The 115,343-nt window shown below is 71.8% G+C and carries 91 protein-coding genes, 1 tRNA gene, 3 rRNA genes, 1 pseudogene and 1 riboswitch (2 of these 97 running past the window's edge); of the genes and pseudogenes, 35 read left to right on the top strand and 61 right to left on the bottom strand.

The window, feature by feature from the left end; translation table 11 throughout:
• Both OG294_RS32785 and OG294_RS32780 read right to left on the bottom strand, forming a co-directional pair.
• Positions 1–613: the 5' portion of an electron transfer flavoprotein subunit beta/FixA family protein gene (locus OG294_RS32785; RefSeq protein WP_442789264.1), read on the bottom strand. The gene continues 176 nt to the left of window position 1, outside the view; 613 of the gene's 789 nt are visible here — the first part of the coding sequence; the start codon lies at positions 611–613; its stop codon lies off the left edge, out of view.
• A 362-nt stretch (positions 614–975) separates the two neighbouring features.
• Positions 976–1,323, bottom strand: a complete 348-nt coding sequence (locus OG294_RS32780; protein ID WP_327071757.1) for a TlpA family protein disulfide reductase — start codon at positions 1,321–1,323, stop codon at positions 976–978.
• 336 nt (positions 1,324–1,659) lie between these two features.
• Between OG294_RS32780 and OG294_RS32775 the strand changes: the two genes are divergently transcribed.
• Complete coding sequence (locus OG294_RS32775) at positions 1,660–2,433, top strand: lysophospholipid acyltransferase family protein (protein WP_327070173.1); 774 nt, start codon at positions 1,660–1,662, stop codon at positions 2,431–2,433.
• Positions 2,434–2,696: 263 nt separating this feature from the next.
• Here OG294_RS32775 and rrf read toward each other — a convergent pair.
• From rrf to OG294_RS32760, 3 genes are all read right to left on the bottom strand, one after another.
• Positions 2,697–2,813: ribosomal RNA gene (gene rrf / locus OG294_RS32770) — 5S ribosomal RNA — on the bottom strand.
• An 87-nt stretch (positions 2,814–2,900) separates the two neighbouring features.
• A 23S ribosomal RNA gene (locus tag OG294_RS32765) occupies positions 2,901–6,020 on the bottom strand.
• Positions 6,021–6,297: 277 nt separating this feature from the next.
• Positions 6,298–7,819 (bottom strand): 16S ribosomal RNA (locus tag OG294_RS32760).
• Together the 16S, 23S and 5S rRNA genes form the textbook arrangement of a ribosomal RNA operon.
• Before the next feature lie 413 nt (positions 7,820–8,232).
• On the opposite strand from OG294_RS32760, the gene OG294_RS32755 reads away from it, so the two are divergent.
• Positions 8,233–9,393, top strand: a complete 1,161-nt coding sequence (locus OG294_RS32755) for an alpha/beta hydrolase (protein ID WP_327070172.1) — start codon at positions 8,233–8,235, stop codon at positions 9,391–9,393.
• Positions 9,394–9,491: 98 nt separating this feature from the next.
• Here OG294_RS32755 and OG294_RS32750 read toward each other — a convergent pair whose 3' ends face one another.
• The 3 genes from OG294_RS32750 to OG294_RS32740 are packed head-to-tail and all read right to left on the bottom strand — an operon-like array spanning position 9,492 to position 12,708.
• Positions 9,492–10,574: a threonine aldolase family protein gene (locus tag OG294_RS32750; protein ID WP_327070171.1), complete on the bottom strand. Its 1,083-nt coding sequence runs from the start codon at positions 10,572–10,574 to the stop codon at positions 9,492–9,494.
• On the bottom strand, positions 10,571–11,314 hold the full coding sequence (locus tag OG294_RS32745; RefSeq protein ID WP_327070170.1) for an SDR family NAD(P)-dependent oxidoreductase: 744 nt from the start codon (positions 11,312–11,314) through the stop codon (positions 10,571–10,573). Before OG294_RS32745 ends, OG294_RS32750 begins: the two co-directional genes overlap by 4 nt.
• Positions 11,311–12,708, bottom strand: a complete 1,398-nt coding sequence (locus tag OG294_RS32740) for a DUF6421 family protein (protein WP_327070169.1) — start codon at positions 12,706–12,708, stop codon at positions 11,311–11,313. Before OG294_RS32740 ends, OG294_RS32745 begins: the two co-directional genes overlap by 4 nt.
• 448 nt (positions 12,709–13,156) lie before the next feature.
• Between OG294_RS32740 and OG294_RS32735 the strand changes: the two genes are divergently transcribed.
• Complete coding sequence (locus OG294_RS32735) at positions 13,157–13,726, top strand: DUF5134 domain-containing protein (protein ID WP_327070168.1); 570 nt, start codon at positions 13,157–13,159, stop codon at positions 13,724–13,726.
• Between the two features lie 225 nt (positions 13,727–13,951).
• Positions 13,952–14,914 (top strand): M56 family metallopeptidase, encoded by a 963-nt coding sequence (locus tag OG294_RS32730; protein WP_327070167.1) that lies wholly within the window; start codon positions 13,952–13,954, stop codon positions 14,912–14,914.
• Between the two features lie 68 nt (positions 14,915–14,982).
• Here the strand turns inward: OG294_RS32730 and OG294_RS32725 are convergent, their stop codons facing one another.
• Positions 14,983–15,390, bottom strand: coding sequence for a MarR family transcriptional regulator (locus OG294_RS32725; protein WP_327070166.1), 408 nt, complete (start codon positions 15,388–15,390; stop codon positions 14,983–14,985).
• Positions 15,391–15,477: 87 nt separating this feature from the next.
• Here OG294_RS32725 and OG294_RS32720 point away from each other — a divergent pair, with 87 nt between their 5' ends.
• Complete coding sequence (locus OG294_RS32720; RefSeq protein ID WP_327070165.1) at positions 15,478–17,016, top strand: MFS transporter; 1,539 nt, start codon at positions 15,478–15,480, stop codon at positions 17,014–17,016.
• Positions 17,017–17,262: 246 nt separating this feature from the next.
• Positions 17,263–17,910 carry a TetR/AcrR family transcriptional regulator gene (locus OG294_RS32715; RefSeq protein WP_327070164.1) on the top strand — a complete coding sequence of 216 codons (648 nt, stop codon included), beginning with the start codon at positions 17,263–17,265 and terminating at the stop codon, positions 17,908–17,910.
• 213 nt (positions 17,911–18,123) lie between these two features.
• On the opposite strand, the gene OG294_RS32710 is transcribed toward OG294_RS32715, so the two are convergent.
• Complete coding sequence (locus OG294_RS32710; RefSeq protein WP_327070163.1) at positions 18,124–18,990, bottom strand: helix-turn-helix domain-containing protein; 867 nt, start codon at positions 18,988–18,990, stop codon at positions 18,124–18,126.
• A gap of 383 nt (positions 18,991–19,373) precedes the next feature.
• On the opposite strand from OG294_RS32710, the gene OG294_RS32705 reads away from it, so the two are divergent.
• On the top strand, positions 19,374–19,982 hold the full coding sequence (locus OG294_RS32705; protein ID WP_327070162.1) for an ATP-binding protein: 609 nt from the start codon (positions 19,374–19,376) through the stop codon (positions 19,980–19,982).
• Positions 19,983–20,216: 234 nt separating this feature from the next.
• Here the strand turns inward: OG294_RS32705 and OG294_RS32700 are convergent, their stop codons facing one another.
• Positions 20,217–20,453, bottom strand: coding sequence for a DUF397 domain-containing protein (locus tag OG294_RS32700; RefSeq protein ID WP_184934102.1), 237 nt, complete (start codon positions 20,451–20,453; stop codon positions 20,217–20,219).
• Between the two features lie 518 nt (positions 20,454–20,971).
• Between OG294_RS32700 and OG294_RS32695 the strand changes: the two genes are divergently transcribed.
• Together OG294_RS32695 and OG294_RS32690 are read left to right on the top strand one after the other, a co-directional pair.
• Positions 20,972–22,003 carry a hypothetical protein gene (locus tag OG294_RS32695; RefSeq protein ID WP_327070161.1) on the top strand — a complete coding sequence of 344 codons (1,032 nt, stop codon included), beginning with the start codon at positions 20,972–20,974 and terminating at the stop codon, positions 22,001–22,003.
• A 625-nt stretch (positions 22,004–22,628) separates the two neighbouring features.
• A riboswitch (cyclic di-AMP (ydaO/yuaA leader) is annotated at positions 22,629–22,793 on the top strand.
• Between the two features lie 7 nt (positions 22,794–22,800).
• On the top strand, positions 22,801–23,964 hold the full coding sequence (locus OG294_RS32690) for a transglycosylase family protein (RefSeq protein ID WP_327070160.1): 1,164 nt from the start codon (positions 22,801–22,803) through the stop codon (positions 23,962–23,964).
• Between the two features lie 95 nt (positions 23,965–24,059).
• On the opposite strand, the gene OG294_RS32685 is transcribed toward OG294_RS32690, so the two are convergent.
• The 6 genes from OG294_RS32685 to OG294_RS32660 form a co-directional block, all read right to left on the bottom strand.
• Positions 24,060–24,572 carry a hypothetical protein gene (locus OG294_RS32685; protein WP_327070159.1) on the bottom strand — a complete coding sequence of 171 codons (513 nt, stop codon included), beginning with the start codon at positions 24,570–24,572 and terminating at the stop codon, positions 24,060–24,062.
• An 83-nt stretch (positions 24,573–24,655) separates the two neighbouring features.
• Complete coding sequence (locus OG294_RS32680; protein ID WP_327070158.1) at positions 24,656–25,708, bottom strand: LacI family DNA-binding transcriptional regulator; 1,053 nt, start codon at positions 25,706–25,708, stop codon at positions 24,656–24,658.
• A gap of 1 nt (position 25,709) precedes the next feature.
• Complete coding sequence (locus OG294_RS32675) at positions 25,710–27,389, bottom strand: glycoside hydrolase family 13 protein (protein ID WP_327070157.1); 1,680 nt, start codon at positions 27,387–27,389, stop codon at positions 25,710–25,712.
• 102 nt (positions 27,390–27,491) lie between these two features.
• Complete coding sequence (locus OG294_RS32670; protein ID WP_327070156.1) at positions 27,492–28,403, bottom strand: sugar ABC transporter permease; 912 nt, start codon at positions 28,401–28,403, stop codon at positions 27,492–27,494.
• Positions 28,404–28,489: 86 nt separating this feature from the next.
• Entirely contained in the window at positions 28,490–29,440 is a 951-nt protein-coding gene (locus OG294_RS32665) for a carbohydrate ABC transporter permease (protein ID WP_327070155.1), read from the bottom strand.
• Positions 29,441–29,534: 94 nt separating this feature from the next.
• Positions 29,535–30,815 carry an extracellular solute-binding protein gene (locus OG294_RS32660; RefSeq protein WP_327070154.1) on the bottom strand — a complete coding sequence of 427 codons (1,281 nt, stop codon included), beginning with the start codon at positions 30,813–30,815 and terminating at the stop codon, positions 29,535–29,537.
• A 392-nt stretch (positions 30,816–31,207) separates the two neighbouring features.
• Between OG294_RS32660 and OG294_RS32655 the strand changes: the two genes are divergently transcribed.
• The 4 genes from OG294_RS32655 (at position 31,208) to OG294_RS32640 (ending at position 35,557) form a co-directional block, all read left to right on the top strand.
• Entirely contained in the window at positions 31,208–32,440 is a 1,233-nt protein-coding gene (locus OG294_RS32655) for a homogentisate 1,2-dioxygenase (RefSeq protein WP_327070153.1), read from the top strand.
• Positions 32,437–33,645, top strand: coding sequence for a fumarylacetoacetase (gene fahA / locus OG294_RS32650; protein ID WP_327070152.1), 1,209 nt, complete (start codon positions 32,437–32,439; stop codon positions 33,643–33,645). Before OG294_RS32655 ends, fahA begins: the two co-directional genes overlap by 4 nt.
• A 227-nt stretch (positions 33,646–33,872) precedes the next feature.
• Complete coding sequence (locus OG294_RS32645; protein ID WP_327070151.1) at positions 33,873–34,637, top strand: G1 family glutamic endopeptidase; 765 nt, start codon at positions 33,873–33,875, stop codon at positions 34,635–34,637.
• A 143-nt stretch (positions 34,638–34,780) separates the two neighbouring features.
• Complete coding sequence (locus OG294_RS32640; RefSeq protein WP_327070150.1) at positions 34,781–35,557, top strand: G1 family glutamic endopeptidase; 777 nt, start codon at positions 34,781–34,783, stop codon at positions 35,555–35,557.
• 7 nt (positions 35,558–35,564) lie between these two features.
• Here the strand turns inward: OG294_RS32640 and OG294_RS32635 are convergent, their stop codons facing one another.
• From OG294_RS32635 to OG294_RS32605, 7 genes are all read right to left on the bottom strand, one after another.
• The gene (locus tag OG294_RS32635; RefSeq protein WP_327070149.1) at positions 35,565–36,701 is read right to left on the bottom strand and encodes an FAD-dependent monooxygenase; all 1,137 of its coding nucleotides are present in this window, start codon (positions 36,699–36,701) and stop codon (positions 35,565–35,567) included.
• A 24-nt stretch (positions 36,702–36,725) separates the two neighbouring features.
• Positions 36,726–37,292 carry a GTP-binding protein gene (locus OG294_RS32630; RefSeq protein ID WP_327070148.1) on the bottom strand — a complete coding sequence of 189 codons (567 nt, stop codon included), beginning with the start codon at positions 37,290–37,292 and terminating at the stop codon, positions 36,726–36,728.
• 1 nt (position 37,293) lies between these two features.
• On the bottom strand, positions 37,294–37,695 hold the full coding sequence (locus tag OG294_RS32625; protein ID WP_442789263.1) for a DUF742 domain-containing protein: 402 nt from the start codon (positions 37,693–37,695) through the stop codon (positions 37,294–37,296).
• Positions 37,692–38,096, bottom strand: a complete 405-nt coding sequence (locus OG294_RS32620; protein WP_327070147.1) for a roadblock/LC7 domain-containing protein — start codon at positions 38,094–38,096, stop codon at positions 37,692–37,694. Before OG294_RS32620 ends, OG294_RS32625 begins: the two co-directional genes overlap by 4 nt.
• The gene (locus OG294_RS32615; protein WP_327070146.1) at positions 38,093–40,549 is read right to left on the bottom strand and encodes a sensor histidine kinase; all 2,457 of its coding nucleotides are present in this window, start codon (positions 40,547–40,549) and stop codon (positions 38,093–38,095) included. Before OG294_RS32615 ends, OG294_RS32620 begins: the two co-directional genes overlap by 4 nt.
• A 118-nt stretch (positions 40,550–40,667) precedes the next feature.
• Positions 40,668–41,816, bottom strand: coding sequence for an aldose epimerase family protein (locus OG294_RS32610; protein WP_327070145.1), 1,149 nt, complete (start codon positions 41,814–41,816; stop codon positions 40,668–40,670).
• 138 nt (positions 41,817–41,954) lie between these two features.
• A complete protein-coding gene (locus tag OG294_RS32605; protein WP_327070144.1) occupies positions 41,955–44,927 on the bottom strand; it encodes a helix-turn-helix transcriptional regulator in 2,973 nt (990 codons plus the stop codon).
• Positions 44,928–45,253: 326 nt separating this feature from the next.
• On the opposite strand from OG294_RS32605, the gene OG294_RS32600 reads away from it, so the two are divergent.
• From OG294_RS32600 to OG294_RS32590, 3 genes are all read left to right on the top strand, one after another.
• Positions 45,254–46,201 carry a terpene synthase family protein gene (locus OG294_RS32600; RefSeq protein WP_327070143.1) on the top strand — a complete coding sequence of 316 codons (948 nt, stop codon included), beginning with the start codon at positions 45,254–45,256 and terminating at the stop codon, positions 46,199–46,201.
• Positions 46,202–46,300: 99 nt separating this feature from the next.
• Positions 46,301–47,806 carry an acetaldehyde dehydrogenase ExaC gene (gene exaC, locus OG294_RS32595; protein ID WP_327070142.1) on the top strand — a complete coding sequence of 502 codons (1,506 nt, stop codon included), beginning with the start codon at positions 46,301–46,303 and terminating at the stop codon, positions 47,804–47,806.
• Positions 47,807–47,837: 31 nt separating this feature from the next.
• Positions 47,838–48,206, top strand: coding sequence for a DUF779 domain-containing protein (locus OG294_RS32590; RefSeq protein WP_327070141.1), 369 nt, complete (start codon positions 47,838–47,840; stop codon positions 48,204–48,206).
• A 75-nt stretch (positions 48,207–48,281) separates the two neighbouring features.
• Here OG294_RS32590 and OG294_RS32585 read toward each other — a convergent pair whose 3' ends face one another.
• Positions 48,282–49,505 carry a serine hydrolase domain-containing protein gene (locus OG294_RS32585; RefSeq protein WP_327070140.1) on the bottom strand — a complete coding sequence of 408 codons (1,224 nt, stop codon included), beginning with the start codon at positions 49,503–49,505 and terminating at the stop codon, positions 48,282–48,284.
• Between the two features lie 60 nt (positions 49,506–49,565).
• Here OG294_RS32585 and OG294_RS32580 point away from each other — a divergent pair, with 60 nt between their 5' ends.
• Entirely contained in the window at positions 49,566–50,069 is a 504-nt protein-coding gene (locus OG294_RS32580; protein ID WP_327070139.1) for an NUDIX hydrolase, read from the top strand.
• Here OG294_RS32580 and OG294_RS32575 read toward each other — a convergent pair.
• Together OG294_RS32575 and OG294_RS32570 are read right to left on the bottom strand one after the other, a co-directional pair.
• Complete coding sequence (locus OG294_RS32575; protein WP_327070138.1) at positions 50,051–50,737, bottom strand: cytochrome b/b6 domain-containing protein; 687 nt, start codon at positions 50,735–50,737, stop codon at positions 50,051–50,053. The genes OG294_RS32580 and OG294_RS32575 overlap by 19 nt on opposite strands.
• Complete coding sequence (locus tag OG294_RS32570) at positions 50,721–51,452, bottom strand: molybdopterin-dependent oxidoreductase (protein ID WP_442789262.1); 732 nt, start codon at positions 51,450–51,452, stop codon at positions 50,721–50,723. Before OG294_RS32570 ends, OG294_RS32575 begins: the two co-directional genes overlap by 17 nt.
• Positions 51,453–51,581: 129 nt before the next feature.
• On the opposite strand from OG294_RS32570, the gene OG294_RS32565 reads away from it, so the two are divergent.
• Together OG294_RS32565 and OG294_RS32560 are read left to right on the top strand one after the other, a co-directional pair.
• Entirely contained in the window at positions 51,582–52,382 is an 801-nt protein-coding gene (locus OG294_RS32565) for a TetR/AcrR family transcriptional regulator (protein ID WP_327070137.1), read from the top strand.
• Positions 52,383–52,461: 79 nt separating this feature from the next.
• Positions 52,462–54,510 carry a hypothetical protein gene (locus OG294_RS32560; RefSeq protein ID WP_327070136.1) on the top strand — a complete coding sequence of 683 codons (2,049 nt, stop codon included), beginning with the start codon at positions 52,462–52,464 and terminating at the stop codon, positions 54,508–54,510.
• Between the two features lie 93 nt (positions 54,511–54,603).
• On the opposite strand, the gene OG294_RS32555 is transcribed toward OG294_RS32560, so the two are convergent.
• The 3 genes from OG294_RS32555 to OG294_RS32545 form a co-directional block, all read right to left on the bottom strand.
• Positions 54,604–55,203, bottom strand: a complete 600-nt coding sequence (locus OG294_RS32555; RefSeq protein WP_327070135.1) for a cysteine dioxygenase family protein — start codon at positions 55,201–55,203, stop codon at positions 54,604–54,606.
• Positions 55,204–55,343: 140 nt separating this feature from the next.
• Complete coding sequence (locus tag OG294_RS32550; RefSeq protein WP_327070134.1) at positions 55,344–56,249, bottom strand: LysR family transcriptional regulator; 906 nt, start codon at positions 56,247–56,249, stop codon at positions 55,344–55,346.
• 87 nt (positions 56,250–56,336) lie between these two features.
• Positions 56,337–56,588, bottom strand: a complete 252-nt coding sequence (locus OG294_RS32545) for a LapA family protein (RefSeq protein WP_327070133.1) — start codon at positions 56,586–56,588, stop codon at positions 56,337–56,339.
• A 197-nt stretch (positions 56,589–56,785) separates the two neighbouring features.
• Here OG294_RS32545 and OG294_RS32540 point away from each other — a divergent pair, with 197 nt between their 5' ends.
• The gene (locus OG294_RS32540; protein WP_327070132.1) at positions 56,786–57,640 is read left to right on the top strand and encodes an aldo/keto reductase; all 855 of its coding nucleotides are present in this window, start codon (positions 56,786–56,788) and stop codon (positions 57,638–57,640) included.
• A 201-nt stretch (positions 57,641–57,841) separates the two neighbouring features.
• Here OG294_RS32540 and OG294_RS32535 read toward each other — a convergent pair whose 3' ends face one another.
• Positions 57,842–58,678 (bottom strand): MarR family winged helix-turn-helix transcriptional regulator, encoded by an 837-nt coding sequence (locus tag OG294_RS32535; RefSeq protein ID WP_327070131.1) that lies wholly within the window; start codon positions 58,676–58,678, stop codon positions 57,842–57,844.
• Positions 58,679–59,169: 491 nt separating this feature from the next.
• On the opposite strand from OG294_RS32535, the gene fabG reads away from it, so the two are divergent.
• A complete protein-coding gene (gene fabG / locus OG294_RS32530; RefSeq protein ID WP_327070130.1) occupies positions 59,170–59,937 on the top strand; it encodes a 3-oxoacyl-ACP reductase FabG in 768 nt (255 codons plus the stop codon).
• 276 nt (positions 59,938–60,213) lie between these two features.
• Here the strand turns inward: fabG and OG294_RS32525 are convergent, their stop codons facing one another.
• Both OG294_RS32525 and OG294_RS32520 read right to left on the bottom strand, forming a co-directional pair.
• Positions 60,214–60,417 (bottom strand): hypothetical protein, encoded by a 204-nt coding sequence (locus OG294_RS32525; protein WP_327070129.1) that lies wholly within the window; start codon positions 60,415–60,417, stop codon positions 60,214–60,216.
• Between the two features lie 80 nt (positions 60,418–60,497).
• Positions 60,498–60,746, bottom strand: coding sequence for a hypothetical protein (locus OG294_RS32520; RefSeq protein WP_184934133.1), 249 nt, complete (start codon positions 60,744–60,746; stop codon positions 60,498–60,500).
• Positions 60,747–60,862: 116 nt separating this feature from the next.
• On the opposite strand from OG294_RS32520, the gene OG294_RS32515 reads away from it, so the two are divergent.
• The gene (locus tag OG294_RS32515; RefSeq protein WP_327070128.1) at positions 60,863–61,138 is read left to right on the top strand and encodes a DUF6343 family protein; all 276 of its coding nucleotides are present in this window, start codon (positions 60,863–60,865) and stop codon (positions 61,136–61,138) included.
• Between the two features lie 30 nt (positions 61,139–61,168).
• Here OG294_RS32515 and OG294_RS32510 read toward each other — a convergent pair whose 3' ends face one another.
• The 16 genes from OG294_RS32510 to OG294_RS32435 all read right to left on the bottom strand — a co-directional run bounded on the left by OG294_RS32510 (position 61,169) and on the right by OG294_RS32435 (position 80,105).
• A complete protein-coding gene (locus OG294_RS32510; protein WP_327070127.1) occupies positions 61,169–62,569 on the bottom strand; it encodes an aspartate aminotransferase family protein in 1,401 nt (466 codons plus the stop codon).
• A complete protein-coding gene (dxs, locus tag OG294_RS32505; RefSeq protein ID WP_327070126.1) occupies positions 62,559–64,481 on the bottom strand; it encodes a 1-deoxy-D-xylulose-5-phosphate synthase in 1,923 nt (640 codons plus the stop codon). The genes OG294_RS32510 and dxs overlap by 11 nt, the downstream gene beginning before the upstream one ends.
• Positions 64,482–64,563: 82 nt before the next feature.
• Positions 64,564–65,724: a flavodoxin-dependent (E)-4-hydroxy-3-methylbut-2-enyl-diphosphate synthase gene (gene ispG, locus OG294_RS32500; RefSeq protein WP_327070125.1), complete on the bottom strand. Its 1,161-nt coding sequence runs from the start codon at positions 65,722–65,724 to the stop codon at positions 64,564–64,566.
• Between the two features lie 85 nt (positions 65,725–65,809).
• Entirely contained in the window at positions 65,810–66,829 is a 1,020-nt protein-coding gene (gene hpnH, locus OG294_RS32495; RefSeq protein ID WP_327070124.1) for an adenosyl-hopene transferase HpnH, read from the bottom strand.
• Positions 66,830–66,831: 2 nt separating this feature from the next.
• Complete coding sequence (locus OG294_RS32490; protein WP_327070123.1) at positions 66,832–67,554, bottom strand: 5'-methylthioadenosine/S-adenosylhomocysteine nucleosidase family protein; 723 nt, start codon at positions 67,552–67,554, stop codon at positions 66,832–66,834.
• Complete coding sequence (gene shc, locus OG294_RS32485) at positions 67,551–69,647, bottom strand: squalene--hopene cyclase (protein WP_442789261.1); 2,097 nt, start codon at positions 69,645–69,647, stop codon at positions 67,551–67,553. Before shc ends, OG294_RS32490 begins: the two co-directional genes overlap by 4 nt.
• 7 nt (positions 69,648–69,654) lie before the next feature.
• A complete protein-coding gene (locus tag OG294_RS32480) occupies positions 69,655–70,857 on the bottom strand; it encodes a polyprenyl synthetase family protein (RefSeq protein WP_327070122.1) in 1,203 nt (400 codons plus the stop codon).
• Between the two features lie 17 nt (positions 70,858–70,874).
• Positions 70,875–72,350 carry a hydroxysqualene dehydroxylase HpnE gene (hpnE, locus tag OG294_RS32475; protein ID WP_327070121.1) on the bottom strand — a complete coding sequence of 492 codons (1,476 nt, stop codon included), beginning with the start codon at positions 72,348–72,350 and terminating at the stop codon, positions 70,875–70,877.
• Positions 72,351–72,411: 61 nt separating this feature from the next.
• Positions 72,412–73,269, bottom strand: coding sequence for a presqualene diphosphate synthase HpnD (gene hpnD, locus OG294_RS32470; RefSeq protein ID WP_327070120.1), 858 nt, complete (start codon positions 73,267–73,269; stop codon positions 72,412–72,414).
• Positions 73,270–73,310: 41 nt separating this feature from the next.
• The gene (hpnC, locus tag OG294_RS32465) at positions 73,311–74,225 is read right to left on the bottom strand and encodes a squalene synthase HpnC (RefSeq protein ID WP_327070119.1); all 915 of its coding nucleotides are present in this window, start codon (positions 74,223–74,225) and stop codon (positions 73,311–73,313) included.
• A 364-nt stretch (positions 74,226–74,589) separates the two neighbouring features.
• Entirely contained in the window at positions 74,590–75,318 is a 729-nt protein-coding gene (locus tag OG294_RS32460) for an ABC transporter ATP-binding protein (RefSeq protein WP_327071753.1), read from the bottom strand.
• 127 nt (positions 75,319–75,445) lie between these two features.
• Positions 75,446–76,384 carry an ABC transporter permease gene (locus OG294_RS32455; protein WP_327070118.1) on the bottom strand — a complete coding sequence of 313 codons (939 nt, stop codon included), beginning with the start codon at positions 76,382–76,384 and terminating at the stop codon, positions 75,446–75,448.
• Between the two features lie 125 nt (positions 76,385–76,509).
• Positions 76,510–77,355: a glycosyltransferase family 2 protein gene (locus OG294_RS32450; RefSeq protein ID WP_327071752.1), complete on the bottom strand. Its 846-nt coding sequence runs from the start codon at positions 77,353–77,355 to the stop codon at positions 76,510–76,512.
• Between the two features lie 98 nt (positions 77,356–77,453).
• Positions 77,454–78,191 (bottom strand): CDP-alcohol phosphatidyltransferase family protein, encoded by a 738-nt coding sequence (locus tag OG294_RS32445; RefSeq protein WP_327071751.1) that lies wholly within the window; start codon positions 78,189–78,191, stop codon positions 77,454–77,456.
• A gap of 109 nt (positions 78,192–78,300) precedes the next feature.
• Positions 78,301–79,362 carry an iron-containing alcohol dehydrogenase family protein gene (locus OG294_RS32440; RefSeq protein WP_327070117.1) on the bottom strand — a complete coding sequence of 354 codons (1,062 nt, stop codon included), beginning with the start codon at positions 79,360–79,362 and terminating at the stop codon, positions 78,301–78,303.
• On the bottom strand, positions 79,350–80,105 hold the full coding sequence (locus OG294_RS32435) for a phosphocholine cytidylyltransferase family protein (protein ID WP_327070116.1): 756 nt from the start codon (positions 80,103–80,105) through the stop codon (positions 79,350–79,352). The genes OG294_RS32440 and OG294_RS32435 overlap by 13 nt, the downstream gene beginning before the upstream one ends.
• 541 nt (positions 80,106–80,646) lie before the next feature.
• On the opposite strand from OG294_RS32435, the gene idi reads away from it, so the two are divergent.
• Positions 80,647–81,252 carry an isopentenyl-diphosphate Delta-isomerase gene (gene idi, locus OG294_RS32430; RefSeq protein ID WP_327070115.1) on the top strand — a complete coding sequence of 202 codons (606 nt, stop codon included), beginning with the start codon at positions 80,647–80,649 and terminating at the stop codon, positions 81,250–81,252.
• Between the two features lie 32 nt (positions 81,253–81,284).
• Here idi and OG294_RS32425 read toward each other — a convergent pair whose 3' ends face one another.
• Entirely contained in the window at positions 81,285–81,812 is a 528-nt protein-coding gene (locus tag OG294_RS32425; protein ID WP_442789260.1) for an ATP-binding protein, read from the bottom strand.
• A 426-nt stretch (positions 81,813–82,238) separates the two neighbouring features.
• Between OG294_RS32425 and OG294_RS32420 the strand changes: the two genes are divergently transcribed.
• Positions 82,239–82,323: transfer RNA gene (locus OG294_RS32420), tRNA-Leu, on the top strand.
• 343 nt (positions 82,324–82,666) lie between these two features.
• Here OG294_RS32420 and OG294_RS32415 read toward each other — a convergent pair.
• Positions 82,667–83,751, bottom strand: a pseudogene (locus OG294_RS32415) (integrase core domain-containing protein).
• 175 nt (positions 83,752–83,926) lie between these two features.
• Here OG294_RS32415 and OG294_RS32410 point away from each other — a divergent pair.
• A complete protein-coding gene (locus tag OG294_RS32410; RefSeq protein ID WP_327070114.1) occupies positions 83,927–85,105 on the top strand; it encodes a serine hydrolase domain-containing protein in 1,179 nt (392 codons plus the stop codon).
• 60 nt (positions 85,106–85,165) lie between these two features.
• On the opposite strand, the gene OG294_RS32405 is transcribed toward OG294_RS32410, so the two are convergent.
• Both OG294_RS32405 and OG294_RS32400 read right to left on the bottom strand, forming a co-directional pair.
• Entirely contained in the window at positions 85,166–86,041 is an 876-nt protein-coding gene (locus OG294_RS32405) for a geranyl diphosphate 2-C-methyltransferase (protein WP_442789374.1), read from the bottom strand.
• 25 nt (positions 86,042–86,066) lie between these two features.
• Entirely contained in the window at positions 86,067–87,296 is a 1,230-nt protein-coding gene (locus tag OG294_RS32400; RefSeq protein WP_442789259.1) for a family 2 encapsulin nanocompartment cargo protein terpene cyclase, read from the bottom strand.
• 598 nt (positions 87,297–87,894) lie between these two features.
• Between OG294_RS32400 and OG294_RS32395 the strand changes: the two genes are divergently transcribed.
• The 6 genes from OG294_RS32395 (at position 87,895) to cobF (ending at position 97,287) form a co-directional block, all read left to right on the top strand.
• Positions 87,895–92,244, top strand: coding sequence for a hypothetical protein (locus OG294_RS32395; RefSeq protein WP_327070112.1), 4,350 nt, complete (start codon positions 87,895–87,897; stop codon positions 92,242–92,244).
• A gap of 61 nt (positions 92,245–92,305) precedes the next feature.
• Positions 92,306–92,731 carry a hypothetical protein gene (locus OG294_RS32390; RefSeq protein WP_327070111.1) on the top strand — a complete coding sequence of 142 codons (426 nt, stop codon included), beginning with the start codon at positions 92,306–92,308 and terminating at the stop codon, positions 92,729–92,731.
• A gap of 56 nt (positions 92,732–92,787) precedes the next feature.
• On the top strand, positions 92,788–93,519 hold the full coding sequence (locus tag OG294_RS32385; RefSeq protein ID WP_327070110.1) for a nucleotide exchange factor GrpE: 732 nt from the start codon (positions 92,788–92,790) through the stop codon (positions 93,517–93,519).
• Between the two features lie 15 nt (positions 93,520–93,534).
• Complete coding sequence (locus OG294_RS32380) at positions 93,535–96,129, top strand: Hsp70 family protein (protein WP_327070109.1); 2,595 nt, start codon at positions 93,535–93,537, stop codon at positions 96,127–96,129.
• On the top strand, positions 96,126–96,485 hold the full coding sequence (locus tag OG294_RS32375) for a hypothetical protein (protein WP_327070108.1): 360 nt from the start codon (positions 96,126–96,128) through the stop codon (positions 96,483–96,485). Before OG294_RS32380 ends, OG294_RS32375 begins: the two co-directional genes overlap by 4 nt.
• A 43-nt stretch (positions 96,486–96,528) precedes the next feature.
• Positions 96,529–97,287 (top strand): precorrin-6A synthase (deacetylating), encoded by a 759-nt coding sequence (cobF, locus tag OG294_RS32370; RefSeq protein ID WP_327070107.1) that lies wholly within the window; start codon positions 96,529–96,531, stop codon positions 97,285–97,287.
• 73 nt (positions 97,288–97,360) lie between these two features.
• Here the strand turns inward: cobF and OG294_RS32365 are convergent, their stop codons facing one another.
• The 5 genes from OG294_RS32365 to OG294_RS32345 are packed head-to-tail and all read right to left on the bottom strand — an operon-like array spanning position 97,361 to position 102,771.
• Positions 97,361–98,137 (bottom strand): enoyl-CoA hydratase, encoded by a 777-nt coding sequence (locus OG294_RS32365; RefSeq protein WP_327070106.1) that lies wholly within the window; start codon positions 98,135–98,137, stop codon positions 97,361–97,363.
• Positions 98,134–99,024, bottom strand: coding sequence for a 3-hydroxyisobutyrate dehydrogenase (gene mmsB / locus OG294_RS32360; protein WP_327070105.1), 891 nt, complete (start codon positions 99,022–99,024; stop codon positions 98,134–98,136). The genes OG294_RS32365 and mmsB overlap by 4 nt, the downstream gene beginning before the upstream one ends.
• Positions 99,024–100,127, bottom strand: coding sequence for an enoyl-CoA hydratase/isomerase family protein (locus OG294_RS32355; protein ID WP_327070104.1), 1,104 nt, complete (start codon positions 100,125–100,127; stop codon positions 99,024–99,026). The genes mmsB and OG294_RS32355 overlap by 1 nt, the downstream gene beginning before the upstream one ends.
• Entirely contained in the window at positions 100,127–101,275 is a 1,149-nt protein-coding gene (locus OG294_RS32350) for an acyl-CoA dehydrogenase family protein (protein WP_327071748.1), read from the bottom strand. The genes OG294_RS32355 and OG294_RS32350 overlap by 1 nt, the downstream gene beginning before the upstream one ends.
• Complete coding sequence (locus OG294_RS32345; protein ID WP_327070103.1) at positions 101,272–102,771, bottom strand: CoA-acylating methylmalonate-semialdehyde dehydrogenase; 1,500 nt, start codon at positions 102,769–102,771, stop codon at positions 101,272–101,274. The genes OG294_RS32350 and OG294_RS32345 overlap by 4 nt, the downstream gene beginning before the upstream one ends.
• A 296-nt stretch (positions 102,772–103,067) precedes the next feature.
• Here OG294_RS32345 and OG294_RS32340 point away from each other — a divergent pair, with 296 nt between their 5' ends.
• Positions 103,068–105,287, top strand: coding sequence for an NADP-dependent isocitrate dehydrogenase (locus tag OG294_RS32340; RefSeq protein WP_327070102.1), 2,220 nt, complete (start codon positions 103,068–103,070; stop codon positions 105,285–105,287).
• Between the two features lie 68 nt (positions 105,288–105,355).
• Here the strand turns inward: OG294_RS32340 and thrS are convergent, their stop codons facing one another.
• Positions 105,356–106,600, bottom strand: coding sequence for a threonine--tRNA ligase (gene thrS / locus OG294_RS32335; RefSeq protein ID WP_327070101.1), 1,245 nt, complete (start codon positions 106,598–106,600; stop codon positions 105,356–105,358).
• Between the two features lie 527 nt (positions 106,601–107,127).
• Positions 107,128–107,679, bottom strand: coding sequence for a WhiB family transcriptional regulator (locus tag OG294_RS32330; RefSeq protein ID WP_327070100.1), 552 nt, complete (start codon positions 107,677–107,679; stop codon positions 107,128–107,130).
• A 319-nt stretch (positions 107,680–107,998) separates the two neighbouring features.
• On the opposite strand from OG294_RS32330, the gene OG294_RS32325 reads away from it, so the two are divergent.
• Genes OG294_RS32325 through meaB form a run of 3 tightly spaced genes read left to right on the top strand, consistent with a single transcriptional unit; the run spans position 107,999 to position 113,123 of the window.
• The gene (locus OG294_RS32325; protein ID WP_327070099.1) at positions 107,999–109,921 is read left to right on the top strand and encodes a methylmalonyl-CoA mutase family protein; all 1,923 of its coding nucleotides are present in this window, start codon (positions 107,999–108,001) and stop codon (positions 109,919–109,921) included.
• Positions 109,918–112,119, top strand: coding sequence for a methylmalonyl-CoA mutase (scpA, locus tag OG294_RS32320; protein ID WP_327070098.1), 2,202 nt, complete (start codon positions 109,918–109,920; stop codon positions 112,117–112,119). The genes OG294_RS32325 and scpA overlap by 4 nt, the downstream gene beginning before the upstream one ends.
• Positions 112,120–112,130: 11 nt before the next feature.
• Positions 112,131–113,123, top strand: coding sequence for a methylmalonyl Co-A mutase-associated GTPase MeaB (meaB, locus tag OG294_RS32315; RefSeq protein ID WP_327070097.1), 993 nt, complete (start codon positions 112,131–112,133; stop codon positions 113,121–113,123).
• A 30-nt stretch (positions 113,124–113,153) separates the two neighbouring features.
• Here meaB and lnt read toward each other — a convergent pair whose 3' ends face one another.
• Positions 113,154–115,343, bottom strand: the 3' portion of a protein-coding gene (gene lnt, locus OG294_RS32310; RefSeq protein ID WP_327070096.1) for an apolipoprotein N-acyltransferase. It continues 624 nt past the right edge of the window; the window shows 2,190 of its 2,814 coding nt (coding positions 625–2,814); its start codon lies beyond the right edge, outside the window — the gene reads right to left on this strand; the stop codon is at positions 113,154–113,156.

The following is a 115,343-nucleotide window of genomic DNA, read 5'->3' as shown; positions in this document are numbered from 1 at the left end:
CCTCGACCGGCTTCTTCTTGGCGGCCATGATGCCCTTGAAGGACGGGTAGCGGGCCTCGCCCGACTGGTCGGTGACCGAGACGACGGCCGGCAGCGCGGCCTCGACCAGCTCGGTGGCGGCGTCGCCGTCGCGGCGGCCCTTGACGGTGCCGCCCTCGACCGAGACCTCGGACAGCAGGGTCACCTGCGGCAGGCCCAGGCGCTCGGCGAGCAGCGCGGGCAGCACGCCCATGGTGCCGTCGGTCGAGGCCATGCCGCAGATCACCAGGTCGTAGCCGGTCTTCTCGAGCGCCTTGGCGACGATCGCGGAGGTGGCGATCACGTCCGAGCCGTGGATGTCGTCGTCGTTGACGTGGACACCCTTGTCGGCCCCCATGGACAGGGCCTTCTTCAGCGCGTCCCGGGCGTCGTCGCCGCCGACGGTCAGCACGGTCACCTCGGCGTCGTCACCGGCCGCCTCCTTGATCCGCAGCGCCTGCTCGACGCCGTACTCGTCGAGCTCCGACAGGAGGCCGTCCACGGCGTCCCGGTCGGTGGTGGTGTCGTCCGCGAAGCGACGGTCACCGGTCGCGTCGGGCACGTACTTCACACAGACAACGATCCTCAAGCTCACGGCCTGTCTCCTGTACTGGTCTTGTCCGGCGGCTGCGGCGGTGCAACGGACGGGTGCGCACTGGGCGGCACCCGCTACGGACAGCGCATTCCTGCTGCCCCGACCGGCACTTCCGGCAGCATACTCGGCAGCATCCCGCTCTGGTTACTCGTCAGTATCTAAATACCGGTCGCCCACATCTTGCCGCAATGTCAGGGCGTTATCCCCCCTGATCATTGTGACGAAGCTCTCGACCTGGACAGTACGCGCCCCACCGGTCCCCGCGGGCGCGAACTGCCCAGCTCAACGGGGGCGACTCGGCACGATCGCCGGGCCCGGCCCGAGGCCCGGCCCGGGGTCCTGTCCGGGGCCTGTCCGGGCCGTCACAGCGCCCGGCCGAGCGCGGCGATCACGTCCGCCCGGCGCGGCTGGCCGGCGGCGCGCCGCACCACCCGACCGGCGGCGTCCAGCACCAGCACGGTGGGGGTGCGCCGGATCTCCAGCCGGCGCACCAGCTCCAGGTTCTGCTCGGCGTCGATCTCCACGTGCGCCACGCCGGCCACCAGCCCGGCGACCTCGGCGAGCACCCGGCGGGTGGCCCGGCAGGGCTGGCAGAAGGCGGTGGAGAACTGCACCAGGGTCGCCCGCTCCCCCAGCGTCACGCCCTCGCCCAGGTCGGCGGCGGACAGCAGCACGGTCTCGTCCCTCCCGCACGCCGCCGTGGCGCGCATCAGCAGTCCCGTCACGCGCCCCAGTGTGCGCCACCGCGCTCCGGGCGCCACGGCCGCCACCGCGCCGCACCGTCCTGCGGCACGGCGCGCCGGGATGTTCGACTGCTACCGACCGCGGCGCCGCGGAGTTCCCGGCCACGCCGATCAGTGATGTGATGACAATCTCCCGCCCGCCGGGCACGCCCAGATGACAGAAGGCACCCCTTCGGGGGACCATCATCACCAGAATCACCCGTGTCAGCCGCGGCGTGCCGCGCCTCGGAGGCCCGGTCCACGCGGTCGGACCCGGGTGCCGTCGCACCGGGCCAGGGCCCGTAAGCAGAAGTAGGGCTGACCGTGGCAGAGTTCGTCTACCCGCCAGTGATCCGCACGGCACTGACCGTCTTCAAGGCGCTCGATTGCCGGATCAGCATCGCGGGTGCCGAGCACGTCCCGGCGACCGGGGGCGCGGTGCTGGTGAGCAATCACATCAGCTACCTGGACTTCCTCTTCGCGGGCCTGGGCGCCTACCGCGGCGGGGACCGCAAGACCCGCTTCATGGCGAAGGACGAGGTCTTCCGGCACCGGATCTCCGGCCCGCTGATGCGCGGCATGAAGCACATCCCGGTCGACCGCACCGACGGCCAGCCCGCCTACGACGCGGCCGTGCGCGCGCTGCGCGCGGGCGAGGTGGTGGGGGTCTTCCCCGAGGCCACCATCAGCCGCTCCTTCATGCTGAAGAAGTTCAAGACCGGAGCGGCCCGGATGGCGGCCGACTCCGGTGCCCCGCTGCTGCCGGTGATCCTCTGGGGCACCCAGCAGCTGTGGACCAAGGGCCGCCCGAAGACGCTGACCAAGCGGCACGTCCCGGTCACCATCATGATTGGCGAACCGATTCACCTGGAGCCCACGGACAAGCCGGTGATGGTGACGCGGCGGCTGCGGGCGGCGATGAGCGAGATGCTCGACCGGGCCCAGCGCGAGTACCCCGCCAAGCCGACCGGCCCGGACGACTCCTGGTGGCTCCCCGCCAGCCTCGGCGGCACCGCGCCGACCCTGGAGGTCGCGGAGGCCGAGGACGAGCAGGAGGCGGCCGCGAAGGCCGCCAAGCGGGCGGCAGCGGGGGCCTGAGCAGCCCTGCCGGTCCGACTGTCGACGGCGCGTCACCCGACCGGGAGGCGCGCCGTCTGACGTCGGCTCGGGCCGAGCGGTGCTCAGCGGTCGGCCGCGAGTGCGGCGGCGAGGCGCCGGTTGGTCTCCCTGTCTCCTTCGAGCGGGAACGGCCGCCGGCTCACCACGCGGTCCGCCGCGAATCAGTCGTGCGCCGGAGTCGGACACAAACGCGAAAAAGCCCCGCACCCGGTCTCCCGGGGCGGGGCTTTCTCTGAATGATTGTTCGGCGGCGTCCTACTCTCCCACAGGGTCCCCCCTGCAGTACCATCGGCGCTGTGAGGCTTAGCTTCCGGGTTCGGAATGTAACCGGGCGTTTCCCTCACGCTATGACCACCGAAACACTATGAAACTGTCGACCGCAACCCGCCCGTTCTTTCCCTGGCGGAGGTCGTTGTTTCAGAACAACACAGTGGACGCGAGCAACTGAGGACAAGCCCTCGGCCTATTAGTACCGGTCAGCTCCACCCCTTACAGGGCTTCCACATCCGGCCTATCAACCCAGTCGTCTACTGGGAGCCTTACCCTCTCAAGGAGGTGGGAGTGCTCATCTCGAAGCAGGCTTCCCGCTTAGATGCTTTCAGCGGTTATCCCTCCCGAACGTAGCCAACCAGCCATGCCCTTGGCAGGACAACTGGCACACCAGAGGTTCGTCCGTCCCGGTCCTCTCGTACTAGGGACAGCCCTTCTCAACACTCCTACGCGCACAGCGGATAGGGACCGAACTGTCTCACGACGTTCTAAACCCAGCTCGCGTACCGCTTTAATGGGCGAACAGCCCAACCCTTGGGACCTACTCCAGCCCCAGGATGCGACGAGCCGACATCGAGGTGCCAAACCATCCCGTCGATATGGACTCTTGGGGAAGATCAGCCTGTTATCCCCGGGGTACCTTTTATCCGTTGAGCGACGGCGCTTCCACAAGCCACCGCCGGATCACTAGTCCCTGCTTTCGCACCTGCTCGACCCGTCGGTCTCACAGTCAAGCTCCCTTGTGCACTTACACTCAACACCTGATTGCCAACCAGGCTGAGGGAACCTTTGGGCGCCTCCGTTACTCTTTAGGAGGCAACCGCCCCAGTTAAACTACCCACCAGACACTGTCCCTGATCCGGATCACGGACCCAGGTTAGACATCCAGCACGACCAGAGTGGTATTTCAACGTCGACTCCACAACAACTGGCGTTGCCGCTTCAAAGTCTCCCACCTATCCTACACAAGCCGAACCGAACACCAATATCAAGCTATAGTAAAGGTCCCGGGGTCTTTCCGTCCTGCTGCGCGAAACGAGCATCTTTACTCGTAATGCAATTTCACCGGGCCTATGGTTGAGACAGTCGAGAAGTCGTTACGCCATTCGTGCAGGTCGGAACTTACCCGACAAGGAATTTCGCTACCTTAGGATGGTTATAGTTACCACCGCCGTTTACTGGCGCTTAAGTTCTCAGCTTTGCCCCGACGAATCAGAGCTAACCGGTCCCCTTAACGTTCCAGCACCGGGCAGGCGTCAGTCCGTATACATCGCCTTACGGCTTCGCACGGACCTGTGTTTTTAGTAAACAGTCGCTTCTCGCTGGTCTCTGCGGCCGGCCCCAGCTCGGGCAGCAAGTGCCTCCACCAGTTCCGGCCCCCCTTCTCCCGAAGTTACGGGGGCATTTTGCCGAGTTCCTTAACCATAGTTCACCCGAACGCCTCGGTATTCTCTACCTGACCACCTGAGTCGGTTTGGGGTACGGGCCGCCATGAAACTCGCTAGAGGCTTTTCTCGACAGCATAGGATCATCCACTTCACCACAATCGGCTCGGCATCAGGTCTCAGCCTTAATGAGTGACGGATTTGCCTATCACTCGGCCTACACCCTTACCCCGGGACAACCACCGCCCGGGCTGGACTACCTTCCTGCGTCACCCCATCGCTCACCTAATACCCTGTTGGATCAGCGGCTCCACCACGTCCCATTGTCCGAAGACTCCGGGCCGGCTTCACGGCTTTAGCATTCAGAGGTTCAGCGTTGGCGCTTCAAAGCGGGTACGGGAATATCAACCCGTTGTCCATCGACTACGCCTGTCGGCCTCGCCTTAGGTCCCGACTTACCCTGGGCAGATCAGCTTGACCCAGGAACCCTTGGTCAATCGGCGCAAGAGTTTCCCACTCTTGTATCGCTACTCATGCCTGCATTCTCACTCGTATACCGTCCACGACTGGATTCCTCCGCCGCTTCACCCGGCACACGACGCTCCCCTACCCATCCACAGCGCCGTTGGGCGTATTCTGTGAATGACACGACTTCGGTGGTGTGCTTGAGCCCCGCTACATTGTCGGCGCGGAATCACTTGACCAGTGAGCTATTACGCACTCTTTCAAGGGTGGCTGCTTCTAAGCCAACCTCCTGGTTGTCTCTGCGACTCCACATCCTTTCCCACTTAGCACACGCTTAGGGACCTTAGTCGGTGTTCTGGGCTGTTTCCCTCTCGACCATGGAGCTTATCCCCCACAGTCTCACTGCCACGCTCTCACTTACCGGCATTCGGAGTTTGGCTAAGGTCAGTAACCCGGTAAGGCCCATCGCCTATCCAGTGCTCTACCTCCGGCAAGAAACACGTGACGCTGCACCTAAATGCATTTCGGGGAGAACCAGCTATCACGGAGTTTGATTGGCCTTTCACCCCTAACCACAGGTCATCCCCCAGGTTTTCAACCCTGGTGGGTTCGGTCCTCCACGCGGTCTTACCCGCGCTTCAACCTGCCCATGGCTAGATCACTCCGCTTCGGGTCTTGGGCATGCAACTCAACCGCCCTATTCGGACTCGCTTTCGCTACGGCTACCCCACACGGGTTAACCTCGCTACACACCGCAAACTCGCAGGCTCATTCTTCAAAAGGCACGCAGTCACGGCTGATCAGCAAGCTGACCAACGACGCTCCCACGGCTTGTAGGCACACGGTTTCAGGTACTATTTCACTCCGCTCCCGCGGTACTTTTCACCATTCCCTCACGGTACTATCCGCTATCGGTCACTAGGGAATATTTAGGCTTAGCGGGTGGTCCCGCCAGATTCACACGGAATTTCTCGGGCTCCGTGCTACTTGGGAGAAGCTCAAGTGAGCCGTACAAGTTTCGTCTACGGGGGTCTTACCCTCTACGCCGGACCTTTCGCATGTCCTTCGACTACCCATACGGTTTCTGACTCACCCGATCGCCGGCAGACGACCGAAGAACTTTCCCACGACCCCGAAGTGGCAACCCCTGCCGGGTCTCACACCACAACGGTTTAGCCTCATCCGGTTTCGCTCGCCACTACTCCCGGAATCACGGTTGTTTTCTCTTCCTGCGGGTACTGAGATGTTTCACTTCCCCGCGTTCCCTCCACATACCCTATGTGTTCAGGTATGGGTGACAGCCCATGACGACTGCCGGGTTTCCCCATTCGGACACCCCCGGATCAAAGCTCGGTTGACAGCTCCCCGGGGCCTATCGCGGCCTCCCACGTCCTTCATCGGTTCCTAGTGCCAAGGCATCCACCGTGCGCCCTTAAAAACTTGGCCACAGATGCTCGCGTCCACTGTGCAGTTCTCAAACAACGACCAGACACCCACCTACACAACCAAGCAAAAACCCGGCGTGTCCGTGGGACCGGCACTGAGACAACGATTACTCGTTCCCTCAGGACCCAACAACGTGCCCGACACACCAGATCACCTGAAACCGTTCCACGCCGAAGCAGTACTAGGAAACAACCAACCCTGTGTGCCGAATAGTCAACGTTCCACCCATGAGCAAGCACTCCAGGACATTCGCCCGAAGCTGCCATGTGCTCCTTAGAAAGGAGGTGATCCAGCCGCACCTTCCGGTACGGCTACCTTGTTACGACTTCGTCCCAATCGCTGGTCCCACCTTCGACGGCTCCCTCCCAAGGGTTAGGCCACCGGCTTCGGGTGTTACCGACTTTCGTGACGTGACGGGCGGTGTGTACAAGGCCCGGGAACGTATTCACCGCAGCATGCTGATCTGCGATTACTAGCAACTCCAACTTCATGGGGTCGAGTTGCAGACCCCAATCCGAACTGAGGCCGGCTTTTTGGGATTCGCTCCACCTCACGGTATCGCAGCCCTTTGTACCGACCATTGTAGCACGTGTGCAGCCCAAGACATAAGGGGCATGATGATTTGACGTCGTCCCCACCTTCCTCCGAGTTGACCCCGGCAGTCTCCTGTGAGTCCCCATCACCCCGAAAGGCATGCTGGCAACACAGAACAAGGGTTGCGCTCGTTGCGGGACTTAACCCAACATCTCACGACACGAGCTGACGACAACCATGCACCACCTGTATACCGACCACAAGGGGGCGACTATCTCTAGCCGTTTCCGGTATATGTCAAGCCTTGGTAAGGTTCTTCGCGTTGCGTCGAATTAAGCCACATGCTCCGCTGCTTGTGCGGGCCCCCGTCAATTCCTTTGAGTTTTAGCCTTGCGGCCGTACTCCCCAGGCGGGGAACTTAATGCGTTAGCTGCGGCACCGACGACGTGGAATGTCGCCAACACCTAGTTCCCAACGTTTACGGCGTGGACTACCAGGGTATCTAATCCTGTTCGCTCCCCACGCTTTCGCTCCTCAGCGTCAGTAATGGCCCAGAGATCCGCCTTCGCCACCGGTGTTCCTCCTGATATCTGCGCATTTCACCGCTACACCAGGAATTCCGATCTCCCCTACCACACTCTAGCCTGCCCGTATCGAATGCAGACCCGGGGTTAAGCCCCGGGCTTTCACATCCGACGCGACAGGCCGCCTACGAGCTCTTTACGCCCAATAATTCCGGACAACGCTCGCACCCTACGTATTACCGCGGCTGCTGGCACGTAGTTAGCCGGTGCTTCTTCTGCAGGTACCGTCACTTGCGCTTCTTCCCTGCTGAAAGAGGTTTACAACCCGAAGGCCGTCATCCCTCACGCGGCGTCGCTGCATCAGGCTTTCGCCCATTGTGCAATATTCCCCACTGCTGCCTCCCGTAGGAGTCTGGGCCGTGTCTCAGTCCCAGTGTGGCCGGTCGCCCTCTCAGGCCGGCTACCCGTCGTCGCCTTGGTAGGCCATTACCCCACCAACAAGCTGATAGGCCGCGGGCTCATCCTGCACCGCCGGAGCTTTCCACCAACCCCCATGCAGAGGAAGGTCGTATCCGGTATTAGACCCCGTTTCCAGGGCTTGTCCCAGAGTGCAGGGCAGATTGCCCACGTGTTACTCACCCGTTCGCCACTGATCCACCCCGAAGGGCTTCACCGTTCGACTTGCATGTGTTAAGCACGCCGCCAGCGTTCGTCCTGAGCCAGGATCAAACTCTCCGTGAATGTTTACCCGTAATCGGGTCGACACCCGCGTTGAGCGGCACGACAACCACCGGAATAGGGTGGCCTCGCGCACTGCGTCCTCGCTAGTGTTTTACTTCAAAAGGAATCTCCAACCCCGATCAAGCGATCGAGGCCGGGGATGTCAACATATCTGGCGTTGACTTTTGGCACGCTGTTGAGTTCTCAAGGAACGGACGCTTCCTTCAAGCCGCTCTCGCAAGCTCTCCGGGCGCTTCGTTCTTTCGTGTTTCGAGCTTATCAGATCAGTTTCACTCCGATTTACCGAAGTTCATCTTCCCGACTTCACTCTGCCGCCCCTCTCGGCGCGACTCCGGAACTGTACGGGCAGCAGCCCGCCACAAGCAAATCGCCTCGTCCGGCATTCTGGGGGCCGACCCGAGGGAGGAATGGCCATGGACATGGTCAAGAGGTTGAGTGCGGCGCTGGGTGCCGAAGCGGTCCCGATCGACGGGGCGGCGACACCGAACCGGAGCAGCCACTGGCAGCTCGTCCTGCCGGACTCGACCGCGCCCTTGGTGGTCGACCTGGTGACCGATCCGGCGACGGCGGTACCGCACAGCGTCGCCGTCCTGCTCCCCGGCGGCGGTCTCAATGTCCGGGCGAGCTACTGCACCGCGCAGGACGGCGGCGGTCTGGCCGGATTCCTCGCCGCCCGCGGCCACCTCGTCCTCGGCATCACGCCCCGCGAGGACGCGCTGACCACGGAGAGCACCGGCCCGCACTGTGCCGAGTGGGGCCTCGCCGCCCACCGCCGCGACGTGCGGCAGGTGCTCGCCGCCGTCGACGAGGCGCTCGGCCTCCCCTACGACCTGCTCGGACACTCGGCCGGCGCCGCCCTGGCGCTGGACACGGCGGCCCAGCCCGACGCCCACCCCCGACGCGTCCTCGTCCTCGACACCACCGGGCCCTACGACCCGGCCACCGAACCCGAGCTCGCCGCCCGCGCCGGCGCGCTCACCGATGCGCTCCAGGAGCAGCTCGCCGCGGGCCACTGGACGGTCGACCCCGGCCTCAAGGGCCTGTTCGCCCGCGCCGCCGCCGACCCCGCGGGTGACAGCCCGCTCCCCCGCCCGGGCCACCCCGGCACGGCCTTCGGCAACCTCGCCCTGCTGCACTACGCGCTGACCCGCACCCACCTGCTGCCGGGACCGGCGAACTGGATCTACCACCGCGGCCACAGCAGCGGCTCCTTCGAGTTCGGCGCCACCGCGGTGCAGGACCGCTTCACCCTGGACCGCACGCCGCTGGCCGTCTGGTCCGAGGCGGTCGGCCGGCTCGGCAGCGGGGAGCAGCCGACCGCCCTGCTGCGCGATCTCGCCGCCGTGTGGGGTGGCCGCGAGGAGGTGTACCGGATCGATTGGGCGGCGATCCGCGCCGAGGTGGTGTGGATCAACACCGAACTCGGGCGCGGCGATCACGACCTCGGCGCACGGCTGATCCGCGCGGGCGGGGCGCGGGTCGACTACCGGGTGGTGCCGGGCTACGGCCACGCGGACGTGGTGTGGGCGCCCGATGCCGAGCGGGACGTCTGGCCGCTGCTGCCCGCGCGCTGAGCCGCGAGCGGCGGTCGGGCAGCACGAAAAGGCCTTCGGCCGGCCGGGACAGTGTCCCGGCCGGCCGAAGGCTGGAGTCGAGCAGCGGGCGGAAGGACTCAGAGGCCCCGGCCCAGCTCCTCCGCTATCGCCGCCGCGAAGGCGTCGATGTCCGCCTCGGTGGTGTCGAAGGCGGTCATCCAGCGCACCTCGCCGGTCTGCTCGTCCCAGAAGTAGAAGCGGTAACGCTTCTGCAGCCGCTCGCTGACCTCGCGCGGCAGGATCGCGAAGACGGCGTTGGCCTGCACCGGGCGGACCAGGGTGACGCCGTCGATCGCGCCGACCGCCGTGGCCAGGCGCTGGGCCATCGCGTTGGCGTGCCCGGCGTTGCGCAGCCAGAGGTCGCCGGTGAGCAGCGCCTCGAACTGCACCGAGACGAAGCGCATCTTCGAGGCGAGCTGCATCGACATCTTGCGCAGGTACTTCAGGTTCCGGACCTTCTCCGGGTTGAGCACCACCACGGCCTCGCCGAGCAGCAGGCCGTTCTTGGTGCCGCCGAAGGAGAGCACGTCCACCCCGGCGTCGGTGGTGAACTCGCGGAAGGGCCGGCCCAGCGAGGCGGCGGCGTTGGCCAGCCGGGAGCCGTCCATGTGGACGAGCATGCCGCGCTCGTGCGCGTGCTCGCAGATCGCCCGGACCTCCTCGGCGGTGTACAGGGTGCCGAGCTCGGTGCTCTGGGTGATGGAGACCGCGAGCGGGGCCGCCCGGTGCTCGTCGTCCCAGCCGTAGGCCTGCCGGTCGATCAGCTCGGGGGTGAGCTTGCCGTCCGGAGTGGGGACGATGTGCAGCTTGATCCCGGCCATCTTCTCCGGGGCGCCGCACTCGTCGACGTTGATGTGCGCGCTCTCGGCGGCGATCACCGCGCCCCAGCGCGGCAGCAGCGCCTGGAGCGCGACCACGTTGGCGCCGGTGCCGTTGAAGACCGGGTAGGCCTCGGTCTGCTCGCCGAAGTGCTTCTTGAAGACCGTCTGCAGGTGCTCGGTGTACTGGTCCTCGCCGTACGCGACCTGGTGGCCGCCGTTGGCGACCGCCAGTGCGGCCAGGATCTCCGGGTGGACACCGGCGTAGTTGTCGCTGGCGAACCCGCGCACGGCGGGGTCGTGGCGGCGGATCGCGTCGGTCCCGGACGGGGTGGTGCTCATCGGGCTGTCAGCCACAGGTGCTGTCCGTTCAGTTCTGCTGCGGGGCGGGCCCAGAGGTCCGCGAGGTTGTCGGCCAGGTCGGCGGTGTCGGTGAAGCCGGCGAACTTCGCCTCCGGCTTCTCGGCCCGCATCTCGGGGCTGACCAGGGCCTTGATCACCAGGATGACAGCCGCGGCGGTCGGCACGCCGTCCTCGGCGGTGGTCTCCTTCTGGAAGGAGTGCGCCATGGCGAGCGTCCAGGCCTCGCTGGCGGCCTTGGCCGCCGCGTAGGCGGCGCCGCCACCGGTGGGCTTGTGCGCGGCGGCGGCCGAGACGATCGCGTACCGGCCGGCCTCGCTGCGAAGCAGCGCGGGCTGGAAGGCGAGCGAGGTGTGCTGCAGGGTGCGGACCACCGTGTTGTGCAGGAAGTCCCAGTCGTCGATCCGGGTGTCGTGGAAGCTCTTGCTGCCGCGCCAGCCGCCGACCAGGTGGAACAGGCCGTCGACGTGGCCGTGCTCGGCCTCCAGGTGGTCGGCCCAGTCGTGCACCTCCTGCGGGTCGAGCAGGTCGATGACCTGGCCGCTGACCCGCGCCCCGGGCACGGATTCGCGCACCTTGGCGAGCGCACCGTCGAGGCGCTGCTGGTCGATGTCCGCGCCGATCACCACGGCGCCGCCGGCCGCGAGCCGGCGCATGGTCGCCTGGCCGGCCGGGCCGCTGGCACCGGCGACCGCGATCACCTTGTCCTGCAGGGCGCTCACGCGGCCACCTCCGTCACGCCGGCACCGGTGATGCCGGTGGTCGCGGCGATCACGCCGCTGAGCTTCTTCGACAGGGCCTCGTAGAACATGCTGAGCGGGAACTCGTCGGGGTGGACGGCGTCGCACAGCGCCTTGTTCAGCGCCTTGCCGTCCAGGTCCAGCGGCAGCGCCTCGGGGCCCTTGGCCCAGGTGGAGGCCGGGTGCGGGGTCAGGTAGCGGGAGACCAGCTCGTAGGCGGCGATCCAGTGGGCGGTCTTGGGGCGGTCGATGCCGGCCCGGTAGAGCGCCTCGATCTCGCCGCAGAGGGCGTTGGTGACCTCGGCGACCCGGTCCCAGTCGATGCTCAGCCGGTTGTCGCGCCAGCGCAGCGCGTCGTGCTTGTGCAGGTAGGCGAAGAGCAGCTGGCCGCCCATGCCGTCGTAGTTGCGGACCCGGCCACCGGTGACGGGGAAGCGGAACATCCGGTCGAAGAGGATCGCGTACTGGACGTCGCGGCCCTGCGGGTAGCCCTCGGCCTCCAGCCGGACGGCCTCCTTGAAGGCGGTCAGGTCGCAGCGCAGCTCCTCCAGCCCGTACATCCAGAACGGGCTGCGCTGCTTGATCATGAAGGGGTCGAACGGCAGGTCGCCGTGGCTGTGGGTGCGGTCGTGCACCAGGTCCCACAGGACGAAGGTCTGCTGCGAGCGGGCCTGGTCGGCGATCAGCTCGGCGGCGTCGGCGGGGATGTCCAGGCCGAGCAGCCGCACGGCCGAGGTGGACACGGCGCGGAACCGGGCGGCCTCGCGGTCGCAGAAGATGCCGCCCCAGGTGAACCGCTCGGGGGCCTTGCGGACGGCCACGGTCTCCGGGAAGAGCACCGCGGAGTTCGTGTCGTAGCCCGCCGTGAAGTCGACGAAGGTGATCGGCACGAACATCGGGTTGTCGAAGCGGGTGCGCTCCAGCTCGGCCAGCCAGTCGGGCCAGACCACCTCGAGGAGGACGGCCTCCAGGTTGCGGTCCGGGTTGCCGTTCTGGGTGTACATCGGGAACACGACCAGGTGCTGCAGGCCGTCCACCCGCTCGGCGGCGGGCTGGAAGGCGAGCAGCGAGTCCAGGAAGTCGGGCTCGCGGTAGCCGGTGTCGGCCCACTTGCGCAGGTCGGCCTGGACGGCCTCCAGGTAGGCCGCGTCGTGCGGGAAGAGCGGTGCCAGCTCCGCGATCGCGTCGAGCACGGTGGCCAGCAGCGGGTCGACGGTCTGCCGCTGGACCGCGGCCAGGTCGATCGAGCCGTCCTTGGACTGCAGCGGGCGCAGCTCCTCGACGGTCTGCTTCAGCCGCTGCCAGGCGGGGTGGTCGGAGAGGGGCGCCGCCGGACGGTCGGCCGCCACCGCGAGCTTCGACGAGAGATTCTGCATCGGGGACCTGCTTCGACAGAAGTTATTGAATCAAGGACACGATAAGGACGAAAGGTTCTCCTGTTCAAGGGGGGTTCGATGAGAGAATCTCCACTCGATGGGGTAGATGCCCGATTTCCTTCCGGTGACGGGCCGCTGAACGCCCAGGCCGGACGCCCGGATTGGCCCGCCGGGGGCGGGCGCCCGACCGGAACGACTCTCTCCGCTCCTGTGACGCGATCGCCAGCGCACAGGTCCAGTCGGCCGTGCCGACCGCCCGGGTCCGACCGTCGGCCCGCCCCGCCGACCTGCCCGGCCCCGCCCCCGGCGCGCGGCTCCACCCAGTGCCACCGGCGCACCTCAGTGCGCCCCTGTGCACGCCCTGCTCCGCACCCGTGGCCGTGGGTGATCGTGGTCGGTACCCCCGTTCCGCTTGGCGCGCGCACGCGGCGGGGACGGAGGGGGAGGCATGTACGGACCGGCTGTGCTCAGCTGGCTGCTGGCGCTGCTGACCGCCGGCACCGGCGGGATCTGTCTGATCCGGCTGCACCTCACCCCCCGCACCGCGCCTGGCGGCGGGCGCGGCTCGGACGCGGTGGAGGCCGCGATGGGCCTGGGCACCGCCGCGATGATCGCGCTCGGCGACCGGCTGCCGGCCGCGCTCTGGGTCGCGCTCTTCGGCCTGCTCTGCGCGGGCTCGCTCGGCGCGGCGGCGGGCCGCGGGGCGGGCGGACGGCGGGCCCACCGACTGCACCACGCGGTCGGCGCGGCGGCGATGGCCTACATGGCACTGGCGATGGGCGGCGCACCGCAGCAGCACGCGGGGATGGTGATGCCGATGGGCCGACCCGCGGTCACCGGGCTGCTGCTGGTCTACTTCGGCTGTTACGCGCTCTGGGCGGGCAGCCGGCTGCTGACGGTGCCGGTCCGGCCGGGCGCCACCGGAACGACGGGGCGGGTGGTGCTCGGCGGCCCGCTGCCCCAGGCCTGCCGGCTCGCGATGGGCGTGGGCATGTTCGCGATGCTGCTGGTGCTCTGAGTACCCGACGAGTGCTCGGCGAGCGCCTGGAGAGTGCTCGGCGAGTGCTCGGCGAGCGCCCGAAATCTTGCTCCGCGCGGGAACCCGGCGGCGTTGCCCGGCGTTCACCAGTACGCCCGCGTGGCGTTGGTCACTGCCGGGGAGCGGCCGTTCCACGCCGTCCACCGAGCGCCTAGATTGAGCCGCAGTGTCCGGTCACACCTTCATCTGGGGGGACCCACTGCCATGACGGCCCTGCTCGGCCTGCTGCTGCTCGGCGTGCTGCTCGCCACCGCCGGGCCACTCCTGCTGACCCGGGCCGGCTGGGCCGAGCGTGAACCGGTGCTCGCGCTGCTGGTGTGGCAGTGCCTGGTGATCGCCGTCCTGCTCTGCTGCCTGCTGAGCCTGCTGCTGGCCGTCTCGGCCGCGCTGCCCGAGGTGCGCACCCTGCTCTTCGCCGGGGCGCCGCGCGGCGTGGAGGCGGCGTACGGACTGGGCGAGGCCGAAGGCTGGGGCCGGTTCTGCGCGGCGCTGCTGGCGCTGGGCGGGCTGCGCACCGCGCTCTCGCTGGCCCGTGAGATCCGCTCGGCGCGCGCCGAGCGCGGCCACCGGCACGCCGAACTCGCGACCCGCGCACCCGAGTTGCCGGCCGCCGCCGGAGATCTTCCGGCCCGCCGCGAGCGCCTGGTAGTGCTGGAGAACGTCCAGCCGCAGGCCTGGTCGCTGCCCGGACCGCAGTCCCGCCTGGTGGTCACCACCGGGGCGCTGAGCCGGCTGACCGACCGGGAGCTGGCGGCGGTGCTGAGCCACGAGCGCAGCCACGTCCGGGCCCGGCACCACTGGCTGGCGCAGTGCGCGCAGGCGCTCGCGGCGGGCTTCCCCGGGGTCGGGGTGTTCAGCGCGTTCCGGGACCAGGTGGGCGAGTTGGTGGAGCTGGCCGCGGACGACCGGGCCGCCCGCCGGCACGGGCGACTGATCACGGCGCACGCGATGGTCGAGATCAATGCGGGGCGCGGCGTCTTCGCGTCCTGCCCCGGCGGCCCGGTCCCCGGTCAGCTGGCCCAGGCGCCGCGCCGGGTGGACCGGCTGCTGGCCGGCCGGCCGCGGCTGCCCGTGCTCACCCGGCTGCGGCTGACCGCGGCGGCACTCGCGGCGCCGGGCAGCGTGCTGCTGCTCGCGGTGCTGCCGGGCCTCAGCGCGCTGCACTGAGGCGCGCCACCGGGGCGGCTTCGTACGGATCGGGAGGTGGCGGAGCAGCGGTCGGCGCGGCTCGGGAGTCAGCCGCAGCTGGGCTGTTGGCGCTTGAGCAGCATCCGCTCCAGCACCTCGCGGTGCAGCGGCCGGGCCGCCTCGTAGCGCTCCTGGCCCAGCGGCGCGAGCCGGACGTAGATGCCGCGCCGGTCCAGGTCGCACATGGTCCGCTCGACCAGGCCGGCCTTCTCCAGGCGGCCGATGAGGCGGGAGAGCGCACTCTGGCTCAGATGGACCTTCTCGGCCAGCTCCTGCACCCGCAGCAGGTCGGCGGCCTCGGCCAGGCGCTCCAGCACCTCGAAGTCGCTCATGCAGAGCCCGAAGTGCTCGCCCAGCTCACGGTCCAGGGCACAGGCTGTCGCCGCATGACGGGCCAGCAGGTCACGCCACTCGGAGACCAGGGCGGCCGTCTCGGCCGGGTCTTGTACTGACACACCCGCATGCTACCACATGCATGAGCACTATATGAGTTCACATTATATTTACTTGCATTGAATGCACATGCATGTACTGTTTGGGCCATGACCTCCGCAGGCCACCGTGCGCCAACAGCCAGCACTGTCCAGACATCTGACCGTCCGTCCGACCAGCTCCAATGGAGCCCCCAGCTCTGGGGCGCCCTGATCGTTCTCTGTGCCGCCCTCTTCCTGGACGCCCTGGACGTCTCGATGGTCGGCGTCGCCCTGCCGTCCATCGGCTCCAGCCTCAAGCTCTCCACGTCGGCACTGCAGTGGGTGGTCTCCGGCTACGTGCTGGGCTACGGCGGTCTGTTGCTGCTCGGCGGCCGGGCCGCCGACCTGCTGGGCCGCCGCCGGGTCTTCCTGATCGCGCTCGCGGTCTTCGCCGCCGCCTCGCTGCTGGGCGGCGTGGTCAGCGACGGCGGGCTGCTGATCGCCGCCCGCTTCCTTAAGGGCGCCAGCGCCGCGTTCACCGCGCCCGCCGCCCTGTCGATCATCACCACCACCTTCCCCGAGGGCCCGGCCCGCAACAAGGCGCTGTCGATCTTCACCACCTGCGGGGCCAGCGGCTACTCGCTCGGCCTGGTGATCAGCGGCCTGCTCACCTCGGTGGGCTGGCGCTGGACCTTCCTGATGCCCGTCCCGGTCGCACTGATCGCGCTGGTGTTCGCGCTGAAGCTGCTGCCCAAGCACCCGCACGAGCGCTCCGAGGGCGGCTACGACGTGGCCGGCGCGATCACCGGCACCGCTTCGCTGCTGCTGCTGGTCTTCACCGTCACCGAGGCCCAGGGGGCCGGCTGGGCGAGCCTGCGCACCATCGGCTCGCTGCTCGCGGTGGTCGTGCTCGGCGCGGCCTTCCTGCTGATCGAGCAGCGCGCCGCGCACCCGCTGGTACGGCTCGGGATCTTCCGCAACGGCAACGTCGCACGGGCCAATGTGGCGGCCTTCGTGCTGATGGGCTCCTACGCGGGCTTCCAGTTCATCGTGGCGCTCTACCTGCAGCGACTGCTCGGCTGGTCGGCTCTGGAGATGGGCTTCGCACTGCTGCCGGCCGGCGCGCTGGTCGCCCTCTCCTCCACCAGGATGGGCGCCATCGTGGACCGCTACGGCACCGGCCGGCTGCTGCCGCTCGGCAGCCTGGCGATGGTGATCGGCTACGCGCTCTTCCTGCGGCTGGACACCCACAGCACCTTCGCCGCCCTGGTGCTGCCGACCATGGTGCTGCTGGGCATCGGCTTCGCGCTCTTCTACCCCTCCGCCAACATCGCCGCCACCAACGGCGTGGCCGACGAGGAGCAGGGGCTGGCCTCCGGCCTGGTCAACACCGCCATGCAGATCGGCAACGCGCTGGTGCTGGCCGTCACCACCGCGGTGATCACCGCGGGCAGCCACGGCGGGACCAGCCCGCAGGCCCAACTGGACGGCTACCGACCGGGATTGCTGCTGGTCACCGGGGTCGCACTGATCAGCCTGGTGGTCACCGCGAGCGGCGCGGTGCTGGACCGCCGACGCACCGTCACCCCGCCCGCCGTGCCGGACTACGATTACGGTCGGGTCAACGCCGAGGCGGGCGCTGGCCGGACGCTGACCGAGAAGGTCTGATCACCAAGACCTGGACATGCGGCGGCTGCCGACCGGTCTCCACCGGTCGGCAGCCTGCTGACCAGCCACCGCGCGCCGAGCCCTCGCCGCGCGGTGGTGCCGGTCTCACCAGTCCCCCGTTCTGGTGAGACCCGCACCTGGGTTTCCGTACCCCGGCCGACGTCCGCCTTCGCCTCGGACGTATGCCTGGGCCGCTCCTGGCCACGTATATTGACCGAGAGCCAACCAAAGTACGGAGCTGACACGATGGCACCTCGCGGGGAATCGGTCAACGAGGAGATGCGGCTGCGCTCCCGGCGACGGCTGATGCGAGCCACCGTGGAACTGGTCGACCAGCACGGATACGCCGCCACCACGCTGGCCGACATCGCCGAGCGGGCCGGGCTCGCCCGCGGCCTGGTGTCGTACTACTTCGACGGCAAACGACTCCTGATGCAGTCGGCCACCCACCGCCTGATGCACCTGGAGCTGGCCGCCGCGCTGGAGGCACTGCCGTCCGGCGCCTCACCGCAGCACCGGCTGGCCACGGCGATCGACGCGGTGCTCCACCTCGCCCTGAACCACCCGCGGGTGATGCGCTCGCACCTGGCGCTGATCCTCGACCCGGACATCGGCGGCTTCGTGCAGGACCCCGAGCAGCAGCAGCTGGGCACCATCCTGCGCGAGGTGCTGGCGGACTGGGGGGCGGGCGATCCGATCGCCGAACACGCCGTCCTGCGCAGCGCGTTGATGGGCGGCTGCATCGGCGTCCTGCTGCCCGGGGCGCAGACCCCGCTGCCGCCGATCCGGGCCGCCCTGTTCGCCCGCTACTCGCTGGCCTGGGAGCTGGGCTGCCCGCCGCAGCCGCAGGCACCCGCGCAGCCGCACTGGCAGCCGCACGAGGCCTCGGAGTAGCGCCCGGCAGGAGCGGCCGAACAGGCCCCGGGGCTTGTCAGACGGACCCTGGTGCCGCGTCAGGCAGCCTTTGCCCGTCAAGGAGCGGCGTCCGGTGCGTGCTGTCGGCGTGCCGGCCGGAAGTCCTCGTACTGGACGTACTTGGGCTTTCGGCCGGTGCGGCGAGAGTGCGTGCCGGGCGTCGCGACGGGGCGAAGGTTGCCTGACGCGGCACTAGTTCTCGGCGAGGATCGAGGCGAGCAGCTCGACCGTCTTCTCGGGGGTGAGACTGTCCACGCACAGCCGCTCCATCACCTGCACGTAGGCGTCGACGTCGTCGCGCTTGTCCAGGTAGAGCGCGCTGGTCAGTTGCTCCAGGTAGACCACGTCGGCCAGGTCCTGTTCAGGAAAGCGCAGGATGCTGAAGGCGCCGCTCTCGCCGGCGTGCGCGCCGAACCGGAACGGCATCACCTGGATCACCACGTTGGGCTGCTCGGCGACGTCGATCAGGTACTGCAGCTGACCGCGCATCACCTTGGGGCCGCCGACCGGACGGCGCAGCGCCGCCTCGTCGATCACGGCCCACAGGCGCGGCCCCTGACCCTCCGTCAGGAGCTTCTGGCGGCGCAGCCGCAGGCCGACCAGGCGCTCGATCTCCTCGTCGCTCAGCACTGGCCGGCTCTGCCCGAAGACCGCCCTGGCGTACTCCTCGGACTGCAGCAGGCCGGGGATGAACTGCACCTCGTAGGTGCGGATGAGCGAGGCGGCCTCCTCCAGGCCCACGTAGGTCTGGAACCAGCCCGGCAGCACGTCGCTGAAACTGTGCCACCAGCCGGACTTGTTGGCCTCCCGGACCAGGCCGAGCAGCGACTCGCGCTCCTCCCCGTCGGTCACCCCGTAGAGGCTCAGCAGATCCGCGACGTCGCGCTCCTTGAAGCTGACCCGACCCAGCTCCATGCGACTGATCTTGGACTCGGAGGCGCGGATGGCGTAGCCCGCGTCCTCGCGCGTGATGTTGCGGCTCTCGCGCAGTCGGCGCAGCTGGGAGCCCAGGAGGATCCGGCGCACCATGGATCCGCCGCCTGGCTGCACTGTGGTCATGCCGTGGGAACCTCCGCGTCGGGAAAACAGCGCACAGTCTGCCATCACTTGGCCGCTCACAGTGCCTGTAGTGGCAGAAGGATCTATCAATTTTGCATCGGCACGTCCATCAGCACGTCCATTGGCACGTTCCGCTGCACGTGCATCCGGTGTCTGCATATGCCAATAGTGCGACTGCACGTGAATCGACTCTTGCATCTGCCGTGAGCGCAGAGCACGATGGTGCACGTGCAGTTGCACGCCCCTGGACATTCCCCGCGGGCTTCGTTGTCGACCGTGCACGCCGGGTCGGGGCGAGGACGAAGCGGCCGAGCGAGTCGGAGGTGACCGGCATGACCCCGCCGGGTCCAGCCGTGTCTGCCCCCTTATGGGAGGAGCTCTTCATGGGCACCGGTGCGGCCCTGGCCGTCGATCCTGACGTCGTGACGTGTACCCTCGCTCCCCGCTATGACGCGGTGAAGACTGCCCGCGACTTCACCAGAACCACTCTGCAGCGCTGGGGACTCGGCGATCTCTTCGACGATGTGGCCCTGGTGGCCTCGGAGTTGGTGACCAACGCACTCCGGCACGCGATCGGCGAGCCCACCGCGGCGAGCCTGCCGGGCGCCAAGGGCTGTCCCGGTGGCCTCTCCGCGATCCCGGCCCAGCCGGGCGCCGGACGCTGCACCGAGGGACAGCCGGCCGAGGGACGGCTGCCGATCCGGATCAGCCTGGTCCACCGGGGTTCCCAACTGGTGTGTGCCGTCAGTGATCCGAGCATCGCCGGACCGGTCACCCGGGAGGCGGACTTCGTCGCCGAGTCGGGGCGCGGGCTGCACCTGGTGGACTCCTTCAGCCACTCCTGGGGCTGGCACCCGCTGGCCTCCGGCTCCGGCAAGGTGGTCTGGGCGGTCTTCCAGGCCGACGGACCGTCAGTCGACCTCGCCAGCGCGATCGCTGACTCCATATCAGCCCCGGCCACGACGGCCGGACGCCACCGCCGCTCCGCCTAGGACCCCGCAGGACGCGCCGACCGGCCGCCCCGGGGTCGAACACCGCCCCGGGGTCCCGCCTGTCCACGACGCCCCGCCGGAACGGATCACCACACCGGCTCCCCCTCGGCACCACTGCGGCCGCACGCCTTCAGCCGTGCGCCAACTCCCCAGCAGCGCAACGCCGAACGCCGTCGCGGCCCCTGCTCCCACGACGGCGCGAACCAGCCTGCCCCACCCGGCCCGATCGGCCACTCAGGCCACCAGGTGGTCGAACTCCCCGTCCTTGGCACCCAGCAGCATCGCCGCTATCTCGTCGCGGGTGTAGATGAGCGCCGGGCCGTCCGGGAAGCGTGAGTTGCGCATCGCGACCGCGCCGTCCGGAAGGGCGGCGAACTCCACGCAGTTCCCCTTGGAGTTGCTGTGCTGACTCTTCTGCCAGACCACGCCATCGAGGTCCGCAGCAGCCATGCCGTTGTACGTGTGGTGCATAGAAATCTCCCAAGAGCCTGGAGTGCTCGTACTGCTCGGCGCCCAACCGATCCGGCCGCCGGCCGCCTCCGGCTCGTACGGGCAGGGCGGATGCCTTACTACTCGTAATGATAACGCTAATGCACGTGCATCGGCATGTGATTTTGCGCGTGCAGCCGCCTGTACGGGAGGTGACCAAACCGCCTCCTGGCGGGCCCATCGGATGTCCCGATCCGGACATATGACAGCAAATCAGCAGACTGACCGTGACCCCGCGTCTGAAGGACGGCCGGAGAGGCTGACCGGTTCGACCATTGACACGGGGGTTCGATTGATCAACTTCGCAGCCGATTCCTCACACTCCGTCACATTGATCGAAGTGGGCTGGCGATTTGTCAGTGATTACCCGGAAATGCCCGCCCGCCGACCGGGCGCACCGGCCAGGCGGCGGCTGCTGATATTCCGGTGGATATGCGACAGACGTGCGGTAACGGCAGCCGAATGCCGGATGGTCCGGCGCATGTCCTACGATCTCCGCCATGAGCACTGCAGCCATCCCGGGCGCGCCACTACCCGTCCGCACGCCAGGCTCCCGCGCGCGGGGGCGCCATCGTCGACCCGAACGGCCTGAGCTGCCGGTCGGCGCCCCGGCCCTCGTGCTCGCCGTCCCGGCCGAGGCGACGCCGCAGGCGGTCGCGGTGGTGGACGAACTGCTCTCGATCCTCCGCGGCGAGCAGCCCGGAATCCTGGCGGCGGCCGGCTGGCTGCCCACCGCGCCGTCCCCGGCGCCCGAGGCCGGCGCCACCGCCTCCGCCGCGGCCGATGCTGACGTCGACTCCGGCGCCGCCGACACCGGCGCGGCGGCCGGCACCGAGGCCGAGGCCGCCGAGCAGGCGGCCGAGGCGAGCCCGGCCCCGGCGGTCCAGCAGGTCGACACGGTCGAGAGCCTGGTCGCCGGCGCACTGGCGGCCGGAATGCCGGCCCCGGTGCTGGTGCCGCTGCTGCCCGGCCCGCACGGCTACCTGACGGAGCTGCACGCCCTGGCCGCGCGGACCGGCGCCCAGGTGACCGACGTGCTCGGCCCCCACCCGCTGCTCGCCGAGGCCGTCCACGTGCGCCTCTCCGAGGCCGGCCTGGCCCGCGCCGACCGCGCGCGGCTGTTCGCGATCGCCACCGCCGCCGACGGCGTGGTGCTCACCACGGTCGGCGGCGAGGACGCCGCGGCGGCGGCCGGGATCACCGGCGTGCTGCTCGCCGCCCGCCTGGCGGTGCCCGTGGTGGCCGCGGCCCTGGACGTGCCCGGCGCGGTGGCCGGTGCCGTCGAGCACCTGCGGGCCACCGGCTCCCAGCGCCCGGCGCTGGCCCCGCTGGTGATCGGCCCCGAGGCCCCCGAGGACCTGCTGCTCGCGGCGTGCGAGGAGACCGGCTGTCCGAGCGCGGCCGCACTCGGCGCCTACCCGACCCTCGGTCAGCTGATCGCCTCGGCCTACCTGGCCGCGCTGCCCGAGCCGGTGGCCGAGCCGCTGCCGACCGAGGAGCTGCTCACCGAGGAGCCCGTCGCCGGCGAGTGACCCCCTGACCAACGGCCCTGCCGGCCCGCTGATGGCCCCGCTCCCGCCCAGGAGCGGGGCCATCGGCATGTCCGGAGCACGGTTCGTCGGCCGGTCGGTCAGGGCGCCCCGGAGGTCCGTTGACGGGCCGATGGCGCACATGTGGTGAATTGGTGACGATTCAGTGTCCAGTCGGGAAGTGGTGGACAGGACCACCCCGCCGACCGATTGGTCGGCGTCGCGAGCTGACGCGATGACAGAAGGGGTAAATCGGACATTCGGTCGATGTCGACCAGTGCGCCGGACCGGGCCGTTCGCCCCGCCGACAGCCGGTCAGGGCGCTCCGGTCCGATCGGCCACCCCCTTGATCACCAAGGCCGAAAACGGACAGCCCATCAGCATCACCAACCCTGAGCCCACGGCACATCCCGTTTCCCGCAGGCACATTGCACGCCCCGGCCGGACCCCTCCCCCGACGCCCTCTCAGGTCCGCCGCCGGGGCGATCTTGAAGGTTCCATGGTGGGCCTGTGACGGCCATCACAGCTGTTTGCGGATTCAACTTATCTCTGTCTAACGTGCTCCCCGTTCGTGGTCACACGGACCCAGCACAGCCGGACGCCGAGTCCTGCCACCGGATGCGCTGGCAGCGCGAAAACGCACCACGGCAGGAGCGGGGGAACCAGGTAAGCCGCCCCGGCACCCGGTCTTCGGACCGAGTGACCGGAGCTAGGGGTGAAGCCGCGCAGCAGCGCGGCCGGGCAACTCCAGTCCGAATCCGACAGCTCACCTCGTAGGCGTAGGAGAGGAACGCGTCTTCATGCTGCCCACCACTGGCACGACCCGTCCGTCCCGCACCGCTCGCCGAGCGATCGCCGCCACCGGCCTGCTCGGTCTCGGCCTCGCCCTGCCGTGCATCACGGCCACCACCGCCTCCGCGGCGCCCGTCTCCACCTGGGACAAGGTCGCCCAGTGCGAGAGCAGCGGCGACTGGAGCATCAACACCGGCAACGGCTACTACGGCGGCCTGCAGTTCAGCGCCTCCACCTGGGCCGCCTACGGCGGCACCCAGTACGCCCCGCAGGCCGACCAGGCCACCAAGGACCAGCAGATCGCCGTCGCCGAGAAGGTCCTCGCCGACCAGGGCCCCGGCGCCTGGCCGGTCTGCTCCGTCCAGGCGGGCCTGACCCAGGGCGGCGCCCCCGCCGCCGTGAACCCCGGCGCCCCCGCCACCAGCGCCCCGGCCCAGCCGAGCGCCCCGGCCCAGAGCGCCCCGCAGTCCTCGCAGTCCTCGCAGAGCGGCAGCCAGGGCCACTGGAACCACCAGTGGAACGGCACCAAGAACTCCGGCGGCCAGACCTACACCGTGGCGCGCGGCGACTGGCTCTCCACCATCGCGCAGAGCCACCACGTGGCCGGCGGCTGGCAGAAGCTGTACGAGCTCAACAAGTCGGTCCTGACCGCCGGTCCTGACACGCTCTACCCGGGCCAGCAGCTGAGCCTGGGCGGCTCGGCCAGCGCCGCCCCGAGCAGCGACAGCGCCCCGGCCGCCAGCACCCCGGCGCCGGCCGTCAACGCCCAGACCACCGCCTCCACCACCGCCGCCACCCCGGCGCCCGCCTCCGGCGCGATGGCCACCGCCGTCGCCTTCGCGGAGTCGAAGGTCGGTCAGGCCTACATCTACGGCGGCACCGGCAACGGTGGCTGGGACTGCTCCGGCCTGACCCAGGCCGCGATGGCCTCGGCGGGCATCTCCATCCCGCGGGTGGCCGCCGACCAGGCCGCCGCCAGCACCCCGGTGTCGATGAACAGCCTGCAGCCGGGCGACCTGCTGTTCTGGTCGAACAACGGCCAGAACTCGGGCGTCTACCACGTCGCCATCTACGTCGGCAACGGCCAGTTCGTCGAGGCCGCCAACCCGAGCGCGGGCGTGAAGTACGAGACCATCGCCAACTACGCCCCGGACTTCGCCGGCCGGGTCTGAACCTGGTGACACAGCGCTGAGCAGCCGCTGGACAGCACCGAGGGCCGCCTCTCCACTCTCCGGGAGGCGGCCCTCGGCCGTGCGGTGAACCGGCGTCACTGCGCCTTCGGCTGCCGGCGCCGGGTGAACCGGAGCAGCGCGACGAAGATCGCCGCGCCGATCAGCGCGCCGATCAGGCTGGCCCCGCGGAACCAGGGCGCGTTCACGTCCATCGTCCGCTGTCCCGCGTGCGCGCCGCTGCCGTCGCCGACCACCACGCCCAGCGTCCACAGCTTCGGCAGCGCGAGGACCAGGGCGACCGCCACCCAGGCCACCCAGGCCACCGAGACCTTCCAGGACCGGCTCCGGCGCAGCCCGAACCAGGCCACCAGGAGCGGCAGCAGGGTGCAGGTGACGCCGGTGAGCAGGCCGAAGAGCAGTCCGCTGGAGAGCCGGCCGTGCACGCTGTCGCCCACCTGCTGGGCCCACCAGCGCGGGATCGTGGCGGCCCACAGGAAGGAGAGGCCGATCAGCGCGGCCAGCGAGCAGCCGCCGAGCAGCAGTCGGCGCCGCCGGTCCGGGTGGACCGACGGCGCCGTGTCGTCGGGTCGCGGTGCGGTGGCTCCCATGCCTCGATGCCGGCACCGGTGGATCTTCGGCGCCCGTCGGGACGGGGCCGACGACTCCCCGCGGCTGCCGCTCGCCGTGGCGGCTACTCCCCGCGGTGCGGCCTGGCCCCGGTGGAGCCGCGCATCACCAGCTCCGGCTGGAACATGTACTCCACCCGCTGGGCCGACTCGCCGCCGACCTCCTCCAGCAGCGCGTCGACGGCTGCGGTGGCCATCGCCTCCACCGGCTGACGGATCGTGGTGAGCGGGGGCTCGGTGAAGGCGATCAGCGGCGAGTCGTCGAAGCCGACCACCGAGACGTCGCCGGGCACGCTCAGCCCGCGCTGGCGCACCGCGCGGATCGCGCCCAGCGCCATCAGATCGCTGCCGCAGATGATCGCGGTGCAGCCGCGGTCGAGCAGCACGCCGGCCGCCGCGTGGCCGCCCTCCACGCTGAACAGCGTGTGGTGCACCAGCTCCTCGATCTCCTGGTCGCCGGCGCCGAGCACCGAGCGCATGGCCGCGGTGAACCCCTCGATCTTGCGCAGCACCGGCACGTAGCGGCGCTGACCGACCGCCAGGCCGATCCGCTCGTGCCCGAGCTCGGCCAGGTGCTGGACCGCCATCCACATCGCCGCCCGGTCGTCGGGCGAGATGAACGGCGCGGCGATCTTCTCGCTGAAGCCGTTGATCAGCACGAACGGGACCTGACGTCCGGTCAGCTTGGCGTACCGGTCGTGGTCGGCGGTCGAATCGGCGTGCAGGCCGGAGACGAAGACGATGCCGGCGACCCCCCGCTCGACCAGCATCTCGACCAGTTCGTCCTCGGTCGATCCGCCCGGCGTCTGGGTGCAGAGCACCGGGGTGTAGCCGTGCCGGCTGAGCTGCTGCTCGATGACCTGGGCCAGCGCGGGGAAGATCGGGTTGCTCAGCTCCGGGGTGATCAGCCCGATCAGGCCCGCGCTGCGCTGGCGCAGCCGGGTCGGCCGTTCGTAGCCGAGCACGTCGAGGGCGGCCAGCACGGTCTGCCGGGTCGCGGCGGAGACGCCCGCCTTGCCGTTGAGGACGCGGCTGACGGTGGCCTCGCTGACCCCCGCCTGCGCCGCGATGTCCGAGAGTCGCGCCGTAGTCACGAGCCCAGAGCCTATTGCAACCATGTCAGACCGCCCACCAGCTGGTGCTGTCGGGCGCGAGCAGTCCCGGCTCGATCCGGTCGGTGGAGCTGAGCAGCAGTCGGCCCTCGGTGGCGAACGGCACCGCCTCGGCGGTGGTGTTGACCAGGCAGACGAAGGAGTCGCGGCGGAAGGCGAGCACGCCCTCGGGGGCCGGCAGCCAGGTCAGCCCGGCGCCCGCGCCGAGCGCCGGGTCGCTGCGGCGGATGGCGAGCGCGCCGCGGTAGAGCTCCAGGGTGGAGGTCGGGTCGCCGGTCTGCGCCTCGACGCTGAGTCCGGCCCACTCGGCGGGCTGCGGCAGCCAGCTGGGGCCGCCCTCGACGGGGCCGAAGCCGTAGGGCGCGGCCTCGCCGGACCACGGGATCGGCACCCGGCAGCCGTCGCGGAAGCCGTCCTGACCGCTGGCGCGGAAGAACGAGGGGTCCTGGCGGACCTCGTCGGGCAGGTCGGTGACGTCCGGCAGGCCGAGTTCCTCGCCCTGGTAGAGGTAGGCCGAGCCCGGCAGCGCGAGCATCAGCAGGGTGGCCGCGCGGGCCCGGCGCAGGCCGAGTCCGCGGTCGCCGCGCTCGCGGATCTGGGTGCCGCCGGGCGGGTTGGCGAAGCGGGTGGCGTGCCGGGTGACGTCGTGGTTGGAGAGCACCCAGGTGGCGGGGGCGCCGACCGGGCGCATCGCGGCCAGCGAGGAGTCGATCACGGCGCGCAGCTCGGTGGCGTCCCAGGCGGTGCCCAGGTACTGGAAGTTGAACGCCTGGTGCAGTTCGTCGGGGCGCACGTAGTTCGCGGTGCGCTCCACGGTGGGGGTCCAGGCCTCGGCCACCGCGATCCGCTCGCCCGGGTACTCGTCGAGGATCCGGCGCCAGGTGCGGTAGATCTCGTGCACGCCGTCCTGGTCGAAGAACGGCATGACGTCGTTGCCGAGCAGCTTGAGCTGGTCGTGGCCGCCGAGGTCGGGCAGGCCGGGAGCCTTGACCAGGCCGTGCGCGACGTCGACCCGGAAGCCGTCGACGCCCATGTCCAGCCAGAAGCGCAGGATCGAGCGGAACTCGTCGGCGACCGCGGGGCTGTCCCAGTTGAAGTCGGGCTGCTCGGGAGCGAACAGGTGCAGGTACCAGTCGCCCGGGGTGCCGTCGGGGTCGGTGGTGCGGGTCCAGGCCGGGCCGCCGAAGATGGACTCCCAGTCGTTGGGCGGCAGTTCGCCGTCCTCGCCCTTGCCGGGGCGGAAGTGGTAGCGCTCGCGCAGCGGCGAGGCGGGGCCCTCGCGCAGCGCCCGCTGGAACCACTCGTGCTGGTCGGAGGAGTGGTTGGGGACCAGGTCCACGATGATCCGCAGGCCCAGTTCGTGGGCGTCGCGGATCAGCGCGTCGGCGTCCAGCAGGGTGCCGAACATCGGGTCCACCGCACGGTAGTCGGCCACGTCGTAGCCGGCGTCGGCCTGCGGGGAGGCGTAGAACGGGGAGAGCCAGACCGCGTCGACGCCGAGGTCGCGCAGGTAGGGCAGCCGGCTGCGGACGCCCGGCAGGTCGCCCATGCCGTCGCCGTTGGCATCGGCGAAACTGCGCGGGTACACCTGGTAGATGACCGCGTCGCGCCACCAGCGACTGGGTTCGCCGGCAGGGGTGGCGACGGCGGACAGCGGCCGGGGGGTGTCGGCCAGGTTCTGGGTCATCAGGCGGATCCCTTGGGAACTAGGTATCGTTTCGCGCACTCACTCGAGTGTGCGATCGACGCACGAGCAACAGGCAGAATACTGGTAGGAGTTGACCGTCCGTCAGGACTTCGCGGCACCCGCGGTCAGCCCGGTGACCAGATTCTTCTGGACCAGGTAGAACAGCGCCGTGACCGGAATCGCGATCAGCACGGCGGTGGCGGCCATCAGGTTCCACTGGCTGTCGTGCTCGCTGACGAAGCTGCTCAGACCCACCGCGAGGGTGTACTTGTCCGAGCTGAGCATGAAGGTGGAGGCGAACGGCACCTCGGCCCAGGCGGTCAGGAAGGAGTAGAAGACGGCGACCGCCAGACCCGGGCGGGCCAGCGGCAGGATCAGCCGCCAGAAGGTGCCGAACGGGCTGAGCCCGTCGACCCGGCCGGCCTCGTCGATCTCCGCGGGGATGGTGTCGAAGTAGCCCTTCAGCAGCCAGGCGCAGTACGGCACCGTGGTGCTGGCGTAGACCAGGATCAGGCCGCCGTAGCTGTCCAGCAGGCCGAGGTTGGCCATGATGTAGTACATCGGCACGATCAGCACGGAGATCGGGAACATCTGGGTCACCAGCAGCGACCACATCAGCGGGCGCAGGCCCGGGAACTTCATCCGCGAGACGGCGTAGCCGGTGCTGGCGGCGATCAGCACGCCGAACAGGGCGGTGCCGCCGGCCACGATCAGCGAGTTGCCGAACCAGGTCAGGAAGTCGGTGTGGTTCAGCACCGTGGTGAAGTTGGCGAAGGTGGCCTTGCCGAGGATCTTCCCGGGGTGCAGGTAGTCCGTCTCGTCCGGGCCGAGCGCGATGTAGAAGATCCACAGCACCGGGAAGACCGCGACCAGCGCGGCCAGGCCCAGGGCCGTGTGCAGCAGGGCGGTGGCACCGGCGCTGCGCTCACCGCGGGCGCGCACCTTGCGGGGCCGCGCCGGGGTGGCGGGCGCGGCCGGGCGGGCCGCGGCGGGCCGGTCGGTGGTGGTGCTCATCGGGTGGCCTTTCCGTTCCTGGGGGTCTGCTGGGCCTGCTCGGCGGGCTGCTCGGGGCGCGGGGCGGTCGGGGATCCCATGGCGGGTCAGATCGCCGTCTGGTCGTTGCGCTTGAGCCAGCGCTGGTAGAAGCCGGTGAAGACGATCAGGATGGAGAGCAGGATGATCCCGTAGGTGGCCGACTGCGCGTAGTCGCGCGGCAGTTGGCCGAAGCCCAGCTGGTAGGCCCAGGTGACCAGGATCTGCGCGTCGGGCGCGTTGGTCTTGCCGAACAGCAGGAAGATGATGGTGAACTGGTTGAAGGTCCAGATCACCCCGAGCAGCACCACGGTGCTGGTGACCGGGCGCAGGCCGGGCAGCGTGACGTAGCGGAACCGCTGCCAGGCGCTCGCGCCGTCCATCTCGGCCGCCTCGTACAGCTCCCCCGGGATCGCCTGGAGGCCGCCGAGCAGCGAGACCATCATGAACGGCACCCCGCACCAGGTGTTGACCAGGATCGCCGCGGCCTTCTGGGCCATCGGGTCCTCCAGCCAGCTGGGCTGCGGCAGGTGCAGCGAGCCGAGCAGCATGTTGACCAGGCCGCCGTCGGCCAGCATCAGCCGCCAGGAGAAGACGGTCACGAAACTCGGCACCGCCCACGGCACGATCAGCAGCAGCCGGTAGAAGGTGCGCCCGCGCAGCTTCTGGTTGAGCATCATCGCCAGGCTCAGGCCCAGGCTGAAGTGCAGGCCGACGCAGAGCACGGTCCAGGTCATGGTCCAGATGAAGTGCGACCAGAACCGGTCGTAGGCGCCCTCGCCGAAGAGCACGTCCTGGTAGTTGTGCAGGCCGACGAACTTGAAGGTGTCGGGGATGTGGTTGACCCCGATCGTGTGCCCCACGTTGAGGCTGGTCGCGTCGGTCAGCGTCAGGTAGATGCCGCGGCCGAGCGGATAGGCCACCAGCAGGCCCAGCACGATCACCACGGGCGCGGCCATCGCGTAGGCGTACCAGTACGTGCTGTACGAGCGCTTCAGGCGCTGCACCAAGGCTGTCATGGGGGTGGAACACCTTCTCCGGGTCGGTACCTGACGGCGCACTCGTCCGGCCCGCCCCCTCGGCGGGCCGGACGAGTGCGGGGGCTTGGCAGCCTTACTTGCTGAAGTCCGGCAGCAGCTTGGTGTAGTCCTGGGCGCTGGCGTCCAGGCCGGACTGGATGCCCTGCTGGCCCTGCGCGATCTTGCCGAGGTTGGTGCTCAGCGAGGTGAAGAGCGAGGAGTACTCGGGCAGCGCCGGGCGCGGCTGGGCCACGTTCAGGATCTGCTGGAAGCCGGCGATGCCCGCGTTGGACTTGACGTCCGCGGTGAAGGCGTCGGGGCGGGTGGGCAGCGTGGAGTTCTTCTCCGCGATGAAGACCTCGCTGTCCGCGGAGGTCATGAAGGCGGCGAACTTCTCGGCGGCGGCCTGGTGGGCGGCGTCCGAACCGGCGAAGACGGCGATGTTCTGGCCGCCGGTCGGGGCGCCGGGCTTGCCGGTGGAGCCGGCCGGCACCGCGGCGATACCGAGGTTCCCGTGGTCGGTGAAGGCCGAGCCCTTGTAGATGTTGGTGATCTCCCAGGGGCCGTTGATGATCGCGGCGACCTTGCCGTTGTTGAACGCGTCCATCATGTGCGCGTACGAGTCGGTGGTCACGTCGGCCTTGACGGTGCCGGGCGAGGTGAACAGCGACTGGTAGGTGGTCACCGCCTTGACGGCGGTCGGCGAGTTGACGGTGATCTTCTTGTTGGCGGTGTCGACCAGGTCGGTGCCCTCGCCGAAGAAGAGCGGCAGCGCGTCGTAGGCGTCGCCGGCGTGCAGCTCGAAGCCGTCGACGCCGGTCTTGGCCTTGATGGTGGCGGCGTCCGCCTTCAGCTCGTCCCAGGTGGTGGGCGCGCTGGTGATGCCGGCCTGGGTGAACAGCGCCTTGTTGTAGAGCAGGCCCAGGGTGTCGGTGACCAGCGGCACGCCGTAGGTCTTGCCCTGGTACTGGGCCTGCTTGATCAGGCTGGGCTGGTAGTCCGAGGGCTGCGGCAGCGCGGGGGTGCCGTCCAGCGGGGTCAGGAAGCCGGACTTGGCGAAGGCCGCGGTCCAGCCCACGTCGGAGCGGAAGACGTCGGGGGCACCCTTGCTGCCCATCGCGGTCTGCAGCTTGTCCTGCGCCTGGTCGAACGGCACGTTGACGAAGTTGACCTTGATGTCCGGGTTGGCGGCCTCGAACTTCGTGACCACGGCCTGGTAGTTCGGGGCCTCGTTGGTCGCGTTGGAGGTGTCCCAGTAGGTGATGGTCACCGGGCCGGACGCCGCGCCGGACGAGCCGGAGCCGCTGCTGCCGCAGGCCGCGAGCGACACCGTGAGGGCCGCTACCAGGGCGAAGGCCGCGCTGCCACGCCGCATGAGAACTCCTAGGAGGAAAAGGGTGGTGGGGGTGGGTGCCCGGTCAGGACGGCGGGAGCGCATACTGGCCCCCTGACACCGACCGCACTGGGTGTCGACGCCGGGCTGTGAGCAGGAACGTAACAGCGCTGCAAGCCGGTTTGAAAGTTCTTGCAGCAAGTTTCTGCAAGAAGTCGGGGATCGTTACATCCGCGTGTCCGGAGAGTTGCCGCGGTGCGTCTTGACGGTTCGCCCGGATTCATCTCGGTTCCTCCTGCTGGGCCATGGGCCCACCAGGTCGGTCCTTGACAGCACCTGGCCGCTGGCCGTGGGATTGGTCTTGTCCACCCCCACCCCCGGGTGGACGCCCTGGCCGGCGCAGTCCAGGGTGGTCAGTCGCTCAGGAGGCGCAGATGGCGTACTACCGCACCGTCGGCACGGTGCCGCCGAAGAGGCACACCCAGCACCGCAACGAGGCCGGCGGCCTCTACTACGAGGAGCTGATGGGCGAGGAGGGTTTCTCCTCCGACTCCTCCCTCCTCTACCACCGCGCCATCCCCTCCGCCCTGGTCGACAGCCGGATCTGGGCCCTGCCGGAGGGCAAACCCGAGCCGAACCACCCGCTCAAGCCCTTCCACTTCAAGCTGCACGACCTCTTCCCGGGCGAGGAGTGGCGCCAGACCGATGCCGTGCGCGGACGCCGGGTGGTGCTCGCCAACGCCGACGTGCGGATCGCCTACGTCGCCTGCGGCCGGCCCTCGCCGCTCTACCGCAACGCCATAGGCGACGAGTGCGTCTACGTCGAGTCCGGCAGCGGCACGGTCGAGACGGTCTTCGGCTCGCTGGAGGTGGGCCAGGGCGACTACGTGGTGCTGCCCCGCGCCACCACCCACCGCTGGCTGCCCGCCGGCGAGAAGCCGCTGCGGCTGTACGCGATCGAGGCCAACAGCCACATCACCCCGGCCCGGCGCTACCTCTCCAAGTACGGCCAGTTGCTGGAGCACGCACCGTTCTGCGAGCGCGACCTGCGCGGGCCGGTGGGGCCGCTGCTGGCCGGGGAGGACGAGCGCGACCAGGACACCGAGATCTACGTCAAGCACCGCGGCAACGGCTCCTCCGGGATCGCCGGCACCGTCTTCGTCACCCCCACGCACCCCTTCGACGTGGTGGGCTGGGACGGCTGCCTGTACCCGTACGTCTTCAACATCCGCGACTACGAGCCGATCACCGGCCGGATCCACCAGCCGCCGCCGGCGCACCAGGTCTTCGAGGGCAACAACTTCGTGATCTGCAACTTCGTGCCGCGCAAGGTGGACTACCACCCGCTCTCCATCCCCGTGCCGTACTACCACTCCAACGTGGACAGCGACGAGGTGATGTTCTACTGCGGCGGTGACTACGAGGCCCGCAAGGGCTCCGGCATCGGCCAGGGCTCGGTCTCGCTGCACCCCGGCGGCCACACCCACGGCCCGCAGCCGGGCGCCTACGAGCGCTCGATCGGCGCCGAGTTCTTCGACGAGCTCGCGGTGATGGTGGACACCTTCCGCCCGCTGGAGGTCGCCGAGGGCGGCCGGGCGAGCGACGACGGCACGTACGCGTGGAGCTGGAGCGGGCGCGGCCCGCAGGACGGTGGCAAGCAGCAGTGACCTCCCTTCAGACCTGGGTGCCGGTGCCGGAGGGCTCCGACTTCCCGGTGCAGAACCTGCCCTACGGCGTCTTCACCCCGCGCGGCTCCAGCCAGGCCCGGGTGGGCGTGGCGATCGGCGAGTCCGTGCTGGACCTGTCGGCGGTCTGGGCCGGCACCCCGCTCGGCGCCGACCTGGCGACCGGCTCGCTCAACCTCTTCATGCGACGCGGCCCGGGCGAGTGGGCCTACGTCCGCGAGCGGGTCACCGACCTGCTCACCACCGAGGGCGAACGACGGCTGGTGGAGGCCAACCTGCACCGGATCGACGAGGTGCGCCTCCACCTTCCGGTGGAGGTGGCCGACTACGTCGACTTCTACGCTTCGGAGCAGCACGCCACCAACCTGGGCCACATCTTCCGCCCCGACGGCGAGGCGCTGCTGCCCAACTGGAAGCACCTGCCGGTCGGCTACCACGGCCGGGCCGGCACGGTGGTGGCCTCCGAGACCGGGATCCGCCGCCCCAGCGGACAGCGCAAGGGCCCCGGTGACCCGGCGCCGGTGTTCGGCCCCACCGTGAAGCTGGACATCGAGGCCGAGCTGGGCTTCGTGGTCGGCGCGGGCTCGACCCTGGGCGAGCCGGTGAGCGTGGACGACTTCGCGCAGCACGTCTTCGGCGCGGTGCTGCTCAACGACTGGAGCGCGCGCGACATCCAGGCCTGGGAGTACGTGCCGCTCGGCCCGTTCCTCGGCAAGTCCTTCGCCACCTCCATCTCCCCCTGGGTGGTACCGCTGGCGGCACTGGAGGCGGCCCGGGTGGCCACCCCGGCGCAGCAGCCGCAGCCGCTGCCGTACCTGCTGGAGAAGGAGCCGTGGGGTCTTGACCTCAGCCTCGAGGTCAAGCTGAACGGCGCGGTGGTCTCCCGGCCGCCGTACGGCGGGATGTACTGGTCCCCGGCCCAGATGCTCGCCCACACCACCGCCAACGGCGCCTCGCTGCGCACCGGCGACCTCTACGGCTCCGGGACCATCTCCGGTCCCGAGGCCGGCCAGCGCGGTTCGCTGATCGAGCTGACCTGGAACGGCCGGGACCCGCTGACCCTGCCGGACGGCACGACCCGCACCTTCCTGCAGGACGGCGACACCGTGACGATGTCCGCCTCGGCGCCCGGCCTGGACGGCGTGCGGATCGGCTTCGGCGAGGTCTCCGGCACGATCACCAGCTGACGCCCCGCCGGGCGGCGCATCCGCGCCTCCCGGTCGGGCCGGTGGCCGGTCACCCCCTCTGGGGTGGCCGGCCATTTCTCATGCTTCACACAGGAAGATTTGCACACTCGTAATACCAACTGCCGGACGGACTGCCCTACAGTTGTCGCCGCACCGTCAAAACGGTGGTCCCTCACTGAAGTTCGCGCGACAGCCACACCCTCCTCTCACCCCCACAGGGAGCAGCCATGTCCGCAACTCCTCGCCGCAGCCTGGCCATCGCCGCCGCACTCGCCGCGGTCCTCGCCAACGCCGCCCCCGCCCTCGCCGCAGGTGCCCCCACCCTGGTCAACGCGCCGATGGCGGTGGGCCCCAACCACCTCACGGCCCACGGCGGGATCCTGCACAGCACCAGCAGCAACTGGTCCGGCTACGCCGCCACCGGCAGCAAGTTCACCAGCGTCAGCGCGAGTTGGGTCCAGCCCGCGGCCAGCTGCAACGGCGACGACACGTACTCCAGCTTCTGGGTCGGCCTGGACGGCGACGGCAGCAACTCGGTCGAGCAGACCGGCAGCGAGGTGGACTGCTCCGGCGGCTCGCCGCAGTACTACGCCTGGTACGAGATGTACCCGGCCTACCCGGTCAACTTCAGCAACTACGTGGCCCCCGGGGACCACTTCACCGCTTCGGTGACCACCAACGGCAGCGGCTCCTTCACGCTCAAGCTCTCCGACACCACGCAGGGCTGGAGCAAGACCGAGAACAAGACCCTGCGCAACGCCGCACTGGCCTCCGCGGAGATCATCGCCGAGGCGCCGTCCGACAGCAGCGGCGCGCTGCCGCTGACCGACTTCGGCCAGGTCAACTTCACCTCGGCCACCGCCAACGGCAAGTCGATCGGCAGCTTCAACCCGGACAACATCACCATGGCCAGCAACGGCACCACCCTGGCCAGCACCTCCGCGCTGAGCGGCGGCAACGCCTTCTCGGTGACCTGGCAGAACGAGAGCTGAGGTGATGTCGGGCGCGGCGGCGCACCCGAACGGGTGAAACACGAGGTCGTTCTGAGTATGTGTCACATCACCGGACCGTAAGACGGGCATAAGGCTTCTCAACGCCAACCCCCGTCCGTACACAACCTTCCGGTGGAGTCGCCATGCCCGTCCCCCGTCGCCGCGCCCTCGCCTGCACCGCCGCCCTGGCGGCGGTGCTCGCGAACGCCGTCCCCGCCCTGGCCACCGCGCTGCCGGCGCCGTCGAACGCACCACTGATCGCCACCTCGCCCGTGCTGGCCAACGCGCAGGACGGTCTGCGGCACGGCACCAGCACCAACTGGTCCGGCTACATCGCCACCAGTACCAACGGCACCAAGTTCACCAGCGTCACCTCGCACTGGACCCAGCCGGCGGTCACCTGCACCGACCAGGACACCTACTCCAGCTTCTGGGTGGGCCTGGACGGCGCGGTCAGCAAGACCGTGGAGCAGACCGGCAGTTCGGCGGACTGCTCCAGCGGCCAGCCGGTCTACTACTCCTGGTACGAGATGTACCCGGCCTACCCGGTCAACTTCTACAACGCCGTAGCCCCCGGGGACCAGTTCACCGCCTCGGTGACCACCAACGGCAAGGGCTCCTTCACCCTCAAGCTCTCCGACACCACGCAGCACTGGACCCACACGGTCAACAAGACCCTGCTCAACGCCGAGCTGTCCTCCGCCGAGGTGATCGCCGAGGCACCCTCCACCACGAGCGGCCCACTGCCGCTGAGCAACTTCGGCACCGTCGACTTCAGTTCGGCCACCGCCAACGGCCAGCCGATCGGCGCCTTCAACCCGGAGAACGTCACCATGGCCCGTCAGGGCAGAACGCTGGCCGCCACGTCCCCGCTCAGCGCGGGTAACGCCTTCTCGGTGACCTGGAAGAGCAGCAACTGACCCCTGGTCAGTAGGGCTCGACCAGCACGTGCGCCGCGCCGGGGATGCCGATCTTCAGCAGCTCGTCCTCGGCCGGCGTGGTCGCCCCGCCGGTCTCCTGCCGCAGGACCGCCCGGGACAGCGCCTGCACCCACATGGCCCGCGGCCGGCGCCGCTCCTCCCAGGCGGCCAGCCCCTGCGGCAGCTGCGCGTGCGCGTCCAGCGACTGCGCCAGCACCAGCGCGTCCTCGACCGCCATCGCCGCGCCCTGCGCCAGGTGCGGGGTGCTGGCATGCGCCGCGTCCCCGGCCAGCACCAGCCGGCCCACGTGCCACGGCGCCTCCACGGTGACCTGGGAGATCCGCGAGTAGACCACCGCGGCCGGGTCGGTGACCTGCGCCAGCGCGGCGGCGACCGGACCGCCGAAGCCCGCCAGCCGCTCGGCGAGCTGCTCGTGCGCGCGCAGCGGGTCGGGGCGGAAGTCGGCGGCCTCCGCGAAGACCGCGCCGAGGTACATCAGGTCCTCGGTGACCGGCGTGAGCAGCGCCTTGGCGTTCCGGTCGCCGGCGCTCATCAGCACGCCCACCACCTCGGGGTCCCGCGGCAGCATGACGCGCCAGTTGGCGAAGCCGGTGTACTCGGGGGTGAAGCGCTCGCCGTACATCCGGGTGCGCAGCGGGGAGCCGATCCCGTCGAAGCCGACCACCAGGTCGTAGCGCCCCGTCGTGCCGTCGGAGAGGGTGGCCTCGACGCCGGCGGCGTCCTCGTGCAGCTCGTCGATCGTGGTGCCGAAGCGGATCCGGGCTCCGGCCGCGCTCGCGGCGGCGCCCAGCACCCGGGCCAGCGCCGGGCGGGGTATGCCGTTGTTCGACGGCACGTCACCCATCCGCGGCTGCGGGATCCTGGCCAGGGTGGCGCCGGCCGGGTCGCAGATGGTCAGCACCTCCCACGCGAAGCCGGCCGCCAGGCACTCCTCGAGCACCCCGATCTCGCGCATCACGTGCAGGGCGTTGGAGGGCTGGATGATGCCGACCCCGAGCGCCTCCAGCTCCGCGCGCAGCTCGGCGACGTCGACCCGGTGGCCGCGGCGGGCCAGCGCGGTGGCCAGCGTGAGGCCGCCGATGCCGCCGCCGTGGATCAGCACGCGAAGGGGTGAAGTGGTCATCAGTGGTGGTCCCTTGGGAGAGGCTCAGACGAGGGCGGGCTGGTTGATCAGGTGGTCGACCAGGGCGAGCAGCACGTCCCGCCCGAACGGGCGCGAGCGCACGTCCCCGATCAGCAGCGGCACCTGCGGGTCCAGGTCGAGGGCGCTGCGGATCTCGTCGGCGGAGCGGTCGTCCACGCCGTCGAAGCAGTTGATCGCCACCACGAAGGGGATGCCGCGGCTCTCGTAGAAGTCGATCGAGGCGAAGCTGGTGTCCAGCCGCCGGGTGTCGGCCACCACCACGCCGCCCAGCACGCCGTTGACCAGGTCGTTCCACATGAACCAGAAGCGTTCCTGGCCCGGGGTGCCGAACAGGTAGACCACCAGGTCGGTGCCGATGCTGATGCGGCCGAAGTCGAGCGCCACGGTGGTGGTGTCCTTGGCGTCCACGCCGTCCAGGAAGTCCACCCCGACACTGGCCCGGGTCAGGTACTCCTCGGTGCGCAGCGGGGTGACCTCGCTGACCGAGCCCACCAGGGTGGTCTTGCCGACGCCGAAGCCGCCCGCGATCAGGATCTTGACGGCGGCGGGGGCCGCCTGGGTGTCTGTCATGTCAGAGTCTCCGGAGTCCGTCGCGTACGGCGGTCAGCAGGCCGAGGTCCACCCCACCGCTCGCCCGGGCCACCGCGATCGGGGCGCGGGCGACCAGCAGGCCCTGGGCGATCAGGTCGCCCAGCAGGATCTTGGTCACCGAGACCGGCAGGTCCAGGTCGGCCGCCAGCTCGGCGACCGCCGCCGGCTGGCGCAGGCAGCGGGCCAGGATGGTGCGGTGCTCGGGCTGCAGCCGCCGCCCGGCCTGCTCGGCGGCCTGCGGGACGGCCGTCAGCACGGTGATCAGGGTCAGGTCGTCGCGCTCGGGCGCGGTGCGGCCCCGGGTGATGGTGTAGGGGCGCACCATCGAGTCCGCTCCGTCGTCGCCGACTTCGCGCTCCGCCTCGCTCCAGTGCGGGCTCACCCCGCGCTCCGGATCGGGGTGCTGAGCTTCTGCCCGACCTGCTGCACCAGGGTGTGCATGGCCAGCGACATCACCTCGGCGTCCACCTCCTGGGAGGCGATCACGGCCAGGTGGGTGCCCTGCCCGGCGGCGGTGATGAAGAGCCACAGCTCGGCCAGCTCCACGATCACCTGGCGCACTCCGCCGCCGCCGAACAGCGTGCCCACGCCCCGGGCCAGGCTCTGCTGCCCGGTGGCGACGGCGGCCAGCCGCTCGGCGTCCGCCCGGTCGATGCCACGGGACTGGCTGACCACCAGGCCGTCGTCCGAGAGCAGCACGGCGTGTCTGGTCCCGGCCACCGAATCGACCAACCCGTCCAGCAGCCAGTCCAGGTCCTGGTGGGTGGCGGTGGTGCGCGTCATGACGGGTCCTTTGGGGTGGGGATGGGGGTCAGTTCGGTGGTCTCGTCACCGAGTCGGGCGGCGCGCGAACGCCGCTGGAAGGCGCCGATGGCGGCGCCGGAGCGGGCCGGTGCGTCGCTGGGCGACTCGGCCGCCGGGGCCGGTTCGACCGGTTCGGCGCCGTCCGGCGGTGTCTGTGGCAGGCGCAGCTCGGCGACCAGGCTGGCCTGGCGGACCCGCTGCGGCAGTGGGGGCTGGACGGTCTCGGCGGTCCGCTCGTGGTCGGCGCGGCGCTCGGCCCAGGACGGCCGCGCGGCGGGGAGCTCCGCGGGCTCGGGGGCGGGCCCGGGGGCGGGCTCGGTATCGGCCTCGGGTGCGGCCGCGGTCTCGGGCTCCGCTGCAGGTTCGGGTACCGGCTCCGCTGCGCGTACGGGCAACGGGTCGGCGGCCGGTGCTGGTGCCGGTGCCGCCACGGGCGCTGCGCTCACCGCGGCGGTGGCCCCGGCCAGCGCCCGCCCGCGCACCCGGGCCGGCAGCGCGCCGGGCTCGGGGGCGGCGGCCAGCACGGTCGGCGCGGGGACCGCGGAGTCGTCGCTGACCAGCTCATCGGGGATCAGCACCACCGCACGGGTGCCGCCGAAGGCGGAGGGGCGGAACTCCACCCGCAGCCCGAGGGTGTCCGCCAGCCGGGCCACCACGTAGAGGCCGAGGCGGATGTCGTCGGCCTGGGCCAGCACGTCCATCCGGGGCGGACGGCGCATCAGGGTGTTGGCGGCCTCGTACTGTTCGGGCTCCATGCCCAGGCCCCGGTCCTCGATCTCCACCGCCAGGCCCCGCCCGACCATGGCCGCACGCACCTCGACCGGCGTGGGCGGCTTGGAGAAGGCCGCGGCGTTCTCCATCAGCTCGGCCAGCACGTGCACCACCGGGCCGACCGCGCGCTCGGAGAGCCACGGGCTGCCCTCGACGTCGATCAGGATCCGCCGGTAGTCCTGCACCTCGCCCTGGGCCGCGCGCAGCACGTCCAGCAGCGGCACCGGCTTGCGCCACCGCCGCTGCGGCTGGCCGCCGGCCAGGATGACCAGGTTCTCCTCGTAGCGGCGCAGGCGCGCCGTCAGGTGGTCGAGGTCGAAGAGGCCTTCCAGCACCTCGGGGTCCTCGTGCCGGCGCTCCATCTCGTCCAGCGTCTTGAGCTGGAGGCCGATCAGCAGCTGGGTGCGGCGGGCGATGCGCTGCAGCAGGCGTTCGAAGCCACGGTGCTGCTCGGCCTGGGCGACGGCGGCCGTCAGCGCACTGTGCCGGGCCGCGTTGAGCGCCTGGCCGAGCCTGGTCAGCTCGTCGCCGCCCTGCGGCTCGGTGCTGATCGTCCGGCTCTCCTCGGCCGGCTCCAGTTGCTCGCCGCGGCCGAGCCGCTCCACCACCTCGGGCAGCGTGCGTTCGAGCTCGCCGGCCTGGTCCTGCAGGTCGACGATCCGCCGCCGCAGCGAGCGGGTGAGCCGCCAGGAGGTGATGATCACGGCGATCACGGCGAGCAGGCCGATCACGCTGGTCAGCACCACCCGCAGGAAGAGCGAGAAGATGCTGTTCTTGCCGGTGCTGACCACCGCGTCGGTGCGGGCCTCCAGCAGCGAGACCAGCTGCGGAGTGACCAGGTCGACGGACTCGCGCCACTGCGACTGGTCGGGCGGCAGCGCGATGGTGGCGTCGGGGCCGGCCGCGGCGGGCTTCAGCAGGTCCTGCTCGACGCCGGCCATGCTCTGCCAGGCCGAGCCCCTGGTCATCCGCTGCGCCGCGGCGCTCTCGGCGGCCGGCAGGTAGGGCGCGATCTTGCTGCTGTAGAGGAAGCCCTCCGCGCCGATCAGCTGCTGAACGGTCTGCAGGTCCGCCACCGGGATCCGTCCGGAGGGCCAGCTGCGGGCCAGGATCGCGTCCTCGCGGGAGATGAGCTCCTTGGTCCAGAACTCGTCGACCAGGATCCGCGAGATGTAGCCGACCTCACCGTTGTCGACGTGGCTCAGCGCGGTGAAGAGCTTGAGGTCGACGCTGATCAGGTTGGTGTAGAAGGAGTAGGTGCTCTCCTGGTCGGCGCCGTGGTCGACCGCCGCGCGGCGCTGCGGCAGCTGGGTCATCGCCTGCTGGGCCGTTCGGACCGCGTCGCGCACCTCGGCCGGGGCGTGGTTCTCCGAGACCCTGGAGAGCTGCTGGAAGGTGTGCACCGCCTCGTCGGTGGCCGCGCGCTGGCGGGTCAGCGCGTCGGTCACGCTGCCGGGCTGGGCCAGCTGCTCGGCGCTGAGCCGACGCTCCTCCTGCAGGTTGTAGTACACGATGTTGGAGGGCTGGCCGGCCTTCTGGGCGAGCAGCCCCTGCGCGGCCTGCCGCTGGAAGTCGGAGAAGGTCTGCCCGGTGGTGACGGCCCAGAGCGCGGCGAGCGCGAGGCTGGGGACGATCGCCAGGACCAGCAGGGCGGTTCGCAAGCTCAGGCGGGTGCGCCTGGCTCTGGAGGGACGCGCGCGCAGGGCATTCTCCTCGGGAAAGGCGGCGCTGAGGGACGACTCGCCGTCTGTGGTACGAACTTTGACGCAGTGATACTAGTCATCTCATGTGACTAGTGGGAAAGTCCCAGGCAAACCGCAGGATCGTTACCGAGTGAAACTCCTGGCCGGGCCTCAGCTCGGTGGACGGGTAGTCCGGGTGGTGCGGCGAGTCCGGATGGTGCTGGGTCTCCAGCGCCACCCCGGCGTACGGCCCGTAGGCGCTCCCGCTCACGCCGCGCACCTCGCCCCGGAAGGCGTTGGCCGTGTAGACCTGCACGCCCGGTTCGGTGGTGAGCACCTCGACCGAGCGCCCGGATCCCGGGTCCTGGAGCAGCGCCGCGCGCGCCGGCGGGCCGTCCTGCGGGCGGGCGCGCAGCACCCAGTTGTGGTCGTAGCCGCCGGCTGCGGTCAGCTGCGGGTGGTCCTGGTGGATCGCCTCGCCGATCGGCCGGGCGGTGCGGAAGTCGAAGGGGGTGCCGGCCACCGGCTCGTACGGACCGTAGGGGATCTGCCGCGCGTCGACGGGGGCGTACGCGTCGGCGTCCAGGGTGAGCAGGTGCCCGAGCACGTCGCCGCTGCCCTCGCCGGCCAGGTTCAGGTAGGCGTGGTTGGTCAGGTTGACGACGGTGGCACGGGTGGTGACGGCCCGGTACTCGATGGCCAGCTCACCGGTGGGCGAGAGCAGGTAGCTCACCCAGACGTCCAGCGCGCCCGGGAACCCCTGGTCACCGTCCGGGCTGTGCAGGTGCAGCCGCACGCCGGCGCGCGGGCCGCCCGCCGCAGGCCCGGGCAGCTGCCCCTCGGCCGTCCCCTCCGCCGGCAGCGCCTCGGCGGTCCAGATCCGGTTGGCGAAGCCGTCCGGGCCGCCGTGCAGGGTGACCCCGCCGCCGGTGGGCGCGAGCGGGTGGGCCACCCCGTCCAGGGTGACCGCGCTGTCCGCGATCCGGTTGGCGTAGCGCCCGACGGTGGCCCCGAAGTGCCGGGCCGGGCCGAGGATCTGGCCCAGGTCGTCGGTGCCGAGCAGGACCTGGGCCACCGCTCCGGTGCGGTCCGGGATCCGCACCCCGTGCAGGGTGGCACCCAGGGTCAGCACCGTCACCTCGACGGGCCCGGCCCGCAGCGTCCAGCGCTCGATGGCGGCGCCGGCACCCCCGGGCGCCAGCGGGGCGTGCGAGACCGTCACCGGGTGCGCGGGATTCGGCGCCATCTGCTGCTCCTCGGGCCTGGGGAACCGGGCTTGTGCTGGCAGCCACCCTAAATGTTGTCAGGTCCGGTCCAGGTCACGGCTTCTCGGTGTCCTGGCCTGGCTTCCCGGTGTCCAGGTCACGGCTTCCCGGTGTCCGGCTCAGGGCCCCTCGGTGTCCTGCCCCGGCTTCTCGGCGTCCCGGCCCGGGATGCCGAGGGCCGCGGCCAGCCCCTCCCTGGTGCTGCCGGTCTTGCGGTGCACGGCCGCCAGCCGACGGTTGATCAGGCTCACCGCGACATTCAGCCGCTCGGCGATCTGTACCGGCGAGAGCCCCTCCACGGTCAGCTCGGCGACCCGCCACTCGGCCATGCTGAGCGCGTCCCGCCCTGTGCTGCGCAGCCGGTTGGGGCGCAGCCCGGAGGCCTTGAGCTCCTCGCGGGCCCGGGACACCAGCCCGTCGGCGTTGCACTCCACGGCCAGCTCCATGCCCTGGTGCAACTGCTCGGTGGCCTCGTCGAGCCGACCCACCCGGCGCAGCGCCGCACCGAGGTCGACCAGGGCGAAGGCGTGCTCGTAGCCCGCCGGGGAGCGGCCGAGCACCCGCACCGCCTCGCCGAGCAGTTCCACGGCCTGCTGGCCGTCCGCCACCGCCGCGCTCATCCGCAGTGCGCTGCCGACCGCCGAGGAGGCGCCGAACTCCCTGGCCCGGCGCGCCCCCTGCGCGGCCAGTTCACGGGCCCGGTCCGGCTCCTCGGGCAGCACGGCCTGAGCCAGGTGACCGATCCACGGCGCCCAGATGGTGTTGTGCCAGCCGCGTTCGGCCAGCCGCCCGCCGACCTCGGTGAAGACCTCCGCCGCGGGGCGCAGGTCGCGCTGGGCCAGCAGCAGCTTGCCGTAGAGGGTGGCCGCGTCCGGCAGCACCATCGCGGTGGGGTGGTAGGGCGGCGCGAAGTCGTGGTCGGCGGCCAGCTTCCAGGCCTCCTCGACCCGGCCGCGGGCCAGCAGGGTGTCCGCCAGCACGCCGACCGCGTCCCACTGCAGCGGCAGGCCGGGGCCCAGCCGGCGGGCGATCCGCAGCGCGCTGCGCAGGAACTCCTCCGCCTCGGCCAGCGCACCGCGGCGGAACCGCACCAGACCCATCAGGAAATAGGCGAAGCCGAGGTGGCCGCCGCCCCAGCCCGCCACCTCGAAGGCCCGGATCGCCTCCTCGAAGAGCTTCTCGGCGCGGTCCAGCCGGTCGGTGTAGATGTAGGTCAGGCCGATGATCCCGGGCAGCTCCAGGCCCCAGACGCTGCTGGTCCAGCCCAGCCCCTCGGGCAGCCGGCCGTCCGGCAGCAGCGCCGAGTCCACCAGGGCCAGCACCTGGGTCACGTCGGCGCCCTGCAGCGTCAGGTCCCAGGCGCGCAGCGCCCGGGCGGCGCGCGCGTACAGGTCGTCACCCGCCGGGTCGGCGGCGGTCAGCTCGGCGCTGAGCTGCGCGAGCCGTGCGGAGCGGGCCGGGCCGTCCGCCTCCTCGCGCTGGAAGGCCGCCCAGATGAAGTGGGCCACCTGCAGCCTGGTCCGTCCCGGCCCCGGCGCGGTGCGCTCGGCCTCCGCCAACGTGACCTCGGCCGCCGCCACCAGCTGGCCGCTGTGCGCGAGCACCTCGGAGAGCCGGAAGGTCGCGTCCACCCGCAGCCCGCTGCTCAGGCCGGGGTCGTCCAGCGCGAGCCGCAGCTGGTTGACCGTGCTGACCGGGTCGGTGAGCAGCGTGGCGCAGCCCAGCTCGTAGATCACCTCGGCCCGGTCCTCGTCCTCCGGCGGCTCGGCCAGCGCCCGGTCCAGGCAGCGCACCGCGGCGTCCGGGGCGCCGACCGCCAGGTGCTCGCGGGCGGCCCGGCGCAGCTTGGCGACCACCTCGGGATCGCCCTCCGGGTGGGTCTCCAGCAGATGGCGGGAGGACTCCATCAACGGGCGCCCGGCGTGCTCCAACTCCTGCGCCGCCTTGCCGTGCATCGCGGTGCGCATGCCCAGCCGGATGGACTTGTAGAGCGAGGTGGCCAGCAGCGGGTGGACGAACTCCAAGGGGCCGTCGGCCGGACCGTAGAGCACCTGCTGGCGGCGCAGTTCGGCGATCGCCTCGGCCGCGGCGGCCGGGGTCATCCCGGCGATCCTGGTCGCCACCGGGATCGCGATCTGGGTGTTGAGCATCGCCGCGGCCTGGGCGAAGTTGAAGGTGTTCACCCCGAGTTTGCCCAGCCAGTACTCGCGGTCCATGCCCTGCGCCTCGGCGGCCAGGTCGTGCAGCAGCAGCACGTTCTCGTGCACCGGCTCGATGCCGCTCTCGCGGACCTTGGCCAGCAGGGCGTTGACCAGGAACGGGTTTCCGTCGGTGACCGCCCAGACCTGGCGGCAGAAGGAGTCCTCGGCGGTCTCGGGGAAGACCTCGCGGACCAGCTTCTCGGTGGCCTTGGGCTGCAGTCCCTGGAACTCCTGGTGCTGGTGCGAGTTGCCGGCCACCAGGGCGCGGAAGGCCTGGGCCTGCTCGGGCAGTTCGCCCGAGCGCCAGGCGACGGCCAGCAGCACGGGCAGCTCGGGACAGCGCTGCGCGAAGGACTCCAGCCAGCCCAGCGACTCCAGGTCCGCCCACTGCAGGTCGTCCACCAGCATCACCAACGGCGCCCTGAGGCGGGCCAGCTGGGTCATCACGTAGTCCAGGCCGACCCGCACGCTCTGCGGGTCGGCCGCCTCACCACTGGGGACCGCCAGGCCGATCGCCGGCCCGGCGACCTCGTGCCAGGGACCGAGCACCTCGCGGCGCTGCTCGGGGTCCAGCCGCAGCAGCTCGGGCAGCAGCAACTGGCGCAGCAGGTAGTACGGTTCGTTGCCGCGCTGCTCACCGGCCCGGCCGCTGAGCACGGTCAGGCCCTCGCGTCCGGCCAGCATCCTGACCTGGCGCAGCATGCTCGTCTTGCCCAGGCCCGGCTTGCCGCTGTAGAGCAGCAGCGAGCCGAGCTCGATGCCGCCGGCCGCGAACTGCCGCCCCAGGGTGTCGATCGCCGCCTTGGCCGCGCCGATCGCGGCCTCGCGCTCATAGAGTCGCGGGAGCGCCGGCGCCTCGTCCGCTTCCTGCCCGTTCTCCCGTTCGCTCACCGTCGGTCCCCTCCGCCTCTCCCGGGCCTGCCCCAGCTTGCGCGTCGAGTCGCGCGCTGCCGGATTTCGCGCACTCCTGCCGATGCCACGAGCTCTTTCCGTGAGGCTAGCGCCGTTACGGGCCCGACGCCGTCTCTTCGCGCAGGTAGCGCCTCTGATGATGGTTCAACTGCAGGTGCCGCGGGCAATTGCTGCGACAGTCAGGCCATCCGATGGTGTGATCGGCTACCCTGCGGCCCGGGCGACCCAGGGATCATGGCACGACTCACGGCGCCACCCAAAGCAGGCGTCACCCGTACGACCGGCCCTCACCTCCCGGGAGTCCGATGTCCGATGCAACCACCCTTGACGTCCCCTACCCCTACCGCCGCAACCCTCACCGGGTTGACGCCGAGACCCATCACCGGGCCTGGCTGGCCGAGCACCGGATGCTCGGCAGTGCGCTGACACCCGAGGCGTACGACCGCTGGGACGTGCCCGACCTGGCCGCCCTCAGCTACCCCGACTGCACGGCCGAGGAGCTGGCGCTGGCCACCGACCTGATGGGGTTCTACTTCCTCTTCGACGACCAGTTCGACGGACCGCTCGGCTACCAGCCCGCCGCGGTCGCCCAGCTCTGCGACCGGCTGATCGGCGTGCTGCACGGCACGCCCGCCCCCGAGGACACCCCCTGCGCCCGCGCCTTCGAGGACCTCTGGCAGCGGATCAGCCGCGGCATGTCCCCGCGCTGGCGGGCCCGCGCCACCTACAACTGGGAGTCCTACTTCGCCAGTCACCCGGCCGAGGCGGCGGGCCGGCGGGCCGGGCGGCTGCCCGACCGCGAGGCCTACCTGATCCTGCGCCGGGGCACCGCGGCGATGGAGTCGGTGCTGGACATGGTCGAGCGACTGGGCCGCTTCGAGGTGGCGCCGGCCGCCTTCCACAGCCCCCCGCTCAAGCAGCTGCGCCAACTCGTGGCCGACATCCCCTCGCTGAGCAACGACATCCGTTCCTACCCGCAGGAGGCACCCCGCGGCGACGTGAACAACCTGGTGATGATCGTGCAGCAGGAACGCGGCTGCTCGCTGGAGGAGGCCGGTTCGGTGGTGCTGGCCGAGGCCCAGCTGATGGTGGACCGCTACACCCACTTGGTGGACGAACTGCCGCGCACCTACCGGGAACTGGAACTGGGACCGGACCAGAGCCAGACCGCGCAGCGCTACGCGGACGGCCTGACCGCCTGGCTCTCGGGCTACCTGAGCTGGGAGAGCGGCACCGGCCGCTACCAGCCCTAGTGAGCACTTCGGTACACACCGTAGCCGATCAGCCCGCGCCCGGCTAGGGTGCCCAGAGCACGCCACAGTCGGCCACCGCCTGGCGAGGAGAAACCGGACTTGACGATCTTTCAGCCGCCCACCAGCTTCAAGTCCCGCTACGAGAACTGGATCGGCGGCGCCTGGGTGCCGCCGGTCCGCGGCCAGTACTTCCAGAACCCGACCCCGGTCACCGGTCAGGTCTTCTGCGAGGTCGCCCGATCCAGCGCCGCCGACGTCGAGTTGGCCCTGGACGCGGCGCACGCCGCCGCGCCCGCCTTCGGCCGCACCTCCCCCGCCGAGCGGGCGCTGCTGCTGAACCGGATAGCCGACCGGATGGAGAGCAACCTCGAACTGCTCGCCGTCGCGGAGAGTTGGGAGAACGGCAAGCCGGTGCGCGAGACGCTGGCCGCGGACATCCCGCTGGCCATCGACCACCTGCGCTACTTCGCCGGCGCGATCCGGGCCCAGGAGGGCTCGCTCTCGCAGATCGACGAGGAGACCGTCGCCTACCACTTCCACGAGCCGCTGGGCGTGGTCGGCCAGATCATCCCGTGGAACTTCCCGATCCTGATGGCGATCTGGAAGCTCGCCCCGGCCCTGGCCGCGGGCAACGCGGTCGTGCTCAAGCCCGCCGAGCAGACCCCCGCCTCGATCCTGGTCCTGATCGAGCTGATCGCCGACCTGCTGCCGGCCGGGGTGGTCAACGTGGTCAACGGCTTCGGCGTGGAGGCGGGCAAGCCGCTGGCCTCCAGCAGCCGGATCCGCAAGATCGCCTTCACCGGCGAGACCACCACGGGCCGGCTGATCATGCAGTACGCCAGCGCCAACCTGATCCCGGTCTCCCTGGAGCTGGGCGGCAAGAGCCCCAACCTGTTCTTCGCGGACGTCGCGGCCGAGCAGGACGCCTTCTACGACAAGGCGTTGGAGGGCTTCACCATGTTCGCCCTCAACCAGGGCGAGGTCTGCACCTGTCCCAGCCGGGCGCTGATCCAGTCGTCGGTCTACGACCGGTTCCTCGGCGACGGCCTGGAGCGGGTGCGGGCCATCAAGCAGGGCAACCCGCTGGACACCGAGACCATGGTCGGCGCCCAGGCCAGCAACGACCAGCTGGAGAAGATCCTCTCCTACATCGAGATCGGCCAGGCCGAGGGCGCCAAGGTGCTGGCCGGCGGCGAACGGGTCGAGCTCGGCGGCGATCTGGCGGGCGGCTACTACGTGGCGCCGACCGTCTTCGAGGGCCACAACGGGATGCGGATCTTCCAGGAGGAGATCTTCGGACCGGTGGTCGCGGTGGCCCGCTTCGAGGACTTCGAGGACGGCATCGCGCAGGCCAACGACACGCTCTACGGGCTGGGCGCGGGCGTCTGGAGCCGGGACGGCTCGACCGCCTACCGGGCCGGGCGGGCGATCCAGGCCGGGCGGGTGTGGACCAATTCGTACCACCTGTACCCGGCGCACGCGGCCTTCGGCGGCTACAAGAACTCCGGGATCGGCCGCGAGACCCACAAGATGATGCTGGACCACTACCAGCAGACCAAGAACCTGCTGGTCAGCTACTCGCCGCAGGCACTGGGCTTCTTCTGATGAACGGGCTTGCGACGGGCGGGACCCGCTGATGGCACGGGTGGCGATCACGGCGGCGGCGGCCGAGCTGCTGCGCGAACTCGCGCTGGAGCACGGGCCGCTGATGTTCCATCAGTCCGGCGGCTGCTGCGACGGGTCGGCGCCGATGTGCTACCCCGCCGGGGAGTTCCGCACCTCCGAGAGCGATGTGCTGCTCGGCGAGCTGACGGTGACCGGGCTGCGCGACCCGGTCGGTGTCTGGATGGCCCGCGACCAGTTCGCCTACTGGTCGCACACCCACCTGACCATCGACGTGGTGCCCGGGCGCGGCAGCGGCTTCTCGCTGGAGACGCCGACCGGGCAGCGGTTCCTGACCCGCTCGCGGCTGCTGACCGACCAGGAGACGGCGGAACTCGGCTGAACCGGTGGGCCGCCCGGCCTCGCGTCGGGCGGCCCACCGTCGGGCCTCCCGGAGGGACCCCCGGAGGGAGCGCCCTCAGGCGGCGAGGCAGGACCGCACGGCCGCGATCAGCCCCCGCGAGCGGATGTCGCCGGTCACCCCCGGCTGCATCCCGCAGGTGACGTAGCCGAAGCCCAGCCCGAGCTCCGGATCGGCGAACCCCAGCGCTCCGCCGCGCCCCGGGTGTCCGAAGGCCGCGGGCGAGGTCATCGGCGAGGTCGAACTGTGCCGGAAGTAACCGTGCCCGAAGCGCGAGTTGACGATCAGCACCCGGTCGGGCCCATCGGCGGCCGGCCCCACCGCCTCGGCCAGCGTCGCGGGCGAGAAGAGCGCGGGCAGCGGCTGCCCGGGCGGGCCACCGGGCCGGTCGGCCGCACCGATCAGCGCCGCGTAGAAGCGGGCCACCGCGCGGGCCGTGCCGACCCCGTTGGCGCCGGGGATCTCGGCGGCCTGCACGGCCGGGTCGTTCAGGTCCAGCCGCGGTTCGACGGCCCCGAAGGCGCGGGCGGTCAGCGAGGCCGGGTCCTGGTAGGCGGCCACCACCGAGCGCTTGGGCCGCAGTCGCAGCCCGCCCGACCCCTCACCGACGGCGACCGGCGGCGCGGGCAGGTCCACCAGCCGGCCCACCCGGGGCGCGGCTCCGCCCGGCAGCCCGATCCACAGGTCCAGGCCGAGCGGCCGGGCGATCTCCTCGGCGAAGTACCGCCCCACCGTGCGTCCGCTCACCCGCCGCACCACCTCGCCGACCAGCCAGCCGAAGGTGTAGGGGTGGTAGCCGTGCGCGCTGCCCGGCTCCCAGGCCGGCGCCTGCGCGGCGACGGCGGCCACCGCGGGCTCCCAGGCCAGCACGTCCTCCACCCGCAGCGGGGTGTCCAGCGCGGGCAGCCCGGCGCGGTGCGAGAGCAGCCAGCGCACCGGGATCCGCTCCTTGCCGGCCGCCTTGAACTCCGGCCAGTACCCGGCCACCGGCGCGTCCAGGTCGAGCAGGCCGCGCTGGGCCAGCAGCAGCGCGACGGCGGCCGTGCAGCCCTTGGTCACCGAGCGCAGCACCTGGGCGGTGTCCGCCGTCCAGGCCACCGCGGGCGCCGGCCGGCCGCCGACCTCGGGCCGCGCGTCGCCTCCCCACAGGTCCACCACCTTGTGCCCGCGGACATAGAGCGCCACGGCCGCACCGAGCTCGCCGTAGTCGCGGAAGTTCCGCTCGAAGGCCGCCCGCACCGGCTCGTACCCCGGCGCCGTCTCGCCCCAGATCTCCACCACCGCGCGTCCATCCCGCCGTCTTCGCCCCGCCGATTCCCTCAGCAGCCTAGTCTGATCATCATGAGTGATCCTCGGGATGAACTGCTGGACGTGGTCGACGAGCACGACCGGGTGATCGGCACCGAGCCGCGCGGCGAGGTCTACCGGCGCAACCTGACCCACCGCTGCGTGATGATCCTGGTCCGCGACGCCGAGGGGCGGATCTTCGTGCACCGCCGCTCGGCCGACAAGCTCTTCGCGCCGGGCGCCCACGACGTCTTCGTCGGCGGGGTGGTCGGCACCGGCGAGAGCTACGCCGAGGCCGCCGTCCGGGAGGCCGAGGAGGAGCTGGGCGTGACCGGCATCAGCACCGAGCCGCTGTTCCGCTTCCTCTTCGAGGAGCCCGGCCACTCCTGGTTCTGCGACGTGCACGAGGCCCGCTGGACCGGACCGGTGGCGCCGCAGGCCGAGGAGATCGACTGGCACGGCTGGCTCACCGACGCCGAGGTCGCCGACCGGCTGACCCGCTGGGAGTTCGTCCCCGACGGGCGCGAGGCCTACCGGCGCTACCTGGCCCGCGGCTGATCCGGCAGCCGCGCGGGGGCGCGGCCCGGACCGCTCGTCCGGTCGCCCTCCTCCTCGGTGGGCTCCCACTGCGGGTGCTCGCGCACCGCCCAGTCACGCTCCACCCACCCGGTGCGCATCCCGCGCCGGGCCTGCGGGTCGCGCAGCGCCATCCACAGGTGGCCGCCGACCACCACGCCCACCGCGAGCGCCAGCCAGTCGTGCACGAAGGTCGCCCCGGTGCGCCAGCTCAGCGGGGCCAGGCCGGTGAACCACATCAGCAGCCCGGTGCCGAGCATCACCAGCGTGGCGCCCGCGATCCAGCTCGCCCAGAGCTTCTGCCCCGCGTTGAACTTCCCGGCGCTGCGCCGGTAGGAGCGCCACAGCGCCGCCTTCAGCCACTCCCGGTCGTAGGGCGCGAAGCGGTTCAGCCGGCCCAGGTCCCGGCGCAGCGCCCGGGAGCCGAGGCCAAGCAGCAGTGGCACCGGCAGCGCCAGCCCCGACCACTCGTGCACCGTCTCCACCAGGCGCCGGCGGCCCACCAGCTCGGCCAGCTGCGGCAGGTAGAGGCAGGCGGCGGTGGCGATGCAGATCAGCATCAGCGTCGCCGTGCAGCGGTGCACCCAGCGCTCGGCGCGGGTGAACCGGGGCAGCGGCCGGTCCCCGTCCATGTCAGCTGGTCGGGGCATCGTCGCGCCCGTTCGACTTCCCGACCCAGGCGTCGACGTCATAGCCGTAGTTCTCCCAGTAACCGGTCTCGACCTTGGGTGTGACGGTGATGCCGGAGAGCCACTTCGCCGACTTGTAGAAGTACATCGGCGCCACGTAGAGCCGCACCGGGCCGCCGTGGTCGTGGGTGACCGGTTTGTCCTGCATCTTCAGCGCCACCAGCACGTCATCCCGGCGTGCCTGGTCCAGCGTGAGGCTCTCGGTGTAACTGCCGTCGAAGCAGGTGAAGTGCACGGCGGTGCCGCCCGCCTGGACTCCGGCCGCCGTCAACAGGTCCGCGAGCCTGACCCCTTCGAACGGCGTGCCGGGCACCCGCCAGCCGGTCACGCACTGCACGTCGTGCACCAACCGGGTCTGCGGCAGCGCCTGGAGGTCGGCCAGCGTGTAGCTGCGCGGCCGGTCCACCAGGCCACCGATGGAGAGCCGGTAGTCGGCAGCCGTCCTGACCGGAACCGGGCCGGTGACCGAGTAGTAGCGGAAACCGCCGGAGTCGGGCAGCAGGCCGGTCAGCCCGGTCGGGTCCTTCTGCGCTATCCCGGCCAGCGCCGAGTTCACGGCGTTGGACAGGGTCGGGCCCGCGGCGACCCCGGCCACGCCCAGGCCGAGCATCCCGAGCAGGACACGTCGGCCGACCGGAGTGCCTCGGGTCGGTGCATCGTCGTTCACGTCCGCCATTGTCACCGCCGTTGATGAGGGCCGGGCCGCTCGCGGCCGGGACGTCAGACTTTCGTCACATCCGCGAGCGGACCTCCGGCCCCCTGACAGGGGTGGGGCCGGATCGCAGGGCTGGATAGGGTGACGCCCATGTCCCCCCGCACGCCGCACGCGGCGTCCCAGCCCGCGGCCAGAGCCCAGCCGCGACGGCGGTTGAGCGTCGACGAGCGGCGTGAGCAGCTGATCGCCGTCGCCCTGGAACTGTTCAGCGCCCGGCCGCCGGAAGAGGTGTCGATCGACGACATCGCGGCGGCGGCGGGCGCCTCCCGGCCGCTGGTCTACCACTACTTCCCCGGCAAGCAGGCGATCTACGAGGAGTCGCTGCGCCGGGCCGGGCAGGAGCTGGCCGGCCGCTTCGAGGAGCCGCACACCGGCCCGCTCTCCGAGCGGCTGGCCCGAGTGATGGACCGCTACCTGGACTTCGTGGCCGGCCACGGCCCCGGCTTCGCGGCCCTGCTGCGCGGCGGCTCGGTGGCGGCCAGCCCCGGCACCAACGCGGTGATCGACGAGGTCCGGCAGGCCGCCCAGGACCAGATCCTGGCCCACCTCGCACTGGCGGATCCGAGCCCCGGGCTGCGGCTGGCGGTGCGGACCTGGATCGCCAACGCCGAGATCAGCTCGCTCGCCTGGCTGGCCGACCGGCAGCAGCCGCCCCGCGGGCAGGTCCGCCAGCGGCTGGTGCAGGACTTCGTGGCCGCCCTGGTGGTGACGGCCGCGCGCGAGCCGGAGCTGGCCGCCGCGCTGCCCGGCTTCCTGGCCGCCGAGCACCCGGGCACCCCGACCGGCGCGCTGGTGCGCGACCTCAGCGGCCTGCTGACCGTGCCCGGCCTGCCCGAGGCCCTCGGTGCCCTGGTCGCCCCGGCGCCGGATCCCGAGCAGGCGGGCACGTAGCCAGGGCCGTCCGGCCGGTCTGATACAACAGCGGAGCGGACGGAACAGCACGACAGAGAGCGATCGGGGGCTGCGGAGCATGACGCAGGACGGCCACGGGGGCGCGCCCATGGGCCTGGCGGGAGCAGGCGGTCAGGCGGCGGTGGGCCTGGCGGGAGCGGCCGTGGTGGCCCCCGCCGAACGGATCTCCGCGACGCTCGACTCGCTGGCCGAGGCGCTGCTCGGTCCCGACGTCAGCCGGCAGGCGCCCGAGGCCCTCTTCGCCGGCCCGCGCGCGGCCGGCGCGGAGCAGTCGCCGGGCCCCGCCCTCTTCGACACCTGGCTCCACCAGAGCGGCCACGGCCGGCTGGCCCGCCCCGGCCGCGGCACCCTGGTCTCCTGCGCCACGCAGCCGCCCACCGGCTCGGCCGCCGGCACCGTCGAGCAGTTGCTGGTCCGCTACGGCCGCGAGCCGGTGCGCGGGGTGGCGGCGACCACGCTGGCCGCCTTCCAGCTGCCGGTCACCGCCGAGCCCTCGGCCGCCCGGCTGCGGCCACCCTTCGCCGCACCGCTGGCCGAGCTCGCCGCCGGCCGGCAGACCCTGTTTCCCGCCGAACTGCCCACCGGCAGCGGGGTGGAGGTGCGGCTGAGCGTGCCGCCCGCCTTCCACGCGCTGACCGCGCGCGGCGGCGACCAGGCCTCGGCCGAGCAGCTCGGCGAGGTGGCGGAGGAGCTGTTCGCCGCCGAGGGTCCGTCCGCCCGCCGGGACTGGGCCGTGCTCAACGCCGCGCTGCTGGACGAGAACGCGGCTGCCGACGTGCGGTTCAGCGCGATCGCGGCGGTGCGGATCGAGGGGCGGCCGAGCAACGCCTCGCTGGTCGTCGCGCTGCACCGGGACCGGACACCGATCGCCGAGCTCGCCGCCGAACTGGCCACCTCCCGCCCCCAGGCGGAGGTGTGGACGGTGATCCTGCCGTCCGGTCCCGCCGTGGTGCTGGTCCAGGGCCGGACCGGGGCGATCCCGGCCGCGCTGGCCGCCGACGGCACCCGGCGCTGGGTGGTCTCCTCGGTGGTCCAGGCGTTCCTGCCGCTGCCGGACGGCGTCTCGCTGCTGACCGTGCAGCTGGGGACCGCGCACGGCGAGGACTGGGAGCTGTACGCGACCGTCTTCGCGGAGCTGCTGCAGAGCGTGGAGTTCGGCTGGGACGGGGTGGACGGGCGGCTCGACCCGGGCTCCGGCGCCGCTGCGTTCGCGCCGGCGACGGTGACGCCGGTGGCCCAGCCGCCCGCCCCGGCACCAGCCCCGGCTCCGGCTCCACAGCCGGCACCCGCTCCGGCACCTGCTCCGGCGCCCGCACCCGTACCTGCACCCGCGCCGCTGCCCGCGCAGCCCGCTCCCCCGGTCGCCGCACCGCCGCCACCCCCGATGCCCCCGACCGCGCCTGCGGCCCCGCCCGCGCCGCCCGTCGTCGCGCCCGCACCCACCCCCGCGCCCGAGCCGCAGCCCGAGCCCGCCAGGAAGGGCACCCCGGTCAACGTCCCCCCGCCGGACTTCGACCCCTTCGCGCCGCAGACCGAACCCCAGAGCGCACCCGAGCCGGCCGCAGCTCCCACCGCGGCCCCGGTGGCCGCCGCCGCGCCCGAACCGCAGCCCGAGCCCGCCCCGTCGGCGCTCGACCCGTTCGGCACGGTGGTGAAGAACGAGCCGCTCGACCCCTTCGGCACCGTCACCCGCAACTCGCCCAGCGCGCCGGCCAAGCCCACCACGGCCCCCACCGCCGCACCGGCCACCACCGCCGCGCCCGCCCCCGCACCCGGCAAGGGCACCCGCGTCAACGTCCCGCCGCCGGACTTCGACCCGTTCGCCCCGCAGACCGAGCCCCCGAGCGCACCCGCCGCCGAGCCGGCCGAGGCGCAGGCCCCCAAGGGCACCCCGGTCAACGTCCCACCGCCGGACTTCGACCCCTTCGCGCCGCAGACCGAACCCCAGAGCGCACCCGAGCCGGCCGCAGCCTCCAAGGGCACCCGGGTGAACGTCCCACCGCCGGACTTCGACCCGTTCGCGCCCGACAACCACGTCGCGCCCGCACCGGTGACCAGCAACGCAAGCGAATCGTCAGCGCCGCTCAAGCCCGATCCGTTCTCCTAGCCGCAGCAGCAGCTGACGGGGCGCCATCCGCCGGGCTCCCCTGGGGCCGCCCCCACCGGCCCGTCCCGGCAGGTCCCCCACACCGGCGCCCCGTCAGCAAGCTGCCCGGCCGGACACCCCCTGGTCCTGCTCGCCCTCCGGGCACTGGTAGACGCGGCGGACGCTGCTGCCCAGGCGCAGCACGTCCGCGCCGTAGAGGTGGATCGAGATCGCGGTGCCGCTACAGGAGTTGCGCACCAGGTGGATGTCCCCGGGCGGCGCGAAACCGGCGACCGAGCCGAGCGGGTTGACCACGTCCTCGGTGGCGACCAGCCGCGCCGTACCGGTGCCCTCGGGGACCAGCCGGTAGCGGCGCTCGCTCTCCTGGCCCTGGTGCACCCCGGCCACGCACCAGGAGACGTGGTCGTGGATCGCGGTCTGCTGCCCGGGGAGCCAGACCAGCGCGACCACCGAGAAGCTGCCGTCCACCTCGGCGTGCAGCACGTGCTGGCGGTAGTGGTCCGGGTCGCCGAGCTGCTGCTCGGCGGTGAGCAGTTCGGGGTCGCCGAGGAAGCCGCGCAGCTCCTCGGCCGCCAGCCCGGCGGTCAGCGCGGGGGTCAGACCTCGGCTCACCACGGCGCGGATCCGCGCCACCAGTGCCTCGGCCAACGGTGTGATGCGAGCGGCCGGACGGGCCGTGGTGGTCGCTGTCATGCCAGCAGCTTCCGCCCCGGCCCTCGGCCGCGTCCAAGCAGCGTTTCTTGGCGTTCCCCTACGCCCGCTTATCGATCCGCCCCGGTCCTCGGGGTGACGGCTCCTCAGCATCACTGCCCGAGAACCTGCCTGACGGCGACTCAGCAGCCGAGCCGGGCCGCGGCGGCCGAGCGCAGTCCGTCCAGCACCAGCTCGGTGGCGGGCAGCAGCAGGTGCTCGCGCAGCACGTAGGCGCAGACCTGGCGGCGGACGTGCGGCTCCAGCGCCCGCCCGGTGACCTTGCGGTGGCACAGGAAGGACAGGACCAGCGAGGGCGCCACCGCCAGCCCCACCCCGGCCGCCACCAGGCTCTGCAGTGCCAGGTTGTCGTCCGTGGTGAAGACGATGTCGGGTTCGAAGCCCGCCTCCGTGCAGATGTGCAGGAAGTTCGCCCGGCAGCGCGCGCACCCGGCGATCCACCGGGCCTGGGCCAGCTCGGCCAGCCGCACGGCGTGCCGGCGGCCCAGCGGATGGCCGACCGGCAGCAGCACCGTCAGCAGGTCCTCCATCAGCGGAATCTCCACCAGCTCGCCCGGCAGCTCGGCGCGCATCCCCGGGTAGCTGAAGGAGAGCGCGATGTCGCACTCGCCGGCCAGCAGCTTGTTCAGCGACTCGGGCGGCTCGGCCTCCAGCAGTTCGACCCGCACCGCCGGGTGGTCGGCCAGCAGCCGGGCCATCGCCGCGGGGATCAGGGTGGCGTTGGCGCTGGGGAAGGCGCAGACCCGCACCCGTCCGGCCCGCAGCCGGGCCAGCGCCTGGAGCTGCTGCTGCGCGGCGCCGAGGTTGCCGAGGATCACCGCGGCGTGCCGGGCCAGCGTCTCGCCGGCCTCGGTCAGCCGCATCCGGCGGCCGTCCCGGGTGAAGAGCGGGACCCCGGTCTCCCGTTCCAGCGCACGGATCTGCTGGGTGACGGCCGGTTGGGTGTAGCCGAGCGAGCGGGCGGCGGCGGTGTACGAGCCGGTGCTGACCACCTCGTGGAAGGTCCGGATGTGTCGGGAGTCCAGCATCCCTGAATCATAAGCAGAAGTTGGCAATCGCTCACCAAGGCCTACTTGCAGTGATCACTGACGCCGGATCCCGGCTGGTGGCGCGGGCTACCGCCCCTCGCGTCGGCCCTTGAACAGGTAGCCGATCACCCCACCGATCAGCAGTGTCGCGGCGAGCGCGATCCAGAGCGGTGCCGTCACGGTGAACACCCAGAACTGGATCTTGACGTTGTTGAGATTGGCCAGCAGGAACCACAGCGCGAGCGCGAAGAGCACCACCCCGGCGATCAGCCTGGTAGGGATGCCGGCGATGTCGCCCTGCCGCTTCTGTCCTGCGAACGGGTCCGATTTTCTGGTCACCCGGGCAGTCTGCGCCCCGCGGCCCCGACTGATCGTGCGATCCGCCGCCAGCTGCCCCGAACGGAGTAGCGCGGGGCGCCCAAGCGGGTGGCCGACGGCCCGGACCAGGCACAATCCGCCGCGCCGGGAACACCCGGAAGCTGCCGCTTGTTGACCCGACGGCAGAATTCGACAACCCCGAAGGGCCACCACAGCTCGTGAGCACCATCCCCACGATCACCCTGAACAACGGCGTCGCGATCCCGCAGCTCGGTTTCGGCGTCTGGCAGGTTCCCGACGACGAGGCGACCGCCGCCGTGCGGACCGCCATCGAGGCGGGCTACCGCAGCATCGACACCGCCGCCATCTACGAGAACGAGACCGGCACCGGCCTCGGCATCCGACAGGCCGGCGTCCCCCGCGACGAGCTGTTCATCACCACCAAGCTGTGGAACAGCGGCACCCGCGACTGGAGCGGCCAGGCCGGCCGGGAGGCCGTGCTCAGCGAGTTCGACGCCTCGCTGGCCAAGCTCGGCCTGGAGTACGTCGACCTCTACCTGATCCACTGGCCGCGCCCGATGCACGGCAGCTACGCCAACGTCTGGCAGGGCCTGGAGGAGCTGCTCGCCTCGGGTCGCACCAGGGCGATCGGTGTCTCCAACTTCGGCCGGGCCGAGCTGACCCACCTGTTCGAGACCACCTCGGTGGTGCCGGCGCTCAACCAGGTCGAGCTGCACCCGCACTTCCCGCAGCACGAGCTGCGCGCCTTCCACGCCGAGCACGGCATCGCCACCGAGGCCTGGAGCCCGCTGGGCCAGGGCAAGGACCTGCTCACCGAGCCGGTCCTGACCGAGATCGCCGCCAAGCACGGTCGGACCACCGCCCAGGTGGTGCTCCGCTGGCACCTGCAGAGCGGTCTGATCGCGATCCCGAAGTCGGTCACCCCCTCGCGGATCAAGGAGAACCTGGCGGTGACCGGCTTCGAGCTGGACGCCGAGGACCTCGCCGCGATCGCCGGCATCGAGACCGGCAAGCGCCTGGGCCCCGAGCCGACCACCTTCGACTGGAACTGAGTCACCGGCTCATGGGATCGGCCGATCCGGCCTCTCCCGGAGCACTGATGCTTCCGGGACTAACTGAGTGCGGATAGTTGAACCGCGCTCAGTCCGGGTCCGTTTTTTCAGGTGTGGGCTCCCGTCAGTCGACGGGCGCCCACACCTATGCGTAACTTCAGGTAATTCCCAGACAATTCCCAGGAATTTCCGGGCGAATCGTTACGCCACCGGTGCGAGTCGAGCCGCCTTTGCCAGCAGGGCAATGGCCGGCTGGTGCTCGGCCGGATCCAGCGGTTCGAGCAGCAGCCGCTCCACTTCCGCCACTCCGGCCGCGGCGCTGTGCAGCAGCTCCTGACCGGTCGGCGAGAGCGAGAGCAGGTTGCGCCGCCCGTCCGAGGGATCGCGCCGACGCAGCACCAGACCGCGCCGTACCAGTCGGCTGACCATCTCGGCCATCGTCGCCTTGTCCAGCGAGGCCAGCTCGCCGACGGTGCGCTGGTCAGCCCCTGGTTCGCTCTCCAGGGCGTCCAGCACGGCGAACTGAGGTGCCGTCAGCTCCGATCCGACGTGCTCGGACCAGAGCTTGGTGTGCACCTGCTGGCCGACCCTGATCAGGTAGCCGACCGCCCGCTGCGCGTCCAGCAGCGGCCTGGTGTCGGTCAGCGCGGCCACCGCGGCCGGCTCCAACTTGGCTATCTTGGCCAGGAATCGAACAAGATCGAGCTGCTCGTCGCTGGTCAGCGGCTCGAACAGGGTGCGCTGAACGCGCACCACGCCGCCGGTGGCCTCACGGACCGCCTGGGCGCCGTTCTGCGAGAGCGCGAGCAACTTGCGCCGGCCGTCCGCCGGATCGCGGCGGCGCAGCACCAGGCCACGCCGTACCAGCCGAGCGACCATCTCGGCCATCGTCGCCTTGTCCAGCGAGGCTCGTTCGCCCACGGTGCGCTGGTCGGCGCCCGGTTCGAGAGCGAGCGCGAGCAGGACCGCGAATTGAGGAGCCGTCAGTTCGGCTCCCACGTGTTCGGACCACAGCCGGGTGTGCACCTGCTGGGCCACGCGGATGAGGTGACCGGGCGACTGCTGAAGCCGTCCGGGCACACGGGTCGTCGGGATCTCCCCCAGCACCATGAATCCGTCCTGATGTCACACCCGGCGTGCTGTGGGACACCCGGGCGGGGCAGTAGCGGCGTGCTGGCCTCCCCCGGCCCGAATCGAGATCAACCGCACTGATTTCGACCCGAATCGAGGGGAGCTCCGCCGTGCAGCCGACGGCTGCTGGCGCACACTATACAAACGGAGTCCGCCCAGCGGCAGGCAGGGGCAGATAGTAGACGGATGTTCGGCGGACTTGTGGTATTTCTCCCCCAGCGTTCGGTCAGGAACAGCCCGGCAAGGCGCTCTGGTCCCCTCAACTACCCGCCGGTAGGGTGACCGCACAACGCTCTCGCCCCCAACTCCGGGGCGCTCCGGCACCAGCGGGACCGCGGCCACCTCCGGCCCACTCGGCCCGACCGGCCCTTCCGAACCAAGAGAGATGAGTACGACGCATGACGGAACAGAGCAGCACGCCCCGGGTCGCGATCGTCACCGGCGCCGCCCGCGGCATCGGTGCCGCCACCGCCCAGCGACTGGCCGCCGACGGCTACGCCGTCGCGGTGGTGGACCTGGAGGAGTCGGCCGGCAAGGACACCGTCGAGAAGATCATCGCCGCCGGCGGGCAGGCCCTGGCCGTCGGCGCGGACGTCTCGGACGAGGCCCAGGTGCAGGCCGCCGTGGACCGGATCGCGGCCCAACTCGGCACGCCGGTGGTGCTGGTGAACAACGCGGGGGTGCTCCGCGACAACCTGCTCTTCAAGATGTCGGCCGCCGACTGGGACACCGTGATGAGCGTGCACCTGCGCGGCGCGTTCCTGATGACCCGTGCGGTGCAGAAGCACATGGTCGACGCCGGCTTCGGTCGCATCGTCAACCTCTCCTCCTCCTCGGCGCAGGGCAACCGCGGCCAGGCCAACTACTCGGCCGCCAAGGCGGGCCTGCAGGGCTTCACCAAGACCCTGGCCATCGAGCTGGGCAAGTTCGGCATCACCGCCAACGCGGTGGCCCCCGGGTTCATCGCCACCGACATGACCGCCGCCACCGCGGCCCGGGTCGGCATGGAGTTCGAGGCCTTCAAGGAGGCCGCGGCCACCCAGATCCCGGTCCAGCGGGTGGGTGCGCCCGAGGACATCGCGCACACCATCTCGTTCCTCGCCAGCGAGGGCGCGGGCTTCGTCAGCGGACAGGTGATTTACGTAGCCGGTGGTCCGCTCGACTAGTCCGTCCGTCGTAGCGCCTCTGGTCATCGCGGGCAGAAGATGACCAAAGGCGCTACGTCTTTTTCCGGTCCGGAACCGGGCGCCGCCGAGGCGCACGGACAGACGGATCCCCGCCGGGGATGCGGCCCGGTGCACAACGGCGCACGCCGGGCGGCACCGCCGGACACGACTGTGCGCCGGGCGCGGCCGGCCGCGCCGAACCATGCGTTCGAACACGTCGCAGCACGTTCGCAGCTCCGGAGAGGGCGCAGCCCGGACGCCTGCTCGACCGAGCGATCAGCGCTCGCGCATCGCGCGTAACCGGGCTGCCTCCACGACCATCGCGGCCCGCTCGATCCGGCGGGCCTTGCGCGCCTCGTCCGCGCCGAGCGGCTCGACCACGTGGAAACATGCACCGCAGACGTAGCCACCCTCCGGCCCCTCGGAGACCGGGGTGCCGCAGTGGGCGCAGTACCGGGAGTAGGTGACGGTGGCGACCATGACGACCTCGCATCGACTACGAAGAGTACGTCCACGGTAGCCGCTTGACGCGGGCCCAGAAAGAGCGAACTGATGGTCGATCAAGCGTCGACGGGGTGGCTCCCGGTGATCGACCCCGTTCCGTCGCAGGTCCGGCACGGTTCCTCGCGGTAAGCCTGCTTGCTGCCGTCGGCCGAAACACGATAGCGGGTGTAGGTGCCGGTCCCGCTGCACAGGAAGCAGTTGCCGCCGCCGTCCCGCTCGGTGGTGCCCGTGCCCTTGCAGGTCCGGCACTGCAGACCGGCCAGCCGTCCGGTCCCGGTGCAGATGGTGCACACCGCGATGCTCACGCCGGATCCTCCGTTCCTCGCGCTCCCGCCAGGGGGCGAAACGCCACGACGCCGAGCCTACCGCCGGAATAACCCGGAGCGGCCGGGGTACCCCGATCCGGACGGAGGTGGACAGCATGCGCTATGCGACCACACCGCGCCGCTGGCGCAGCGGGACCGAGCCGGCCACCGCACGCAGTGCCCTCAGACTGCGCTTCCTGCTCTCAGTGATCTTCATACCGGTCTTCGCCCTGATGACGGCCGCCTTCGCCGTCGTCGCGGCGATGGCGAAGCCGACCGGTGTGCCCTCCCGGGGCGCGCTGACCGGCTTCGCCGTCGTCTGCTTCGTGCTGACCGTCGTCGCCGTCGTCGATCTCTACGTGGTGATCAGGAGACGCCGGGTCGAGCTGTGAACCGGACAGCACGGCCCGGCCGGGCCGGCGCTACCGGTTGCCCACCGCCTGCTTGACCAGGGTCTTGCCGAAGTCCCACATCAGCCCGCCGCCGCTGTGCGCGTCGTCCATCACCTCGCTGAACGCGTCCACGAACCGGTCCACCTCACGCTCGGTGATGATCAGCGGCGGGATCAGCTTGATCACCTCCAGGTGGTCGCCCGAGACCTGGGTGAGGATCCGGTGCCGCTGCAGCAGCGGCACCACCACCATCTGCGCGAAGAGCCCCTTGCGGGCGGCCTGCAGCGCGGTCCACCCGGTGCGCAGCTTGAGCGAGCGGGGTCGGCCGAACTCGATGCCGATCATCAGACCGCGCCCGCGGACCTCGGCCAGCATCTCGTACTTCGCGGTGAGCGCGGCCAACCGGGTGCGCAGCAGGTCGCCGACCCGGCGGGCATTGGCCACCACCTGCTCGTCGCGCATCACCTGCAGGGTGGCCAGGCCCGCCGCCATCGCCTGGGCGTTGGAGCCGTAGCTGGCCGAGTGCACCAGCACCCGGTCCATCGAGGAGTAGACCTTCTCGAAGATCCAGCCCTTGCCCAGCGTGGCGCCGATCGGCACGTAGCCGCCGGAGAGCGCCTTGGCCGCGCAGACCAGGTCGGGCTGCACGCCCTCCTCGCCCTGGTAGGCGAAGAAGGCCCCGGTGCGCCCGATGCCGGTCTGCACCTCGTCGCAGATGAGCAGCGCCTTGTTCTCGTGCAGCAGCTCCTGGGCGGCGCGCAGCCAGCCGGGCGGGGCGGCGTGCACCCCCTTGCCCTGGATCGGCTCGACGATCAGCGCGGCCACGTCGCCCTTGCGCAGTTCGCGCTGGAGCGCGCCGAGGTCGCCGAGCGGGATCGCGGTGTCCGGCAGCAGCGGGCCGAAGCCCTTGCGGAAGCCGCCCTCGCCGTTGATCGACAGCGATCCGGTGGTCAGGCCGTGGAACGCGTGGTCGCAGTAGAGGATCCGGCCGCGCCCGGTGGCGTAGCGGGCGAACTTGATCGCCGTCTCCACCGCCTCGGTGCCGCTGTTGCCGAAGAAGACCCGGTCCAGGCCGGGCGCCTCGGCGAGCAGCCGCTCGGCCAGCAGACCGGGCAGCGGCGGGCAGTCGAAGCGGGTCAGGTCGGGCAGGTCGAGGTCCATCACCTGCTGGATCGCGTCGCGCACCACCGGGTGGTGCCGGCCGAGCGCGAAGATACCGAAGCCGGCCAGCATGTCCAGGTACTCGTTGCCCTCGGCGTCGTAGAAGAAGGGGCCGCGGGCGTGGTCGTAGGTCTTGTCGAAGCCGATCGTGTGCAGCATCCGCGGCAGCTGCGGGTTGAGGTAGCGGCCGTGCAGCTCGTACCGCTCGCCGCCGCGCTCGGCGAGCAGGGCGGCGAGGTCGAGGGCACCTTCAGGTCGGTCAGCTGGCACGGGGTTCGTTCACTCCTCGGTTCGGCAGCAGGTACTTGGCGAAGGCGGCGGTCTGGGCGGCGATCCCGGTGCCGGTCAGCCCGGCCTCCTCCATGATCTCGCCGCGCCCGGCGTGCTGGAGGAACTCCTGCGGGATGCCCAGGTCGCGCAGCGGGGTGGCCACCTCGGCGTCCCGCAGCGCCTGGGCGATGGCGGCACCGACGCCGCCGGCCCGGCCGTTGTCCTCGACGGTGACCACCAGCTTGTGCGCGGCCGCGAGTTGGACGAGCGCCGGGTCGACCGGCTTGACCCAGCGCGGGTCGACCACGGTGGTGGCCAGGCCGTCGGCGGTGAGCAGCGCGGCGGCGTCCAGGCAGGCGCAGGCCATCGAGCCGACCGAGACCAGCAGCACGTCCTGGCCGGCCCGGCCCGGCACCCGGGTGCGCTGCAGCACGTCCACCCCGCCCAGGTGCTCGACGGCCGGGAGGTCCGGTCCGACCTCGCCCTTGGGGAAGCGCACCACGGTCGGCGCGTCCGTGACCTCCAGCGCCTCGCGCAGCTGGGCGCGCAGCTGCGCGGCGTCGCGCGGGGCGGCCAGCCGCAGCCCGGGCACCACCTGGAGGATCGACATGTCCCACATGCCGTTGTGCGAGGCGCCGTCGTTGCCGGTCACCCCGGCCCGGTCCAGCACGAAGGTGACACCCAGCTTGTGCAGCGCGACGTCCATCAGGACCTGGTCGAAGGCCCGGTTGAGGAAGGTCGCGTAGACCGCGACCACCGGGTGCAGTCCGGCGGTGGCCAGGCCCGCGGCGCTGGTGACCGCGTGCTGCTCGGCGATGCCGACGTCGAAGGTGCGCTTGGGGAAGGCCTTGGCGAAGTCGGCCAGGCCCACCGGCTGGAGCATCGCGGCGGTGATCGCCACCACGTCCGGGCGCTGGGCGCCGACGGCCAGCATCTCCTCGCCGAAGACCGAGGTCCAGGAGGTGCCGCCGGAGGGCGAGATCGGCAGGCAGGTGTAGGGGTCCATGGCCCCCACCGCGTGGAAGCGGTCCGCCTCGTCGAGCTCGGCGGGACGGTAGCCGCGGCCCTTGACGGTCAGGCAGTGCACGATCACCGGGCCGCCGAAGCCGCGCGCCTTGCGCAGCGCGGACTCCACCGCGGCGATGTCGTGGCCGTCGATCGGGCCGAGGTACTTCAGGCCCAGGTCCTCGAACATGCCCTGCGGGGCGAAGGAGTCCTTGAAGCCCTTCTTCGCGCCGTGCAGCGCCTCGAAGATCGGCTGGCCGACCACCGGAGTGCGCTGCAGCGCCTCCTTCCCCCAGGCCAGGAAGCGCTCGTAGCCCTGGGTGGTGCGCAGCGTGGCCAGGTGGTTGGCCAGGCCCCCGATGGTCTTGGCGTAGGAGCGCTCGTTGTCGTTGACCACGATGACCAGCGGCCGGTCCTGGGCCTCGGCGATGTTGTTGAGCGCCTCCCAGGCCAGCCCGCCGGTGAGCGCGCCGTCGCCGATCACCGCGACGGTCTGCCGGTCGCTGCGTCCCTGGATCTGGTGCGCCTTGGCGATCCCGTCGGCGTAGCCGAGCACGGTGGAGGCGTGCGAGTTCTCGATCACGTCGTGCTCGGACTCGGCCCGCGAGGGGTAGCCGGAGAGCCCGCCCTTGGCCCGCAGCCGGCTGAAGTCCTGCCGGCCGGTCAACAGCTTGTGCACGTAGGCCTGGTGGCCGGTGTCCCACAGGATCCGGTCGCGCGGCGAGTCGAAGACCCGGTGCAGCGCGATGGTCAGCTCCACCACCCCGAGGTTGGGTCCGAGGTGGCCCCCGGTGCGGCTGACCGCCTCGATCAGGAAGTCGCGGATCTCCTGGGCCAGTTGCGGCATCCGGTTGGCCGGCAGTCGCTTCAGGTCGGCTGGTCCGTGAACGGAGGACAGGAGTGACATGGCTCCACCTCTCGGCTTGGTCTACAGCTCGGTTTGCTCTACAGGGGCCCGGCCGCTGGCTGGGGGCGGAACTTCGGATCTCTCAGCCTGCCGCGATCACCGCCGGTACGCCCGCTGGGCCGCCGTCGGCCTGGTACCGCTCGGCGAGTTGCAGGGCCTCCTCGATCAGGGTCTCGACGATCTTCGACTCGGGCACGGTCTTGATCACCTCGCCCTTCACGAAGATCTGCCCCTTGCCGTTGCCCGAGGCCACCCCCAGATCCGCCTCGCGCGCCTCACCCGGACCGTTCACCACACAGCCCATCACCGCCACCCGCAGCGGCACCTCCATGCCCTCGAGCCCGGCGGTGACCTCCTCCGCGAGCTTGTACACATCCACCTGCGCCCGACCGCACGACGGACACGAAACGATCTCCAACCCGCGCTGACGCAGGTTCAACGACTCCAGGATCTGGATCCCGACCTTGATCTCCTCCACCGGCGGCGCCGACAGCGAGACCCGGATCGTGTCCCCGATCCCCTCCGCCAGCAGCGCACCGAACGCCACCGCCGACTTGATCGTCCCCTGGAACGCCGGACCCGCCTCCGTCACACCCAGGTGCAGCGGATAGTCGCACGCCGCCGCCAACTGCCGGTACGCATTGATCATCACCACCGGGTCGTTGTGCTTCACCGAGATCTTGATGTCCCGGAAGTCGTGCTCCTCGAACAGCGAGCACTCCCACAACGCCGACTCCACCAACGCCTCCGGCGTCGCCTTGCCGTACTTCTCCAGCAGCCGCTTGTCCAGCGAACCCGCGTTCACACCGATCCGGATCGGCACACCCGCCGACTTCGCCGCCCGCGCGATCTCACCGACCTTGTCGTCGAAAGCCTTGATGTTGCCCGGGTTCACCCGCACCGCCGCACAACCCGCATCGATCGCCGCGAACACGTACTTCGGCTGGAAGTGGATGTCCGCGATCACCGGGATCTGCGACTTCCTCGCGATGATCGGCAGCGCGTCCGCGTCGTCCTGCGAGGGCACCGCCACCCGCACGATCTGACACCCCGAAGCGGTCAGCTGCGCGATCTGCTGCAGCGTCGCGTTCACGTCCGAGGTCAGCGTCGTGGTCATCGACTGCACCGACACCGGCGCGTCACCACCGACCGGAACGTTGCCGACCATGATCTGACGCGAGACGCGGCGGGTGGCGAGCGGCTTGAGCGGCAGGGACGGAACACCGAGCGAGATCGCGGTCATGGCTGTACGCACATCCTTGCTGTGATGGTCTTGATGTCATGGTCGGGCCCGGCGCGCGCTCTCGCACGCGCGCCGGGCCCGGCGCTCAGCGGGTACCGGCCACGGTCTCCCGCATCGCGCGCAGCGACTCCTTGAGCGAGCCCATGGTGGCGAGCACCGCCGTGGGCTCGTAACCGCAGTGCGCCATGCAGTTCTCGCAGCGCGGGTCCTTGCCACGGCCGTACTTCGACCAGTCGGTCTTCTCGATGAGCTCCCGGTAGGTGGGCACGTACCCGTCGGACATCAGGTAGCAGGGGCGCTGCCACCCGAAGAGCGAGTAGTTCGGGATGCCCCAGGCGGTGCACTCGAAGTCGACCTTGCCCTCCAGGAAGTCCAGGAAGAGCGGGCTGTGGTTCAGCCGCCAGCGGCGGCGGTTGCCGCCGGCGAAGGTCTTGCGGAAGAGCTCCCGGGTCTGCTCCACGCCCAGGAAGTGCTCCTGGTCGGGAGCCTTCTCGTAGGCGTAGGCCGGGGAGAGCATCATCTCGTCGACCTTGAGCTCGTCGTTGAGGTAGTCGAGCACCTCGATGATGGTCTGCGGGGTGTCCGTGTTGAAGAAGGTGCTGTTGGTGGTCACCCGGAAGCCGCGTCGCTTGGCCTCCTTGATGGCCGCCACCGCCTCGTCGAACACCCCCTCCTTGGCCACCGACTCATCGTGCCGCTCGCGCATGCCGTCGATGTGGACCGTAAAGGTGAAGTACGGCGAAGGAGTGAACTTGTCCAACTTCTTGCGCAGCAGCATGGCGTTCGTGCACAGGAAGACGTACTTCCGCTTCGCCACCAGCTGACGGACGATCTCGTCGATCTGCGGGTGCATCAGCGGCTCGCCGCCGGCGATGGAGACCATCGGAGCACCGGACTCCAGCACCGCGCCGACCGCCTGGGCGACCGGCATCCGCTGCTTCAGCACCCCGGCCGGGTGCTGGATCTTGCCACAGCCCTCGCAGGCGAGGTTGCACGCGAAGAGCGGCTCCAGCTCGACGATCAGCGGGAACTTCTCGCGGCGCTTGAGCTTCTGCTGCATGAGGTACGTACCAACCCGCATGGTCTGGCGCAGCGGCATGGCCATGGCTAGCTCGCCTCCTGAGGGAGCGTCGGCAGGGAAGAGTGGGTCAACAGGGCAGGATCTGCCGGCTCCGGTATCGAACGGAGGTGCTGTGCACCGGCCCCGGCGCCGACCACGGCGCGGTGCCAGCCGAGCAGTGCGGGCACCAGGGCCCGCAGGGTACGGAACGCGCGCAGGCCGGCCGGCACGGTGCCGGGCCGGAACAGCTCGCGCTCGGGCGTGTCGACCACCACCCGGACCGCCGCCATCGGCAGACCGTCCGGTACCTGGTCGAGCACGCTGTCGAACACGGCCGCGGACTCCATGTCCACGGCCAGGATCCCCTGCCGGCTGAGCACGCGGCGCTCGTGGCCGCTCACCACGTGGTCGGCGGAGTGCAGGGTTCCGGTGCGGACGCTGAGTCCGAGGCCGGTCAGCGCCCGGGCGAGCGGCGCCGGCTGGTCGGTCGTCCGCACCCGGCCGGCCGGGCAGTGCACCCGGTCGGAAACGATCACTTCACCCGGTCTTGTCCCCGACACGGCCGCGGCGCAGAATCCGGTCATCAGCACCGCGCCGTAGCCCTGCGGGGCGGCCGACAGCAGGGTGCCCGCCGTCCGTCCGGCCCGCGCCGGGCCCATGCCGGTACGGGCCAGCACCGGCGGGCCACCGAGGGCCTGCGCCCAGTCGCCGCGGCGCAGCGCCCACTCCTCAGCGGGCAGTGCGCACAGCACCAGGAGCGGTGCACTCATGTCAGCCTCCCCAGCACCGGATTGCCGTGCAGGTAGCGGCCCAGCGCGGTGACCGGGAAGACCAGCCGGTAGAGGTGGTAGTTGATCGAGAAGTCCCACGGGAACCCGGTCCCGGTGAACTGCGGCTCGTCCCAGCTGCCTTCGGCCAACTGGGTGGCCGCCAGCCAGCGCACGCCGCGTTCCACCGCGGCGCTGCCCCGCTCCGGTCCGGGAGCGAACCGGCCGCCGGGCCCTTCGCCGGCCGACAGCAGCGCCATCAGCGCCCAGGCGGTCTGCGAGGCGGTGGACTCACCGCGCCCCGACCAGTTCTCCGGGTCCTCGTAGGAGCGCATGTCCTCGCCCCAGCCGCCGTCCGGGTTCTGCCGCTCCTCCAGCCAGCGCACCGCACGCCGGATCGCCGGATCGGACTCGGGCACCCCTGCCGCCACCAGGGCCGGCAGGACCGACCCGGTGCCGTAGATGTAGTTGGTGCCCCAGCGGCCGAACCAGGAGCCCTCGGCCTCCTGGTTGCGCAGCAGCCACTCCACGCCCCGCCTGGTGCGCGGGTCGTCCGCCTTGCCGACCTCGGCCAGCATCTCCACCACGTGGGCGGTGACGTCGGCCGACGGCGGGTCGACCACCTCGCCGAAGTCGCAGAACGGCAGCTTGTTCGGCAGCGTGCTGGTGTTGTCCACGTCGAAGGCGCCCCAGGCGCCGTTCTTGGACTGCATGCCGAGGTTCCACTCGACGCCGCGGTGCACGGCGCCGGCCACCCGCTCCGGCTCCGGGTGGTCCACCCGGCGCAGCGCCAGCACCACCTCGGCGGTGTCGTCGATGTCGGGATAGGTGTCGTTGTGGAACTCGAAGGCCCAGCCGCCCGGGGCCAGCTGGGGCCGCTGCACCGACCAGTCGCCCTTGGTGGTGATCTCCTCCGCGAGCATCCAGTCGGTCGCCCGGACCAGCGCCGGGTGGTCGGCCGGCAGACCCGCGTCGACCAGCGCGATGGTGGCCAGGCAGGTGTCCCAGACCGGGGACTGACAGGCCTCCAGCCAGCGCTTGCCGTCCTCGGTGTGCACGGTGAAGCGCTCGAAGGCGGCCAGCCCGGAACGCATCACCGGGTGGTCCAGCTCGTAGCCGAGCAGGTGCAGCGCGATCAGTGAGTAGACGGCGGGCGGCTGGATGCCGCCCCAGCAGCCGTCCGCCTCCTGGCGCTCGACGATCCAGCGTCCGGCCTGGCTCAGTGCCAGCCGGCGCAGCGGTCGCACCGCGCGCTTGTGGTAGGCGTGCAGCACCAGGTCGAGCCGCTCGAAGAGTCCGTCCCAGCTGGCGGGCGGGGCGAGCGGGCGCAGCGGGAAGGGGTTGGCCGGGTCGGTGTGCAACTCGGTGAGCTCGAACGGACCCGGTCTGACCGGGCGGTGCGCGGAGACCACGGTGAGCGGCACGATGGTCTGACGGGCCCAGCAGCCGAACGCGTAGATGTTCAGCGGCAGCCACTTGGGCAGGAACATGATCTCGGGCGGCATCTCCGGCAAACGCTCCCACGGCCACCAGCCGAAGAGCGCGAGCCAGATCCTGGTGAAGACCCGGGTCGCCGCGATGCCGCCGGCGCCCCGGACGTACTCGGCCGCGGCCCGCATGTGCGGGGCGTCCGGTTGGTCTCCGGCCAGGCGCAGCGCGACATAGGCCTCGACCGTGGTGGAAATCTCCGGCGGACCTCCGTGGAAGGTCCCCCAGGTGCCGTCCGCGCGCTGCTGCGAGCGGATCCACTCGGCGGTGGCCGCGGTCTGCTCCACCGTGCGGATTCCCAGGAACTGACGGAGTAACAGGTCCTCCGCGTCCATGGTGACGTTGGTCTCCAGGTCCCCCTTCCACCAGCCTTCGGTGTCCTGCAGGGACAGCAGGTGGGTGGTGGCCCGGTGCAAGCTCTGCTCGATCGCCGCGCGGTCCACGGGCGCCGGCGCGATCAGCTCCTCCAGAGCTTCGGTGCCGTGCCCGGCCACCTGCCACGGGCCGGCGTCGGCCGGACCGGCCAACGGGGCCGGTGGCCGCTCGTCCACCGCGACCGGCTCGGAATCGTACTCAGGGTCGAGCCGGCCGTCCGCGGTTGCTGTCAACTTGATGTCACCTCTCTCGTACCACCACGAATTCGGCGAGCGCGACGAAGCGCTCGCGCACCTCGTCGGCCATCGGGACCTCGTCCAGTGCGGCGAGGGCGGTCGTGTGCTGGCGGCGCGCCTCCTCCTGGGTCCAGGCACGGCCGCCCGCCTGCTCGATCAGCGCGGCCCGCCCGGCCAGCACCTCCTCGGACTCCTCGCCGCGCCCCTGCGGGTCGGCGAGCAGTTCGGCCAGCCGGCGGGAGGCCGCGCCGCCCTCGGCGAGGGCGGCGGCCACCGGCAGCGACTTCTTGCGCTGGCGCAGGTCGCCCCAGTGCGGCTTGCCGGTCACCTCGGTGGCACCCCAGATGCCGAGCAGGTCGTCCACGGCCTGGAAGGCCAGGCCCAGGTGGTGGCCGTACCGCTCCAGCGCGTCGGCCGTGCGGTCGTCGGCACCGGCCAGGACCGCGCCGATGGCGGAGGCGGCGGCCAGCAGCGCGCCGGTCTTGCCGCCCTCCATCGCCAGGCACTCCTCGACGGTGACCGCGTCGCGGTGCTCGAAGGAGAGGTCCTGGGCCTGGCCGTCGATCAGCTTGCGGGTCGCGGTGGTGAGCAGGCGCACGGCGCGGGCGGCGTCGGCCGGGGTCGCGGCGCCCTGGCCGGCGTCCAGCAGGACCTCGGTTCCGAGGGTGGCCAACGCGTCGCCGACCAGGATCGCCTGCGCCGGGCCGAAGACCGTCCAGGCGGTGGCCCGGTGCCTACGGGTCTCGTCACCGTCCATCAGATCATCATGCAGCAGCGAAAAGTTGTGCACCAGCTCAACGGCCACCCCACCAGGTACTCCGGCAGGTGCCTCGGCGCCGGCGGCCTCCGCCGAGAGCAGCGCGAGCGCCGGGCGGATCGCCTTGCCGCCGTCGCTCGCCGTCGGGTTTCCGGCCTGGTCGGTCCAGCCGAAGTGGTAGGCGGCGACCGCGTCCATCGGAGGGGCCAACCGGGCGACGGCCGCGCGCAGCGGCGGGGTACAGAGCGTGCGGCCCCTGGCCAGCAGCTCGGGTACCGAGACGGGCTCGGCCTGGGCCGTCGCTCCCGCGGCCGTGCTCGGGCGTGCCTCCACGTGTGTTCCCTCTCCCTGGGCCGGTGTGCTGGTGTCGGTGGTGGTGGGCGCGGCCGACCCGGCCACGGCGGCCGGCCTGCTCGCCCTCGGCGTGGGCGCCGCTTGAGTGGTCGCCATCGGGCGCCGGGGTCCGCTCATCGGGGCCACCGCCCGTCCCCGTGGTCCACCGGCACCCGCTCGCCCGCGGCGCGCAGCGCGGCGTCGGCGGCGGCGTGGCCGCTGCGCACGGCGCTCTCCATGGTCGCGGGCCACCCGGTGGCCGTCCAGGAGCCGGCCAGCAGCAGGCCGGGGATCCGGGTCGCGGCCACCGGACGCAGCGCGGCGGTGCCCGGGGCCGGATCGAAGGTGGCGGTGCGCTCGCGGGTGACGAAGAAGTCGAGCACCTCGGCGTTGCGGGCGGCCGGCAGCAGGCGCTCCAGCTCCGGCAGGTAGCGGGCCCTCAGCTCGGCGACCGGCAGGTCGATCTCGTCCCGCACGGCGGACTGGGAGAGCGCCAGGTACTGCGCGCCGGGGTGCCCGGTGGTGACCCCGGAGTGCGGGGTGCGGTCGAAGACCCACTGGACCGGGGAGTCCAGCGCGGCGAAGAACGGCCGGCGCAGCACCTGGCGGTCGTAGACCACGTGCACGTTGAGGATCGGCGCGGTGCCGAGCTCCGCCAGCCGGTGCTGCTCGGCGATCGCGCCCTCCGGCAGCAGCGCGGCCGCCGAGTCCTGGGCGCCGGCCAGCACCACCACGTCGGCGCTGAGCAGCTCGCCGTTCTCCAGCCGCACGGCGTGCGGCGGCCCGGCGGTGGTCGAGACGGACTTCAGCTCGACGACCTTGGTGCGCAGCCGCACCGTGACCTCGGCCCGGGCCAGCTCGGCCAGCGCCGCGTCATGGTGCAGGACGCCGAGCGGGACCGCCGCGACGCCGATGTCGCTGGCGCCCGGATCGGTGAGCAGACCGGTCTTGAAGACCATCGCGGCCAGCGCCAGCGAGACCTCCGCGGCCTTGGCGTTCAGGGTGGCGACCCCGACCAGGTCCCAGAGCGCGGCGATGGTGCGGTCGTTCTGGCCGTGCGAGCGCAGCCACTCGCCGAAGGAGAGCCGGTCGAGCGCCGGGTCGGCGAGGTCCAGCCGCTGCAGCGCGAGCGCGCCGCGCACCACCCGCAGCCGGTCCAGCGGCCGCAGGTGCGGGTAGCTCGCCAGGCTGGCGGCCAGGTGCAGCGGGACCGGCAGGCCGGCCCGGCGCAGCCGGCCGAGCCGGTGCCGGTCGCCGCGCACGGCGAGCACCGGGACGTCCAGCCGGGGCTGGATCTCGACCTGGCCGCCGGCGCCCAGGCGCTCGATCAGGCCGCGGTAGGCGGTGCAGCAGCGCAGGAAGACGTGCTGGCCGTTGTCCACGGTCAGCTCGCCGCGGCGGAACGAGAAGGCCAGGCCGCCCAGCCTCGGGCGGGCCTCCAGCAGGGTGACCCGGTGGCCGGCCTCGGCCAGCCGCAGCGCGGCGGTCAGTCCGGCCAGCCCGCCGCCCACCACGACGGCAGTCCGCTGGGCTTGCCCGCTCATCACACCTCCCCGCTGTTCGGTTCGCGCGCCTCGATGCGCACCCGTCCCACGCGCAGCATTCGCCACAACAGTGCCGGTGCTTGCGATGATTCCCCGTCGATGACGGCTGACGGAGGGTCGGACGGGTTCAAGAACGTCCTCCGGCCAGGCCGGAGAGCGCGACATAGGCCTTCTCCCAGCCCGGCAGCGAGACCCGGCCGCGCAGCACCGACTCCGGCTCGGCGGCGATCCGCCCCAGGAGGCGGTGGTAGATCCCGGCCATCGCTGCGGTGCAGGCCCGGCTGCGCCGGTCCAGCATCGGCAGCAGCCGCAGGCCCTCCTCGAAGTAGCCCTGGGCCCGCTCGGCCTGGAAGGCGACCAGGCCGGTGAAGTCGGCGCCGACCGGCGGCGTGGGCAGCGCGAAGCCCTGCTCGCAGCCGAACCGGGCCAGGTCCTCGGCCGGCAGGTAGGTGCGTCCGTTGACCGCGTCCTCGCGCAGGTCGCGCAGGATGTTGGTGAGCTGCAGGGCCAGGCCCAGGGTGTCCGCGTACTCGGCGCCGCGCTTGGGGTCCGCGCAGCCGTACACACCGAGCGAGAGCCGGCCGATCGAGCCGGCCACGCAGCGGCAGTAGACCTTGAGGTCCTCGAAGGTCTGGTACTCGGCGCCGCGCAGGTCCATCTCGACGCCGTCGATCAGCTCGTCGAAGGCGTCCAGCGGGATCGGGAAGCGCCGGGCGGCGTCCGCCAGTGCCACCTTGATCGGATCGGTGTCCTCCTCGGTGACCTCGCCCGCCCGCACCTCGTCCAGCAGGGCGCGGGTGGCGAGCAGCTGCTCGGTCTTGCGCTGCTCGGACAGCTCGCCGTCGCCGATGTCGTCGACCCGGCGGGCGAGCGCGTAGAGAGCGGACATGGCCAGCCGCTTGGGCTCCGGCAGCAGCCGGATCCCGTAGCTGAAGTTGCGGGCCTGCAGGGCGGTGACCGCCTCGCAGTACCGATAGGCCGCCATGACCGGTGCCGACGCCAGTGGTGATGCCGCCACTCGGGCGTTCACCTTCCCTTCGCGAAGATGGCCGCCGCCTTCATCGCCAGGCGGCGCTTGTCGGGCTTCGGCTGCTGGGCCAGCACGTCGTACCCGGCGGCCTCGACTGCCGCCAGGGCCGCGTACCCGCCCGCGGTGAATCCCGCCAGGAGAAGTCGAAGCCTCCCCCGAACCGTACCCACCAGCGGGGCGCCGTGATCGAGCAGGGTCCGTGCCCGAGCCGCCTCGAACGCCACGAGTTCGCGCACCCTCGCGTCGGCGCTGGGGGCGGCGAGGTCGGCCTCGGTGACGCCGTGGCGGGCCATATCCTCGGTGGGCAGGTAGATCCGCCCGCGGGCGAGGTCCTCGGCCACGTCCTGGAGGTGCTCGATGACCTGGAGCGCGGTGCAGATCGCATCCGAACGCTCGATCCGTTCCGGGGTCGCGACGTCGGCGAGCGCGAGCACCAGGCGGCCCACCGGGTCCGCGGACAGCGTGCAGTAGCCGACCAGACTTTCGAAGGTCGGGTATCGGGTGGTGGTCTGGTCCACCCGGTTCGCCTCGATCAGACGGCGGAACGGCTCCGGCGTCACCGCGTGGCGGCCGATCAGCGGCACCAGGGCGCCCATCAGCGGATGCCGCGGCGGCTCGCTGACGGTCCCGGGCAGCGCGGCCTCGAAGGCCCGGTCCAGATCGCGCTCCAGGCCGTCGAGCAGCCCCAGCCGGAACACCGTCTCGTCGCCGGCGTGCGCGGGCGCTCCCAGCACCGCGGCCGTCCCCGCGGGGTCCGCGAGATCGCCGTCGCCGGCGTCGTCCACCAGGCGGGCGAAGCCGTAGACCGCCATCAGGTCGTCGCGCCAGGCGGCCGGCAGGAAGCCGGGGGCGACCGGGAAGTTCTCCCGCGCCGCCTTGGCCAGCGTCTCCTCCTCAGAGGGACCGCCCACCCCACCGCTCCCCGGCCGCGCCGAGAACTGAGCCGAAGTCGTCACTGCCGTCACTCCCCCGTTCTACACCGGTGTTGACCATGGACCCGACTCGGACACGCTTCCCCCGCGCAGGCTGGACCGCTCCCGGACCCCCACCCTTTCACTTCCGGTCACGAGTCGAAAAGACCACCCCCCGGCGCGCCGACCCCCCTCACCCGCCCGGCGCACACGCGGGGGCGCGAAAAGAGGAGGTGCGCCCGGGTCGCGCGCCGAGGGTAACCGGAACGGACGCCGTTGCGCACACGGATTGAACGCCAGGGGCCGGTGCCGAGAACGCCTCCGCGTTTCCAGCACCGGCCCCTGATGACCGACTACGGGCGCCTCAGGGGCGCTCGCCGCGTTCGTACATGCCGACGACCTCTTCGGTCGGGCCGTCCATGATCAGCTTGCCGGTCTCGATCCAGACCGTCCGCTCGCAGGTGTCACGGATCGCGTTGTTGTTGTGGCTGACCAGGAAGACCGTACCGGCCTCCTTGCGCAGCTCGCGGATGCGGGCCTCGCTGCGGCGCTGGAAGGCCTGGTCACCGGTGGAGAGCGCCTCGTCGATCAGCAGCACGTCGTGGGTCTTGGCCGCCGCGATGGAGAACCGCAGGCGGGCCGCCATGCCCGAGGAGTACGTGCGCATGGGCAGGTTGATGAACTCGCCCTTCTCGTTGATGCCCGAGAAGTCCACGATCGACTGGTAGCGGGCCTTGACCTGCTCCGGGCTCATGCCCATCGCCAGGCAGCCGAGGACCACGTTGCGCTCGCCGGTCAGGTCGTCCATCAGGGCCGCGTTCACGCCGAGCAGCGAGGGCTGGCCGTTGGTGTAGATGCCGCCCTTCTCGGTCGGCAGCAGGCCGGCGATGGCCGACAGCAGGGTCGACTTGCCCGAGCCGTTCGAGCCGATCAGGCCGACCGCCTCACCCTTGTACGCGGTGAAGCTGACGCCGCGCACCGCGTGCACCTCGGTGATCGCGGGCGAGCGCTTGCGGGAGATCAGGCGGCTGAGCGCCGAGGTGGCGCTGCCCTTGCCCGCCGAGGCGCCGTGCACCTTGTAGACGATGTGCACGTCGTCGACGACGACGGTGGGGGTGCGGGTCTCCTTGGCGGCGGCGACGGCCTTGGCGTCGCGCTCGCGGCGGAGGGCGGCGCGCTCCTCGCCGGTGAGCTCGCGCTCCTCCTCGGTGGTAACAGTGTCAGCCACGGCCGTACTCCTCCTCTGCCTTCCAGAAGAAGACGTAACCGATCACGAAGGCCACCAGCGCCCAGCCGACGGCCATCTCCCAGATGTGGTGCGGCATGGTCAGGTAGTGCGCGGGGTACTTGTGCTTGCTGTAGATGCTCGGGATCATCGCGTGCCGAACGAGCTCCATGTACACGGACGCCGGGTTCGCCTGAGTGATCACCTGCACCCAGTGCGGCCAGCTCTTGACGTGGTCCGAGATGGTGTACATGACGCCGGACAGGTACATCCAGGTGCGCAGCAGGAACGGCATCAGCTGGGAGACGTCACTCGTCTTCGCACCGATGCGGGCCATGATCAGCGCCAGACCGGTGTTGAAGAAGGACAGCAGGATCAGTGCCGGGATCACCTGGAGCCAGGTCATCCCCGGCATCAGGTTGTTCGAGAGGATGATGGCGACCAGCACGACCATCGAGATCAGCAGCTGCTGGAGCTGGATCACGGTGAAGGCGATCGGCATGCAGGCGCGCGGGAAGTGCAGCGCCCGGATCAGCCCGAGGTTGTAGGAGATCGCTCCGGTGCCGGACTGGATGGCGCTCTGGATGAACTGGAAGATGAAGACGCCGACGCAGAGCCACGGAATGTACTTCGGAGTGTTGTTACCGCTCAGGATGACGCCGAAGACCAGGTAGAAGACCGCACAGTTCAGCAGTGGCGTGACAACCTGCCAGACCTGGCCCATCTTCGCCGTGGTGTACTGCGCCACCAGCCGGGCGGTCGCGAAGGCGAAAATGAAGTGGCGGCGTCCCCACAACTGCTTGCTGTAGGCGAAGAGCCCTGGCCGGGCGCCGCTGATGCTCAGACCGTACTTGTCGGCGAGCTGCTTCGGGGTCAGTCCGGTGTCAACACCCCCTGGTAGTGAGAGGTTGATCGGTTCAGTCACTGTCGACACATTCGTCCTTCACGGGCTCGGAAGTCCGGCTGCTGGCCGGGGGCAGTCGCCGGGCTCTCGGCGGGGAGATCCATGGGGGATCACGGGGGTCCGGGTGGCGGTGTGGTGGTCCGCTGACCGGGTGATCAGATGACCGGCGGTCTGCCCAACCTGGTCAATCGCCATACAGTACGCCATCGCATCGGCCGTCGCTCGCCGCACGGCTTGCGCCAGCCTTCCCGGAAGCCGCCCCACCAGGCCTTCATCGCCTCCCCGGAGGGGCGGCGGGCCAGGGTGAGCAGCAGCCAGGTGCACAGGTAGAGAGGCACCAACGGGGCCGGGAGGTTCCGTCGGGCCAGCCACACCCGGTTGCGCGCCACGTTGTGGAAGTACGAGGCGTGCCGGGCGGGCGAGGTGGTGGGATGGTGCAGCACGATGTCCGCGCGGTAGTCGATCGACCACCCTGCGTCCAGCGCCCGCCACGCGAGGTCGGTCTCCTCGTGGGCGTAGAAGAAGTCGGCGGGCAGCTGCCCGGCCTGCTCGAACACCGTCGAGCGGACCGCGCTGGCGCCGCCGAGGAAGGTGGTGACCCGCGAGGAGCGCAGCGGGTCGGCGGCGCGCAGCCGCGGGACGTGCCGGCGCTGGGTGACGCCGGTGTCGGGGTCGGCGATCCGGAAGCTGACGATGCCGAGCCCCGGGTCGGCGGTGAAGGCCTCGCGCAGCAGGCGGGCCGAGTCCGGGTTGGGCAGCGAGCCGTCGTCGTCCAGGAAGAGCACCGCGTCGACGTCGCGGCCGTCGGGGCCGAACAGCTCGATCCCCACGTTGCGACCGCCGGGGATCCCGAGGTTCTCGGGCAGCTCGACGGCGCGCACGCCGGCGGGCAGCGGCGGCAGCGGGGCGCCGTTGCCGACCACGGCCAGCTCGACGGCCGGGCCCTGCTGGCGCTGGACCGACTCGATCAGCGCGTTCAGTTCGGCCGGGCGGTTGCCCATGGTGATGATCACGGCGCCGAGACGGAAGTCGTCGGCCCTGGTGCCCGCGGGCGTGGTGTTCGTCGTGGTGTTGTTCGTGGTGTTGTTCATCGAAGCTTTCACCGCAGCCGACTGGAGAGGACGATGCTGAGCAGGTGGAGAACGGTCTGCAGCATGGCGATCGCGGCCAGCACGACCACCGCGAGACGGGTGAAGAGGAGCCCGCCGTGCACCGCGTCGGCGATCCCGGCGGCCAGGATGAGGAGCGAGGCCTCGACCGCACCGACCAGCCGGTGGAACTTCAGCAGCGAGGCGACCTGGCGGGCCCTGGCCACGCCGGCGGAGCGCGGCACCGAGGCGCTGTCGGCCACCGCCGTCATTCCGCTGCGGGCCCGGGCGACGTCGACCAGGTCGGTCTCGGACTTGATCAGGATCGCGCCGAGCGCGGCCAGGGTGCCGAGGAAGGCCCACTCCCAGTGGGTGGCGCCGCCGCTGCGGTGCAGCAGGTCGGCGCCGCGCAGGCCGAGGCCGGTGAGCAGCGCGGCCTCCGACATGTAGTGGCCGACCCGGTCCAGGTAGACGCCGGTCAGCGAGGTCTGCCGGCGCCAGCGGGCCACCTCGCCGTCCACGCAGTCGAGCAGCAGGTAGAGCTGGATCAGCAGCGCGCCGACGACCGCACCGGCGAGGCCCGGGAGGAGCAGCCCCGCACCGGCCAGGACGCCGGTGCACATCATCGCGTAGGTCAGGCCGTTGGGCGTGATCGCGGTGACCGTCGACAGCACCCGGGTGATCCGCAGCGAGATGCCGCGCATGTAGAGCCGGCCCGCCCAGTGCTCGGCGCTGCGGCGCTGGAGCATGCCCGCCGGGTGGATCACCGCGCGCAGCTCCTCGATCGAGGGGCGAACCGCGAGGTCGACCACGGCGCGGCCGGCGACCGGGGGCGCGGCGGCGGCCGAGGCTCGGGGCTCAGCTGTTGACGGCTTGGACATAGTCGGCGTACGCGTCCCTGATCGCTGCTGGGGAGAGGTCGAGGTACTCAAGAATCGTGAAGCGCCCCGGGCGGGTATTCGGAGCGTAGTGCACCGCTTCGATGAACTCCGCCTCGGTGAAACCGATCTGATCGGCAGTCACCGGCAGGCCGTGGGCCCGCAGACGGTCGACGATCAGCCCGGTCAGCTCGTGCTCGCCCCGCAGGAAGCTCGCGAAGGCCGCGCCGAGGCCGACCTGTTCGCCGTGCTGAGCCGAACGCTTGGGATAGAGCACGTCCAAGGCGTGCGAGATCTCGTGACAGGCACCCGAGGAAGGCCGGGTGCTGCCCGCGATGCTCATCGCGATGCCGGACAGTACCAGTGCTTCCGCGAGCGCCGTAAGGAGGTCCGCGTCCTCCAGGGCGCCCGGGTGGTGCAGCAGGTTCTCGCCCGCCGAGCGGGCCATCGCCACCGCCAGTCCGTCCACCTTCTCGCCCGTTTCGCGCTGGGAGAGTTCCCAGTCGGCACAGGCCGAGATGTTGGACAGGACGTCACCGATGCCGGCCGCCACGAAGCGCTGCGGGGCCTGCTGGATCACGTCCAGGTCGACCACGATGCCGATCGGTCCGGGCACCCCGTAGGAGCCCCGCCCCGCGTCGTTGTCGAGGGTCGAGACCGGCGAGCAGATGCCGTCGTGCGCCAGGTTGGTGGCGACGGCGACCAGGGGCAGCCCGACCCGCGCGGCGGCGTACTTGGCGGCGTCGATGATCTTACCGCCCCCGAGGCCCACCAGGACGTCGTAGTGGCCGCTCTTGACCTCGTCCGCCAGCCGCACCGCGCCGTCCAGGGTGCCGTCCCCGGCCTCGAACCAGTCGGCGTTCGGCAGCATCGGCAGCAGGCGGTCGCGCAGCCGGGCCCCCGAGCCGTTGCTGATCGCCACCGCGACCCGCCCGGCGGTCGACAGCCGCTGGTCGGCGAGGATGCCGGCCAGCGAGTCCAGGGCACCCGGGCGGATCTCGACGAAGACCGGCGAGGGAATCAGCCGGGTCAGTACTGGCACGCGATCTCCCGGGCCTTGGCCAGGTCCTCGTGGTTGTCGACCTCGACCCAGGAGACCTCGCCGATCGGCTGCACGTCGATCCGCAGGCCGCGGTCGGTCATCTCCTGGTAGCCGTCCTCGTAGTAGAGCTGCGGGTCGCGCTCGTAGGTGGTGCGCAGCGCGTCGGCCAGGTCTGCGGCGGCGGACGGGTTGATCACGGTGACGCCGATGTACTCGCCGGTCGCCTCGGCCGGGTCCATCAGCTTGGTGATCCTTTGCACGCCCTTGACCGGGTCGACGACGACCTTCATCTCCTCGTCGGCCAGCTTCTTGTGGGTGTCCAGCGCGAGCAGGATGCCCGGGGTGCGGCCCTCGGCGATCAGGCGGTCGTTGCCGTCCAGCATGGTGCGCTGCACCGAGGCCGGGTGCACGGTGTCGCCGTTGGCCAGCAGCAGGCCCTCGGCGAACAGCTCACGGGCGCACCAGAGGGAGTAGGCGTTGTTCCACTCCTCGGCCTTGTCGTTCTCGACCAGGGTGAGCTTGACGCCGTACTTCTGCTCCAGTGCCTCCTGGCGCTCGTACACGGCCTCCTTGCGGTAGCCGACCACGATCGCGGCCTCGCGCAGGCCGACCTCGGCGAAGTTGCCGAGGGTGAGATCCAGCACGGTCTTCTCGCCGTCGACCGGCACCAGCGCCTTGGGCAGGGTGTCGGTGTACGGGCGGAGCCGGCGGCCGGCTCCGGCCGCCAGAACGAGGCCGATCATGCGGGGTCTCCTGTTTCGTCGGTACCGGGTGCGCAGTGCCGCCCTGGGGTTCCCCTCGACCGTCCGCGGGCCTGCCGGTGCACATCCGTACCCGCATGTGCCCGCCCACGGAACGACGCCCCGGTCCCGCCGCTCGGCGGTGCACCGTGTCGTTAGTGATGGTAGGCGACCGGCACCACCGGCCCGAACGCCGCCCGGCCCCCGCAGGTGCGCCGCGGGAGGCGGATCCGGCCCTCCGGTGAGGGTGCTCGGACGGTTGCGTGGCGGTCACGTGTCGGACTGGTGTACGAAAATATCGACCCACTCGGACATCCGTTCTGGTCGATGCTGCTCCCCGGCTCCCCCGCACCGGTGATCCCGGGGATGGTGCGTCGAATCCGTCCCAGCACCTCGGGCATACGGCAGACTGGCACCGATGCCCTCCGTACGCGACACGGCACTGTTCGCGCCCGGGGGTGTGCTGCCGTCCGCTGGACCGGGGGGGCTCGCCCGGGTGGCGTATCCGGGTGGCGGCGCCGGTCCCCGTGCCGAAAGAGGCGCTATGCCCGAGAGTTCATCGACCAGCCTTGCCACCGACCCGGCCGGCGGGGTCGCGGAGCCCGCGGCCGCTCCCGAGATCCTGCTCGAGCTGGTGGACGACGAGGGTGCCACCATCGGCACCGCCGAGAAGCTCTGGGCCCACCAGCAGCCCGGCCACCTGCACCGGGCGTTCTCGGTCTTCCTCTTCGACCAGCAGGGCCGGCTGCTGCTGCAGCGCCGCGCGCTGAGCAAGTACCACTCCCCCGGCGTCTGGTCCAACACCTGCTGCGGCCACCCCTACCCCGGCGAGCCGCCGTTCGTGGCCGCCGCCCGGCGCACCGCCGAGGAGCTCGGCGCCGCCCCCAGCCTGCTCGGCGCGGCGGGCACCGTGCGCTACGACCTGCCGGACGAGGCCTCCGGGCTGATCGAGCGGGAGTGGAACCACCTCTTCGTCGGCCTGCTCACCGACGAGCTGCGGCCCGACCCGGAGGAGGTCGACGACACCCGCTTCGTGACGGCCCGGGAACTGAAGGAGCTCCAGCAGGAGCGGCCGTTCTCGGTCTGGTTCAACACGGTCTTCGAGGCCGCCCTGCCGGGGATCCGGGAGATCGCCGGACCGAGCTGGTAGGTCCGGGCCGATCGGCGCCCTCGTGGGGCCGTTCAACGGCTGCTCGCGCCGCTCCCCGCCCGCTCGGCGGCGGGGAGCGGCAGCGAGGCCCAGATCACCTTGCCGCCGTCGCCGGTCCGCTCCACGTCGCAGGCGCCGCCGGCCGCCAGCGCGATGCTCTTGACCAGCAGCAGCCCGCGCCCGCCGGTCTGCTCGGGATCGCTCTGCACGGCCTTGGGCCGGTGCGGGTGCCCGTCCTCCACCGCCACCCGCACCTGGCCGCGGCCGATCGACACCTCCGTGGTCACCCGGGGCGAGAGCACCGCGGCATGCGTGACGGCGTTGGTGACCAGTTCCGAGACGATCAGCAGCAGGCCGTCGGTGAGGTCCTCGTAGCACTCCCCGGCCAGCCCGCGGGCCCGTAGCAGGTCACGCACCGCGTGCCGGACCCGCGGCACCGAGGACTCCCGCGCCCCGGCGACGATCCGCCACAGCCCGTCGGCGGCCCGCTCCACCTCGACCCCGTCCGGCACCTGGACCGGCGCCACCACCGTCGAAGTCCCCGTCGTCGTCCGCTCCACGTCCAGCCACCCTTCGTCGGGCCTCGGGAGGCACCGCCGGCACCGGCCGACCATCCGGGAACGGGGTGTTCCGTTCAGGGCTCCCCTTCATGTCCGAGGCTAGGAGAGCGACCGGAATCCCCGCGCCCGGTCGAGGAACTTGCCCCTGGCAGACCGTTTCCGACCGACCATGACCACAACAGCCCACTTCCTGGCCGACTTTCCCTGCGCCTCCGGCCCACGACCGTTCATCCACCCCGACCCGCCGTCGTCGCCGGTCGCAGCCGCCCCCGCGCCCGGGACGTGGGCAGCCACCCGGACGCCCACGGGGAGCGAGAACCGCAGGTGGGCGGCGGGGACGGGTGGGTCGGAGGTACCCCGAAAGCCTGATAGTGTTCTCTCTGTCGCCGCGGGGGACAGCACGAAGAACCCCGAGGCACACACCCTGTCCGGGTGGCGGAATGGCAGACGCGCTAGCTTGAGGTGCTAGTGCCCTTTATCGGGCGTGGGGGTTCAAGTCCCCCCTCGGACACGACCCATTGGCCAACATGGTTGGCCAGGGAATGCAGGTCAGGAGCGATCCTGACCTGCATTTTGTGTTGCGGGTGATTGTACTGACAGTGCAGGCCGAGGGCGGCGTAGGTCTGCCGCTTGGTCTCGGGGTTGGCATCCTGCAGGACGTCGACCATGCTGCCAGCCCGGTTCACGAGGCCGGCGATCTGCTGTTCGGTCAGGCTCGGGGGACGTCGGGTACTGGCGACGGACCGCAGGCGTGCTTCGGCCCGGACGCGTTGAGCCTCGGCCTCGGCGATCCAGCGGGTGATGGGGGCGGTCGCACCGGGGTCCTGTCGGGCTCGGAAAGTCATCGCCGCTGGTCAGGCCGCGTACCGGTACTCGTTGATGACGCCGCCGAGGACGCGAGTGCGCAGGAGTCTGCGGCCTTCGAGGTCGTCTACGACGGTGGTCTGCTCGTGGGCGGCGGGCGGTAGCTGGTTGCGGGCACGGTGCGGCCGGTGCTCGTTGTAGTGCCGTTGATAGGCACCCAGAACCTGCCGAGCATGAGCCTCGTTCACGATCAGAACGTGGTCGAGAGCCTCGCGCCGGATGCTGCCGATCACCCGTTCACAGTGGGCATTCATCCGGGGAGCTCGCGGCGCGCTCTTGATCACGTCTATGTCGTCAGCTTCGAAGACAGCGTCGAAGGACGGTCCGTACTTGCCATCGCGGTCGCGCAGCAAGAAGCGCAGCGACTCGATACGCGTGCCCAGGTCGGCAGCGACGTTCCGCGCCTGCTGCACGGCCCAGTCCCGCGTTGGATGGGCGGTGACGCCGGTGATGTGCAGACGCCGGGTGCCGTGCTCGATGAATGCCAGCGCGTACAGCCGGCGTCCCAGCACAGTGTCGAGATGGAAGTAGTCGACGGCGATGATGCCCTCGGCCTGGTTCGTGAGGAACTCGCGCCAGGTCGGGCCAATGCGGCATGGGGCCGGGTCCATGCCTGCGGCGTGGAGGACTTCCCATAGCGTGGAGGCGGCGATCGGATGCCCGAGTCGGGCCAGCTCGCCCTGGATCCGCCGGTGTCCCCACCTCGTGATCTCCCGAGCGAGCTGCAGGATCAGTTTCTTGATCGCCGTTCGGGTCGGCGGGCGCCCGGTCCGGGTTCGCCGCGCGCTGTAGTCCCACTTCGCCGCAATGAACCTACGATGCCAGCCAGCAGCGTGCCGGGAGCGACCGGGAAGACCTCGCGCCACCGGTGACGGGGTATCAGTCCCGCCAGCGCTGCCAGCCAGAGCCGGTCCGTCGGCTCGTAGCGGACCGGCCCGGCGATCTGGCGACGCAGCACCGCGTTCCCGTGCCGAAGCACGAGCAACTCGGCATCCTTCGCGGTGTCGCGGCGCAGCAGCACCCCCGGGGCGGACAACAGCTTGCGGGTCACCGTGTACAACAGCGAGACGATCACCCGGAGATAGTGCCAGCCGAGATCGCCCTACTGCTGCCACCTGCAGCGATGACTTTCCGAGCCCCACACCGGCCGAGGGCGACGTTCCGTGGGCGGGGATGCGCGGAGGGTGGCCGAGCGGGGTGGGGTGGCCGGTCGAATCGCGCGGGGGGCGTGGAAGGTTGACGATCGACCTATGAGAGCCCTACCCACCCGCAAAGCAATCGCGGCTGCCGCGCTGGCCCTTGCCGGGCTGCTGCAGGTGGCGGCCGTACCGGCTCAGGCCGCCGCCCCCGCCCGGATGGTGCAGCAGGACCAGCCCGGCACGGAGGCGGGCAGGCTCGACAGTGCCATCCAGCAGGCGTTGCAGCAGACCGGTGTACCGGGCGCCATCGTCGGGTTGTGGCAGCCGGGGCAGCCCGACTACGTGCGTACGTTCGGCTATGCCGACTCCGCGACCAAGACGCCGATGAGCACCGACCTCCACATGCGGCTCGGCAGCGAGACCAAGACCTTCACCGCCACGGCCGTGCTCCAGCTCGTCGACCAGGGCAAGGTCGGGCTGGACGATCCGATCTCGAAGTACGTCTCCGGGGTCCCGAACGGCGACAACATCACGCTGCGTCAGCTGCTGGAGATGCGCAGCGGGCTGTTCCCGTACACCTCCGACTCGACCTTCATCAACAAGTTCCTCGCGAACCCGACCGCGCCGTGGACGCCGGAGCAGTTGGTCGCGCTCGGGTTCGCCCATCCGAACCTGTTCGCACCCGGCAGCCAGTTCCTGTACGACAACTCCAACTACATCCTGCTCGGCCTGGTGGTCGAGAAGGTGTCCGGCCAGGACCTCGCCGGCTACCTGCACGACCACGTGACCGGCCCGGCCGGGCTCAGCAACACCTACCTGGCCAGCGGCACCGCGCTCGCCGACCCGCACGCCCAGGGCTACACCGTCCAGACCCCGACCGGCCAGGAGGCCATCTCCACGAACTGGGACCCCAGTTGGGCCTGGGCGGCCGGCGCTGAGGTCTCGACGCTGAACGACCTGCACAAGTGGGCCGTCGACGTCGCCACCGGCACCCTGCTCGGCAATGCGGTCCAGGCTCAGCGGACCAACTTCATTCCCGTCAACTCCGCCAATCCGCAGGCTGGTTACGGGCTGGGCCTGGTCGACATCAGCGGCTGGATCGGACACAACGGCTCGCTCCCGGGCTACGAGAGCGTCGCCGTCTACCTGCCGTCGCAGCAGGCCACGCTGGTCGTGCTGATCAACTCCGACATCACGTACCAGGGGTACGAACCGAGCACGGTGATCGCAAAGGCCATCACCGGCATCGCGACTCCGGGCAACATCTACGACATCCCGCCGACCGGCTGACACGGCCCAGGGGCACCCCGGTCGCGGGGTGCCCCTGGGCTGCGGGCCGGGCAGGGTCGGTCAGACCCGGTCGGCGGCGATCAGCAGGTACTGGAAGGAACCGTCCCTGTAGGACGAGAGGAACGCCTCCTCGATGCCGGTGACCAGCGAGGAGGTGGCCCGCAGCTCCCAGTACGGCAGCGTGGCCGCGGTGAGGTCGATCACGGCGTTCGGGACGAGGCGGTTGTCGGCCATCGCGCGCAGGTACTCGCGGCGGGAGTGGATGTTGCACTCGAAGTGGGCGTTGATCTGCGAGACCCACTTGGAGGGCTGCCCGTAGACCGGGTTCCAGCAGCCGGTGATGGTCACGTAGCGGCCACCGACCGAGAGGATGCGCGCGTGCTCGGCGAACAGGTCGTGCAGGTCGACGTACATACTGGACTCGTTGTTCCACGAGGCGGCCGCCTGGCCGGTCTCGAACGGCATGTCCAGCATGTTGCAGACCTGGGACCGGACATAGGACTCGATGCCGAGCTGCCGGACCCGCTGGTTGGCGAAGTCCGCCTGCTTGGCCGAGAGGGTCAGGCCCTCGACCCGGCAGCCGAAGCGCTGGTGCGCCATCACCATCGAGCCGCCGCGCCCGCAGCCGGCGTCCACCAGCATGCTGTCGCGGGTGATCGCGCCCAGGTTGTCGAGCAGCACGTCGGCCTGCGCGGACTCCAGCCGGTGCAGCTCGGCGATCACCTTCTTCTCGCGCTCGCTGTCGTCGGCGGCACCCAGCGCGGCGACGTCGACGTCCCCGATCCCGTAGTGGTGGTGGTAGAGGCCGTCCACGTCGCCGAGCTTCAGGTTGACGGGGCGGGCCTCCTGGTCCCAGTAGCGGGCGATGTCGTCCTGATATGCCGTCGCGGGACCGGGGATCGCGGCTGCGGTCTCGGTGGCGGGGGTGAGATCCATCGTGGTCACTTCATCAGCTCCATCGTTACCAGAAATCGGGCAGGCTGTAGCGGTAGGTGTTGGTCTGGTGCCAGTGGTGGTTTCCGTCGATCCAGGTCGCCACGCCGCGCAGGAAGCGCAGCAGCGTCGGATCGGGATGCGTGGCAGCCAGCGCCGCCGCGGTGGCCTCGAAGGTCTGCATCAGGTCGTTGTGCACGTCGACCGCCTTCAGGTAGGCCTCGCGCTCCGAGCAGCTCTCCTGCTCCGCGATCACCACCGGCAGGTTCAGGTGCTTGCCGGGAGAGGCGAGCTCCTTGGTGTACGAGTACAGGTCGTTGACGATCGTGGTGGCGTTGGAACCGAGCGCGATGACCCGCTGCACGGCGGGCAGGGCGTGCAGGTGGGCCGGGAGTTCGTAGCCGCCGACGGTGTCGGTGATGGTGGGGCAGGGGCGGAAGTTGTTGAACTGCCGCATCGACAGGTACTCCCACGTCTGCGGGGTGTAGCCCGTCTCGGCCCAGGCGGCCTCGGCGAGGTAGCCCATGTGCAGGCGGGCCATGTCGTGCCGGAAGCGGTCCGACTGGGCGGGTGTCGCGGACCGGGTGAAGTAGTCCATGGCGGAGCGGTAGCCGCGCCGCGGGGCGTCCGAGCTCAGCGACTCCTCCCACTGGGGGTGGTACTCCTGCGTGGTGTGCAACGGATCGAGTGCCGTGTGCGCGAGCAGCAGCCGGCCGCCGAGGCCGATCGGCGAGCCGCCGTGGTCCTCGCAGTAGCAGTCGTCCAGTGCGTTCTCGGCCGCCATGAGCCGGGTGGCGATCATCAGGTGGTCGACGGTCGGGGCGTCCGGGTGGCAGGCGACCATGTACCGGCCGAGCGAGAAGCCGTCGAACTGGTCCTCCCACTCGGGCGGGTAGAGCTGGACCTCGTCCAGGGCCCAGGACTTGATCCGCCGGCTCACCTCGGCCACCCGCTCGGGGTCGGGCTCGGCGATCGGGTGGTAGTAGAGCCCGGGAATCGGGTCGCCCGGCTGGGGCGGTCCCTCGCGCTGGGGTGCCTGCGGGCTCTGCGCCGCGGACGGGGCCTGAGCTGCGGACGGGCTCTGCGCTGCGGACGGGGTCGGCGAGGAGAGGCCGTCGGCCGGTGCGCCCGCGGCCGGGAGCGCGAATTCCGGCAGCGTCGCGGCCGACGCGGAGGCGGTCCGCTGGAGCGGTTGCAGACTTGCTGTACCGATTCCGCTGGGGCCGCGCAGAATCCGTTCCAGGGGGCTGGAATTCACGACCGCACCAGCGCGAACTCACCGGTGCGCGACCGCGGTTGCGGTTGGCATGCGGTGGCCTCGGGCAACGGAGGGACGGGCTGGGAAAACCTCGTGGAATGGGCGAAGCGGCCTGACCGCAATTCACCGGGGAATCCTGTGCGGGGCATTGACTACTCCTAGATCAGAGCTGCCGACTCTTCCAGATAACTGGACCGCGAGCGCAGGCGTCAATCGCATCCCACCCAGCGCATAGGCGCGCGCTGATGGCGCACGCCCGCCGAATGACACCAGATTCATCCGTGCCGTGGCGTTATTCGTACGCCATGACGTAGTAATCAAAAATACTTTCGTCCGACGGCCGGCCGGGGCAGCGGGTCGGCGAGCGCCGCCGGCGCCCGTGCCGCCAGGGGTGCGAAGCGCCGAACCCGGCCACCTCGCACGGTCTTTGGATCGTGCCATTGTGCTGGTCCACTCGCTCGGGGCCGCCTATCCTGATGCCACTGGCAACATCATGATGGAGCGTCAGATCGCCTTTCGCCCACGGTCGTTGGTCTGACCTGCGCGGATCCGGCCGTGACTGGCGAACCGGCGGAGCTCGACGGCAAGGGGACGGTGCATGGCGCAGCTCGCACTGCTGCTGCTCGTGGTGGTGCTGGTCGGTGCGGGCGGCGCCGCGCTGGTTCGGCACAGACGCGCCTTGGACCCGGCCGCGGTGGGCCGCGCGCTCGCCAAGGCGGCGGCACAGGCCAGGGCCGGGCAACGGGAGCAGGCCCGGCGGCGGTATGCCCGGCTGGTCCGGCGGCTGGCGGCGGCACCGGAAGGGCTGCGGGCCCAGCGCGGCCTGGCCCTGCTCGGGCAGGCGGACGCCACGGCCGCGCTGGGCGATGCCCCCGCGGCACTGCCGCTCTACCGCGAGGCCTTCCCGCTCCTGCCGGAGCCGGCCTGGCAGTTGCCCAGGTGGAGCCTGCGCCAACTCGCCGGGGAGGCGGTCCGGTCCGCCGGTGGTCCGGCCGCCGATGACGGCCTGCCGCCGGTGCTCGCCTTCCTCCAGGCGACGGCGCAGGGCGCCGAGCCGGGGGCCGAGGCCGAGGCGGCGGCCGAGGCGCTGGACTGGCTGCAGCGCCGCTGCCGGGAGGGCCCGGACGCACAGCGCGAGCACGCGACGACGGCCGCCCTGGCCGCACTGCCGGGACGGGACTGGCCGGTGCTCGCCCGGACGGCGCTGCTGCACGGCGCCGGCCGCCCGCAGGAGGCCGAGGCGCTGCTGGCCGCTGCCGCGCCCGGCGGCGGCGGCGAGCTCTGGTTCCGCCGGGGTGCCCAGCTCAGCGCGCGTCAGCAGGACGCCGCGGCGGTGGCGGCCTTCGAGGAGGCGCTGCGCCGCGGGCCGGGCGAGCCCAGTCCGTGGTCCCGGGGGCCGCTGCTGCGCGCGGAGTCCCTGCTCTTCCGCGGTCTGGCCCAGCAGCAGCTCGGCGCGTTGGAGGCCGCCGAGGCCGACCTGCGGGCCGCGGTCGCCGAGGCGCCGCGCGATCCGCGGCCACGCTACGCGCTGGGGCGACTGGCCCTGCTGCGTGGCGAGGACGAGCAGGCGCGGGAGCAGTTCACAGCCGCGCTGGGCACTCAACACACGTATGCACCTGCTCGGTTGGGCCTGGCCCTGCTGCACGAGCGGGCGTCCAGGCCGGCCGATGCGGCGGCCGACTACCAGGCGGCGCTGGCCCTTTCGCCGCACTGGCGGCCGGCCCGGGTGCGGCTCGGCGCCGCGCTGCTGGCGGCCGGCCGGGGCGCGGAGGCGGAACCGCTGCTGCGCGCCGAAGCCGCGGACCGGGCGCCGGGTGACACGGGTGACGCGGGTGACATGGGTGACGGGGCGGGCGCAGGGGCGGACGGCTGGCGCAGGACCGCCGCCTTCCACCACGGTCTGGCGCTGTCCCGGGCGGGCGACCCGGCGGGGGCGCTGGCCCGCTGGGAGCCGCTGCGCGGGGTGGACCTGCTGGACCGGCTCGCCCTGGCCCGGGACCAGCTGGCCCGCCGTCAGCTCGCGGCGGACCCGGCGGCGGCCCGCGCGCTCTGGCAGCAGGCGGTCACCGACGCACCGGCCGCGCCCGGCTACCGGTCGGCGCTGCGGGAGGCCGCACTGCGCGAGGCGGCGCAGCTGCTGATCGGGCGGCGCGACCTGACGCAGGCCGCCGCGGCGCTCGCGGTGGCCGCCCCGCCACCACCGGGGACGGCCGGACCGAGCGTGGCAGGCACACCGCACCCGGCGCCGGTCCCCGCGACGGCGGCCCGGCGGACGGCAGACCGGCGGACGGCAGACCGGCGGACAGCGCGGCTGCGCGCAGCGCTCGCGCTGGCCCAGGGCGCGGCGGACGGCGTGGCCGCCCTGCTCAGCCCGGTCGACGGCCCGCGCGAGCGCTACCACCTGGCCGCCGCCGCCCTGGTGACGGGCCGCCCGGTGCAGACCGTGGCGCTGCTCGCACCGCTGGAGCCCGCACCGACGGGCGACCCCGGTACCGCCCGGCTGCGCGCGCTGCTCGCCGAACGGGCCGGCAACTGGCCCGCGGCGCTGGAGTGGCACCAGCGCTTCCTGGACAGCCCGGCGGGGCACTCCCCCGCCACCGGCCCCGCGCCTGGCGTCGTGCCAAGCTCCGCGGCGCCGCATTCGCCGTGCGGCGCCGCCGTCGACACCTCCTGCGCCCGCACGGCCACCGGCGCCTGTGGCAGCTGCGGCCGGGAGGGCTGCGCCGACCACCTGTACCGCCCCGAGCAGGCCGGCGCCGGGTCGCCGCGCTGCGCCGGCTGCGTCGGCCCGGCGCTGCGCGCGCTGCTGGACTGCGCCCGCCGCGCCGGGCTCGTGGAGCAGGCCGAGAGCGCCCTGTCCGCCTGGGCCGCCGTGCTCGGCGAGGGCAGCGCCGATCCGGTCCGCCGCGACCTCGCGCTGCTCCGCGCCGAGCGGGGCGACCTGGCGGGTGCCCTGGCCACGCTCCCGGCCGGTGCGGCCCGCGAGCGCGGTGCCGTGCTGGTGCGCAGTGCCGCCGCGGCGCTGGCGGCCGGGCAGAGCGCCCGCGCGGCCGGCGAGCTGCGCCAGGTCGTCGACCTGATGCCGGAGCATCCGCAGGCCGGCGCCGCCCTCGCGCTGCTGGCCGAGCACGAGACCCACCTGCACGCCGTCGAGGGCCGCTACCAGCAGGCCTGGGAGGGCTACCGCGCGCTGCTGCTCAAGGACCCGACGCACCCGCGGCTGCAGCACGCCCTCGGGCTGATCGGCTACCGCCTGGCCACCGCGGGTGCCGGTGGTGGCGGCACGGGCAGCGACGCCGGCCCGGACGGCACGGCGGTCGAGCAGGACGAGTCGCTCTGGCAGTGGACCATCGGCTCGCTGACCGCCGCGCTCCACCAGCCCGAGCTGTGGCACGAGGCCGCCCGCAGCACCGGGCGGGCGGCCGAGGCCGAGCGCACGGCCGCCGCCCGCGCCGCACTCATCGACCGGCTCCGCGAGGACCTGCGCCTGCTCGACCGCGCGCACGGCCGCAGCGGCGACGAGGTGGCCGCGTGGACCGTCCGGCTCGGCATGGAGGCCCACAGCGCCGAGGCCTTCGCCCAGGAGGAGGAACTGCGGATATCCGCACCGAGCGGCGACAGCCGCCGGCTGATCCTCGGCCCGACGCTGGCCGGGCTGCTGGAGGGCGCTTCGACGGGCCCCGAACTCCTCGACTGGCAGCGGGGGTTCGCACGCGCTGTGCAGCCCTGGCGGCGGCCGGGTCCGTTCGGCGTGCACCCGGTGACCCAGGCGCTCGGACTCTTCGGCGCCCTCGGCCCGCACCGCTACCTGCTGCTCCAGGGGCGGCACGCGGCAGCCGTCGCCGCGCTCGACGCGATACCCGGGCCCGAGCGGGACGAGGCCTGGCGCGAGCTGCTCCGGGAGGCGCTGACCAGCCAGGCCACCGAGCACCACCGCCAGCAGGACTGGCGCGAGGCGCTGGCCTGCCTGACCCGGGCGCGGCAGCTGGACGACGCCCCCACCCCGCCGGCCCTGGCCGAGATCGCCGCCGACTGCGGCCTGCGCGCCGCTCGCGCCCTGCTCAAGGAGACCGGCGACGACCAGGCGGGCGCGGTGGCCCTGCTGGAGCAGGCCCGGGCGCTGGCCCCCGAGCACGCGGAGGTGCGCAGCAACCTGGGTGCCGCCTACGCCCAGCTGGCCCGGAAGATCAGCAACGAGGACAAGGAGTTCACCCGCGCGCTGGCCCTGCTGCGCCAGGCGATCGAGCTGGCTCCGCAGGATCCGACCGCCCGGCACTTCCTGGCAGCTGCGCTGGGCAACCGGGCCCGTGAACTCAGCGCCCCCGGGCCGGAGCAGAGCCTGGTGACGGCGGTGGGGCTGTGGCAGGAGCTGATCGCCCTGGAGCCGCAGGAGAAGGAGCACCGGCTCGGCCTCGCCCACGTGCTGGGGCTGCTGGCCCGTACCGCCGCGCTGGCCGAGGACCGCGTGCAGGCCGTCGGCCGGATGACCGCCGCGCTGCAGGCCGATCCGGACTGGAACGGCAACACCGCCCGGGAGGCCCCGCGCCGGCTCGCGGTGCTGCTGGCCAACACCCTGGAGGAGTACCGGGACCGCCCGTTCCGGGAGCGGTCCGCGCTGCTGCAGCTGGCCCGTTCCTACGACGACTCGGTCGAGCTGCGCGGGTTGATGCTCGCCGTCTGGCGCAGCGAGGCGGCGGACCACTTCGGCGCCAAGCGCTTCCAGGACGCCACCACGCTGCTGGAGGAGGCACTGAAGCTGGCGCCCAACCCGGTGGCGGCCGGCAAGGTGCGCGAGGAGCTGGGCATCGTCTGCGGCGCGCACGCCGTCCGCCAGGCGAACATGCGCCAACTCCGGCAGGCCAGAAGCCTGATCGCACAGGCCGTGCAGTACGACCCAAAAGACCGGAACCTGCGCAACCTCCAGCGGCGGATCAACTCGCTGCGCTGATCCGCCCGTTCCCGCATCCACCCGCAAGGCCCGTCCACACCAGGGAGACGAGACCGCCACCATGCCGCTGCACGAACCGTCGCCGTACGAGGTCCTGGGTGTCCCGCTCAGCGCCGGCGTACGCGAGATCAACCTCGCCGTGGGACCGGCGGTCAAGCGGGGCCGCTTCACCCGCCAGCAGATCCAGGAGGCGGCGGCCCTGCTGCGCAACCCGGACCGGCGGCTGGAGTTGGACGTCCAGCAGGTGCTGCCGCCCGACCCGGTGTCGGGCGTCGCCGAGTTGCTGGCCCCGGCCCTGGCCGAGCCGCTGCTGGTGATCGACCGGCCGCCACTGCCGAGCGCCGAGTCGCTTCTGGTGCTGCACCGTGCGGAGTTGGCGGCGGACTTCGCGGAGCCGCCGCCGGCCGGCGTGGACCCGGAGCCGCCCGTCCCCGCGCGCTTCGCCGCCGACCTGTCGGTGCTGCCGCCGATCGAGATCCCGGAGTGAGCGGCATGACGACGCCCCAGACGCACGAGACTCACAAGACGCCACAGACGCCACAGATGCCACAGACGCACGAGCCGCACGAGCCGCCACTGACGCCTGTGCCGGGCGAGCCCCTGGCGGTGCCGCAGCGGGCGCTGGAGGTCGATCTGGCCCAGGCGTTCAGCCAGTTGCTCTACCGCTGCTCGCTGCTGCAACGGCTGCGGGGTGAGGAGGCGCGGGCCGCCCGGGAGGCGCAACAGGAGCTGCTCGGGCTGCTGGTCGAGGTGGACGACGCGCTGGTGGCGCTGTCGCAAGACCGGGAGTCGGTGCTGCCGGGGCGGCGCGCGGGGATCGACGCCACCCGCCGCCGGCTGCTGGGGAAGCTGGCCAAGGCGGGCGTGCGCCCGATGCGGCTGGACGGGCTGGCGGCGGACCCGGCGCTGGCCGAGATCGTGGGCGGCGAGCCGCGGGCCGACGTGCCACCGGAGACGGTGGTCCAGACGGTGGTCACCGGCTTCTTCTGGCAGGACGAGGTGCTCCGCCGGGCGCAGGTGGTGGTCGCCACCACCCCCGCCACCACCCCCGAGACCGTCCCCGACACCACCGACGCGACCGCGGCCCCCTGGGCTGGGCCGGCCCCCGAAGCCGCACCGCCCACGGAACCGCTCACGGACGCCGCCCCGCCCACGGACACCGAGCCGCCCGCGCTCCCCACGGCCGGCCCCCCGAAGAGCGCTCCCCGCAAGGCCCGGACGCAAGCCCGCGGGACTCGTAAGGCCAAGGCCCGGCGCGGGCGACGCAAGCGATAGTCAGAGGGGAACGACATGTACCGCACGCTCGGGATCGACCTGGGGACCACCAACTCCGTGGTGGCCCATCTCCGCCGTGGCGAACCGGAGATCCTCTTCAACCGGCAGAACCAGGAGGCCACCCCCTCCGTGGTCGGCCGGGGCCGGCGCGGCGAGCTGCTGGTCGGCTCCACCGCCCGCGGGCGTCTGGCGCTGGACGGCGAGAACGTGATCCGCTCGGTCAAGCGCTTCATGGGCCGCAAGTTCCGCGACCCACAAGTGCAGGCAGCCCTCGACGAGTTGGACTACAAGGTCACCGCCGGCACCGACGGCGACGTCAACGTCTGGTTCGACGGCCGTTCCTACACCCCGATCGAGATCTCCGCGATCATCCTGCGCCGGCTCAAGGAGGACGCCGAGCAGCGCCTCGGCGAACCGTTCCACCGGGCCGTCATCACCGTCCCCGCCTACTTCGGCGAGCGTCAGGTCGCCGCCACCCAGGAGGCCGGCCGGCTGGCGGGCCTGCACGTGCTGCGGGTCATCAACGAGCCCACCGCGGCCGCCCTCGCCTACGGGATGACCGGCGAGGCCGGGGACGAGGCCCGTACCGTGCTCGTCTACGACCTGGGCGGCGGCACCTTCGACATCTCCATCCTGCTGCTGGTGCCCGGCTCGGTCTCGGTGCTCGGCATCGAGGGCGACAACCTGCTCGGCGGTGACGACTTCGACCGCGCCATCACCAGCGCGCTGCTGGCGGACATCCGCGCCGAGCACGGCAGCGACTACCAGCCCGACCGCCGGGACCGGCCCCGGATCGCCGCCGCCGCCGAGGTGGTCAAGATCGAGCTGTCCGACCAGGAAGCCTCGGAGGTGGTCCTGCCCGGCCTCGGCGCGGGCCAGTTGGTCCTGGAGACGGTCTTCGAGCGCTCCCGCTTCGAGGAGTTGATCAGGGGCCGGATCGAGCGCACGATCGAGCTGACCCGGAAGGCCATCATGCAGGCCAACCTCACCGTCGGGGACATCGACGAGGTACTGCTGGTCGGCGGCTCGACCTCGATCCCGCTGGTGGCACGGCGGTTGGGCGAGGTCTTCGGCCACCAGCGGATCCGCCGCGGGGTCAACCCGATGCAGTGCGTGGCACTGGGCGCGGCCGTGCAGTCCGCGCTGGTCGCCGAGGTGGAGTGCGCGGAGTGCCGCGCCCCGGGCGACCTGGCCGCCTCGGCCTGTGCCAACTGCGCCGCCTCGCTGCTCGGCGGCCCCCGCCTCTCCTGCCCGGGGTGCCGTCTTCCGGTGGACGCCGCGGCCGAGGCCTGCCCCAAGTGCGGCCACCGGCCGGTCGCCGAGGCCGCCGACGCCGGGACCACCCCTGCCGGCGGATCCGCCGGCGCCACCAGCGCACCGACCGCGACGACGGCTGCCCCCGCCCCCGCCGCACCGGCCCACGGCTGCCCGCGCTGCGGCACCCCGGCCGCCCCCGGCGCCACCAGCTGCGAGCTGTGCGGGATGTCGCTGACCGGCGCCGCCGGTGGCACCAGCGCGGCCGAGGACGTGGGACTGCGCTGCGCGAGCTGCGGCACCGTCAACCCTCCCGGCACCGAAGTCTGCTCCTCCTGCGGCGAGTTGATGCAGGTCACCGACCCCTTCGACATCACCCCGAAGAACCTGGGCATCGAGCTCAACGACGGCCGGCTGGCCGTCATCATCCCCAAGAACACCAGCTATCCGACCACCTCGCCGGTCAGCCGCGAGTTCGTGGTCTCCGGCAGTGGCCGCCAGCGCCTGGAGGTCGCGGTCTACGAGGGCGAGCACGAGACCGCCCAGCAGAACGAGTTGATCGGCCACCTCTCCCTGCGGCTGCCCGGCGGCCTGGGCGGACGCACCCCGGTGGACGTCTCCTTCGGCCTGGACCGGGACCGCACCATCACCCTCTCGGTGCGGATCCAGGGCGGCGAGCAGAAGACCGTCAAGCTGGAGCGGGTCACCCTCGACCCCGAGCTCAAGGTGCAGGTGGAGGACCAGCAGCGGCAGATCGAGAGCTTCACCGACCGCTGGGGCGAGGAGCTCACCGAGGCCGAACTGCGCGAGGCCAGGCAGCTGATGGACACGCTGGACGACATGGCCGCGGGCCAGACCAGGGGCCGGTCGGTGGACGCGGCACTGGAGCGGGCCCAGTTCCAGCTCCAGGCGCAGCGCTGGGTGCGCGGCTCGGAGGCGTACCTGAGCCTGTTCATCCACTACTGCGAGAAGCACCTGGACCCCAGTGACCTGGTGCGGCTGCGCGCGGTGGCCGCGCGGCTGCGCGACCGGCGCGAGGCAGCGGACTGGGAGGGCGCGGTGGCCGCGGCCTCGGAGGCGGACGAGCTGTGCGCCTCGCTCGGGCACACCTTCCGGATGCTGACCATGTGCAATGTCTACGTCAGCCAGAGCCTGGTCTCCCCCGCTCTGGCCCAGCGGATCCTGGCCGAGCTGCGCGGGCTGGACGAGGCGGTCGAGTCGGCCAACATGGCCGCTGCCAACCGGCACAACTCGGCCCTGCTGCTGCTCTACACCGAGGCGCAGCGGGAGTTGGGCGACGAGCCGGCACCGGAGTCGCTCGGCCCGGTCCGCCCCGAGGAGGCCGGCCCCCGATGAGCACCGCCGCCAACCCGCCGGACCTGCCGCCCATCGAGGTGCCCTGCCCGCAGTGCGCGGTCCCGGCGGACCAGGAGAGCCTGCGCTGCCCGTCCTGCCGCGAGGACCTGGCCGTCCTGGTCCGGCTGCGCTACGCCGGCCGGATCGACTACAACGAGGCCCTCGCGCAGCTGCGCGGCGGTGACGCCCCGGCGGCGCAGGTCCTGCTCCGCCGCGCCCTGACCACCGAGCCGGACCTGCGCCCGGCGCTGGCCCTGCTCGCCGACCTGACCGGCGCCCGCGTCGCGCCGGCCGCCCGCACCGAAGCGGCCGACCACACCGATGCGGCCGCCCGCACCGAAGCGGCCGACCGGTGACCCGCCGTCGGCGCCCGGCGGCCTGACGGGCACAATCACCGGTATGCGGCACATCCTCATCATCGGCATCGGCGCGGGCGACCCCGACCACCTGACGCTGCAGGCGGTCAAGGCCATCGCCCGCACCGACGTCTTCTTCATCCTGGACAAGAACGAGCAGCGCCAGGACCTCATCCAGCTGCGGCGCCAACTGCTCGCCGACCACGCGCGGCCCGGCCACCGGGTGGTCGAGGTGCCGGACGCCGAGCGCGACCGCCGCACGCCCGCCTACACCGAGGCGGTGGACGACTGGCGCCGGCGCCGGGCCGACCTGGTCGAGGAGTTGATGGCCGAGCACCTGGGCCCGGAGCAGACCGGCGCGTTCCTGGTCTGGGGCGACCCGAGCCTGTACGACAGCGTGATCGCGGTGGTCGAGCAGGTGCGCGAGCGGGCCGGGGCGGACTTCGACTACGAGGTGATCCCCGGCATCAGCAGCATCTCGGTGCTGGCCGCCCGCCACCGCACCACCCTGACCCGGGTCGGCCGCGCGGTGCAGGTCACCACCGGGCGTCGGCTCGCCCAGGGGTTCCCCGAGGGGGTGGACGACGTGGTGGTGATGCTGGACGGACGCGCCGCGTTCACCGAGATCGATCCGCAGGGCCTGGAGATCTTCTACGGCGCCTACCTGGGCACGCCCGACGAGATCCTCGCCGCGGGCCCGCTCGCCGAGACCGCCGAGCGCATCCGCGAGGTGCGCGACGAGGCCCGGCAGCGCAAGGGCTGGATCATGGACAGCTACCTGCTGCGCCGCAGCACCGACTGACAGCGGGACCACGAAACGGGTCGGCCGCCCTCCGGAGCGGAGGGCGGCCGACCCGCACGGGGTGCACCAGAGATCAGCGGTGGGTGAAGGACGCCGGCCGCTTCTCGACGAAGGCCGCCATCCCCTCCTTCTGGTCCGCCGTGGCGAAGGTGGCGTGGAAGAGCCGGCGCTCGAACCGGACGCCCTCGGCGAGCGTGGTCTCGAAGGCCCGGTTGACGCTCTCCTTCAGCATCAGCACGGCCGGCGCCGACATCCCGGCCACCGTCTCGGCCACGGCCAGCGCCTCGCCGAGCAGGTCGCCGGCGGGCACCACCCGGGAGACCAGGCCGGAGCGCTCGGCCTCCTCGGCGTCCATCATCCGCCCGGTCAGGCACAGGTCCATCGCCTTGGCCTTGCCGATCGCCCGGGTCAGCCGCTGCGAGCCGCCGATGCCCGGGATCACGCCGAGCTTGATCTCCGGCTGGCCGAACTTCGCGGTGTCCGCGGCGAGCAGGACGTCGCAGAGCATCGCCAGCTCGCAGCCGCCGCCCAGCGCGTAGCCGGCCACCGCCGCGACGATCGGCTTGCGCACCCGGCCCAGCTCGTCCCAGGCGGTGAACCAGTCGCTCAGGTAGGCCTCGGCGAACTCCAGCGCCTGCATCTCCTTGATGTCGGCGCCGGCCGCGAAGGCCTTGGCCGAGCCGGTGACCAGCAGGCAGCCGATCTCCGGGTCGCGGTCGAACTCCTTGGCCGCCGCGACGAACTCGTTCATCAGCTGGGTGTTGAGCGCGTTGAGCGCCTTGGGCCGGTTGAGCGTGATCAGACCGACCCGGCCCTTGCGCTCGACCAGGATGGTCTCGTACTCGGTCACTGACCGTCCTTCCGAAGGGTGGTGACGATCGCCGAGAAGTCCAGGGCGGCGCCCTGGCCCTCGGCGAACTGGGCGAACAGCTCGGCGGCCTTCAGGCCGAGTTCGGCCGGCACGCCGCCGGCCCGGGCGGCGTTGGCGGCCAGCCCCAGGTCCTTGGCCATCAGCGCGGCGGCGAAGCCCGCCGCGTAGTCGCGGTTGGCCGGGCTGGCCGGGACCGGGCCGGGGACCGGGCAGTTGGTGGTCAGCGCCCAGCACTGGCCGGAGGCGGTGGAGGCCACGTCGAACAGCGCCTGGTTGCTCAGGCCCAGGCTCTCGCCCAGCACGAAGGCCTCGCTGACCGCGATCATCGAGATGCCGAGGATCATGTTGTTGCAGATCTTCGCGGCCTGCCCGGAGCCGGCCGGACCGCAGTGGACCACCTTGCGGCCCATCGCCGCCAGCACCGGCTGCACGGTGGCGAAGTCGTCCTCGCCCGCGCCGACCATGAAGGTCAGCGTGGCACCGGTGGCGCCGACCACGCCGCCGGAGACCGGCGCGTCCACCGCGCGGTGGCCGGCCGCCACCGCCAGGGCGTTCGCGGCCCGGGCGTCGGCGACGTCGATGGTGGAGCAGTCCACGAAGAGGGTGCCGGGGCGGGCCGCGGCCAGCAGGCCGCCGTCGTAGGCGGCCAGCACGTGCCGGCCGGCCGGCAGCATGGTGATCACCAGGTCGGCCTCGGCCACCGCCTCGGCGGCCGAGGCCGCCGTCAGCACCCCGGCGGCGGCCGCCGCCTCCAGCGCCTGCGGAGCCAGGTCGAAACCGGTCACCCGGTGTCCGGCCTTGACCAGGTTGGCGGCCATCGGCCCACCCATGTTGCCCAGCCCGACGAATCCGATCGCGAGGGTCATCAGCGCTCCTGGGGTGTAGTGGTGGCAAGGCCGAGCTCGCGCTCGCCGAGCGGGGCGAAGAAGCGCGCCACGGCCTCGTCGGTGACGTCCGCCAGGGTCGGCGGGTCCCAGCGGGGGTTGCGGTCCTTGTCGATCACCTGGGCCCGGATGCCCTCGGCCAGGTCGGGCCCGGCCAGCGCGGCGCAGGAGGTGCGGAACTCCTGGTCCAGCACCTCCTCCAGGGTGTCCAGCGAGCGGGCCCGGCGCAGCGCCGCCAGCGTGGCCTTGACGGCGGTCGGCGACTTGGCGGCGATCTGCTCGGCGGCCTCCTTGGCCGCCTGGCGGCCGTCGGCGGCCAGCCGCCGCAGGATCTCCTCGACGGTGTCGGCGGCGTAGCACGCGTCGATCCAGTCGAGCTGCTCGGCGAGCACGCCCTGCGGCGCGGTGCCGGTGTGCTTGGCCAGCGCCTGCGGTACCGGCAGCTCGGCCAGGTCGGCGATCAGCAGCGGCAGCCGCTCGGCGGGCAGGTAGTGGTCGGCCAGCCCGCACAGCAGCGCGTCACCGGCGCCCACCGTGCCCGCGGTGAGGGCGATGTGGGTGCCGAGCTCGCCGCGGGAGCGGGACAGCAGGTAGATCCCGCCGACGTCCGGCACGAAGCCGATCCCGGTCTCCGGCATCGCCACCTTGGTCCGCTCGGTGACGATGCGCACGCTGCCGTGCGCGGAGACCCCGACCCCGCCGCCCATCACGATGCCGTCCATCACGGCGACGTACGGCTTGGGGTAGCGGGCGATCCGGGCGTTGAGGTGGTACTCGTCGCGCCAGAAGTCCTCGGCCAGCTGCGGCTCGCCGCTCACCGCGGCCTGCCGGATGGCACGGATGTCGCCGCCGGCGCACAGCCCGCGCTCGCCCGCCCCGGTGATCAGCACCGCGGACACCCGGTCGTCGAGCTCCCAGGCGTCCAGTGCCCCGGCGATCCGCCGCACCATGTCATGGGTGAGGGCGTTGAGCGCCCTGGGCCGGTTGAGGACGATGTGGCCCAGGCGCCCCTCGCGGCGCAGCAGGACCTCCTGCTCCTCGTCCGAGACGGCCGCCACGTTCGCGTTCAGGTCGGACTGGCTCATCAGGCGGCCCCGATCAGGCCGCGGGCCACGATGACACGCATGATCTCGTTGGTCCCTTCCAGGATCTGATGCACCCGCAGGTCGCGGACGATCTTCTCCAGACCGTACTCGGCCAGGTAGCCGTATCCGCCGTGCAGTTGCAGAGCGGCGTTGGCCACCTCGAAGCCGGTGTCGGTGACATGGCGCTTGGCCATGGCGCACAGCTGCGGTGCGCGCGGGTCCTTGTGGTCCAGCGCCCCCGCCGCGCGCCAGAGCAGCGCCCGGGCGGCCTCCAGCTCGATGGCCATGTCGGCCAGCCGGAACTGCAGCGCCTGCGCGTCCAGCAGCCGTGCCCCGAAGGCCTGGCGGTCCTTGAGGTACCGGGTGGCCCGTTCCAGGGCCTCCTGGGCGCCGCCCAGCGAGCAGGAGGCGATGCCGAGGCGTCCGCCGTTGAGCCCGCTCATCGCGATCCGGAAGCCGCCGCCCTCCTCGCCGAGCAGCCGGTCGGCGGGCAGCCGGACGCCCTCCAGGACGACCTGGCGGGTGGGCTGGGCGTTCCAGCCCATCTTGTGCTCGTTGGGCCCGAACGACAGGCCCGCGTCCTCGCGGTCCACCAGGAACGCGGAGATCCCGCCGGGGCCGGGCCCGCCGGTGCGCGCCATCACGACGTACACCTGCGAGGCGCCGGCGCCGGAGATGAACTGCTTGACGCCGTCCAGCACCCAGCCGTCGCCGTCGCGCACCGCGCGGGTGCTCAGCGCGGCGGCGTCCGAGCCGGCGCCGGGCTCGGTGAGGCAGTAGCTGGCCAGGTGCTCCATCGAGCAGAGCCCGGGCAGCCACCGCTCGCGCTGCTGCTCGCTGCCGTACTGGTCGACCATCCAGGCGACCATGTTGTGGATCGAGAGGTAGGCGGCGATCGAGGGGCAGCCGGTGGAGAGCGCCTCGAAGATCAGCACCCCGTCCTGCCGGGTGAGCGCGGAGCCGCCGAACTTCTCGCCGACGTACACCCCGCCCAGGCCCAGGCCCGCCGCCTTGCGCAGCACGTCCACCGGGAAGTGCTTCTTCTGGTCCCACTCCACCGCGTGCGGAGCCAGGTGCTCGCGGGCGAACTCCCGCGTGGTCTCCGCGATGGCGAGCTGGTCCTCGCTCAGGTCGTGCACGGCGCTCAGTCCATCGTGGGGATGCTGAAGCTCGCGCTCTCCTTGACCCCGGAGGGCCAGCGCGAGGTGACGGTGCGGGTGCGGGTGTAGAAGCGGATCGAGTCCGGGCCGTGCTGGTTGAGGTCGCCGAAGCCGGAGCGCTTCCAGCCGCCGAAGGTGTGGTAGGCGATCGGCACCGGGATCGGCACGTTGACGCCGACCATGCCGGTGTTGACCCGGCGGGAGAAGTCGCGGGCGGTGTCGCCGTCGCGGGTGAAGATCGCCACGCCGTTGCCGAACTCGTGCTCGCTGGGCAGCCGCAGCGCCTCCTCGTAGTCCGCGGCGCGGACCACGGTGAGCACCGGGCCGAAGATCTCCTCGCGGTAGATCCGCATGTCGGTGGTGACGCGGTCGAAGAGCGAGGCGCCCAGGAAGTAGCCCTCCTCGTGGCCGGCGAGCTTGAAGTCGCGGCCGTCCACCAGCAGTTCGGCACCCTCCTCGACGCCGATGCCGATGTAGTCGCGGACCCGGTCCAGCGCGTCGCGCCCGACCAGCGGGCCGAAGTCGGCCTTCGGGTCGTCGGAGCGGCCCACCTTCAGGGTGGCGATCCGCTCCCGGAGCTTGGCGACCAGCTTGTCGGCGGTCTCCTCGCCCACCGGGACGGCCACCGAGATCGCCATGCAGCGCTCGCCCGCCGAGCCGTAGCCGGCGCCCACCAGTGCCTCCACGGCCTGGTCGAGGTCGGCGTCCGGCATGATGATCATGTGGTTCTTGGCGCCGCCGAAGCACTGGGCGCGCTTGCCGTGGGCCGCGGCGGTGGCGTAGACGTGGGCGGCGATCGGGGTGGAGCCGACGAAGCCGAGGGCCTGCACCCGCGGGTCCTCCAGCAGGGTGTCCACCGCCTCCTTGCCGCCGTTGACGACGTTGAGCACGCCGGCCGGCAGCCCGGCCTCCAGGAACAGCTCGGCCAGCCGCAGCGGCACCGAGGGGTCGCGCTCGGAGGGCTTGAGGATGAAGGCGTTGCCGCAGGCGATGGCAGGCGCGGCCTTCCAGAGCGGGATCATCGCGGGGAAGTTGAACGGCGTGATGCCGGCCACCACGCCCAGCGGCTGGCGCATCGAGTAGACGTCGATGCCGGTGCCGGCGTTGTCGGTGAACTCGCCCTTGAGCAGGTGCGGGATGCCGGCGGCGAACTCCACGACCTCCAGGCCGCGCTGCACGTCGCCGTCGGCGTCGGCGATGGTCTTGCCGTGCTCGGCGGAGAGCATCCGGGCCAGCGCATCGCGCTCGCCCTCGACCAGCTGCAGGAATCGCATCAGGACCCGGGCCCGGCGCTGCGGGTTGAAGGCGGCCCACTCGCGCTGGGCGCGCTCGGCGTCCACGATGGCGGCCTCGACCTCGGCACGATTGGCCAGCGGCACCCGGGCCTGGACCTGGCCGGTGTTGGGGTCGTAGACGTCTCCGAAGGCACCCGAGGTACCCGGGACGTGCTTGCCCCCGATGAAATGCGTCAGTTCACGGACCATCGGTTCCTGCTCTCTCGTGGGGTGGTGAGAGGAGGACGGGCGCTGCGCGCCCCGGCCGAATGCGCTGGTGGCGCGGTGCTGCCGGTGCCGTCCTCATGAAGCGACACGGCGGCGGGACCGTGCCGGATCTGCCCGACTTCCCGACACCGCGGACCTGCGAACCGACCATATAGTTGGACGTCCTAGTAAGTCTAGAAGGCAAATCAGGACGTCCACCGGGGTGGGGTTGGTGTCGACAGGGGTCCGTCACGGGATATCTTGATATCAAGACGTTGTAGCCGTGAAGCGGAGCACTGATGACTGACTCGACCATCATCTATACGCACACTGACGAGGCCCCGGCCCTGGCAACGTATTCGTTCCTGCCGGTGATCCAGGCCTACGCCTCGACAGCGGGCGTCAAGGTGGAGACGCGCGACATCTCGCTGGCCGGGCGCATCATCGCCAGCTTCCCGGAGTACCTGGAGGAGGGCCAGCGGATCGCCGACGCGCTCGCCGAGCTCGGTGAGCTGGCCAAGACCCCCGAGGCCAACATCATCAAGCTGCCGAACGTCTCGGCCTCGATCCCGCAGCTCAAGGCGGCCGTCGCCGAGCTGCAGAGCCAGGGCTACGCCCTGCCGGACTACCCGGACGACCCGAAGACCGACAAGGAGCGGGAGGAGCGCGCCCGGTACGACAAGATCAAGGGCAGCGCCGTCAACCCCGTCCTGCGCGAGGGCAACTCCGACCGCCGGGCGCCCGCCTCGGTCAAGAACTACGCCAAGACCCACCCGCACCGGATGGGCGCCTGGAGCTCGGACTCCAAGACCAACGTCGCCACCATGGGCGTCGACGACTTCCGCCACACCGAGAAGTCCGCGGTCATCGCCGAGGCCGGCACCCTGCGGATCGAGCTGGCGACCGCCGACGGCACCACCACCGTGCTGCGCGAGTCGGTCCCGGTGCAGGCCGGTGAGGTCGTCGACGCCTCCGTGATGCACGTCGCCGCGCTGCGCGAGTTCCTGGCCGCCCAGGTGGCCCGGGCCAAGGCCGAGGGCGTGCTGTTCTCGGTGCACCTGAAGGCCACCATGATGAAGGTCTCCGACCCGATCATCTTCGGCCACGTGGTGCGCGCCTTCTTCCCCAAGACCTTCGCGCAGTTCGGCGAGGTGCTGGCCGGTGCCGGCCTGAACCCGAACAACGGCCTGGGCGGCATCCTCGGCGGCCTGGACGCGCTGCCGCAGGGCGCCGAGATCAAGGCCTCCTTCGAGGCCGAGCTCGCCGAGGGCCCGGCGCTGGCCATGGTCGACTCCGACCGCGGCATCACCAACCTGCACGTGCCGAGCGACGTCATCGTCGACGCCTCGATGCCGGCCATGATCCGCACCTCCGGCCACATGTGGGGCCCGGACGGCAAGGAGGCCGACACCCTGGCCGTGCTGCCGGACAGCAGCTACGCGGGCGTCTACCAGGTCGTCATCGACAACTGCCGCGAGCACGGCGCCTTCGACCCGACCACCATGGGCTCGGTGCCGAACGTCGGCCTGATGGCGCAGGCGGCCGAGGAGTACGGCAGCCACGACAAGACCTTCGAGATCCCGGCCGACGGCACCGTGCGCCTGGTCGACGCGGCCGGCAACGCGGTCATCGAGCAGCCGGTCAGCGCCGGCGACGTGTTCCGCGCCTGCCAGACCAAGGACGTGCCGATCCGCGACTGGGTCAAGCTGGCCGTCAACCGCGCCCGCGCCACCGGCAACCCGGCCGTCTTCTGGCTGGACGAGACCCGTGCGCACGACGCCAACCTGATCGCCAAGGTCAAGGCGTACCTGCCGGAGCACGACACCGAGGGCCTGCAGATCGAGATCCTCGCCCCCGAGCAGGCCACCGCCTTCTCGCTGGAGCGGATCCGCCGCGGCGAGGACACCATCTCGGTCACCGGCAACGTGCTGCGCGACTACCTGACCGACCTGTTCCCGATCCTGGAGCTGGGCACCAGCGCCAAGATGCTCTCGATCGTCCCGCTGATCAACGGCGGCGGCCTGTTCGAGACGGGCGCCGGCGGCTCCGCCCCGAAGCACGTCCAGCAGCTGGTCAAGGAGAACTACCTGCGCTGGGACAGCCTGGGCGAGTTCTTCGCGCTGGCGGCCAGCTTCGAGCACCTGGCGCAGACCACCGGCAACGCCGACGCCCAGGTGCTGGCCGACACCCTGGACCGGGCCACCGGCACCTTCCTCAACGAGGACAAGTCGCCCAGCCGTCGCCTCGGTGGCATCGACAACCGCGGCAGCCACTTCTACCTGGCGCTCTACTGGGCCCAGGAGCTGGCCAACCAGACCGGCGACGCCAAGCTCGCCGCGGCGTTCGGCCCGCTGGCCCGGACGCTGGCCGAGCAGGAGCAGACCATCGTCGACGAGCTGATCGCCGTGCAGGGCTCGCCGGTCGAGCTGGGCGGCTACTACCAGCCCGACCCGGCCAAGGCCGCGGCGGCCATGCGCCCCTCGAAGACCCTCAACGAGGCTCTCGCCACCCTCGGCTGATCAGGTCACCTTCCTCGGCCCCCGGGTCCGCCGCTGCGGACCCGGGGGCCTTGCCGTGCCGTGCCGCGTCAGGAGGCGGCCCACAGCTCGGCGCGGCGGGCGGCGAGCTGGGCCCGGATGCGGGCCACCGCCTCGGCGACCGGCAGCGGTTCGAGCCGCCGGCCGTCGCGCAACCGCAGCGCCACCGCCTCCCCGGCCGCCTCCCGGGGGCCGATCACCGCCTGGTACGGCACCAGCCGCGCGGTGCGGATCCGCGCCCCCAGGCCGCCCTCCTCGGGCAGCACCAGCTCCGCCCGCAGCCCCTCGGCCACGCACCGCTCGACGAGCGCGGCGGCGGCCGGCACCTCGGCGTCGCTCACCGGCAGCGCGACCAGCTGCACCGGCGCCAGCCAGCCGGGGAAGGCGCCCGCGTGCCGCTCGATCAGCTGGGCCACCACCCGCTCCACGCTGCCGATCACCGCGCGGTGCACCATCACCGGGCGGTGGCGGGCGCCGTCCGGGCCGACGTAGCGCAGGTCGAACCGCTCGGGCTGGTGGAAGTCGACCTGGATGGTGGACAGGGTGGCCTCGCGCCCGGCGCCGTCGGCGACCTGCACATCGATCTTGGGGCCGTAGAAGGCCGCCTCTCCCGCCACGCTCTCGTAGTCGATCCCGGCCGCCGCGAGCACGCCGGCCAGCAGTTCCCCGGCCCGGCGCCACATCGCCGGATCGGCAACGTACTTGCCGCCCTCGCCGGGCAGCGAGAGCCGGTAGCGGGCGGCCTCGATGCCCAGCACCCGGTAGGCCTCGCGGATCAACTCCAGGGCGGCACGCACCTCCTGGGCCACCTGGTCCAGGGTGCAGAAGATGTGCGCGTCGTTGAGCTGGATCGAGCGGACCCTGGTCAGCCCACCCAGCACCCCGGAGCGCTCGGCGCGGTACATCCCGCCCAGCTCGGCCATCCGCAGCGGCAGTTCGCGGTAACTGCGGGCCCGGGAGCGGAAGATCACCGCGTGGTGCGGGCAGAGGCTGGGCCGCAGCACCAGCTGCTCGCCGCCCAGGTCCATCGGCGGGAACATGTCCTCGCGGTAGTGCGCCCAGTGCCCCGAGATCTCGTACAGCTCGCGTTTGCCCAGCACCGGCGAGCAGACGTGCCGGTAGCCGGCCCGGCGCTCCATCTCGCGGACGTACTCCTCCACCGCGTGCCGCACCGCAGCGCCGGCCGGCAGCCAGTACGGCAGGCCGGCGCCGATCAGCGGGTCGGTGTCGAAGAGGTCGAGCGCACGGCCCAGCCTGCGGTGGTCGGGGGCGGGTTGGGCGGATTGGTCGGGCATGGGTACTCCTCGCATGGTGCGGAGCGAGTACCCACATGGCGAAGCCCCGGGGCACTCGCCCCGGGGCCTGGTCGACGTGAAGCAGCTGTCAGCGCACCGGGACGGTCTCCGGCGTCGTCGTCGCGACTGCGTGCTTCGGGAAGTTCATGTCTGCCAGCGTAACAGCGGCCCCCTCGGCCGGACATCGGATAAACGCCCCGGGAAACGCCACGGCCCCGGCCTCTTGTGGTGGCCGGGGCTGTGGCGAACGGCGGCCGGCCTAGCGGGCCGGGCGCCAGAGAGCGGGGAGCTGGTCCGGTCGGACCGAACGCTCGCCTCTTGGGGGGACGAGCCAGGCGAACAGCTTCTTGAGCATCGTAACCTCCTTTCATCGCGAACATGTCACGACTATGGCTACACCATGCGCATGAACGAATCCACTGGGTGAGGCCGCTGGGGGCGGGTTCCGGCCAAAGAATGGCCGGGAGGGCGCACTTGTCCCTTGACACGCCCGCGGCGCCCGGCAGTCCGCGCCGAACGGTGCCCGGTCACCCCTGCCCCGCCCTGCGGGTGACCCAGCCCGGCAGCGCCAGGCCCAGCGCACGGCAGTAATCGAGCACCCGCCAGGCCGTCGCCCGCGCCGCGCGGACGGTGGCGTCCGGCAGGTGGAGAGCCGCGGAGATCTCCCGCTCGGTCCACCCGTGGTTGAGCAGCAGCAGCACGACCCCGGGGCGGTCGCGCTCGGTCGGCGGCAGGCCCGCCGCGAGGAGCCCCTCCACCAGGCGCACCGCGCCCTCGCCCAGGGCCAGCAGCGCACTGCTCTGGCGGCGCAGCACCAGGCGCTCCATCGGCGTCAGCCCGCCCCAGATGCCGTCGCCCTCCCCGTCCGCCACCGCCTGCCGCAGGCAGGCCTGGCGCACCGGGCAGCACCGGCAGACGCCCTTGGCCGCCGCCACCCGGGCGCCGTTGTCCATGACCTGCCCGGCCTCGGCGCCGCGCCCGCAGGCGAAGAACAGCTCCGGGTCGACAAAGCGACATGCCGGCCCGGTGGTGGCGACCGTGGCCCCACCCGCCCGGCCGCCGGCCGAAGACCGTGACATTCCCGCCTCCTCGGCCCGTCCGTGGGCCGCACCGGCGGTACGGCCCCATCAGCTGTCACGGACCATCCGACCTGCGGGTTCACCAGGACCCGGGCATGAGCTCGGCCGAACGGCCGCAGCCGCGCACGGCGGCGGCGATGCGCAGCTGCTGAGCGGGCGTCAACCGCGGCGCGCCGCACCCGCCCGCGCCCCGCCCGGCGCGAGACCGGTACGACGAATCCCCCGGGTGCACCCGCAGGCCCGCCAGGTGGACCAGCGAGTGCAACATCACACCCGGTGACCCTGCTGCGGCTTCGGGCGCGGGCACTAACCTGCCCACATGACGGTCCCGCCCGAAGGGCTCCCCCTGGCCGCCGAGTTCCCGGATGCAAGCCGTGAGCAGTGGCGGCGCCTGGTCGAAGGCGTCCTGAGCAAGTCAGGTACGCAAGCCGCCCCCGGTTCGCCGGCCGAGGACGCGCTGGCCAGCACGCTTCAGGACGGGCTGCGCGCCCGTCCGCTGTACACCGCCGAGGACGCCCCGGCCCCGGCCGCGGCCGGCTACCCCGGCTTCCCGCCGTTCGTGCGCGGCGGTCGCCCGCAGGGTCCGGCGGTGGCGGGCTGGGAGGTCCGCCAGTACCACGCCGACCCGGACCCGGCGCGCGCCGCCGAGGCCGTGCTGGCCGACCTGGAGCACGGCGGCGGCTCGGTCTGGCTCGCGCTCGGCCCGGCCGGCCTGCCGGTCCCGGCGCTGCCGACGGCTCTGCGGGACGTCTACCTGGACCTCGCGGCCGTGGTGCTGGACGCCGGGGAGCAGACCAAGGCGGCGGCCGAGCGGTTCTTCGAGCTCCTGACCGAGCGCGCGGTGCCGAACGCGGCGGCCTCCGGCAACCTCGGCGCCGACCCGCTGGGCCTGCTCGCCCGCACCGGCGGCGCTGCCGACGGCACCGACGCCCAAGGCGCCGGCACCGATGCCACCACCGCCCGCCTCGCCGAGGCCGCCGAGCTGGCCGCACGCTGCCACCGCGACTACCCGGGCCTGCGCGCCCTGACCGTCGACGCCCTGGCCTACCACGACGCCGGCGCCTCCCCCGCCCAGGAGCTGGGCGCCGCGCTCGCCACCGGCGTCGCCTACCTGCGCGAGCTGACCGCCGCCGGGCTGTCCGTGGACGCGGCCGCCGGCCAGCTGGAGTTCCGCTTCGCCGCGACCGAGGACCAGTTCCTCACCATCGCCAAGTTCCGCGCCGCGCGCCGCCTGTGGGCCCGGGTCGCCGAGGTCAGCGGCGTCTCGCCGGAGGCCGCGGCCCAGCGCCAGCACGCCGTCACCTCGTCCGTGATGATGACCGCGCGCGACCCGTGGGTGAACATGCTGCGCACCACCGTGGCCACGCTGGCCGCCGGGGTCGGCGGCGCCGACGCGGTGACCGTGCTGCCGTTCGACAGCGCGCTCGGGCTGCCCGACACCTTCGCCCGCCGGATCGCCTGCAACACCCAGGCGATCCTGCTGGAGGAGTCGCACCTGGGCCGGGTGATCGACCCGGCCGGCGGCTCCTGGTACGTGGAGCAGCTGACCGAGGAGCTGGCGCAGGCCGCCTGGAGCTGGTTCCAGGAGATCGAGCGGGCCGGCGGCCTGCGGGCCGCGCTGGACTCCGGGCTGGTCGGCGGGACGATCGCCGCCACTTGGGCCGAGCGCTCGGCCAGGATCGCCAAGCGGCGCGAGCCGGTCACCGGCGTCAGCGAGTTCCCCAACCTCGGCGAGCAGCCGCTGGTCCGCGAGCCGGCTCCGGCCCCGCCCGGCGGCGGCCTGCCCCGGGTGCGCCGGGCCCAGGCCTTCGAGGCGCTGCGGGACCGCTCGGACGCGCACCTGGCGGCCACCGGCAGCCGGCCCAAGCTCTTCCTGGCCGCGCTCGGCCCGGCGGCCGTGCACACCGCGCGGGCCACCTTCGCCGCCAACCTGTTCCAGGCCGGCGGCATCGAGACGGTGCTCGCCGCGGGCACCGAGCCGGCCGCGCTGGCCGCGGAGTTCACCGCGAGCGGTGCGACCACGGCCTGCCTGTGCTCCAGCGACACGCTCTACGCTGAACTGGGCGAGGCGGTGGCCGGCGCGCTGAAGGCGGCCGGTGCCGGCACCGTACTGCTGGCCGGACGGCCCGGCGAGCAGCGCGAGGCCTACCAACGAGCCGGGGTGGACGGGTTCGTCTCCGCGGGCGGCGACGCGGTCGCGGTCCTGACCTCGCTCCTCGACCAGATCGGAGTGGCGCGATGATCCCCGACTTCACCACCATCGGGCTCGACGGGGAGCAGGCCGCCGCGGCCACCGCCGAGCAGTGGCAGGACGCCTGGCGCGAGGCCACCGGCAAGGACGTGGGCGAGCAGCTCTGGGAGACCCCGGAGGGCATCGGCGTCAAGCCGCTCTACACCGCCGAGGACCTGGCGGGCCTGGACTTCCTGGGCACCTACCCGGGCATCGCGCCCTTCCTGCGCGGCCCGTACCCGACGATGTACGTCAACCAGCCCTGGACGGTGCGCCAGTACGCGGGCTTCTCCACCGCGGAGGAGTCGAACGCCTTCTACCGCCGCAACCTGGCGGCCGGGCAGAAGGGCCTGTCGGTCGCCTTCGACCTGCCCACCCACCGCGGCTACGACAGCGACCACCCGCGGGTGACCGGCGACGTCGGCATGGCGGGCGTGGCGATCGACTCGATCTACGACATGCGCCAGCTCTTCGACGGCATCCCGCTCGACAGGATGTCGGTGTCGATGACCATGAACGGCGCCGTGCTGCCGGTGCTGGCGCTCTACATCGTGGCGGCCGAGGAGCAGGGGGTGCCGCCCGAGAAGCTGGCGGGGACCATCCAGAACGACATCCTCAAGGAGTTCATGGTCCGCAACACCTACATCTACCCGCCGCAGCCCTCGATGCGGATCATCTCCGACATCTTCGCGTACACCTCGCAGAAGATGCCGCGCTACAACTCGATCTCCATCTCCGGCTACCACATCCAGGAGGCCGGTGCGACGGCCGACCTGGAGCTCGCCTACACGCTGGCCGACGGCGTGGAGTACCTGCGGGCCGGGCTGGGCGCCGGGCTGGACGTGGACGCCTTCGCGCCGCGGCTGTCGTTCTTCTGGGCGATCGGGATGAACTTCTTCATGGAGGTCGCCAAGCTGCGCGCGGCCCGGCTGCTCTGGGCCAAGCTGGTCAAGCAGTTCGCCCCGTCGAGCCCCAAGTCGCTGTCGCTGCGCACCCATTCGCAGACCTCGGGCTGGTCGTTGACCGCCCAGGACGTGTTCAACAACGTCACCCGCACCTGTGTGGAGGCGATGGCCGCCACCCAGGGCCACACCCAGTCGCTGCACACCAACGCACTGGACGAGGCGCTCGCGCTGCCCACCGACTTCTCGGCCCGGATCGCGCGCAACACCCAGCTGATGCTCCAGCAGGAGTCGGGCACCTGCCGGGTGATCGACCCGTGGGGCGGCAGCGCCTACGTCGAGAAGCTCACCCACGACCTGGCCCGGCGCGCCTGGCAGCACATCCAGGAGGTCGAGGCGGCCGGCGGCATGGCCAAGGCGATCGACGCCGGCATCCCCAAGCTGCGCGTCGAGGAGGCCGCCGCCCGCACCCAGGCGCGGATCGACTCGGGCCGCCAGCCGGTGATCGGTGTCAACAAGTACCGGGTGGCCAACGACGAGCAGATCGACGTGCTCAAGGTCGACAACTCCTCGGTGCGCACCCAGCAGATCGAGAAGCTGCGCCGGCTGCGCGCCGAGCGCGACGAGGCCGCCTGCCAGGACGCGCTGCACGCGCTGACCCGCGCCGCCGAGGCGGGGTCGAGCAGCTCGCTGGAGGGCAACCTGCTGGCGCTGGCCGTGAACGCGGCCCGGGCCAAGGCCACCGTCGGCGAGATCTCGGACGCCCTGGAGAAGGTGTACGGGCGGCACTCCGGCCAGATCCGTACCATCTCGGGTGTGTACCGTGACGAAGCCGGAGCCTCCTCCACCGCCGTGCAGCGCACCCGTGACCTGGTCGAGAAGTTCGAGGCCGCCGAGGGACGCCGCCCGCGCATCCTGGTCGCCAAGATGGGCCAGGACGGCCACGACCGCGGCCAGAAGGTGATCGCCACCGCCTTCGCCGACCTCGGCTTCACGGTGGACGTCGGCCCGCTCTTCCAGACCCCGGCCGAGGTGGCCCGCCAGGCGGTGGAGGCCGACGTGCACATCGTCGGCGTCTCCTCGCTGGCGGCCGGGCACCTGACCCTGGTCCCGGCGCTGCGCGCCGAACTGGCCGCGGCCGGCCGGGAGGACATCACCATCGTGGTCGGCGGCGTGATCCCGCCGCAGGACTTCGAGGCGCTGTACGCGGCCGGTGCCGCGGCGGTCTTCGGGCCCGGCACGGTGATCCCGGACGCCGCGTACGAGCTGCTGGTCTCGCTCGGCGCCGAACTCGGCCACGAGCTGTGAGCCGCTGACCGATGGCCCGCACGATCGACCTCGACCAGTACCGGCAGGGTGTGCTCGACGGCTCGCGCGCCTGGATCGCGCGGGCCATCACCCTGGTCGAATCCACCCGGCCCGACCACCGCGAGCTCGCCCAGCGCCTGCTGGTCGACCTGCTGCCGCACTCCGGCAGGGCGGTGCGGGTCGGCATCACCGGCGTGCCCGGTGTCGGCAAGTCGACCTTCATCGAGGGTCTCGGCACCCGGCTGACCGGGCGCGGCCACAAGGTGGCGGTGCTCGCCGTCGACCCGACCTCCAGCAGGACCGGCGGCTCGATCCTGGGCGACAAGACCCGGATGGAGAAACTCTCCGCCGACCCGAACGCCTTCGTCCGCCCCTCCCCCACCTCCGGCACGCTCGGCGGGGTGGCCCGCGCCACCCGCGAGTCGATGGTGGTGATGGAGGCGGCCGGCTACGACGTGGTGCTGGTCGAGACGGTCGGCGTCGGCCAGTCCGAGACCACGGTGGCGGGCATGGTCGACTCCTTCCTGCTGCTCACCCTGGCCCGCACCGGCGACCAGCTCCAGGGCATAAAGAAGGGCGTGCTGGAGCTGGCCGACCTGATCGCGGTCAACAAGGCCGACGGCCCGCACGACCGCGACGCCAGGGCCGCCGCCCGCGAACTGGCCGGCGCCCTGCGCCTGCTCCAGGCCCCGGACGCCGTCTGGACGCCCCCGGTGCTCACCTGCAGCGGCCTGGACGGCACCGGCCTGGACGAACTCTGGGAGCGCCTCACCCAGCACCGCGAGCTGCTGGAGGCCACCGGCGCGCTCACCGCCAAGCGGCGCGACCAGCAGGTCGCCTGGACCTGGGCCATGGTGCACGACCAGCTCTACGCCCAGCTCCACGAACACCCCGGGGTCCGCCGCCTGACCCCCGCGCTGGAACGCCAGGTCCGCGAAGGCACCCTCACCGCGACCCTGGCGGCCCAGCAACTCCTCGCCGCCTTCCAGCACCCCGGGGAGTAGGCAGGGAGCCACGGGCGTGGGGCGCCTGCGTCACGGCCGCCCCCGCCCCAGGCCCGCCGCCGTCACCGCGCCCGCCAGCACCGTGAAGGCCACGGCGAGCATCCAGTCGCCCGTGCGCTGGTACGGGGTGGTGCCCGAGACCAGCGGGACCTGGGTCACGAAGGCGCCGCGGTAGCCGTCGCCGTGCCAGGCCAGCAGGTGGCCGTGCGCGTCGAAGACCGCGCTGTCGCCGGTCAGGCCGACCTGGACCGCGGGGCGGCCGGTCTCCACGGCGCGCACCGCGGCCAGTGAGGCGTGCTGGGGCTGGGCCCAACTGCCCTGGAAGGTGGACGTGCTGGTCTGGTACACCAGCAGCCGGGCGCCGTGCGCGACCTCGGTCCTGGCCATGTCGGGGAAGGTCGACTCGTAGCAGATCAGCGGTCCGAAGCCGACCGGCCCGGCCTGCATGACCACCGTCCGGTCGCCGCGCAGCACGTTGGTCGGCGCCGCCTTGCTGATGCCGGTCAGCCAGCCCAGCGCCGACCGGAACGGGATGTACTCGCCGAACGGGACCAGCCGGATCTTCGCGTACGTGCCCAGCACGCCGCCGGGGCCGATGAGCAGCGACTGCTTGTAGAAGCCCGAGCCGTCGGCCGCCGGCGCGTCGCCGTTGACCAGCAGGTCGCCGCCCACGGTACGGGCGAGCGCGGCGAGCGAAGCGTTCGAGGACACGCCGCTGTTCACGTTGTCCGCCAGCGAGCTCTCCCCCCACACCACCAGGGCCGGGTGCTGCGCGGCGAGCCGGCCGGTCGCCGCGACCTCGAAGGCCTGCTGCTCGGCGGGGGTGGCCACCCCGGGCTGCACCACGGCCACCGGCACGCTGCCGGTCACCGGCAGCCCCGGGCGCACCGCCGACCAGAGCGGCCCGGCCGCCAGGCACCCGGCGGCCGTGATCAACGCCGCGACCCGCAGCCGCAGCCGACGCTGGATCAGCACCACCGCCAGCGCCGTGTTCACCACGGCCACCAGGAACCCGGTGAGCCAGACCCCGCCCAGCGCCGCGGTGGAGAGCATCTCGGGCTGGTTCCATTGGGTGGCCCCCAGCAGCGCCCACGGCCCGCCCAGGCTCTGCCAGGACCGCGCGCCCTCCGCGCAGAGCCAGGCACTGGGGACCACCACCAGCGCCGCCACCGTGCGCCGGCCGGTCAGCGGAGCGGCCAGCAGCCGGTGCACGGCCCAGCCCCAGGGCAGCCAGAGGGCACCGAGCAGCACGCCCGCCAGCGCGAGCGCGGGGCCGATGTCGGGCACCAGCCAGTACTGGGTGGCCATCTCGAAGCCCGCCAGGCCCCACCAGGCCCGCAGCACGCCCTCGCGCCGGGTCGGCGCGGCACGGACCACCAGGGTCAGCGGCACCAGCGCGAACCAGGCCAGCCACCACCAGGCGGGCGCGGGAAAGGCGAGCGCGGGCAGCATGCCGACGGCGAGGGCGCCGAGCCGTCCCCGGTAGCGGCCCGGCGGCTTCGCCCGCCGCTGCCGTCCGCCGGTCAGCCGGTGCGCCAGCCGCTCACGGGGCCGCCAGCCCTGTTCGACCGCCCCGAACACCACCCACCCGGCGGTGAAGCCGGCCGCCACCCACCAGAGCAGCGCCCGCTGGTGCCCGGACTGCCACCAGGGCACCATCACCAGGCCGGCGAGCACGAACGAGACGTTGTAGAGCATGTCGTAGATCGCGAAGACCCGGCCGCGCGCCGCATCGGGCGTCGCACCGCCGACCAGCGCGTCGGTGCAGACCTTGAGCACCTGGAAGGCGAAGGCCGCCACCCCCACGCACGGCACCAGCACCCAGATCGAGGGCAGCAGCCCACCGACGTAGGCCGCCGCGGCGGCCGGCAGGAAGGCCGCCGGCAGCAGCGCGCGGGCCCCGTAGCGGGCGGCCAGCGGCGGCGCCGCCGCGCTCGCCGCGAAGGTGGCGACCCCGGTGACGGCCAGCGCGATCCCGTACCCGGAGGCCTTCAGCCCGTACTGCGAGTCGGCGACCAGCACCAGCAGCACGAAGCCGGCCCCGAGCAGCAGCCGGTGGGTGGCCACCGCCAGCAGGGGCCGCCGGATCGCGGTGCTGCCGCCGGCCACCTTCACGCCGTCCCAGAGGTCCACCGCCACCCGGCGCAGCCGCACCAGCACGCGCTCCGCCCCGGCGCCGGCGCCCCGCCCGCCCAGGTAGGGCAGCGGCGCGAAGACCAG

The organism is Kitasatospora sp. NBC_01302, from assembly GCF_035976515.1.
Taxonomy (GTDB): Bacteria; Actinomycetota; Actinomycetes; order Streptomycetales; family Streptomycetaceae; genus Kitasatospora.
This window is presented reverse-complemented; position numbering and strand designations above follow the sequence as displayed.

What these genes read in the sequence shown, in the direction of transcription:
- OG294_RS32780 (WP_327071757.1), bottom strand. Translation starts at nt 1,323, where the DNA reads ATGCGCGCCACGGCGGCGTGCGGGAGGGACGAGACCGTGCTGCTGTCC.
- OG294_RS32755 (WP_327070172.1), top strand. Translation starts at nt 8,233, where the DNA reads ATGGACATGGTCAAGAGGTTGAGTGCGGCGCTGGGTGCCGAAGCGGTC.
- OG294_RS32750 (WP_327070171.1), bottom strand. Translation starts at nt 10,574, where the DNA reads ATGAGCACCACCCCGTCCGGGACCGACGCGATCCGCCGCCACGACCCC.
- OG294_RS32740 (WP_327070169.1), bottom strand. Translation starts at nt 12,708, where the DNA reads ATGCAGAATCTCTCGTCGAAGCTCGCGGTGGCGGCCGACCGTCCGGCG.
- OG294_RS32735 (WP_327070168.1), top strand. Translation starts at nt 13,157, where the DNA reads ATGTACGGACCGGCTGTGCTCAGCTGGCTGCTGGCGCTGCTGACCGCC.
- OG294_RS32730 (WP_327070167.1), top strand. Translation starts at nt 13,952, where the DNA reads ATGACGGCCCTGCTCGGCCTGCTGCTGCTCGGCGTGCTGCTCGCCACC.
- OG294_RS32720 (WP_327070165.1), top strand. Translation starts at nt 15,478, where the DNA reads ATGACCTCCGCAGGCCACCGTGCGCCAACAGCCAGCACTGTCCAGACA.
- OG294_RS32715 (WP_327070164.1), top strand. Translation starts at nt 17,263, where the DNA reads ATGGCACCTCGCGGGGAATCGGTCAACGAGGAGATGCGGCTGCGCTCC.
- OG294_RS32710 (WP_327070163.1), bottom strand. Translation starts at nt 18,990, where the DNA reads ATGACCACAGTGCAGCCAGGCGGCGGATCCATGGTGCGCCGGATCCTC.
- OG294_RS32705 (WP_327070162.1), top strand. Translation starts at nt 19,374, where the DNA reads ATGGGCACCGGTGCGGCCCTGGCCGTCGATCCTGACGTCGTGACGTGT.
- OG294_RS32700 (WP_184934102.1), bottom strand. Translation starts at nt 20,453, where the DNA reads ATGCACCACACGTACAACGGCATGGCTGCTGCGGACCTCGATGGCGTG.
- OG294_RS32695 (WP_327070161.1), top strand. Translation starts at nt 20,972, where the DNA reads ATGAGCACTGCAGCCATCCCGGGCGCGCCACTACCCGTCCGCACGCCA.
- OG294_RS32690 (WP_327070160.1), top strand. Translation starts at nt 22,801, where the DNA reads ATGCTGCCCACCACTGGCACGACCCGTCCGTCCCGCACCGCTCGCCGA.
- OG294_RS32685 (WP_327070159.1), bottom strand. Translation starts at nt 24,572, where the DNA reads ATGGGAGCCACCGCACCGCGACCCGACGACACGGCGCCGTCGGTCCAC.
- OG294_RS32680 (WP_327070158.1), bottom strand. Translation starts at nt 25,708, where the DNA reads ATGGTTGCAATAGGCTCTGGGCTCGTGACTACGGCGCGACTCTCGGAC.
- OG294_RS32675 (WP_327070157.1), bottom strand. Translation starts at nt 27,389, where the DNA reads ATGACCCAGAACCTGGCCGACACCCCCCGGCCGCTGTCCGCCGTCGCC.
- OG294_RS32670 (WP_327070156.1), bottom strand. Translation starts at nt 28,403, where the DNA reads ATGAGCACCACCACCGACCGGCCCGCCGCGGCCCGCCCGGCCGCGCCC.
- OG294_RS32665 (WP_327070155.1), bottom strand. Translation starts at nt 29,440, where the DNA reads ATGACAGCCTTGGTGCAGCGCCTGAAGCGCTCGTACAGCACGTACTGG.
- OG294_RS32660 (WP_327070154.1), bottom strand. Translation starts at nt 30,815, where the DNA reads ATGCGGCGTGGCAGCGCGGCCTTCGCCCTGGTAGCGGCCCTCACGGTG.
- OG294_RS32655 (WP_327070153.1), top strand. Translation starts at nt 31,208, where the DNA reads ATGGCGTACTACCGCACCGTCGGCACGGTGCCGCCGAAGAGGCACACC.
- OG294_RS32645 (WP_327070151.1), top strand. Translation starts at nt 33,873, where the DNA reads ATGTCCGCAACTCCTCGCCGCAGCCTGGCCATCGCCGCCGCACTCGCC.
- OG294_RS32640 (WP_327070150.1), top strand. Translation starts at nt 34,781, where the DNA reads ATGCCCGTCCCCCGTCGCCGCGCCCTCGCCTGCACCGCCGCCCTGGCG.
- OG294_RS32635 (WP_327070149.1), bottom strand. Translation starts at nt 36,701, where the DNA reads ATGACCACTTCACCCCTTCGCGTGCTGATCCACGGCGGCGGCATCGGC.
- OG294_RS32630 (WP_327070148.1), bottom strand. Translation starts at nt 37,292, where the DNA reads ATGACAGACACCCAGGCGGCCCCCGCCGCCGTCAAGATCCTGATCGCG.
- OG294_RS32620 (WP_327070147.1), bottom strand. Translation starts at nt 38,096, where the DNA reads ATGACGCGCACCACCGCCACCCACCAGGACCTGGACTGGCTGCTGGAC.
- OG294_RS32610 (WP_327070145.1), bottom strand. Translation starts at nt 41,816, where the DNA reads ATGGCGCCGAATCCCGCGCACCCGGTGACGGTCTCGCACGCCCCGCTG.
- OG294_RS32600 (WP_327070143.1), top strand. Translation starts at nt 45,254, where the DNA reads ATGTCCGATGCAACCACCCTTGACGTCCCCTACCCCTACCGCCGCAAC.
- OG294_RS32590 (WP_327070141.1), top strand. Translation starts at nt 47,838, where the DNA reads ATGGCACGGGTGGCGATCACGGCGGCGGCGGCCGAGCTGCTGCGCGAA.
- OG294_RS32580 (WP_327070139.1), top strand. Translation starts at nt 49,566, where the DNA reads ATGAGTGATCCTCGGGATGAACTGCTGGACGTGGTCGACGAGCACGAC.
- OG294_RS32575 (WP_327070138.1), bottom strand. Translation starts at nt 50,737, where the DNA reads ATGCCCCGACCAGCTGACATGGACGGGGACCGGCCGCTGCCCCGGTTC.
- OG294_RS32570 (WP_442789262.1), bottom strand. Translation starts at nt 51,452, where the DNA reads ATGGCGGACGTGAACGACGATGCACCGACCCGAGGCACTCCGGTCGGC.
- OG294_RS32565 (WP_327070137.1), top strand. Translation starts at nt 51,582, where the DNA reads ATGTCCCCCCGCACGCCGCACGCGGCGTCCCAGCCCGCGGCCAGAGCC.
- OG294_RS32560 (WP_327070136.1), top strand. Translation starts at nt 52,462, where the DNA reads ATGACGCAGGACGGCCACGGGGGCGCGCCCATGGGCCTGGCGGGAGCA.
- OG294_RS32555 (WP_327070135.1), bottom strand. Translation starts at nt 55,203, where the DNA reads ATGACAGCGACCACCACGGCCCGTCCGGCCGCTCGCATCACACCGTTG.
- OG294_RS32550 (WP_327070134.1), bottom strand. Translation starts at nt 56,249, where the DNA reads ATGCTGGACTCCCGACACATCCGGACCTTCCACGAGGTGGTCAGCACC.
- fabG (WP_327070130.1), top strand. Translation starts at nt 59,170, where the DNA reads ATGACGGAACAGAGCAGCACGCCCCGGGTCGCGATCGTCACCGGCGCC.
- OG294_RS32525 (WP_327070129.1), bottom strand. Translation starts at nt 60,417, where the DNA reads ATGGTCGCCACCGTCACCTACTCCCGGTACTGCGCCCACTGCGGCACC.
- OG294_RS32515 (WP_327070128.1), top strand. Translation starts at nt 60,863, where the DNA reads ATGCGCTATGCGACCACACCGCGCCGCTGGCGCAGCGGGACCGAGCCG.
- dxs (WP_327070126.1), bottom strand. Translation starts at nt 64,481, where the DNA reads ATGTCACTCCTGTCCTCCGTTCACGGACCAGCCGACCTGAAGCGACTG.
- ispG (WP_327070125.1), bottom strand. Translation starts at nt 65,724, where the DNA reads ATGACCGCGATCTCGCTCGGTGTTCCGTCCCTGCCGCTCAAGCCGCTC.
- hpnH (WP_327070124.1), bottom strand. Translation starts at nt 66,829, where the DNA reads ATGGCCATGCCGCTGCGCCAGACCATGCGGGTTGGTACGTACCTCATG.
- OG294_RS32490 (WP_327070123.1), bottom strand. Translation starts at nt 67,554, where the DNA reads ATGAGTGCACCGCTCCTGGTGCTGTGCGCACTGCCCGCTGAGGAGTGG.
- OG294_RS32480 (WP_327070122.1), bottom strand. Translation starts at nt 70,857, where the DNA reads ATGGCGACCACTCAAGCGGCGCCCACGCCGAGGGCGAGCAGGCCGGCC.
- hpnD (WP_327070120.1), bottom strand. Translation starts at nt 73,269, where the DNA reads ATGGCGGCCTATCGGTACTGCGAGGCGGTCACCGCCCTGCAGGCCCGC.
- OG294_RS32450 (WP_327071752.1), bottom strand. Translation starts at nt 77,355, where the DNA reads ATGGGCAACCGCCCGGCCGAACTGAACGCGCTGATCGAGTCGGTCCAG.
- OG294_RS32445 (WP_327071751.1), bottom strand. Translation starts at nt 78,191, where the DNA reads ATGCTCCAGCGCCGCAGCGCCGAGCACTGGGCGGGCCGGCTCTACATG.
- OG294_RS32435 (WP_327070116.1), bottom strand. Translation starts at nt 80,105, where the DNA reads ATGATCGGCCTCGTTCTGGCGGCCGGAGCCGGCCGCCGGCTCCGCCCG.
- idi (WP_327070115.1), top strand. Translation starts at nt 80,647, where the DNA reads ATGCCCGAGAGTTCATCGACCAGCCTTGCCACCGACCCGGCCGGCGGG.
- OG294_RS32410 (WP_327070114.1), top strand. Translation starts at nt 83,927, where the DNA reads ATGAGAGCCCTACCCACCCGCAAAGCAATCGCGGCTGCCGCGCTGGCC.
- OG294_RS32405 (WP_442789374.1), bottom strand. Translation starts at nt 86,041, where the DNA reads ATGGATCTCACCCCCGCCACCGAGACCGCAGCCGCGATCCCCGGTCCC.
- OG294_RS32395 (WP_327070112.1), top strand. Translation starts at nt 87,895, where the DNA reads ATGGCGCAGCTCGCACTGCTGCTGCTCGTGGTGGTGCTGGTCGGTGCG.
- OG294_RS32390 (WP_327070111.1), top strand. Translation starts at nt 92,306, where the DNA reads ATGCCGCTGCACGAACCGTCGCCGTACGAGGTCCTGGGTGTCCCGCTC.
- OG294_RS32385 (WP_327070110.1), top strand. Translation starts at nt 92,788, where the DNA reads ATGCCACAGACGCACGAGCCGCACGAGCCGCCACTGACGCCTGTGCCG.
- OG294_RS32380 (WP_327070109.1), top strand. Translation starts at nt 93,535, where the DNA reads ATGTACCGCACGCTCGGGATCGACCTGGGGACCACCAACTCCGTGGTG.
- OG294_RS32375 (WP_327070108.1), top strand. Translation starts at nt 96,126, where the DNA reads ATGAGCACCGCCGCCAACCCGCCGGACCTGCCGCCCATCGAGGTGCCC.
- cobF (WP_327070107.1), top strand. Translation starts at nt 96,529, where the DNA reads ATGCGGCACATCCTCATCATCGGCATCGGCGCGGGCGACCCCGACCAC.
- mmsB (WP_327070105.1), bottom strand. Translation starts at nt 99,024, where the DNA reads ATGACCCTCGCGATCGGATTCGTCGGGCTGGGCAACATGGGTGGGCCG.
- OG294_RS32355 (WP_327070104.1), bottom strand. Translation starts at nt 100,127, where the DNA reads ATGAGCCAGTCCGACCTGAACGCGAACGTGGCGGCCGTCTCGGACGAG.
- OG294_RS32345 (WP_327070103.1), bottom strand. Translation starts at nt 102,771, where the DNA reads ATGGTCCGTGAACTGACGCATTTCATCGGGGGCAAGCACGTCCCGGGT.
- OG294_RS32340 (WP_327070102.1), top strand. Translation starts at nt 103,068, where the DNA reads ATGACTGACTCGACCATCATCTATACGCACACTGACGAGGCCCCGGCC.
- thrS (WP_327070101.1), bottom strand. Translation starts at nt 106,600, where the DNA reads ATGCCCGACCAATCCGCCCAACCCGCCCCCGACCACCGCAGGCTGGGC.
- OG294_RS32330 (WP_327070100.1), bottom strand. Translation starts at nt 107,679, where the DNA reads ATGTCACGGTCTTCGGCCGGCGGCCGGGCGGGTGGGGCCACGGTCGCC.
- OG294_RS32325 (WP_327070099.1), top strand. Translation starts at nt 107,999, where the DNA reads ATGACGGTCCCGCCCGAAGGGCTCCCCCTGGCCGCCGAGTTCCCGGAT.
- scpA (WP_327070098.1), top strand. Translation starts at nt 109,918, where the DNA reads ATGATCCCCGACTTCACCACCATCGGGCTCGACGGGGAGCAGGCCGCC.
- meaB (WP_327070097.1), top strand. Translation starts at nt 112,131, where the DNA reads ATGGCCCGCACGATCGACCTCGACCAGTACCGGCAGGGTGTGCTCGAC.